We start from the raw sequence: 111,854 nt of genomic DNA, 5'->3' as shown, positions 1-111,854 counted from the left end.
TCGTGCTGCTATTGCCGGCCTTCTGCCTGTTGACGGTGTTGTGGTCGCAATATCCGTCCAATTCGCTGCGCTATGGCGTGCAGCTGATGTTCACGGTGGTCGTCGCCATCGTCATCACGGGGCGGCTATCGACGGCTTCGCTGATGCGCCTGATGTTCATCGTCTATGGCATCGGCGTCATCGCCAGCATCCTGTTCGGGCGCACCGGCACGGGTGGCGCCTGGCTTGGGGTGTTCGGCAGCAAGAACGCCTTTGCTGCCCATATGGCCGTATTCGCGCTCATTGCCGCCGCTGTCGCGCTGGATGGCAAATCCTCCGTGCTGCTGCGCCTTTTGGGGGCCGCAGGCGCAGTCGCCTCGGCGCCTTTGCTGGTGCTGGCACAATCAGCTGGGGCCAGCATGATGGTCGCGCCGTGCCTCGCCATCCTGCTGCTGGCGGTGCTGTCGGCCCGTCTCACCGGCAATCAGAAGCTGTTCGTGATCGCCATGCTGGCGCTGGCCGGGGCGGCGCTGGCGCTGATCGTCGCCACAACGGGCGATGCGCTGCTGGCGGAGATCCTCGAGGGTTCGGGCAAGGACGCGACCCTGACCGGGCGCACCGATCTCTGGGCTACCGGGCTCAGCTATATCGCCGAGCGCCCATTGCAGGGGCTGGGCTATCGCTCGTTTTGGGTGCCCGGCTTTGCGCCCGCCGAGGAGCTGTGGGCCATGTTCGACGTGCCCTCGGGCGCCGGGTTCAACTTCCACAACACTTACATTTCCAATGCCGTCGAGATCGGGCTGATCGGCCTGGGGCTGCAGGTCGCCATCATGTATGGCGGGGCGTTCCTGATGGCCGCTTACACCATCGCCCGCCCCAGCGCGCCCAATGCGCTGCTGCTCGCGTTGCAGGCGCTGATGATCCTGCGCAGTTTCATCGAGGTGGAGGTGTTCTTTGAATTCTCCATCCGCTCGATCCTGGGCATTGCAACCCTCATTTACGCGGCGGCCGGGCTGATTGCCCTGCGCCAGCAAACGGCTGCCACGGTGCGGCCGCGTTCAATCACAGGAGTCCTGCGCCATGGCACAGCCCGATCTCGTCCACTTTCGCACCCCGACCTATAAGCGCCCGGAGGCGCTGCGCCGGGCACTCCAATCGATGATCGACCAGACCTGGCCGCACTGGGTCTGCGATGTGTTCGACGACGATCCCTCGGAGGCGGCGAAATATGTGGTGGCCGAACTGGCTGACCCGCGCATCCGCTACACGGCCAACAAGCCGCAGCTGTTCGCCTCGCGCAATATCGACCACTGTTTCACGGCCGAAAACCCGCATGGCGCGGCGTTCTTCTGCGTGGTGGAGGACGACAACTTTATCTTGCCCACCTTCTGCGCCGAGAATATCGCGCTGATGGCGCGCGAGGGCGTCGAGATCGTGCTGCGCAACCAGGTCATCGAGCATGCCAGCGGCACTCCTGAGGCCCATGTCGGCGACATCGGCGTGCTCGACGAGCTGTTCACTGAGGGGCGCTATGCCCCCGAGGAATTCCGGCTGGCGCTGCTGGCGGGCATCGGGGTCAGCAATGGCGGGCTGTTCTGGTCGGCCCGGGCGGTGTCGCCGCTCGAAATCCAGTATGGCTGCACAGCGACGTTGCAGGAATATCTGCGCACCTATTCCATCGTCGAACCTATCTACGTGGCCATGCAGCCGCTGGCCGTCTGGGCTGAAAATGCCGAGCAGACGACGCGCAATGCCGAACTCAAAGCGGGCTATCTGCGGCGCGAGCTTGATCTCAAGCGCGCCGTGCAGGCGCTGCGGCGGAAGGTGTGGAGCGAGAGCAGCAGGGAAGCCCGCGCCGGGTTTCTCACCAATCCACGCTTTGCCGCGCCAATCGGCGTGCGGGCCAACCATGTCGGCAAGGCACTGGTCGGGCAGGGGCTGGGCGGGCATGTCGGCCCGCTCGACGTGGTCCGCCTGCGCGCCCGCGGGGTGCTGATCCTCACGCTGGGGCGGGTCACGCCCGAGTTTGACCGCTTCGTCGCGGCGCGGAGCAACCGGCAGGGGCCAGCGCATCACGCATGAGCATCACCACCGACATGAATGCAAGGCGCGATCACCTCACCACGGGCCGCGCCTCGGCCGCCATCAAAGGTACGCTGTGGTCGCTGGTCAGCAGCTTCGTGCCGGCGGCCTTGGGCCTGCTGGTATTTCTCGCGACGTCGCGCGTGCTCTCGCCCGCCGAATTCGGCATTGTCGCCTTTGCCGTCAGCATTGCCAGCATCGGCGCTGCGGTGGCCCCGGCAGGGTTTCGCGAGGCGCTGATCCAGCGCCAGCGCATCACCCCGGGCCATCTCGATACGGTATTCTGGCTGTGCCTCGGCGCGGCCCTGGCCATTTATGCGGTGCTGTGCCTGTCCGGGCCGTTCATCGCCGCCGCTTCCAGTCAGCCGCTGCTGGCGCTGCTCATTCCGCTGGTCGGCGCGCGGGTTATTTTCGATATGGCTGCCGCTGTGCCCAATGCGCTGATCGTGCGCACCATGGCCTTCCGCATGCTGGCGCTGCGCACCACGATTGCCTCGGTGGTCACGGCCTTGGTGTGCCTGGGCCTGTTGTGGGCGGGCTTCGGGCTCTGGGCCCTGGCGTTTTCGCAGCTGGCTGGCTCGATCGCGAGCTGCGCCGGGGCGCTGGTGGGGGCTCGCTGGCTACCGGGACTGCAGTTTGATCGCGATGCCCTGCGCGACTTGCGGGCCTTCGGGCTGTTTTCCAGCGGCAATCACTTCATCACCACCATCAATGTCGATCAGTTGCTGATCGGCGCGCTGATGGGGCCGGGGGCGCTCGGCATCTACAGCTTCGCCCGCCGCATTTTCCAGATTCTCACCGACCTGCTGTCGGGCGCGCTCAATCTCGTCTCCTACGCGCTGCTGTCTTCCATGCAGAGCGAACCGCGAAAGCTGCGGGAGGCCTATCTGCTGGGCACGTTTGCCTCGTCGGTGGTGGCGTTTCCGGTCTTTTCGGGCCTCGCGCTGGTGGCGGGCGATCTCATCCCGTTTGCCTTCGGCGATGCGTGGATTTCGGCGGTTCCGGTGGTGCAGGCCTTCTGCGTCCTGGGGCTGCTGACGGCCATCGGCATCCTGCAATCCTCGCTGATCCGCAGCCAGGGGCAGGCCGATCTGTGGTTCTATTACATCCTGGGCAAGCAGGCCGTGACAGTGCTCTACATCTTCCTGTTTGCCGGTTGGGGCGTGCTTCCGCTGACCCTGTCGCTGGTTATCCTCAACGTGCTGCTGTGGATGCCCACCCTGCACATGGTGGTGCGGCTGCTCGGCATTTCGATCTGGTCCTATCTCGCTTCCTTCGCGCTGCCGGTGGCGGCAACGGTGGTGATGTGCGCCAGCGGTTGGCTGGTACAGCACCAGTTGGCAGAAGCCGATGCCCTGCTGCGGCTGGCGACGACAATCGGCGCCGCAGCATTGAGCTACGGCGCCGTGATCTTGGTGCTGGGGAGGTCCAGAGTGGAGACGCTGGTGGGCTTTGTCCGCAAGCGGCGCTAGGCTCGCAATAGACCTCGTGGTTCGACAGGCTCACCACGAGGTCTCAAACTGTCACACTAGGCGGCGGCCACGCGGCTGCGGACGAAGCTGTCCACGGCGTCCTGCGCCCGCTCCGTAACCTGCCGGATCGCCGAGTCGCTGCTCAGCTGCGGCTCGATGCGGGCCATGGCTTCGAGGTGACGGGCCGAGAGGTCGGTGAGGATCCTGTTGGGGATGGCGGCGAGGGGTGAGGCGTTGAAGCGGCCGACCTTGCCCAGGGCCCCGCCGCGCCCGGTCTTGCCGATATAGTATTCGAGCACGCTGCTGGGCTTGAGCGTGTTGAGCCGTACATCGAGATTGAGCGCGCCGGCCCAATCGAGCCACTTCTTGTGGTGGCCGCCATAGATGGGGCGTGCGCCGATCCAGGGGGTGCGCAGGGCATCGGCGACGATGGCACCATGCATGGCCTCGGTGATCAGCAGGCGCGCGCCGCGGATCTGGCTCAGCACCTTTTCGACCGGGTCGGTGGCATCGATCAGGGTGATGCCCGCCTGGCGGCAGGCCTCGGCCCAGTTGCCGCGTTCCAGGCTCTCGTAATGCGGCATGAAGGCGACGCCAACGCTCTTGTCGGGCGCGGGCAATTCCATTGCGCGCAGCAGGATGGCGCTGTCGCAGATGGACAGGTTCGGATCGATCTTGAGCGTCTTGGCCGTATTGGGACCACGCACGAAGCGGATATCCCAGCTGCCGTCATGCACATCGGGCAGGCCCATATAACCTGCATAGCCCGAACCCATGACGAACTTGCGCGATTGGGCCGGCAGATGGTCGCCGATGATCGAGCCGATGCCGACGAAAAGCTCGCTCTCATCCTCGTCGAGGAAACCCTTGGGCAGCAGAGCCGGCCAGACATGGAGATTCAGTTCATCCCCGAAATTCGGCACCTTGCCGCGAAAGAATATCAGCTTCATCAATAGTCCTCGTTATTTCTGGCACAGGATGGATTGGTCGAAGGCGCATTCGTCCCCGAGGGGGGTGAAGGCCACCCAGTCCACCTCCATGGCGATGGGCGCCGCTACGGGAGCGAAGCTGCCCATCCAGTCAGTCAGCGTGTCCGAGCCCCAAAGGCTGAAGAACATGCGTTGCGGATTGGTCGGAATTGTCTTTGGATCGTCCATGGTGCGCACCAGCTTGCCATCGAGATAGAAGCGGATCCGCCCTAGTTCCCAGGTGAAGGCATAGGTGATGAAGTCGCTGTCGGAGGCATGCGGCAGGGCGTGCGATTGCCCGCTGCCGACCTTGCCGTTACCACTCTTGCCATTGACGAAGGTCGTGGTGTCGACCTGCCCGGTATTGCGCAGCAGCACTTCGAAGTCGATTTCGTCATGCGGCTTGCCCTGCTGGGGGCCGATATAGGTGAAAAAGCTGGCATTGAGGCCCGAGCCGGATGGCGTCTTGAGACGCGCTTCATAGGTGCCGTAGCCATAGGCCTTGCGCGTCTGCAGCTCGCCGCAGCGGTTGTCGCGCTCCCCCTTGGGCTGGGGCGCAAAGCCGACGCGCAGCATGCCATCAGCAGCGCTGACCTGGTCGGTTGACCAGGTACAATTCTGGTGACCGCCATTGCTCCAGCCGTCCGAAACATACCAGCGGGAGAGGTCGAGCGTGTCGAACTCGTCACGGAACGCGGCTTCCTGCGCCTGGGCCGGTAGGGCGAGCGCGGCCAGAGCGAGCGCCGAAAAGGCGAGGTTTTTTGCGATCATTGTGCCAGCTCCAGACGCGCGACGATGACATCGCCCGCTTCGAGTGGGGTGGTGAGGTCAGCGGTGAGCTGCTCGCCATCGCGGACGATGGAATAGCTATAGGTGGGCGCGGAATCGCCCGGCACGGCGACGCCGGTATAGAGCGCCGCTTCCTGCACGAGGCCGCGTTGCGTGGAGATTTTCAGGTCCAGCGCTGCGATCTGGCCATCGACCGTCTGGCGTTCCAGGGTCAGGTCGGAAATGCGCTGGTCGTTGAGCCGCGCCTGTTCGCGCTGGGCGGCGGCGATATCCTGCCGCGCCTGTAAGGTGGTGGTCTGCGTATCGAGCAGGCGGGATTCGAGGTCCGAGACATTGGTTTGCAGCGAGGCGACGCGGGAAGCGAGGGCCAGGCCGTCGTCGGAGAGCGCGGTGATCTTGTCGAGCTGTTCCTGCGCCGTCACCAATTGCGCATCGGTGGCCGTTTCCTTCTGGCCGAAGGTCTCAATCTGGCGATTGAGCAGCGCCACCTGATCGGTCAGCGAGGATGACTGGGCCTCGGCCTGCCGGCGGTGCGCGGCCAGGATCGCGGCTTCGGCGGCAAGCAGGGCGTCGATGTCATCGGCGCCTTCGAGCTCGGGTGGTATGGCGATCTGCTCGAGCCCATTGAGTTCTGCATCGAGCCGGGCGCGGCGGACCAGTAAGCGGCGGTGCTCCTCGGTGAGGACGTCGAGAGCGCCTGACGTTGTGAGAATTTCGCGTTCTGGCCGGGAGATAGCTTCCGCCGAGCGGCGTTCGCCACCGGCCAGAGCCAGGGCTTTGACGACGGTCAGATTGGGGGCGTAGGGGTATTCGCCGGGGCTACCCACGTCGCCCGACACATAGATCGGGCCATAGGCCGATACTTCGACGGTGACGGTCGGGGCGGAGCCGAGGCCGAGCACTTGCTGCAGGCCGCTGCCGAGCGCTGCAGCAAGATCGGCGCTGGTTTTGCCGGCGCTTTCGGTGGGGCCGACCATTGGAAAGTTCACGTTCCCATCGGCCCCGACGACATATTCGCCACCCAGAGCCGTCCATTCCTCAAAGGTGGAATCGACGGCCTTCCACTGCACGACCTTGATGGTGAGCTTGTCGGAAACGCCGAGCGCATAGGGGGCGGCGGCGTGTGCCGCGCCCAGCCAGGTGAGGCTGATGGCCAGGCCCGCGAGGGCGGTTCGGAAATGGGCCGGGGTGGAAATCATGTCCCATCCTTGCTGCTGATTCAGGAGCCGGGACTGTTGAGGCCGAACGTGCCCTCAATGGGGCGGTGGCAGGGCGAGGGTGGGCCCGCTCGCATCCGAGTGCGGCTTAAGCAATTGATCTGCTGCGCCTTTTTGGTTCAATGTGAATGCTTGCCACCTCGCTCAGAGCAGGCATGCGTGGGGCGGCCAACTGCATTTCCCGCGTCGGCCTGCGGGTCAGGCGGCGGCGTACGACCATGCCCTCGGGGGCAAAGCCGAGCGAGTCCAGCCTCCGCCTTTGCTGCGGTGAAAGGGCCACCCAGACGAGCCTGCGGTGGGCGTCGTCGAGGTCGCCGAATTCCTGCTGATGGGCGTTGCTGCGGGTCTGGATTTCAAAGACCGGCGCATTGCTCGCCTCACCGACCTGCGCCATGGCCTCGAACAATATCGCGGCGCGCTGGGGGGAGAGTTGCAGGTTGCGATCGAAGTAGACCACCACCTCTTCCAGCGCCGGATCGGGGAGGGTGGACTGGATTTTTCGGAGGATGTCCTGGCAGGTTTGCTGTTTGAGGCGGGCGGTGAGGCCGTGGGCGTAAGCCCTTGCGCTTTTTGGGTCTAGTGGCTCATTTTCTATAGACGCGCCAATGGGATAGCGGGCGACGCAATTGGGGCAGATCCAGGCGGAGCGCTCGCGGCTCGTGACTTCGTAGGTGAGGCGCAATTCGGAGCGGCCGCAAAAATCGCAGGTGCTGGAAAGGGTTACGTCGTCCCGGATGTTCCAGGTGAAGCTCCAGTCTTCGGGATTTCCAACGTCTTCGCGCAATGTGTACCGGTTTCGACCCAATCGATCCTCGATTCATGATTTTTGTTGATGCCGCTCAATAGTTTGCGGCTTCGGCGATTCCGCTTTGGGCAAAGCATGGGAACCAAATCCGGCCACAGGAAGGCCCTGAGGTGTTGACTTCTGGTCCAGTCGCGGTAACGTTCCCATGAGTTGAGGGGACGAGCCCATGAGTCAGAGCCGCAATCGCCGGCCGACGATCATCGATGTGGCAGAGCGCGCCGGAGTGTCCAAAAGCACTGCGGCCCGGGCGCTCGCCGGCTCATCCAACATCACCGAAGAGACACGCGAAAAGGTCATCAAGGCCGCCGCCGCCGTGGGCTATGAACGCAACCACCTGGCGGTGGGCATGCGATCGGGCCGCAGTGGCATGCTGGGCCTGGTGATCCCCGACATCACCAACCCATTCTGGGCGGAAGTGGCGCGCGGCGCCCAGGACCGTGCGGCCAAGAGCGGTGCCTCGATGCTGGTCTTCTCCTCGGACTGGGACCCGGACGTCGAAAAACAGCACTTGCGGGCCCTGCAGCGGGCGCGCGTCGATGGCGCGATCATCAACCCGGTCGCCGACAATTTCGACGACCTCGGCCGGTTCGGCCTGCCTTTCGTATTCATCGGCTCGAGCGCCGAGCGGTTTCCCGACGTGTCGAGCGTGGGCTCTGATATCGCCCAGGCCGTCAGGCTGGGCATGGATCACCTTGTCAGCAAGGGCCATTACGCCCCCAGCCTGATCCTGGGGCCGAAGTCGCGACTGGCGCGGGCACGCTTCCTGCGGACGGTGCACGAGCATTGCGTGGAGCGCGATATCGACCCGGCCGTGCTGGCAGTCGAGGACGGGGAATATACGGTCGAGGGCGGGCGGGTCGCCATGCGGCGCCTGCTGGAACGCGCGCCGGCTGGTCATGTATCGGTGTTTGCCGCCAACGATCTAATGGCGCTGGGCGCGATGATGGCCGCACGCGAGGCGGGCCTGAGCTGCCCCGAAGACGTTTCGATACTGGGTTTCGACGGCATTCCCTCGGGGGAATTTGCCTGGCCGGGCCTGACTACGATCGCCAAGCCGGGCCGCGGAATCGGCGAGCGGGCGGTCGAAGGGCTCTTCGATGAAATTGAACACCGACCGGAACACCGGCGGATCTATATGCCGTGCAGCCTGGTCGAGCGGGGTTCACTCGCCGACCTGACCGCACGCAGCCCCAGACGTGTTGCCGGGGCAGGGAGGGTCTGACCATGGTTGCCAAAAGCGAGCCACAGGTTGCCGTTGCCACTTCGGGCGGGAACGTTCCCGCAGCGCTGGAGGGGAACAGCAAGAATTCTGGCGGATTTCTTGCGGTTCGCCGCCAGAAATCTGGTGGTTTTCTTGCGAATGGCGACCAGACTTCTGGTTTTCTGGCGGGCGTGCGGCAGTGGTGGCCCTACTACGCGATGATGGCGCCGGGCCTGCTGTTTTACTTCATCTGGCACTATGTGCCGATCTGGGAGGCCAAGATGGCCTTCGAACAGGTCCGCATCATTCCGCCCAATATCTGGGTGGGGCTGAAGAACTTTCAGGTGCTGTTCTCGTCGCCGATCTTCTACCAGGTGCTGGCCAATACGCTGATCATTTCAGGGATGAAGATCCTCTTCGTGTTCCCGGTGCCGATCATGGTGGCGCTGCTGCTGAACGAGGTGCGGAGTGGAAAGCTGCGCGGGGTGATCCAGTCGGCGATCTATCTGCCGCACTTCCTGAGCTGGGTTGTGATCGCCGGCGTGTTCATCGCGCTGCTGTCACCCACCGACGGGGCGGTCAACCAGATCGGGCAGGCGATGGGTTTCCAGCCTGTCAACTACATGACCAATACCGGCACGATCCGCTGGGTGTTGGTGGTCTCGGAAATCTGGCGCTCGGCCGGCTGGGACAGCCTGCTCTATCTGGCGGCGATCTTTGCCATCGACCCGCAGCTCTATGAGGCGGCGGAAATGGATGGGGCCAATCGCTGGCAGAAAATCTGGCACGTCACCATTCCGGGCATCGTGCCGACCATCGCGACCCTGTTCATCCTGAACATGGGCATGTTCCTCAGTGCCGACCTCAACCAGGTCATCAACATGCAGAACGACGTCAACGCGTCGACCATCGATATCCTCGACACCTATGTCTACCGCATGGGCCTTTCGACCGGCGAATATGCGCTGGCCACGGCAGCGGGCCTGTTCAAGGCCGTCATCGGCATGACGCTGGTGCTGATCAGCCACTTTGTCAGCAAGCGGCTGACCGGCAAGGGGGTGTGGTGATGGCCAGCCAATCGCGCCGCACGCCGCTCGAACGCGTCGAATATGTGCTGATCGTTTCGACTCTGTTCCTGCTGGTGGTGTTCACGCTTCAGCCGCTGCTCAACCTTTTGGCGCTGTCGTTCACCGAGCCCAGCAAGGTCGCCGGGTTCTCGGGCCTGTCGATCTTCCCGGACGGGTTCTCGACCGATGTGTGGTGGCTGCTGCTGCAGCACCCAAATGTGCAGCGGGGCATTCTCAATTCGGTATGGATGACCGCCACCAGCGTGGTGATCGGGGTGATGGGCACGGCGCTGATGGCGTGGGGCATGTCGCGGCCCGGCCTGCCGGGGCGGCGGGTGATCTTCCTGCTGGTGCTGGTGACCATCGTGTTCGAACCGGGCATCATTCCCGACTACTTCCTGATGAAGCGCATGGGCCTGCTCAACACGCCCTGGGCCGTCATCATGTATAAGGCGATCAGCGCCTGGTACCTGATCATCCTGGTGCGGTTCTTCGAGGAAATACCGAAGGAACTGCTGGAAGCTGCCGAGCTCGATGGCGCCAACCCGTTCCAGACCTTCTTCATGGTCGTGCTGCCACTGGCCAGGCCGGCACTGGCCACCATCGCGCTGTTCTACCTCGTGCTGCACTGGAACGAGTTCTTCCGGGCCATGATCTACCTCAACGACCAGACCAAATGGCCGCTGCAGGTGGTGCTGCGCCAGTTCGTCATCGAGGGCGACAAGATCGCCATCGTCGGCGCCAACAATGCCAACAACAATATCGGGCTGGCGCAGATCAACATCCGCGCGCTCAAGGCCGGGATGATCCTGATCACCATCCTGCCGATCCTGGCGATCTATCCGCTGATTTTGAAGTTCTTCACCAAGGGCACGATGTCGGGGGCGCTGAAGGGATGAGTATTGGGGCTTTCCTTACCCCCCACCCTCATTCCCTCCCCCACAAGGGGAGGGAGGCCCGGCCGGTGGCTGGGGAGGGATGGCGCCCCAGGACACAAGAGAATTCCCCGCTGCGGCGGAGAGTAACAAAGCAAGAAACGACTTAGGAGGAGACGTAAATGCTGAAGAAAGTTCTATTGGCTTCGACTGCGCTGGCCTTTGCCTTTGCAACCGTTCCGGTCATGGCGCAGACGACGCTGCGGCTGGTCAGCAAGGATCTGCTGAGCACCAACCCCGATGACATGAAGGAAATCGAGTCGATCGAGGCGGCGCTGAAGGCGCAGGGCCATGACATCGATATCCAGACCATCGACCTGCCGGGCGGCACCTCGGCCTATGTCGACTCGCTGGGCGTCATGCTGCTGTCGGGCGATATTCCCGACATCATCTATTTCCAGGGCGGCGACCAGAAGATGGCCGAGCAGGGGATTCTGGAAGACCTCAACCCGTGGATCGAAAAGTCGGCGAACATGAAGGCCGCGCTCTGGCCGCACAACGTCGACCGCCTCGCCAACTACCCCTACCTGGTCTACGTCTATCCGCCGCGCGCGCCGCAGCCGGTGATCCGCCAGGATTGGCTGGATAAGCTTGGCATGGCCGCCCCGACCACGGTGGACGAATATGAAGCGCTGTTCCAGGCCATCCACGATGGCGACCTGGATGGCGACGGCACGACGGGCAATACGCTGGGGCTGACCGGCTTCGGCAATACCGGCGAACTCGACTCCATCTTCAACCAGGCCTTCGGCGTGACCGGCACCTGGATGAAGAATGCGGACGGCAAGTGGGTCAATTCGCGCGTGACCGACGCGGAAAAGGCCAAGCTCGAATATTATGCGCGGCTGGCCGAGAAGGGCCTCTATGACAAGGAATATGTCACCAACACGTTCGACGTGAAGGAAGACAAATTCTACACCGGCAAGGCCGGCGTGATCTTCGGCTCGTCGCCTGAAGTCATCGACATCTATGCCGGCAAGATGCGCCAGGCCCATCCGGGCGAGGACATCACCCTGGCGCTGCTGCCCATTCCATCAGGCCCCGGCGGGCAGGGACTGGCTGCGGTCGACGTGGCCAAGGAATCGCGCGGCTGGGCGATTTCGGCGCTCTCCGAGCACAAGGACGAGGCCTTTGCGGTGCTCGATTTCATGACCTCCAAGGAAGGCCAGGACATCGACCGCCTGGGCTTTGAGGGCGTGCAATACACCAAGGACGCCAGCGGCGCGGTTACCTTCACCGACCAGATTTCGACCTGGTATGCCCGCTTCTTCAACGCCGCCAACTGGACCCCGCCAACCCCGCTGCTGAGCCCGACGGCCCAGAGCGCGCTCGACACGATCAAGGCCAACTTCAAGCCTGACAATGCCTTCGTCTGGCCGGCCGAATTTGCCGCCGATGTCGATGCGACCGAGCAGGTCTATCGCAGCTGGGTGGCCAAGTTCATCACCGGCGAAGCTGGCTTCGACCAGTGGGATGCCTTTGTCAGCGAATACAACGCTGCCGGCGGCGCTCGCATGGCCGAGCATGCGGCGACAGTGCTGAAGTAGGCACAACCTTCTCCCTCCCCCTTGTGGGGAGGGCCGGGGTGGGGGTGCTGTGAACACCATGCAAGTGGATAGCGCTGAACCCCCACCCTCATTCTCTCCCCACAACGGGGAGGGAGGCGCTGAGCTGCGGGCTCGGTGGACGACAACGGAACTGAAAGTCGGAAACGCAATGACCCAATCCCTTCAATCCCGCATCCGCGCCATGCTGCATGGTGTTGCGCTGGGCGATGCGCTGGGCGCGCCGGTGGAGAAGCTGTCTGCCGCAGAGATCCGCGCCCGCTATGGAAGGGTGACCTCGCTGATGACGCGCTGGCACAAGATGGACCTGCCGCCCGAGCAGCGGAACCATCGCGTGCGGGGCGACGGGATCGTGACCGACGACACGATGATGACGCTGGCCATGATGGACATCTATGGCGATGTGAAGCGGCATCTCGATGCCTGGGATATGGCCGATGGCATGGTGCGCCAGATTGCCTGGACGCCGCGCTGGGTGCCCGAATTGCAGCGCGAGGCGATGTTGATCGACCGGCTGTTTTATCCCGAAAAATGGATTTTCCAGCGGCACCAGCTTTCCAATTGCGACCCCCGTCAGGGCGGGATCGGCAACATGGTGAACTGCGGGGCCGCTATGTATATCGCGCCGATCGGCGCGGTGAATGCCGCTGATCCCAAGGGCGCCTATGACGAGGCCATCGCTTTCGCCTCGGGCCATCAGGAAAGCTACGGGCTGGAGGCGGCGGGCGTAATGGCGGCCGCGGTCGCGGCGGCGTTCGCCCCGAATGCCAGCGTCGAGGGGATCATCAATACGGTGATCGCCCTGGCCAAGGACGGCACCAAAGCAGCGATTGCCGACATCGCCGAGACGGCACGGAAGCTGCGCGGCAGCGGGGCCGATCATGCGGCTGTTGTCGCGGCGTTCCACACCACCATCGCGCGCTATTCGGTGATGGGCGATGACGTGAACCACCGGGCCGAAAAGGTCGGGCGGCTGACCGATGCCTACCGGCCGAGCCGGTTGCAGGCGATCGAGGAACTGCCGCTGGCGCTGGGTTTCTGCCTGCTCAATGACGGTGATTTCCGGGTGTCGATCGAGGACGGCATCAATTCGGGACGCGACACGGATTCCATCGGCGTGATGGCGGGGGCGATCCTGGGGGCGATGCATGGCGAGGGGGTGATCCTTGCCGAAGACCGGGCGCTGCTCGATAGCGCCAACCGGCTCGACCTCACCGCCTCGGCCGATGCGTTCACGAAAACCACCAGCGAAATTCTTGCCGCCGATCGCGCGGCGACGGCCAGCCGCGACGCGGCGCGGGCTGCCCTTATTCAATAAATCCGACTGAAAGTTTGCTGATGCTCTCCGAAATCCAAATCCTCGAAAAGATCTATGCCGGCTTTATCGGCAAGGCCATTGGCGTGCGGCTGGGCGCGCCGGTGGAGCCGACCATCTGGAGCTATGAGCGCATCCAGAAGACCTATGGCGAGGTGACCCAGTATCTGCGCGATTTCAAGAATTTCGCCGCCGACGACGATACCAACGGCCCCGTCTATTTCATCCGGGCGCTGCGGGATTACGGGCTCAATGCGACGGCCGAGGATGTCGGCAAGACGTGGCTCAACTATGCCGCCGAAGAGCATGGCATGTATTGGTGGGGCGGGTTTGGCGTTTCGACCGAGCACACCGCCTATCGCAACCTTAGGGCGGGCATTCCGGCCCCGCAATCGGGCTCGATTGCGCAGAATGGCACGACGGTGGCCGAGCAGATCGGCGGGCAGATTTTCATCGACAGCTGGGGCTGGGTAAACCCCGGCAATCCGCAGCGCGCGGCCGACATGTCGGCCATGGCGGCGTCTGTGGCGCATGACGGCGACGGGCTGAATGGCGCGCGGTTCTGCGCGGCGGCGATTGCCGCGGCATTCGAGGCGAAGTCGATTGACGAGATCATCGAGACGGCGATGGCGACGATCGACCCGGCCTCGACCTACGCTCGCGTCTGCCGGGCGGTGATCGACTTCCACAAGGCCAACCCCGATGACTGGCGCAAGTGCCGGGACCTGCTGACCGCCGAGTGGGGCTATGACCGCTATCCGGGCGTCTGCCACATCATTCCCAATGCGGGCGTGACGATCATGGCGATCCTTTATGGCAAGGGTGACCTGCCGCGCACGGCCGAGATCGCCACGATGGCGGGCTGGGACACCGACTGCAATGCGGGCAATGCCGCGGCGATTGTCGCGACTTTCCAGGGGCTGCATGAAGGCTGGGACAAGTATCGCAAGCCGATCAGCGATTTCCTGATTGCTTCGGGCATCGTGGGGACGATCAACATCGTCGATATCCCGAGCTTTGCGCGGGAACTGACAGTGCTGGCGCTGCAGCTGGCGGGGCGCGAAGTTCCGGACCTGTGGCAGGAGGATTTCACCCGCCGCGGACTGCGTTTCGACTTCGACCTGCCGGGCTCGACGCATGGCTTCCGCACCGAAGGCTTCAACCAGATTTCGCTGCGCCATTCCGGCGAACGGCACGTTGAGGGATCGCGCGGGTCGCTGGAAATCCAGCTCGACCGGCTGGAGCGCGGGCAGGGCGGACGGGTGTTCTGGAAGCCGTTCTATCGCCGCACCGACTTTGACGACGAGCGCTATCGTCCGATGTTCACCCCGGTGGTGGATGCGGGCCAGACGGTCTCGTTCAAGCTGTGGCTGGACCCGTGGAATGGTGACGGCAACTTGCGCGTGGCGCCCTATGTGCGCCGCGCCATGAGCGGGACGATAGAGGAAACCGGCGCGTGGGACGTGCCATCGGCCGAGGGCTGGCAGGACTATAGTTTCGTCGTGCCCGAGGGCGACGAGGCCGTGGACGAGATCGGCATCTCTATTGAGTATTTCGGGCGGCTGAAGTTTCTCGGGCGGCTGTTTCTCGCCGACTTCAAGGTCGAGGGCGCGGGGCATACGGTGATCGAGCCGGCGACGGAAACCCAGGAATGGGGCGCCATCACCCGCTTCACCTATAATCGCGGGCACTGGACCAAGCAGAACAACCGCATTCACGGCCACACGGCGGGCGACGCCGATATGTGGACCGGGCATTATTATGCGCGGGACGTCATGGTGAAGGCCGACATGCAGCGCCTGTCGGGCATTTCGCAGCTGGTGACGGCGCGCGTGCTGGGCACCGGGCGGTTCTATGCCGCCGGGTTCGAGGGCGACGAGGTGGTGATCCTCAAGGAGGAGTTCGGCACCACCGTGCTGGCCCGCGCGCCGCTCAAGGTGGAGACCGGCCGGAGCTATCAGTTTGCCTTCAGCGTGAGGGGTGACAGGCTCAGCTTTGCCGTGGATGGCAAGGAGCTGATCACGGCCACCGACAGCAGCTATGCGCATGGCATGGCGGGCATCCGGCTGGCCACGGCCGGGCGGATGAGCGTTGGACGCATCGAGATCGTCGAAACGGCCTAGGCCGAAGGGAGACCAGCATGTCGGAAATCGAACTGAAGCATGTCGGCAAGAACTATGGCCAGGTCAGCGTTCTGCGGGACATTTCGCTCGAAATGGGCGATGGCGAATTCGTCGTGCTGGTCGGACCTTCGGGCTGCGGGAAATCCACCCTGCTGCGGATGATCGCCGGGCTCGAGGATATCACCTCCGGTCAGATCACCATCGGCGGCAAGGTGGTCAACAACATGCCGGCCAAGGAACGGGACATCGCCATGGTGTTCCAGAGCTATGCGCTCTATCCGCATATGAAGGTGGCCGACAATATGAGCTTCGCGCTGCGGCTGGCGGGCGTGTCCAAGGCCGAAATCAAGCAGCGTGTGAAGGAAGCCGCCGAAATCCTGGGGCTGGAAAGCCTGCTGGATCGGCTACCCAAGGAGCTTTCGGGCGGGCAGCGCCAGCGCGTGGCGATGGGGCGGGCCATCGTGCGCAATCCGCGCGCCTTCCTGTTCGATGAGCCCCTATCAAACCTCGATGCCAAGCTGCGCGTGAAAATGCGCGGCGAGATCAAGCGGCTGCATCAGCGGCTGGGCAAGACCATGATCTATGTGACCCACGACCAGACCGAGGCCATGACCATGGCCGACAAGATCGTAGTGCTCAACGGCGGCCGCATCGAGCAGGCGGGGGCGCCGCTGGAGCTCTACAACAACCCGGCCAACCTGTTTGTCGCCGGGTTCATCGGATCGCCGGAGATCAACCTGTTCGAGGGCGATTACGCGGGTGGGACTGAGTTCGTGCTGGAGAATGGAGTGGCCCTGCCGCTGGGCAGGGCGCTCGACGTGCCGGCTGGAACGCGGATCGTTTATGGCGTTCGGCCGCAGCACATCACGCTGGGCAGCGAGGGCGTGCCGGCGAAAGTATCGATCGTCGAGCCCACGGGCGATGCGCAGGAAGTTCTGGCGCAGATTGGGGGCCGGGATATCTCGGTGGTGGTGCGCGACCATGCGCTGCTGAGCCCAGGCGAGGACGTGAAGCTGGTGATCGACCCGGAACGGTTGTTCATTTTCGACAAGACGACGGGTTTGCGGGTGCGATGAGGGGGAGCGTTACTCCCACCTAACCTCCCCCTGGGAGGGGGAGGAATCCGACCGAGAAGGAAGGCTGGATGAGTTTTACGCGCAAATCGTTTGATCCCGCTGCGACTGGACCGCTGGACGGTGTGCGCGTGCTCGATCTCAGCCGATTGATGGCGGGCAATATGCTCAGCCTGCAGCTGGCCGATTTCGGGGCGGATGTCGTCAAGATCGAACCGCCGGAAGGCGACCCGCTGCGGGATTGGCGCGATGACGGGCATTCGCTGTTCTGGAAGACCTATGGGCGCAACAAGCGGTCGGTGGCGCTAAACCTGCGGCATGGACCGGCCATGGCGGCGCTTTGGCGGCTGATCGAGACGGCCGATGTGCTGATCGAGAATTACCGGCCGGGGACGCTGGAGGCGATGGGGCTGGCGCCAGAAACGCTGCTGGCGCGCAATCCGGACCTGATCGTGGTGCGGATTTCGGGCTTCGGGCAGACCGGGCCCTATGCGCAGTTCCCCGGCTTCGGCACGATCATCGAGGCGATGAGCGGGTTCGCCGACCGCACCGGGTTTCCCGACCGCGAGCCCGTGCTGCCGCCGCTGGCGCTGGCGGATATGATCGCCGGGATCTATGGCGCGTCGGCCACCACGATGGCGCTGTATGCGCGGCAGGCGGGCACGGCGCGGGGGCAGGTGATTGACCTGAGCCTGCTCGAACCGATGTTCTCGGTGCTGGGGCCAGAGGCGGCTATTCACAAGGTGACTGGCAAGATCAAGCAGCGGGTGGGCAGCGCGTCCAATACCGCTTCGCCGCGCAATGTCTATGAGTGCGCCGACGGCAAATATCTGGCATTATCAGGGTCAACGCCTGCGGTGGCGCGGCGGATTTTCGAGATCATCGGACGGCCGGACATGTATGACGATCCGCGCTTTGCAACCAATTCGGACCGGGTGAAGAACCGGGCGCTGGTGGATGCGGCGGTGGGGGCGTGGTTCGCATCGCGCGAGAGCGCCGAAGCGCTCGATATCATGCGGAAATCCGGGGCGACGGTGGGGCCGATCTACAATATTGCCGATGCCATGGCGGACCCGCATTTCGACGAGCGCGAAATCATCGTCGACGTGGAAGACGAGACCTTCGGGTCGCTGCCGATGCACAATATCCTGCCGCGCCTTTCACAGACGCCGGGCGTGTGGCGACGCCCTGCACCGGCGCTGGGCGAGCATACCGAAGAGGTGTTGCGGGATGCCGGGCTCGACGCGGCAGCAATCGCGGCGGCGGTGGCGCCATGATCCGCTCGCTGCTCTATGTGCCGGCCTATTCGGAACGCTTCATTTCCAAGGCGCATGAGCGGGGCGCCGACGCGATCATACTCGACCTCGAGGACGCCGTGGCCCTCGAGCACAAGGAAGCGGCACGCGCCGGACTGGCGGCCAGCGTCATGGCCGTGCGCCGGGGCGGTGCCAAGGTTTTCGTGCGCATCAATGCCGGGAGCGACGCGGATGCCCTGGCGGCGTGTCACGCCGGAGCTGACGGGCTCTATGTGCCCAAGGTGCAGCGGGCGGAAACGCTGGCGGGGCTGGCAGCCCTGCTGCGGCCCGCCGAGCGCAGGATCGGGCGGCCGGAGATGAATTTCGTCGCGCTGCTGGAGGATCCCGGCGCGGTGCTGGATGCGCGGGCAATCGCGGGGGCGCCGCGGGTGATGGCGCTGAGCCTTGGTGGGGAGGACCTAGCGCTGGCGCTGGGCGCGCGGCCCACGCCGGATGTGCTGCGCATGCCCAAGCTCCTGGTGCATTATGCGGCAAAGGCGGCGGGACTGCTGTCGTTTGGACTGCTGCGCTCGGTGGCCGATTACACCGATCTGGGTGCGATGGAAGCGGCGGCGCGCGAGGCGCGCGAGCATGGTTTTGACGGCGCGACCTGCGTGCATCCGGACGTGGTGCCGCTGCTCAATGCGGCCTTTGCGCCGAGTGCCGAGGAACTGGCCTGGGCGGCGCGGGTGCTGGCGGAGGCCGAGCGGCATGCCGGGGCCTTTGCGCTGGATGGCGCGATGATCGACGAGCCGATCATCGCGCGGGCGCGCGCCATTCTGGGCGTGGTGTAGCGATTTCGCGGGAACGCAGGGCGGCATTAGCGCATTCTGGTCCCTAGCGAAAGCGCGCGAGAGGACACGCCATGGCTACGCCCAAAAACACCATCTGCATCTGGTATGAAAAGGACGCCGAGGCGGCCGCCCGATTTTATGCTGAGACCTTTCCCGACACCAAGGTGGGCAAGATCGGCAGGGCGCCAGGCGATAATCCATCGAGCAAGGAGGGGGCCGTGCTGACGGTGGATTTCACCGTGTTCGGCATTCCCTGCATGGGCCTCAATGGCGGCCCGGCGTTCCAGCAGAGCGAGGCGTTCTCCTTCCAGATCGCCACGGACGACCAGGCCGAGACGGACAAATACTGGAACGCCATTGTCGGCAATGGCGGGCAGGAAAGCATGTGCGGCTGGTGCAAGGACAAATGGGGCGTTTCCTGGCAGATCACGCCGCGTGCCCTGACCGACGCGATGGCGGCGGGCGGGGAAGAGGCCAAGCGGGCGTTCACCGCCATGATGGACATGAAAAAAATCGACATTGCCAAGATCGAGGCGGCGCGCCGCGGGTGACGCGCCCGCGGACGAGCGGGGAGGAGAACCTCATGCAAGTATCAAAAGTGATGCTGGCCGGACTGGTGCTCAGTGCGGGGCTGGTTGTTCCGGCGCTGGCCCATCATGGCTGGTCCTGGACCGACAGCGGGTTCTTTCAGATCGAAGGCTTGATCACCGATATCTATCTCGGCAACCCGCACGCTACGCTGGACGTGGATGTGGAGGGCACGATCTGGCGGGTGGAGCTTGCGCCGCCGGGGCCGACCACCGAAGCCGGGTTCGTCGAAGGCGTGGCGGCGGTGGGTGACGAGGTGATCGCCATCGGCAACCGCTCGCAGGACCATAACGAGGCCCGCATGAAGGCGGTGCGGATCATCATCGGGGACGACACCTACGACGTGTACCCGGACCGGGCGAAGGCGATTTGATCGGGCTGCTTGAGGCACTCGAGGCCTCGGGCCCGGCGCAATTTCTGCGCACGTCGTTCGTCGCCTATCCAGTGGTCAATGCCGGCCATATCCTGGCCATCGGGGCGCTGGTGACTTCCGCGGTGCTGATGGACCTGCGGGTGCTTGGCGCGTGGCGGTCGATCCCCATGCAGACCGTGGTGGGTTATCTGCGGCCGGTGGCCGTGGCGGCGCTGGTCGTGGCTGTGATCACCGGGATGCTGCTGTTTTCGGTGCGGCCGCTGGAATATCTCGACAATCCTGCCTTCCGGGTGAAGCTGGTGCTGCTTGCTATCGCCATGGCCAATGCGGTGGGCTTCACCCTGCTGCAGAAGGCGTTCGACCTGCGCAGCATTCCGCTCCGGATGCTGGCGGCGATATCGCTGCTGGCGTGGCCGGCGGCGCTGCTGGCGGGGCGGTTTATCGGATTTGTGGAATAGGGGCGCGCAGCAGGTCGCGGAAGTTACGGATCGCCTGGCTCTGATGGCGCTGGCGGTGGGTGAGGATCGAAAAGGCGCGGCTGGGAAAGGCGAAATTGGCCTCGACCACCAGATGTTGCGCACGGTGGGGCGCGGCGGCGAGTTCGGACAGGACGGTGGCGGCGAGCCCGGTTTCGATCGCGGCGATGCAGGCCTCGTTGGACGGCAGCTCGACCAGCAGGGATAGCGTATCGAGGGCCATGCCCTGCGCGGTCAGGGCCCTGTCGAAGGCGGCGCGGGTGCCTGAGCCCTGTTCACGCAGCACCCAATCGGCGGAGGCGAGATCATCGATGCCTAGGGTCCGGCCATCGGCCCAGGGGTGATCGCGCCCGACCAGCAGCATGAGCCTGTCGCCGCCGATGGGCTCGATGTCGAGATCGGGCAGGGCGACCTGTCCTTCCACCACGCCCAGATCGGTTTCCCCGCTCAGCACGGCCTGGGCGACCGAGGTGGTATTGCCCTGCTCAAGGGCGAGCTGCACCCGGGGATAGCGGGCGTGAAAGGCCATCAGCACCGGCGGCAGGAAATAGCTGGCCACGGTCTGGCTGGCCTGAATGCGCAGGGGACCGGCAACGCCGCCTTCAAGATCGGCCAGGAATTCCTCGGCCTCGCGCGTGCGGCGCAGGATGGCCTGGGCGTGAGGAACAAACCCTCGGCCCGCTTCGGTGAGCACGATGCCGCGCCCGACGCGATCGAATAGCGCCACGCCATAGCGGGCCTCCAGCGCAGAGATGGCCGCACTGACAGCGGACTGCGTCATGTTGAGCTCTCCGGCGGCACGGGTGACGTGCTGGCTGGCGGCCACGGCGAGGAAGACTTTGAGCTGGTCGAGGGTCATCGCTAATTCATCGGAAAAATCGAACGAATTCACCGAAATAATGCGTTAGACGGATTGAGCGGGCAACGGCCATAAGCGGGTCGATAGTAATTTATTCTCGGAAATACGATGTTTGCCGCACAATCTCACCCGGCCCCGCGTCTCTGGAGCAGTCCATACCTCCCTGGGCTGTCGCTCGCGGTGGTGATTGCGCTGGGGGCCGTGCTGTTCCGGCAGGTGTCGGGGCTGGCCGCGCTGAGCCCGATGCTGGTGGCGATACTGGTCGGGATCGGCATCAGGGTGGCCCTGCCGCGGATGGAAATTCCGAGTGCGGGCCTGAACTTTGCCGTGCGGCCCGTGCTGCGGGCGGGGATTGTGCTGCTGGGCCTGCAGGTGACCATGGCCGAGATCGGCAGCCTCGGCATCGGGGTGGCGCTGGTGGCGGCGCTGACGCTCGCGGCAACCTATGGCGCGGTGCGGGTCGCCGCGCGGGTGATGAATATTCCCAAGCCGCTGGCACAGCTGATTGCGGCGGGCACGGCGGTGTGCGGGGCTTCGGCTGTTGTGGCGGCCAATTCGGTGGCGCGTGGCAGCCAGGAAGACGTGGGTTATGCGGTGGCCAGCGTCACGCTGTTTGGCACGCTGGCCATGCTGGTGCTGCCGCTGCTGTTCGGGCCGCTGGGACTGAGCCAAAGCGAGTTCGGCGTCTGGGTCGGGGCCAGCGTGCATGAAGTGGCTCAGGTGACGGCGGCGGCGTTTCAGGTGGGCGAGGATGCGGGGCAGGTGGGCACGATCACCAAGCTGCTGCGCGTGATGATGCTGGCGCCGCTGGTGCTGGCCATGGCGATGGCGGCGCGCCGCCCCGGGCAGGACAGCGGTGGCGGCAAGGTTGCCTTCCCCTGGTTCGTGATCGGCTTCCTGGCGCTGGTAGTGCTCAACAGCGTGGTCGAGCTGCCCGGCTGGTTGCGCGATGGCGGCGCATTGGGCGCCACGATCTGCATGTCGACGGGGCTGGCCGCCATGGGGCTGGGCATCAATCTCAAGCAATTGCGCAAGCGCGGGCTGAAGCCGCTGGCGCTGGGAGCGTTCGGTTTCGTGTTCGTGCTGGGCTTCAGCTATGGCGCGGTGACGGTGCTGCTCTAGCCGGCAACGGCGCGCGCCACTTCCAGCAGGCGCGCCCCGGCCTCGGCGGCAAGGGGGCGGGGCATACGGTGAAGCGGTGCTGAAATGCTGAGTGCCGCCACCGGGTAGCCAGACTGGTCAAACAGAGCGACGCCGACGCACATGGCGCCATCCTCGTTCTCGCCTGACTCGGTGGCGTAGCCATTGCTGCGCACCAGCCGCAACTGCCGCTCGATTTCGGCGGCTTCGATGAGCGTGCGGCCCGTGCGCTCGCTGAGGGGGCGGTCAAGATAGCGGCGCAGTTCGGGCTCCGGCACGAAAGCCAGGATCGCCTTGCCCAGCGCCGTCGAGTGCATGGGGTGCACGTCGCCAATGCGCGCCCGCATCTGCAGCGAGCGGCGCGGTTCGACCTGATCGACATAGACGATGCTGGTATCGTCCCTGACCGCCAGATTGACCGTTTCGTTGAACTCGCCCATCAGCGCGCGCATGGCGGGGCGGGCCCGTTCGCGCAGGCGCTGCACGTGGGAATTGGCGCTGGCAATGGTGTGAAACTGCACGCCCAAGCCATAGCGGTCGTTTGTGGGATCGTGGTCGACGAAGCCCGCCTGGGTCAGCGTGCGCAGGTAGCGAAAGGCCGAGGTCTTGGGGATGCCTAGTGCTGTGCTGACAGTGGTCAGCGATACGGGATGGCTCCGCTGGGCAATGTAGGTGAGGACCGCGAGCGCCTTGCTCACCGGGCCGACGATGTAGCCATCGAGATCATCTGCCGACATGCCCGACCTTCCTGTCATTGTTTCGCCTGGCGAAACATGCCCGTGTTTACCGCCCCTGTCACCCATGTTCTCCTGCACATTGGAGGGGGACGTCGATCGACGGCCGCCACGTTGTTTTGGGGGCGCGTCTGCCCCGGATACTGACAGGACCTGACGATGTTGAAATTCGAAGAGTCGGCGCGGCTCGTCGCCGAGAACAGCAAATATGTTGCCGGTGGTGTGAACAGCAATTTCCGCATCGGCATGGGACCCGGGCCGCTGGTGTTCAAGCGCGGCGAGGGGGCTTATCTCTTCGACGTCGATGGCAACCGGCTGATCGACTATTACTGCGGCATGGGCGCCATGGTGCTGGGCCACAGCCCTGCCGGTGTGCAGCAGGCCGTGAAGGCCCAGATCGACAATGGCATCCTGTTCGCGGGCCAGGCCGAAATCGAATATGAAGCCGCCAAGCTGATCTGCGAACGTATTCCGTCGGCCGAGCGCCTGCGTTTCGGCTCGTCCGGCTCCGAAGTCGCACAGGCCGCGATGCGCCTCGCCCGCGCCGCCACCGGGCGCCGCACCATCCTCAAGTTCGAAGGCCAATACCATGGCTGGTTCGACAACATCCTGTGGTCGACCGCTCCGGCGCTGGCCGATGCCGGTCCCGCAGACCAGCCCAATCCAGTTGGCGGCACGCGCGGGCAGGACAAGGCTGAGGCCGATGGTCTTGCCGTGTTGGGCTGGAATGACCTGGCGGCCGTTGAAGCCCGGCTGGCGCGCGGCGATATCGCCGCCGTGCTGATGGAGCCGGCCATGTGCAACCAGGGCGCGATTTCGCCCAAGGCCGGATATCTTGAAGGGGTTCAGGCTGCCTGCCGCAAGCATGGCACCCTGCTCATCTTTGACGAAGTGATCACCGGCTTCCGCCTCGGTCGCGGTGGCGCGCAGCAGCGCTTTGGCGTCACGCCCGACCTGTCGATCTTTGCCAAGGCGATCGCCAACGGCTTTCCGGTTGCGGCGATTGCCGGCCGCGCCGACCTCATCGACATGTTCGCCACCGGCGGCGTGCTGCATGGTGGCACCTTCAACTCGCAGCCGGTCGCCATGGCAGCGATGGTCGCGACACAGAAGGCGCTGACGGCCGAGCACTACGAGCGCAGCTCGGTCTATGGCGTTCGTCTGCGTGATGGCGTGCGCGAGGCCCTTGCCGATGCGGGCATCCGCGCGCAGGTGACCGGGTACGAACTGATGTTCCATGTCGGTTTTGGCATGGACAAGCCGGCCGTCGACTATCGCGACCTCGCCGTATCGGACAAGGCAGGCTATGCGCGCTTTGCGCAGGCCCTGCTGCGGCATGGCGTGCGCGTGCTGGAGCGCGGCGCGTGGTTTGTTTCGTCAGAGCACAATGATGCAGTGGTCGATGCGACGCTGGTGGCAGTACGGGCCGCCGCCAAGGAAGTGGCACCGACCCTTTCGGCGTAACAAACAAAAGGGCCGGCAGAGCGATCTGCCGGCCCTTGTTACTTCAACCTGGCTCGATCAACCGATGCGGGTTGCCGACTGGCGGGTCGCCGGCACGTAGGCGACGCAGTCGAGTTCGAATTTCAGCATGGTGCCGAGAACCCCGACGATGGTGCTGCGGGTCGGCGTCGGCTGGCCGAAATACTCGGGGTAGATCTTGTTGTAGAGCGCCAGGTCGTCCTGGTTGGCGACATAGGATTTGACGCTGACCACGTGGTCGAGGCTCAGCCCGCCGGCTTCGAGAATGGCCCGGAGATTGTCGATCGAGCGGCGCATTTCCTCTTCAAACGTGCCGTTGATGATGGCGCCGCTGGCCGGGTCCACCGAGGCCTGGCCCGACACATACATGAAGTCGCCGGCGATGATGCCGGGGCTGAAGGGCAGGTTGGAGCGGGCGCCGCTATCGACGATCTTCATCATGCAATTGCTTTCGGTGGTCAGGGAACGAAACGGGCAGGGAAATTGTGGATCTCGGCCTGGGCGCGCCGGTCTTCGAGCTTTTCGTAGATCAGCGGCAGGATGGTGCTCATCCACTCATTGCTGTCCACGACAAAGCCGGGGCGCACGGTGTCGAGGCCAAACGGATAGACCCGCACCGGCTTGGACAGGCATTCCGGGATCAGGCGGTGCCAGCTGTGGTGCATGTAGCCGCAGACGAGGTCGGGCTGGAACTCAATGACGGCGGCTTCCAGCGCCGAGGTGTCCTCGACGTGGTCTTCCTGATTGACCGTGATAATCCGCAGGTCCTGCAGTTCGCGGCTGTTGGAGCAGGATTGCTGGAAGGCCTCGAGGCGCGCGGCGCGTTCGCTCGAGTCATAGACTGTGTCGAGATAGAGCACGCGATTATGCACCCCGCCGTAACGGGCGAAAAGCGCATCGAAGGATGGGCGGTAGTCGATGCGGTAGCTGTGTACGGCGGGCAGGTTCAGCACGGCGTCGATGACGCTCACCTGGCTCGATGTTTCGGCGATCGAGTCGAGCGAGGTCTGCCCGGTGACGCCGGTGAGGATCACCAGGTCGAGGCGGTCCCACAGCACGACGGGCATGCTCTTGTGGGTGAAGCTGCCCATGATGAATTCATGGCCATCGGATACCACGCCCTTTTCGAGCGCGATCACCAGGCGGGTATAGAACTCGTTGTTGAAGATGCCGCCGCCGACAATGTCGCGATTGTAGAAGAAGCCGATGCGGTGATGGGCCTCGGCCCAGGGGGCCTTGACCAGGAACGAGCCCTTGCCAACCTGACGGCGAATGACGCCCTCGGCTTCCAAGTCCTTCAGAGTCTTGATCACCGTGATCAAAGAGAATTCGCAGAACTTCGTGATCTCGTTCTGAGACTCGATCTTGTCGCCGACCTTCAGGCCATTGGTTTTCCAACGACGGAACAAAATGTCCCGAAGTTGTAGATGGCGTGGTGTCAGCTCTGTATTCACGGTCAGTCGCCCCATGACATCTGATTGGCCAGGATGCCGCCGTCCACAAACAGCATCTGCCCGGTGATATAGCGCGCCTCGGGTGATGCAAGAAAGACCGCCGCACCGGCAATATCGTCAGGAACTGCAATTCTTCCCATTGGGATCTGCCGTTCGAGGCGGTTGCGCACCATCGGCGCGTTGAGGCCGGCGTTGGTCAGGGGTGTTTCCACGATGCCGGGGCCGATGCCGTTGACGCGAATGCCGCGCCCGGCGAGGGTGACGGCAAGCGATCGCACCAGCATCAGGACGGCGCCCTTGGACGCGTCATAGATCACGCTGTCCTTTTCGGCGGCCTCGGAATTGGTCGAGCCGACGCAGATGATGCTGGGGTGGGACTGGTCGGCGGAAAGGTGCCGGACGAAGGCCTGCGCCGCAAACAGGTAACCCTTCACATTGAGGGCAAAAGTGCTGTCGAACATCTGTTCGGTCAAATCGTCAAAGGCACTGTCGCGGAAGGTGCCGGCATTGTTGACCAGCGTATCGATGCGGCCAAAGCACTGGTGGGCCTGGTCGATGAAACTAGCAGCACCGGCCGCGCTCGACAGGTCGGCGCGCACGAAACGGACCTCGGTCAGCGCGGAGAGCTTTTCGATGGCTTCGGCCGCGGCGTCATCGACATGGGAATTGATCACCAGCCGGGCCCCGCCGCGCGCAAACGCTTCGGCGATTGCCAGGCCAATCCCCTGGGTCGAACCAGAAACGCACACAACTCGCCGATCCATATTTACACCCTTGTCGACTTCAATTAGATCGTTAACATAATAACATGCTAATAAGGGTTGTCGGATGCAAGTCAAGCAAAAGTGGTCCAACGCGTCGCTGGTTACGCCAGCCGGGGTGGTCGCGCGCGACTTGCTGGTCGAGGGCGACCGCATTGTCGATGTCGTGCAGCCCGGAACGGAAGTCAGCGCCGACTGGCAGGTGCATGACAGCGCAGGGAAATTGCTGTTCCCGGGGCTGATCGACCTGCTGCAGCATGGCTTTGACGTGCATCTCTACAATGATGCCGAGCCCGGTGGGGTTGCGGCCAGCTCGCAAAGCCAGTTGTCACGCGGGGTGACGGGTTTCCTGCCGTCGATCAGCTGCCTGCCGCCCGCAGAAATGGAAGGCACTCTCTCGCGCCTCGCTGATGAGGTTGAAGGCGCCAGGGGTTCCCGCGCGCTTGGCATTCACAGCGAGGGCCCGTGCTTCAACTCCCCCGGCGCGCACAATCCGCAGAATCTGCAGCGGCCGAGTGACGAATTGGCCAGGCGGATGCTCGATGCCGCCAAGGGCAGGCTCAAGGCGATTACCATTGCCCCGGAATTGCCGGGGGCGCAGCGTTTCATCAGGATAATGAAGGCGGCGGGCGTATCGGTGCATCTGGGGCACAGCCAGGCCCAGCCGGACGATGTGGCGCGCTACGTGTCCTGGGGCATCGATGCGGTGACGCATATGTATAACGTGATGCGTACGCCCGAGCCGGACGGCAGCGGCGTGCATCCGTTCTCGCTGCCCGATGCGCTGCTGGCCGAGCCCGGTCTGGCGCTGGGTGTGATTGCGGACGGCATTCACGTGCATCCCAAATTGCTGAAATTGTTGGCACAGCTGCCGCAGGACCGGGTTTTCCTCGAAACCGACGCGATGAAGTATGCGGGTGGCCAGGATACCGAATTCGAATTCTATCCCGGCTATTGGGTGCGCAGTGCGCGCGGGCTGGCGGTGCGCGACCGCAATGGCGGCTTGTGCGGGTCGTCGCTGACCCCGGACGAAGCCATGCGCAACTATATCAGCATGGCCGGGGTCGACCTGGTCCGTGCGGCCCATGCCACCAGCCTGGTCCCGGCGCGCGTCATGGGGATGGAGGCTGATCTGGGCAGTCTCGAAGTGGGCAAGCTGGCCGATTTCGTGGTTCTGGACCCAGGTGAGCTGAGTGTCCTCGAGACGGTCATTGGCGGCAAATCGCTCTATCGGAGGTCGAGCCATGAGCAGTGAGACGCAGGCGCCGATGCGCTATCAGGAGGACGGGAACGTTCATCTCGACTTCCATGGCGCGGTGAACACGACGATCGATTTCATCGTCGCGCGCTACGGCATCGACGTGCTGCACGAGATTTTCAACAAGGTCGGCAAGTACGTCTATCGTGACCTGCGCCAGCACCTGCTCGACAATGACCCCAATGAAATGGTGCGGCACTGGCGGCACTTTTTCGACCGGGAGGATGCCGATTACGACATCGCGGTTGGCGAAGACGAGATCGTGCTGACGGTGCGGCGCTGCACGGCCTACCACCATGTCCGCAAGATCGCGCCGAGCGTGTCGCCGTATTTCTGCGATCAGACCATCAAGACCAACGAGGCGATTGCCGACGGCACCCCGTTCGCCATCACTACTGAAATCACCGGACCGGGCGCCTGCCGCCAGGTCATCAGGAGGCGCTCGTGATCCCCAGCGACCACTTCACGCGGTTCTATAACGAGGTCTTCAAATATCTGGATACACGGGGGCAGGAGGATCTCGAGCTCTATTGGCTCGAGATCAGCAAGAACCAGGAACGGCATATCCTTGAGCTGATCGAGACCAAGGGTTTCCAGGGGATGTATGAGTACTGGTCCGTCATCAAGGACGAGGAAAACTGCGAACTCGACCTGCAAGTGGATGACGAGCATCTCGAACTGCACATGCACAAATGTCCGAGCCTGACCAAGGCGATGGACAACGACGCCATGCCCATGAAGCGCTATTGCGACCATTGCGCTGGCTGGATCGGGCCGATCATGGACAAGACGGGCTATCACCTCGTCTACGACGTCATCAGCCGCACCGAGCCGCGTTGCGTGATGCGCATCTTCAAGGATCCGGCCAAGGCACGCGAAGCCGAGAAAAGCGTCGAATTGCTGATGGACTGGCCCGGCAAGCAGAAAGCCTGACATGAAAATCGTCCGTTCTGGCTTGCTGCGACAGGCAGTTCCGGGGACACGCCGGGCGTGCCTCACCTTTCCCAGTGTCGTTGCGCTGAGCAATGGCGATCTGTTGGCAACCGGCCGTGCCGGCAGCCGCAAGGACGGCGATGATGACCGGCTGGAGCTTTCGCGTTCACGCGATGGCGGAGATAGTTGGCGCGACCAGCCCGGCTTTGCTGAGCCGCCGCTGGTTGGCGGGCAGTGGGGCACGCTCAAGATCTGCTATCTCACCGAGATGGCACCGGGGCAAATCCTCGCGGCGGCCATGTGGATCGACCGGTCCAGCTATCCCGGCCAGCCGCTGTTCAATGCCGAGACCGAGGGCTGCCTGCCCATGGCCATCATGCTGGCCAATTCCAGCGATGGCGGGGCCAGCTGGTCGGCATGGCGGCAGGTCGAAATGCCCGCCGAACTGGGCCCGCCGAGCCTTACCGCGCCAATCCTGCGACTGGGCGATGGCCGGCTGGCCATGAGCATCGAGACCAACAAGGACTATGGCGACACCTCTCCCTGGGAGCAGCGGGCGGTATTCCTTTATTCGTCCGATCTCGGGCTTACCTGGTCGGAGCCGGTGACGGTGGCGCAGGATGTGAGTGGCCGCATCTTCAACTGGGACCTGCGCAGCGGCGTTGCGCCGGATGGAACGCTGGCCAGTTTCGCCTGGACCTATGACCGGCAGGAGAGTGTTTATCGCAACATCCATCGCCGGATCAGCACGGATCATGGACTGAACTGGACCGCGGCCGAGGATATCGGCTTTGCCGATCAGGCGGCGATCCCGGCCATCCTGCCCGATGGCAGGGTGGTGCTGGCATGGGTTGACCGGTTCGGCTCCAGCGCGATCCGGGCACGGCTTGCCGATAGCGTGGGTTCGGCATTCGACCCCGCCAGCGAAGTCGTGGTCTATGACCACGGCAGTAGTGAAACCGCCGGGGCCGATACGGGCGAAGCGCTGGCCGAAATGGACGTATGGAGCTTCGGCCTGCCGTCAGCGGTGGCCTTGCCCGATGGTGATGTGCTGGTGGTCTATTATGCCGGGACGGCCGAGCACATGGACCTGCACTGGTCGCGCCTGCGCCCCTAGGCGTCCCGCAATACAGCCTCCATCGCGACGCAAAGCAGGATCATCAGGGCCCGGTGCGGCTCATGGATGTCGGCGGTGGCATCGAGCATTGCCAGAACCAGGGCGGCATCGGCCGAGTTGCGCGCGGCAATATCGGGCCGGAGCGCCAGCAGCGCTTCGAAGCTGGCTTGCGTGCTGCCCGTCCCCAGATCGCTGGCGGCCTTGAGCAGGTCGCGCCGCCGCTGCTCGACGGCTGCGCCGCCGTTGCGGGGCAGGCTGGCGGAAATCCGCGCCAACAGTTCGGGCAGGCGGTAACCGGCCAGCTTTTCTTCGCGCCGCCAATTGCGCGAGAACCGCGCCTCAATGCCCAGGATCTTGGATATGGCCAGCAGCACGACCTTGCTGCGGGGCTCGCCAACCCTGCTGGCCTCATCGGCGGCCTGTTCGCGGTAAACCAGCAGCAGGTTGCCCAGGCTCTCGCGGTCCTGGAACTTGCCCAGCGCCGATGCGGCGGCAAGGCGGCAATCGACCTCCTTGTCGCGGGTGAGCGACACCCGGATCTGGCGCAGGTAGTTCTGGTCGCGGATATCGCCGAGGCTGCGCATGGCGCGGGCGCGCAGCAGGGGATTGGGATCGTCGAGGAAGCGCGCGATCCTGGGTCCGCTATGGTGGGCGCGGATCTGGCCCAGGGAGTCGAGGGCGGCATATTGCAGCTCGATCAGGCCGTCATATTCGAGCATGCCTTCGAGAGCTTTCACCACGGCCTGGTTATAGGGCAGGCGGCCCAGGGCGCGGATGGCCTCGTGCCGGACATCAAAGCTCGGGTCCGAGAGCGATGCAATGAGTTCTTCCTTGGCCAGCGTGCTGCCAATGCCGCCGAAGCCATAGGCCAGGTCGCGGCGGCGTTCCTCGGAGGTCAGGCTGCCAAAACGGTTGATGCCCCAGAGCGCCCGCAGCGGATTGCCCGAATAGAACTGGCCGAGGAAATCGCGGACCCCGGTGGCGCCATCTTCCTTGAGGGTGGCGAAAGCGATGGCCGAGGTGACGATCAGCAGGGCGCAGATGATGAAGAAGACTTCGTAGCCGCCCAGAGTTGCCGTGCCGATGACCAGGCCATTGGCTTCGAGCTGCTGCAGCAGGATGCCGGCGAGGAAGGTCAGACCGCCGCCGAAAATGCCGTCGCTGCTATAGGCGAGGGCCATGTAGCTTTCGCGACGCTCGGGCGGAACATAGTTGAGCATGTAGATATTGCCCGCGGCCATGCTGCCCTGGAGCAACACGCCGAGCAGGAAGAAGGTGCCGCCCACGGCAAATTCTACCCCGGGCATGTCCCGGTGGGCGAGGGGGAGCGCCAGCAGTAGCAGCACCTGCAGGGTTTGCAGGGTGACGCGGATGGCGCGGGTGCCGTAGCGGTCGACGAACCACCCCGTTGCCATGCTACCCGCAGCGCCGCCCACAGGGATCAGCGCCGACATCAGCACCAGCTGGCCGCTCGAAATGCCGAGGCGCTCGCGGAAGAACAGCAGGAGGAAGATGTTGAGCGCCGAGAACACCAGATACTGGGTGCCCGAGGAGTAGAGGAAGGCGCGGAAATTGCCGTCTCGGATCGGGTCGGCAAGGGCGCGGATGGAATCGAGCCCGCGACGGGCATCCGGGCGCGGCCGTCCGCCACCCAGCCCGTACAGGCTCAGCGCCCCTAGGATCCCGATGACGATGCCGACGAGGAACACGGGGAAGAACCGCTCAATACCTTCCTGCCCATCCAGCCAGAGCTGGATCAGGAATGACACGATCAGCGCGACGGGCAGATAGGCCAGGGCCAGCCGCCCGGTGATCTGTCCGCGGATCAGCTTTGGCATGAACTCCTGCGACCACGGCACTGCAGCCGCTTCGGACAGCGTGCGGCAGAGGCCATAGGCGGCCATGGCGCCGAACAGCAAAGCGAAGACGGTATCGGGCGAATGGGCGAAGACCGGGGCGATCAGGAACAGCAGGACGAACAGATAGCGCGCGATCAGGGCCGATGCTGCCACGTTGCGGGCGCCGAACCGCATGATCACCGGCAGAAACGCCACGCCCAGCACCTGGAAAAAGGGCAGGATGCCGCCAATCAGGCCGATGCGGTCCTTGTCGACGCCCAGCTCGGCGGCAAACAGCACCAGGGGCGCCCCGACGGTACACATGACCGCCGTGGCAGTCAGGACGGAGTAACCGTAGAGAAACGGAATGCGCTTGAGCTTGTCATAGTCGCTCAATTCGCCGCGCTGTACCGCAGATTCGACAAGGCTGGTCATATTGTATCCGGACGTTGCTGACCCGCAGGGGGACGGCGTGAAGTCAAAGTGTAAAGCGGAAGCCTTTGATAATGTGCTGACAATTCTCGACCTGCCACAGGGCGGCGAGGAATACTCCGCCGCCAAGCGGAAGCAGGGACGGCTGGCCGAACTTTAGGCTGCCGAATTGCTGGGCGATGTCGGCGCTATTGCTGGCCATGGTGTTGTTGGAGAACAGATCGAGTGTTTCCTGCACTTCGATGCCGCCGCCGGTGAGCCCGATCCGGCGCACCACCAGGCCGACCGGCTGCTCGCGATGGGCGTGAATGATCAGCAGCGTCTGCGCATTGAGCGCGAGCAGATTTGAGGCCTGTCCGCGAATGCCGGTATCGATGGCCGGCCCGAATGAATGCCCGCCATCCTGCGACAGCACGAGGTGGTTGTTGAGGTTGACGCCCGCCTGATTGTCATAGGCCCAGAACATTACAGCCACCTTGTTGGGGGCGTATTCGCAGAGGCGGCTCTCCCAGGCCGAGACATTGCCATTTGGGGCGGCGAAGAACTCGGAGAGCTTGAACCAGCTGTGGCCATTGTCATCGCTGGCAATGATCCAGCCGGCATGGCCATCGGTACCGAGGTGAAAGGGAGGCGCGGCGCCGATGATGCGGCCGGAAGTCAGCTGGATGCAGGGGCCGGACAGTTCCAGCCCCCGGCCCTCCACTTCGAATCGCGCCGGGCTGGTCCAGGTGTGTCCGCCATCGGTGGAGCGGGCGTGTTTGTTGTGGAGGGGCAGGACAGCGAGCGTTTCGGGATCAACGATCGGGGTCAGCGCATCGGGGCGGACGAAGACGTATCCGGTGGCGAGCAGCGAGCCGTCGGCCAGCAGCAGGGGCTTGAAGCTCTCCGATTCCAGAGGGGCGTTGGTGGCGTCATGCATTGGGACGGGCGCCGACCAGGTCTGGCCATCATCGCTGCTGCGGCAGACATGGGCGCGCGTGTCGGCCGCGTCAAAGGCCTGCCCGATGGAGAACATCGCCACCAGCTCGCCATCGTTCAGGCGAACCACGCCGGGAAACATGGCCTGCTGGCTGACCAGCAGCGGGGCGGGATTGGCGTAGATGGTGACGGCATCAAGCAGGTGCATCGGTTTCTCAAGCAAAGGGGTTGGACCAGTGGCGGAATTGTCCGGGCGTGCGGCCACGGCTCTTGTGAAAGGCGGCGTTCAGGGTCTCGGCGTGGCCGTAGCCGACGAGGCGGGCGATTTCGCCGATGGTGTAGCCGGTGGTGGCCAGCAGTTCTTCGGCGCGGCTGAGGCGCAGTTCGCGCAGGTGATTGCCCGCTGACGTCTTGTGGGTCTTGCGGTGCATAGTGCGCAGCGCGCTTTCATGCACGCCGATCAGCGAGGCGATGTCGCTCAGCGTGCGCATCTTGTGCAGGGTCTTTGCGGCCTGGCTCCAGGCCATGGCGAGGCGCTCTTCCTGCGGTGAGGCAAATGTCCCGCGGTCGGCATGCGGCGCGCCGAAGCAGTCCATGATGGTCACGAGCAGGTGTTGCCGGCGGGCGATGCCGTCGGGTGTGGGGTGACGCGCCAGCTCAAGGCTGAGCCGCAGCAGGTTCTGGACGTGGAGAGCCTCGCCGGCATTGGGCACCAGAAAGCCGGGGCCGGTCGGCGAAGGGGCGGTGAAATGGCAGATCGAGGCGGTGGCGAAGGTGCCCGTGGCGCCACCGGAAAAGGCGGTGCCAGGCAGGATCAGCACACCGGATGGCGCGACCAGTTTGATGGTCTGGCCCAGCGCGGGAAAGGTGAGGCGGACACTGCCTTCATGGATCCAGAGCAGGTCATGAAACGACCACTCCGCGGGCCCGATCGGCATGCGCCTGTCGAAGCGGCCGAGGCGGTGTTCGCCGAGCGCGATGGAGTGTGGGTCGGGGGCCTGTCTCATGCTGCCAGACCAGCAGGTTTCCACGACCGGAGCCATGGCGGCGTAGCCAGCGCAATCGGATTTCCTCGTTCAGCGTCGTACTGATCACAAGACGATCCGACCGGGCTGGCTTTTGATGGTGACAGGCCGAGAGGGGCCAACCCAAAGGGAGACGCATCATGAGCCAACCAATGGCAAAGCCGAGCAGCCTGAAGCAGGATTTCGACCGCGACGGCTACATCGCCATCCGTCCGTTCTTCGACGCTGCGAAGATGGCTGAGATCAACCGGGAATTCGACCGCTACCTCGTTGAAGCCCTGCCCAAAATGGGTGACGCGGAAGCCTTCTATGAGGACAAGGCCGACCGCACCTCGCTCAAGCAAATGCAGAACATGCAGGCCTACGACGAGTATTTTCGGGTGCTTCTGGAAGCCGCCGAAATCCGTGACCTGGCGGAGATGGCGCTGGGAGAGCCGGTGCGGGCGGTGAACCTGGAATATTTCAACAAGCCGGCCGGTATCGGCAAGCCGACGCCGCCGCACCAGGATGGCTATTACTTCCATTTCAACCCGCCGGCGGCGGTGACCGGATGGCTGGCGCTGGAGCCTGTCGACGAGGAAAACGGCTGCATCCACTACGTGACCGGATCGCATCTGGCCGAAGGCTATCGTCCGCATGGCCGGTCGGAAATCCTCGGATTCTCGCAAGGGATCACCGACTTCGGCAACGAGAACGACAAGGCCAATACCGCAGCGTTTCCGGGTGATGCCGGGACCCTGCTGATGCACCACTCCAAGACGGTGCATTGGGCCGGCGCCAACCGCTCCAAGACACGCGCGCGCCGGGCGCTGGGCTTTGTTTATTTTGGCGTGAGTGCCAAGGTTGATGAGGTCGCGAAGGCCGCCTACCAGGCCAAGCTGCAGGCCGACCTGCGGGCCGCGAACAAGATCTGATCGCAACCCTGGGCGACGGCGTGCCATGGGCCGCCGTCCCCTCGTTTTTCTGCCGACGCGTTCCCCCTCGCGCTTCGCCATTGCCCCCGCTCCCGCCCTCAGTTCAGGGCAATGATCTTGTGCTTGAGCTTGCTGTAGGGCAGGCGCTTGAGGTTGCTGGTGCACAGGCCCGGGCTATCGACATAGAAGCTGGCCCGCGCGATCGGGTCATAGGCGTCGCGATGCGAAACCGCCGCCTTGACCACGATGTAGCTGGCGTCGCGCGGGGCCAGGCCCTGCGAATGCAATTGCCCGATATCCATGGGCGGCATCTTGCGGGTTGAGAGCAGGATGATCGCCTGGTCGTTCTCGACCACTGCGCATGGCCCCATATCGGCGTGGGTGCCGAGCATCGAGGCCAGGTGCGATTTGGGGTTTTCGAGTTCGAAACGGCCGTCGGTCAGGTTGCGGACACTTCCGCGGAATGGGATCGGCTCGCCGTGATGGACGTCGGTCTTGGCGCCAATCGCAATGCTGACGGTGCCGTCGAGCCCGGCTTTTTGGCAGGCGGCAACCGCGTCGGCATCGGCGATGGCGGCCATCACCCCCATCCGGCCCGCGGCCAACAATGGACCAAGTACGCCGGTGGCATCGCCAGGCGTGCCGCCGCCAATATTGTCCGCTGCCTCGATCAGCAGGATCGGCCCGGTTCCCGGAGGCAGGGCGTCGGCACGGGCCAGGGCGGTGGCCAGATCGTCTTCGCGCGGATAGGCCGAAGATAGGTGGGTTTCGAGCAGGGCGGCGAGTCCGTGCAGGTAGTTGGCCGCGGCCGCGGTGTCGCCGGTGGTGACGCAACTCAGGCTGAAGCCGCAGTCGGCAATGTCGGAATAAGCGTATCCGGCCATGACGTTGATGTTGAGCATGGCTGGATCGCGCGCCTCGATGGCACGGGCGGCCGCCAGGATGGCCTTCATCGGGTCGCTGGCGGAGCCGACACCGGTAGGCGGCAAGACGTAGCGCGTGGGCAGATGCACCTGCTGCATGGCAACGCCATCCATGGCCTCGCCGAGCAGAACGGCCGCGGCGACAGCGGCGTCGCGCGCATCGCTGTGCGGGTTTTCACGATAGGCGCGCAGGGCGGTGCTGTTGTCCACCATGGTCTGGGAGACGTTGGCGTGCAGATCCAGCACGGCGACTACCGGGATATCGCGACCGGCCTTGCGCAGAACGTCGCGGATATCGGCGAGCAGTTCGCCTTCCACATCGTCGCTGCTTTGGCTCACCATGGCGCCGTGCAGCACCAGATAAATGCCGTCGAGTTTGGGCAGGTGTTCGGCCAGACCCGCAAAGAAGGCTTCCCGGAACAGCGCCACGGCGGCATCGGCGACTTTGCCGCCGGGCATTGCGGCCATCTGGATGGTGGGCCGGATGGTCCAGCCTTGCGCCAGCGCGTGGCTCAAAAAGCCGTCGCTGGGCGAGGCGTTGCCGAGATTGGCATCGATGGCTGCCTGACCGCGATGAAGCGCCATCGCCTCGAAATCGGCGATCGTGGTGATCTGGCTGAGAAAGGTGTGGGTCTCGTGAAAGAGGCCCCCGAAAAGAACAGTCTTGCTCACAGCATTCGCCTTGTTGGGGAGCGTCAGAAGAAGGTCAGCGCACCGTCGATGACCGCATAGTCATCGTTGACCACGGGAATGAACCGCCACTTGTCGAAGGCAGTGCAGGGATGGGAAATTCCCGAGACCACCATGTCTCCGACCTGCCAATCGGTGCCAGCGCCCAGCCGCACATAGGCGTGCTGATCATTGGTGGCGAAGATCTCGGCTGACCCGACCGGCAGGAAGCCGGTGCCGGGACGGTAGAGCCGGAGCGGCACCGGGAAGCCGGCGTCATAGGGAATGTCGCGCTTGCCCATGCTGAGGAAGGCCAGGCCCGGTTCGGGCGTCGATTGCACATAGGCCCAGGCTTCGAGCGCTGGCTGCAGATCGGATTTCCACGAGCGCCTGGGGTCGGCCTTGGCCACGTTCTGGGCAGCTTGATAGCTGCCGTGATCGTTGGTGATGTAGCAGCCGCTGCGCAGCAGGATCCGCACCGGCACCGTCAGAGCGATGGTCTTGAAGCGCTCGGCGATGAGATCGAAATAGGCCGATCCGCCGCCGCTCAACACGAATTCGTCCAGCCCCGAATAGAGCGCGGCGGGGAGGGTCTGTGCGATATCGACCACCAGATCGGCATAGTCGGAAACCAGCGACGGGGTCTTGTCGATCCCCGGTATCGCGCCTTCGAAGGCGGAGACGCCGGCGAAGTGGAAATGGTTGGGATTTGCCGATGCGATGGCTGTTGCCAGCGCGGCAGCCTGATCCTTGGTGCGGACACCGGTGCGGCCGCCAGCGGCGCCGACCTCGATCAGCAGGCGGATCGGCTGCGCAAGGGTCACGCCTTGCAGGTGGCGTTCCATGTTGCGCAGTTGGGCGACGGAATCGACGAAGCAAAAGAGCGTGAAATCCGGCGCGGCATTGATCTCGGCGGCAATGGTGTGCAGGTGCGCCTTGCCCAGGACCTGGTTGGCGAGCACTACGCGCGGCACGCCATAGTGGCGCATGACCTGCAACTGGTTGACGGTGGCCGCCGTCAGTCCCCAGGCGCCATTGGCGAGCTGCTCGGCGAACAGCTGCGGGCTCATTGTCGTCTTGCCGTGCGGGGCGAGCGACAGGCCATTTTCGGCCAGATACTGGCCGAAAATCCGGGCGTTGGCATCAAGCGCAGAGCGTTTGAGCACGAGCAAGGGCAGGGGCATGTCTTCGTTGAGGACGTTCCAGCCCTGGTCGGCAATCCTGTCGAGGGCGAATGGTTCGGCCGTGCCCGGAATGCCCTTGGTCCGACCGTCGAGAACGGTTTGCCGAATGCTGGAAAGGTCCATCGTGAGGTGCCCCTAGATCTGGTCGAAGGCGGCCATCATGTCGTCGGCATAGGTGGCAAGCGCCACCACGTCGGCACCGACGCTGATCATGTTGTAGCCCATGGACACGTAGTCCTTGAGGTTGGCCTTGCCGGCGACGGTCGCGGCGATCTTGCCGTGCTTGCGCGCCACCTGGGACACGCGTTCGCGCGCCTTGATCACCTCCGGTGCCTGAATCTGGCCGGGGATGCCGAGCGCGACGGAGTAGTCGCCCGGACCGAAGAACAGGCAATCGACGCCGTCGATTTCGGCAATGGCTTCGATCTGGTCGAGGGCTTCGGGGTCTTCGATCTGGTGGCAGACGAAGCGTTCCTTGTTGGCTGTTTCGAGATAGTCGAGGAAGCCGACGCGGGTGAACTGGGCGTCATTGTTGCCGCCATCGACGGCGCGGCGGCCGAGCGGGGCGAACTTGGTCATGTCGCGCACGGCGCGTGCGTCGTCGGCGCTCATCACATGCGGCACGATCAGGCCGGCGGCGTCCATTTCGAAGCTGCGGATATAGTCGCTGTAGCTGCCGCGGCCGACGCGGACGACGGCATCGACGTCATAGATCTTGGCGGCGCGGATCTGGTTTTCGATCTGCTCGTAATTGGCCGAGGTGTGCTCCATGCACAGCCAGATGGCGTCCGGCTGCGCCTGGGCGAAGATCTCGGCGACCTTGGCATCATAGGTGTTGAGCTTGAGCACCTTGGCCACGCCGCCGGCGGCGACGGTGCGCAGGACCCGGCTGGGGCGCATGCGAAACTTGGTGGCGGGGGTCGCGGAGTAGGCCTGATTTTCGGTCATGATGGTGTTTCCAGAGGTGCTATTTGGCCGTGTAGCCGCCGTCGATCGGCAGGTTGACGCCGGTGACGTAGGTCGAAGCGTCCGAGGCGAGGAAGACGATGGCGCCCTTGAGGTCGGTGTCGTTTGCCATGCGCCCCAGCTGGGTGCGGTCGCTGTAGTTCTTGACGAAGGGCGCCGGCTGCCCGTTGTAGAAGCCGCCCGGGGAGAGGCAATTCACGCGCACATTGTCCGCGCCCAGGATGCTGGCGGCCCAACGGGTGAAATTGATCATGCCGCCTTTTTCGTAGTGGTAGATCGGCGAGGGATCGGGGGTCATGTCGGTGCCCTCGTAATTGGCCATTTCAATGCCAACCATGCCCATCATCGAGCCGATATTGATCACCGAGCCCGAGCGCTGGGCGCGCATGGTCTGGCCGAACTGGTGGGTGATCTTGAACAGCGCCGAAGCATTGACGCGCAGGCTCTGGTCGAAGGCATCGAGGTCATGGCCCCAACCCGACAGGGCGGAGCGGGTCACCGCGTTATTGACCAGCACGTCGCAGCGGCCGGCGCGCTCGATGATCGTCTTGTGCAGGGCCTCAATCGAGGCGTCCGATGAGAGATCGAGCGTCAGGGCGGTCACGTCGCGGCCCATGGCGCGCTCTTCGGCGGCCACGGCTTCGAGCTTGGTCTGGTCGCGGGCGGCGAGGAAGGTGGTTGCGCCCGCTTCGGCCAGCGCGGCAACGATCTGGCGCCCATAAAGGCCAGCGCCGCCGGTGACCAGGGCAATCTTGCCCTTGAGGGAAAATGTATCGAGGACCGGCATGGCTATTGGATCTCGTTGAGGAAAATCTTGGCGCCGCCCTGAGCGCGGCTTTCAAGGCCGGCGATCACGAGCTGCATGAGTTCTTGCGTTTCGGCCCAGGGCACCGGAGGCAGGCCGGTGCGCAGGTAGCCGACATAGGATTCGAGCTGCTTCTTGAACGAATAGTAGTTGTCGAAGAACTTGAGCTGCGCGCTGGCGCGGGTGCCGGCCAGCGTCATCAGGCCGAAACCGCCATAGAGGTCTGAGATCACCGACAATGTGATCTCGACGCCGCTGCGATGGCGCAGGTGGACGATATTGGTCCTGTCATCGCCGATGTTCTGAACCGAGACAAAGCCCGGGCCGACTATGGGGTAGACCGCTTCAAGCGCGTGGATGCCATAGGCTTCCCAGCTCTTGGCCATGGTCATGCTGATATGGCGGAGCTGTCCAAATTCGTGGGTGGCGCCGTTGTGGTAGGGCTCGAATTCCTTGCAATAGCGCATGGCGGACGAGCTGATGATCGCCTTGTCCTCGGCAACCCATCTGGAGAATGTCGCGAGATCTTCGGTGCTGGTGCAAAGCGGCTTGTCGACGAAGATCGGGATTCCCGCCTCGACAAAGGGGCGGCAGCGCTCGACATGCTCATGGCCCTTGTCGGTCGCCACCAGAACAGCATCGACATGGCCGATCACGTCTTCGGCGCGCGCCACCACATTGGGGATGTTAGCGACATCGGCCACGGACTCGGCGTCAGCCGGATTGTCGGTCCAGACGTGTGTTACCTTGGCGCCGGGAATGCCCAGCGTCGAAGGCGGCTGCTTGCCGATATAGTCCTTGATGGCGGGATAGGGGCACTGCGCCAGAGCATCGGGATCGTAGCTGCCGTTGAAGATGATGCTCCACGAGAAGGGATGGCCATTGCCCTCCACCATGCCCAGCATGGCCAGTTTCAGGTCTTTATCGCCCAGGGGAAAACGGGTCATCACACTCACCACGCGGTCCAGCCGCCGTCGACATTGAGGACATGGCCAGTGATGTAGCTGGCCGCATCGGACAGCAGGAACGCCACAGGCCCCGCCGTTTCATGGGCCTCGCCCAGGCGGCCGAGCATGGTGGCGCGGCGCAGGTTGTCGCTGAACTCTGCAGAACCGGCCACAGTGGCGGCATGGGGGTAGGGGCCGGGCGCTACGGCGTTCACCCGAATACCGCGCGGCCCGAAATGGCCGGCCATATAGCGGACCATCTGAATCATGCCGGCTTTGCCAGCGCCATATTCGATCGGGTTGGGAGCCATGCCGCCGGGATAATTCGCCGGATTTGGCGCAACGACGCCATACATCGAGGCATACATGACCATGCTGCCGGGCCCCTTCATCTGGGCCGCCGACTCGCGGGCCAGCAGGAACGAGCCGGTGAGATTGATCTGATTGGTGCGGTCAAAATCGGCGGCGGTCAGGTCGTCGAAACGCTTGCCCGTGGAGCCGAAGGTGGCGTTGACGAGGCCGTCAAAGGCGCCGAAGGCCTTCGTGCAGGCGGCGACAGTCGCGGTGATGGAGGCTTCGTCGCCGATGTCGAGGCGGGCGCCGTCAGCCTTGTCTGCACCGGCAATGGCACGGACCGTGGCCAGTGACTGTTCCAGGCGTTCGGTGTTGATATCGGCAATGAAAACCCGGCCGCCCAGGCGCACAACCGCCTCGCAGACTGGGGTTCCCAGAAAACCAGCGCCGCCAGCGACGAGCACGGTTTTTCCAGTCAGTTCGAACATGATGAGCTCCGGCTAGGCGGGAATGGTGATGATGGACTTGTCGGTCCAGGACTGCTTGGCGGCGAGCGCCACCTGCAGGTTCTGTCGTGCTTCCTCGAGGGTCGCCAGGTGGCAGGGCTTGCCTTCCAGCGCATCGAGCATGGCATTGGCCTGGATGGTGAAGCGCGCCTGATGGGCTTCGGTTGGCACCAGACCATCCATGTAATCGTGACTTTCGGCCCAGGCCTTGGCGTCGGTATTGCCGAAGTGGAGCACAGAGTGCTCAAGCATGAGATTGCCTTCGGTGCCGATGAATTCGAACTGGCCGGTATTGCGCTTCTGGAACTGGTTGATGGTCACATTGGCCATCGCGCCGCTTTCGAAGCGGATGTTGACGAGGCAGGTGTCCTCGGTGTCGGTGCCCTGCAGCACCAGCCGGTCATACATGGCACCGACCGAGACGGGGCGGCCCATCAGCCAGATCAGCAGGTCGAATAGGTGGCTGGCGGCATCCAGGATCGCGCCACCGCCCATTTCCGGCCGCGCATAGTAGGTGCGCTGGAAGTCGGGGCGGTATTTGGGGAATTCCTGGCTGGAATTGAGATAGGCGAGGCGCAGGTCGCCGATCTTGCCCGCTGCGATCTGGTCGCGCAGGGCAAGGACTTCAGGGGCGATACGGCGGATATAACCGACGCGCGCCAGAATGCCGGCCTCGGCCACGGCGGCAAGCGCAGCCTCAACGCCATCCATGGTCACCGATAGCGGCTTTTCCACCATGAAGGGCAGGCGCGCCTTGGCGCAGGCCTGCATGATCGGCACGTGCACATGGCCCGGTGCGCAAATGACGGCGAGGTCAAACTTGGTCAGGTCCGCTTCCTCGATCGTGCCGAAAGTCTCGACGATGTCGAACTGGGCTGCGGCCTGTGCGCGCCGGCCGATATCGGGCTCCACCACCGAAAGCGACGCTCGGCCTGTCTGCGAATAGCCGATGAGATGCCGCTTCCCGATACCACCGGTACCGATAACCAAGACTTTGTGCATGAGCCCTCCCGCTTCCATGCTGCCTGCGGATTGCCGCTTGACACCTTAAAAAGGTATGTTGTTATGTTAATGAGATATCTTAGGGTGTCAACACAGCAGTGAGCGAACGTTTTGGGGAAGAAACGTCCGGGAACTGAATGATTAGGGGAATTCGATTCTGCTATCGAGCGGGTTTATCCCGTTCTGCGCAAAATTGACTGTCAGGGAGGACAGCCAGCCATGAGCATTGCGGCGCACGTGTTGCCCAAACTGCCAGCCGATCGACCGGTAATTGACAGTTTTGGTCAACCAAAAATCGCAAATTTGACACCAAACGACGCATCGTGGTTGCCTGTTGCTGCAATTTCGCGGGAGGGCGATGTGGCGACGGTCGACGGTTCTGAAATCGCGCGGCGATTGGCGGAGGATATTCATTCGGGATTGCTCCAGCCGGGGGACATGATCCCTTCGGAGCGCGATCTGTGCGTTCAGTTTGGCGTGGGCCGGAGCGTCGTGCGCGACGCGGTGACCACACTTGAGGCGATGAAACTGATCGCGCATCGCAAGGGGCACCGGCCACGCGTTCTCGTGCCCGACCTGGCGCATGCCATGGCAAGTGCCGCCGAGGCAGCGGGCTATTTCTTCCGCGACAATGAGGGCAGGGCGCATCTGGAGCAGGGACGTCTCTTCCTGGAAACCAGCATGGCTCGCTACGCGGCCGAGCATGCAACCCAGGCCCAGATTGCGCGTCTGATCGCCGCCATCGAGGCTGGCGACGCCGCGATCGACGATATCGCCGGCTTCCGCAATGCCGACGTGCAGTTCCACCGCATCCTGGCCGAAATTCCAGGCAATCCGATTTTCGTCGCCTTGCACGATACCTTCGTCGATCGCCTGATGCGCGGGCGTACGGCGCCTGCCGATGTGCAGGGCCACAACCGGCGCATCAATGACGAGCATAAGGTGATCGTTCAGGCGCTCGTGGCCAAGGATGCCGACACGGCCGTCGCCGCGCTGACCCGGCATCTGACCCGCAACTACACAGTTTACGTCCACAACGCGCTGAGCCCGACCGGGGCGCGCGCGCCTACACAAACATCGAACGGATAAAGGAGAAAGCCTGCCTGACTGGTGCGCCGATGGCGCAAATCCTGGGTTCGCGCAGCGAGGGGTGCGGACTTCGTTAGAAAAATAACAATGAAGCAAAAAGGGGAACACAATGAAGAAGTTGCTCATGCTCGGCACGGCGCTGCTGCTGTCGACCACTGCAATTGGAAGTGCCTGGGCCCAGGCGATCAACAGCAATCCGCTTTCGGATCCGCGCGTTCGTCAGGCCATCGCATATGCCATCGACATGGATACCATCGTCGAAACATTGTTTGAGGGGAAAGCCATCCGCGCCGTCGGCCTGCTGCCGGACGGTCCAAACAAGCCCGATGATCTCGAGCGCTATGACTACAATCCCGACAAGGCCCGCGAACTGCTGGCTGAAGCGGGTTGGGATGCCAGCCGCGAACTGGACGTCGTCTACTACTATGCCGACCAGACCACTGCTGACCTGATGGCCGCACTGCAGGCCTATCTGGCCGATGTCGGTATCGCGATGAACTATCGCATGCTGGAAGGCGATATCGGTTCGCAGATCTCGGTTCCGCCCAAGGACATGGTCAACGGCCCGTCCACCTTCAGCTGGGACATGCTCTACGGCGCCCGCGCCGCGCTGGCGCTGCAGGAATATTTCAACCGCTATGCGCCCGGCCTCAAGCCGATGATCCCCAATATTCCGGAGATGAACGAGCTGGTCGCCAAGGTGAACAGCACGACCGACCCGGCAATCCAGCGCGAGGGCTACCACGCGATGGAACGGATCATCAACAAGAACGTCTACCAGATCCCGCTGTACTACCAGCAGCTCTATACCTATGAGAGCAACCGTCTGCATCGCAACGACATGCCTTACGGCAACGAGCAGTACAACTATAACTGGGGCGTGCAGAACTGGACTGTCGATCCGACCGCGGACGGCAAGAATGTCATGTATACCAACGCCGCTCCGGCGCAGTTCTTCGAAGTGCCGTGGCAGAACCTGGGCATCTGGGTGCAGAACAAGTTTGCGTTCGACACCGTTCTGGAAGCCGATGGCAACCTGATGCCGATCGGCGGCGAGCTGGCTGACGCCTACTCGGTCAGCGACGACGGCCTCGACGTCAGCTTCACCCTCAAGGATGGCCTGACCTGGCATGACGGCACCCCGCTCACGGCCGACGACCTGGCCTGGAGCATCCAGGCGGCGCTGAAGTTCCCGATCACCCATCCGGTCCTGATGTCGACTTTCAAGGCCATCGATGGCGCCGAGGCCTACCAGGCCGGCACCGCCGACAGCGTGAGCGGCATTTCGGTGGACGGCAACACCGTCAACCTCAAGTTCGCTCGCCTCGATCCCAACGTGCTGCTGAGCTTCAGCCAGTTCGCACCGCTGCCCAAGGCCCAGTTCGAAGGCATCGACCTGGTGCAGATCCAGCAGGCGCCCTATTGGCAGAAGCCGATCGGCTCGGGCCCGTTCATGATCGATGAAGTGCGCATGAACGACTACACCACCCTGGTGCCGTTCCCCGCCTATCATGGTGGCGTCGCCAAGATCGACCAGATCATTGCCCGCCCATCTGGCGACAATGACGGCAACCTGCTGGTCAACGCCACCGCCGGCAAGGCCGACTTCGGCTACACCAAGGCGGCCGGTGACGTGCCCGGCCTCGAGGCCCTCAGCTTCATGAAGGTCATCCCGGTCGATATTCCGTACACGCGCATGCTCTGGATCAACCAGTTCCCGCATCCGGAAAAGTAGTCGCTCCGTAAGACCGAGATGCCGCGCCCACAGGCGCGGCATCTCATATGTCGGACCGCGCCAGCGAGGTATTCATGCTGACCTTTATTATCAGGCGCGTCCTGATCCTTATCCCCATGGCCCTGGTGATCTGTTTTCTCGTCTATCTCGGACTGGAACTGACCCCGGGTGATGCCGTCTCCCACATGATCAACCCGGACGCACTGGGTGGCATGGATCCCGCCCAGCTTGAAGAGCTGCGGCAGGCCCTCGGCCTCGGACAGCCCTTCATCGTGCGCTTCTGGATCTGGCTCTCAAGCCTGCTGCAGGGCAATTTCGGCTACTCGATGAGCGGTGGCGTTCCCATCGGGCGCATCCTGGCCGACCGCCTGCCGGCAACGCTGGAGCTTTCCGTAGCGGCGCTTGTGATCTCGACAGTGCTCGGCTCGATTCTGGGCATTGTCAGCGCCCTCAAGCGTGGCAGCAAGACCGACAGCGCGCTCACCGTCGTCGGCATGCTCGGCGTTTCCGTGCCGGAATTCTTCTTCGGCCTCGTCGCCATCCTGATCTTCGGTCTCAATCTGGGCTGGTTGCCGGTCGGTGGCCGCATGATGCCTGGCTATGTCACCTTCTGGGATCGGCTGCCGCACTTGATCATGCCCGCCTCGGTGCTCTCGATCATGCTGACCGCTGGCGTCATGCGCTATGCGCGCTCGTCTATGCTCGATGCGCTCAGCAAGGATTTCATCAAGACCGCCCGCAGCAAGGGCATTCCCGAATGGCGGGTCAATCTGCTGCATGGATTTCGCGTCGCACTGACGCCCGTGGTCGTGCTGATCGGCTTCCGCCTGCCGGTATTGCTCGGCGGCTCGGTGATCATCGAGCAGGTGTTTCAGTGGCCCGGCATCGGCAACGAATTCATCTCGGCCGTGCGTTCGCAGGATTATCCCGTGGTCATGGTCATCGCGCTGCTCTCGGTGATGACGGTGCTCGTCGCCAGCCTCATTGTTGACGTGCTCACCGCCGTCATCGACCCCCGCGTCCGGCTGGGAGACTGATCCACATGACCCTGATTACAAAAACCGCGAAGCGTACCCGCCTCGACGACCAGTTCGACAAGATCCGCGCAATGGAAGAGGCCGGCCTGGGCCGCTCCCGTGGTGGCTCCCGCTTTTTCAACAAGTTCAAGAACAACAAGCTCGCCGTCATCGGGCTGGTGGTCTTTTCGATCATTGTGCTGGCCTCGGTCCTCGCGCCGCTGCTGACCCCGTACGATCCGCAGAAGATCAACCTGCGCGCTATACTACAGCCTCCCTCCTGGGAGCACTGGTTCGGCACCGACCGCACCGGGCGCGATCTTTTTGCGCGCGTCCTCTATGGTGGGCGCATCTCTATCCTGGTGGGTCTGGGCAGCGCCGTGCTGTCGGCGGCGCTGGGCGTGCTGATCGGCGTCTATAGCGGCTATGTTGGCGGCTGGCTTGATGCGCTGGCTATGCGCATCTCCGAAATCTTCATGGCCTTTCCGCAGATCATCCTTGTGCTGCTGCTGGTGTCGATCCTGGGCCAGTCGCTGCTCAACCTGATGATCATCTTCACGTTGACCGGTTGGGGCGGCATCTATCGTATGTCGCGCGCCCGAATGCTGAGCCTGCGCGAAGAGGAATATGTGCTGGCGCTGCGTAGCTTCGGGCTGAGCCGGCCACTGATTGCCTACAAGCACATGCTGCCCAACGCGCTGGGGCCGATCATGGTCAACATCACGCTCAGCACGGCCGCCTTCATCCTGCAGGAAGCGGGGCTCTCGTTCCTGGGCCTGGGCGTGCCGCTGTCGCTGCCGACCTGGGGCAACATTCTCAACGTCGCGCAGGACCTGCGCGTGCTGCGAAACAATTGGTGGATCTGGCTGCCGGTGGGGATGGTGATTTCGCTGTTCGTGCTGAGCGTCAATTTCATCGGCGACGGGTTGCGCGATGCGACCGACCCGACACAGCAAGGATAATGGCATGACCGACACTCAAGACGTCGCCATCAGCGTCAGGGATCTCAAGACCTTCTTTTACACCAACAACCGGTGCAACAAGGCGATCAACGGCGTTTCCTTCGACATCAAGAAGGGCAAGACCCTCTGCATCGTGGGCGAAAGCGGCTGCGGCAAGAGCGTGACGGCTGCCACCATCATGCAATTGCTGCCCCGCCTGTCGCGGATCGAGGAAGGTGAGATCATCTATCACAGCGAGGAAGGGGACATTCCCCTGCACGCGCTGGAGCGCAATGGACGCGACATGCGGCGCATCCGCGGCTCGGAAATCGCCATGATCTTCCAGGACCCGATGACGGCCCTCAATCCGGTTTATTCTATCGGTTTCCAGATCAAGGAAAGCCTCAAGTACCATACCGACCTCGATCGCGGGGCGGCGCACGAAAAGGCCATCGACCTGCTGCGCGAGATGGGCATTTCCATGCCCGAAAAGCGCGTCAACGATTTCCCCCATCGCTATTCCGGCGGCATGCGCCAGCGCGCCATGATCGCCATGGCGATGTCGTGCAATCCCAAGGTGCTGATCGCCGACGAGCCGACGACGGCCCTCGACGTGACCATCCAGGCACAGATCTTCGAGCTGATGGACAAGCTCAAGCGCGAGCACGGCACCGGCATCATGCTGATCACCCATGACATGGGCGTGGTGGCCGAACTCGCTGACGATGTTGCCGTCATGTATATGGGCAATATCGTTGAGGCGGGCACGGTCGATGAAGTGCTGCGCAATCCGACCCATCCCTACACCAAGGCGCTGCTGGCGTCGGTTCCCGTGCTCGGCAAGGGCAAGAACCAGGACATCCAGGCCATCCGCGGCGCGACGCCCGATCCCTATGATCGCCCCAAGGGCTGCCAGTTTGCCGCCCGTTGCGACTTTGCCACCGCCCAATGCGAGGCGATGCCCGGCGAAACCCACATCACGCCGACCCATCGGGTCATGTGCTGGCGCTACAAGGAGCTTTCCGGCAATGCAGCAGAATAAGGACGTCATCCTGCGCCTGCGCGGCGTCAAAGCCCACTTTCCGGTCAAGCAGGGCGTGTTCAAGCGCACGGTCGGCCACGTCAAAGCGGTCGATGGCGTCGATATCGACATTTATCGCGGCGAAGTGCTGGGCCTTGTCGGTGAGAGCGGCTGTGGCAAGACCACGCTGGGCAAGACCATCCTGCAACTGGTCAAGCCGACCGATGGCGAGATCGTCTACCGCTCCGCCGAGAATGCCGTGACCGACCTGGCCAAGCTCAACGACCAGGGCCTTGAGCCCTACCGCAAGCGCCTGCAGATCGTGTTTCAGGACCCGCATTCTTCGCTCAATCCGGCCTTCACCATCTTTGGTTCGCTCGAGGATCCGCTGAAGAAATACGGCGTCAAAACGCGCGAGGAACGCCGCAAGATCATCGGCGATCTGCTCGAAGCGGTGAACATGCGCCGTGAATACATGGATCGCTATCCGCATGAGTTTTCGGGCGGCCAGCGCCAGCGCATCGGCATCGCCCGGGCGCTCAGCATCGAGCCCGAACTGATCGTCTGCGACGAGGCGGTCAGCGCCCTCGACGTGTCGATCCAGGCGCAGGTGCTGCAGCTCCTGATGAAGCTCAAGCGTGAGAAGAACCTCACCTATGTCTTCATCACCCATGACCTCAGCGTCACCGAATATATCTGCGACCGGGTCGCGGTGATGTATCTGGGCCGGGTGGTAGAACTGTGCCGTTCCGAAGACCTCTTCGAGGGCAACCTGCACCCCTATACCGAGGCGCTGCTCTCGGCCATTCCGGTGGCCGACCTCGACAAGCAGACCAATCGCATTGTGCTTGAGGGCGACGTGCCCAGCCCGGTCAACCCGCCGTCCGGCTGCCCGTTCCATCCGCGCTGCCCCAAGGCGATCGACATGTGCCGCACGGTCGTGCCGCCGCTCAAACGCTACGAAACCAATGGCCACGAGCATTTCGCTTCCTGCCATCGCATCGAATTGCCCGAGGTCGCGCCCGCAACTCTGGCCGCCTCGGCCTGACCCCTTTCTTCCCTGGAGCCAATATGTGTGCCTTCAAGCTTTCTGAAATTACCGGTGTGATTCCGGCGCTGGTGACCCCGTTCGACGAGAACGAGAACCTCGACGAGGCGCGGATGCGCTCGATCGTTGAGTTCCTCATCGGTCGCGGCGTACACGGGCTCTATGTCACGGGCAGCACTGGCGAGGCGTTCATGATGACGCTCGAAGAGCGCAAGCGCGCCCTCGAAGTGGTGATCGAGCAGGTCAAGGGGCGCATTCCGGTCATCGCCCATGTCGGTGCCATCAGCACGCGCCTCTCCATCGATCTGGCCAAGCATGCCGAAAAGTCCGGTGCCGATGCGCTGTCCTCGGTGCCGCCGTTCTACTGGGGGTTCTCGCAGGACCAGGTGGTCGGCTACTATACCGACATCACCAATGCCACCAACTTGCCGATGATCGCCTACAACGTGCCGCTGGCGGGCCTGTTCGGCTTCGACATGATCAAGCGTCTGTCGGAGATCAAGGGCGTCGAAGGCATCAAGTACACCGCGCCGACCCACTTCGAAATCATGCGCATCAAGGCCGAAATCGGCAAGGATTTCGTCATCTATTCGGGCGCTGACGAAATGGCGATGTCGGGCCTGTCCTTCGGCGCAGATGGCATCATCGGCTCGTTCTACAACGTCATCCCGGAAACCTTCATCGGCATCGATGCGGCGATCAAGGCCGGCGACATGCCCCGTGCCAAGGAGCTGCAGGAAGTCGCTAATGCGGTGATCTTCTTCTCGCTCAGCCGCAACCCCATCGCGGCCATCAAGCGCGCCATGGCCTGGCAGGGTGCCGATGCCGGCTATTGCCGCAAGCCGTTCGGGAACTTCTACGACGCGGAGTCCGAGGCCAAGCTCAAGGAAGATTTCCGCGGCCTCAAGCGCGACCGCAACCTGACCGGCGTCGCCTTCCTCGACGCGCTCTAAGCCTCAAGCAGCCGCCGCCGGTCATCGGCGGCGGTTTTTTTATGCCGGGGAAGGGGACTGGGCATGCCAATCATCACGCCGTTGACGCTCAATGGCGACCGCTCGGTGCGCAGCGGCAGCACTGCGGCGCTGGCCGATGCCATCCGCCGGGGTGGCGATCTGCGCATACGCACGGCCTTCCGGCACAACGAACATATCGACACCAGCTCGGCGAGCGCCGAACTGGTCGACGAGGTCGCCGAATTTCGCCAAACGCTGCTGATGGACGACCAATGGTCCGCTGGCATCATGACACTGCGCATGCCCGTTGAGATTCCAACGGGGTTTGGACCGCGGCCCTCCATGTCCTTCTTCATCTATAATCAGGACGCCCAGCAGGCGATCGCTCGGCCGTTTCTCGACGGTGGACCGGCGCATGGTGCCCTCGGGCCATCGCCGCTCGATGACCATAGCGCCATGCCGCGCTACCATCAGGCCGATAGTTGGGACGCCGGCACCAATGCGCCCAGCAGCAATTTCATCTACGACTTCGACAGCTATGCCTTCCTTATCAACGACCGGTGGCAGGAAGTTTACGCGCATGACGGTGAGGGGCGTGCCGCCTCTGGTGCACTCGGTGACCTGACCGATGCGTTCAGGCAGGGTTGCCCGATCAAGCTCGCCATCAGCGGCCTGTGCGCGGACCTCGCTCCCGAGGCTCCGCTTGCGCATGAAGTCTTCGTCCATGCGGGCTCCTGTTACTATTACACCGAGCAAAAGCTGTTCCTCACCGGCACCCATCCGGTGGTCCGCGTCCGGCCCGGCATGCCGCTGCGTTACACCAGTCAGAGCTGGGACTTCGGCTGGCTCGTTGCACGCACGGATGGCGAGATCGAACGCTGGCTCTGCAATCCCTATACGCTCAAATTCGAGCGCAGCCGTTCCCGCCACGCCATCCGATGGTTCGCCGCCCCATGACCAAGCGCATGACTGACCTCAGAGGCAATTGGGCCTCGCTGCTCCTGCCCATCAATGACGATGACAGCATCGATTTCGCCCGCCTCGGCGAGGAGATCGACATCGTGATCGCCGCTGGCGTCGATGGCATCTATTCCAACGGCACCGCCGGCGAGTTCCACAGCCAGACTGAAGCGGAGTTCGACCGCATCCAGCAGCTGCTGGCCGAACGCTGCTCGGCCGCGGGCATGCCCTTCATCATCGGCGCCTGCCAACCCGATGCGCGTCTGTCGCTTGAGCGTGTCCGTCGCGCCGCAGCGCTTAAGCCGCGTGCCATCCAGGTCATTCTTCCCGATTGGTGGCCGGTTTCCAATTCGGAGGCGCGCACCTTCCTCGAAGATGCCTGCGCCGCCGCGCCGGGTATTCCGCTGGTGCTCTATAATCCTCCCCACGCCAAGCGCGTGCTTTCGCCCAGCGACCTCGCCGAAACGCTGACCGGTCTGCCGCAGGTGGTTGGCGTCAAGCTCGCCATTGGCGGTGCGGATTGGTACGCCGCGGCCCGAAGCCATCTCGGCGATCTCGCGCTATTCGTGCCCGGCCATCACCTGGCCACCGGCCGCAAAGAGGGGGTGGCGGCGGGCGCATTCTCCAATGTCGCGTGCCTGTCGCCCAGCGGGGCGCAGCGCTGGACCGATTTGATGGATACCGACCTCGATGCGGCGCTCGAGATCGAAACCCGCCTGCGCCAGTTCATCCTTGGCCATATCCTGCCCTTCGCCGAGCAGGGCTATTCCAATGCCGCCCTGGATAAGCTCCTCGCGGCCATCGGTGGGTGGGCGCCGGTCGGGACGCGCCTGCGCCGTCCCTACAAGTCGATTGATCCCGAAGCTGCAGTGCAGCTCCGGCCCATTGCCAAAAGCCTGATCCCAGAAATCATGCTGGATTGAGCGCAGCCTTCACGTCGGCGCGGACCTGATCGACCAGGTTCCGCGCCGTATCGTGGAACAGGGCATCGCGCTGCGCCGTGGTCAGTCCGAGCTGCCGCGCCCCGCGCTTCATCGCCCGCAATTGCTCATAGCGGATATAGGTCATCCGTCCGTCGCAATGACCGAGGCTCAGATTGTGGTTCTCCGGCGAGAGGAAGGCCCAGGCATAGCCGAAGGCGATATACTTGCCGCGCGTCGGCCCGATCATGTCGTCACCGCCATACATCACGCGGTCGACGCCGACGCCGGTGTAAAGCGCGTCCAGCGCATCGGCTTCGCAGACGGTCGATGTGTCGTACCAGATATTGGGGAGGCCCCGCAGGCTCGCTGCGGCCTTCTCGATGGCCCAGGCCGAATAGCTGCGTGCGCAGTGGGCCAAAACCCATTTCACATTGGGGTACTTTTCGCTCAGCCGGCGAAGCTCGGCGATATTGTCCGGGTCGCTGACCGCCAGCCGCTTGGAGAGGTGCATCATCACCAGCAGGCCCAGGCGATCGGCCAGCGCGATCTGCCGCTCCGGTAGGAAATCGGTGATCCCGGCATCGGCGCGGTCGCCGTTGGTCGCGTAGAGCAGGTAGGGCTTGAGCCCGATCAAACCGTGGCTGCGGACCGTAGCCTCGATCTCGGCATCGCTCATCCCGGGATGGACCAGCATCAGCCCGGCCGATGCAGCAGACTTGCTCGTCTGCTCGGCGATATAGGCGTTGGAGGCGTCGAAGTCGCAGGGATGGGGAAACGGGAAAGGGAAGGCCAGGCGCTCGACCTGTCGCCCGGGCATCAGGGTCGCATCGAAGTCTTCGGCAACCTCCCAGCTGACTTCCGGGAAATAGCGCCCGATGCTGGCCCGATAGGGGCCGCTTGCCTTGTCGGGATCGATGTTGAAATCCCAGCGGTAGATGTGGGTGTGCACGTCGAATACCCGCTGTGGCACGAAGCTGTCCAGCTCTTCGGTCCAGATGCGGCGGTCGAGGTCGGTCGGGGCGTAATGGGTCACGAGCGAGGATCCGGTCTAGTGTTGGGGATGGGTGGTTAGGCTCGGCCACAGGCGGCACGTTTTGGCCCCAATCGATCGTCTGCTCCTCATTCGCCTTCCTCCTCAGATTGACGGCTATCATATTACGCTAATAACCATATAATCTGTCAACCAAAGGCATTCTGGGAGGAAGTAATTGGGTAGCGGGCAAGATCACTGGCGCAAGGCGCAGACACTTATTCCGGGGGGCAATATGCTGTTGTCCAAGCGCCCGGAAATGTTCCTGCCCGAACAGTGGCCGGCCTATTTCAGCAAGTCCAAGGGCTGTCGCGTCTGGGATCTCGATGGGGTCGAGCTGATCGACATGACCATCATGGGTGTCGGCGCCAATACACTCGGCTACGGCAACGAGGCGGTCGATGCCGCCGTGCTGCAGGCCGTTGCCGCCGGGAATATGTCGTCGCTCAACGCCCCGGAAGAGGTTGAACTCGCCGAGCGTCTGGTCGAGCTGCACCCATGGGCCGACATGGCTCGTTTTGCCCGCAGCGGCGGCGAAGCTGACGCGATTGCCGTGCGCATTGCCCGCGCCGCATCCGGCCGCGACGGCGTCGCCATCTGCGGTTATCACGGCTGGCATGACTGGTATCTGGCCAGCAATCTTGGCGAGGATGATAGCCTTGCCGGTCACCTGCTGCCGGGCCTCAGTCCCCAGGGCGTGCCGCGTTCGTTGCGCGGGAGCGTCTATCCCTTCTCCGTCAACGATGTCGCGGGCCTGGAGGCGCTGATCGCCACCGGCAAGATCGGCGTCATCATGATGGAAGTGTCGCGCAATTTCGATCCGTCCGTCGCCTTCCTGCAAAAGGTGCGTGAACTGGCGAGCGCCAATGGCATCGTCCTGATCTTTGACGAATGCACCTCCGGCTTCCGCCAGAGCTTTGGCGGGCTGCAAAAGCTATATGGGGTGGATCCCGACATGGCGGTGTTCGGCAAGGCCCTCGGCAATGGCTATGCGGTAACCGCCGTCATCGGCCGCCGCGAGGTCATGCAGGCGGCGCAGAACACCTTCATCAGCAGCACCTTCTGGACCGAGCGCATCGGATCGGTCGCGGCTCTGGCCACGCTGAAAGAGATGGAGCGCGAGAAGTCCTGGGAAGTGATCACCGCCACCGGCCGCACCATCACCGAGCGTTGGAAAACACTGGCGGCCAAGCACGGCCTGACCATCAGCACTGCCGGTCTGGCGGCGCTGACCGGCTTCAGCTTCGCGGGGCCCAACGGCCTCGCCTACAAGACCCTCATCAGCCAGGAAATGCTGGCCAAGGGCTATCTGGCGGGCAACAGCGTCTATGTTTGCACCCAGCACACGCCCGACATTGTTGATGGCTATTTTGAAGCGCTGGATCCGATTTTCGGCCTGATCGCAGAATGCGAAAATGGCCGCGACGTGATGGGCCTGCTCAAGGGGCCCGTCTGCCACAGCGGCTTCAAGCGACTGAACTGACCGGACAACCCCAATGACCCAAACTTTGAAAGCCCAAAAGCTCACGGCCGAGGCGATTGTGCCCTACGTGACGATCCTGTCCGCACCAGACCGCAAGGCGACGGTGGTCGAACCAGTGCTCGAGATTGGTGACGTCCCGGGGCATCACGCCTTCACCATTCTCTGCCCGAACCCGGTCAGCGAAGGCGCGATCAGCATCACTGCGCTGGAGCGGCACGCGCACTCCACCCAGAGCTTTTTGCCGATCAAGTCGGGACGGTGGCTGGTGCTGGTTGCGCCGACGGCGAGCGACGATTCGCCAGATCTGTCCGGCGCGAAGGCCTTCGTGGCCGGGCCGGAGGACGCCATCTGCATTGGCCGGAACGTCTGGCATGCCGGACTCACCGTGCTCGATAAGCCAGCCGAATTCGGCATGTTGATGTGGAAGGCCGATGCCGGCGACGATGGCGTGCTGCATCAGCTGGATGCGCCGCTGACGATCACGCTCTAAAGGCTCAACTCCTGCGGCCGCACACGGATCGTGCGCGGCCGCAGGTCGGTTTCGGTCAGGCCGCCTGAGAGACCAGATCGGCGATGCCGATGATGCCGGCGTCGGCGCCGAGCTGGGCGGGTGCGAGCTGGGGCCGGAGATGGGGGGCGACACCATCCAGCGCTGCATCGAGCGCGGCGCGGAAGGTGGGCAGCATGCCGATGCCGCCGCCCAGAATGACGATCTCGGGGTCGACCAGCCGCTGCAGGTCAACGAGGCTGTAGGCGACACGGTTTGCCGCGTCGCGGACGACCTGCAGGGCCGCCTCGTCGCCACCTTCAATCGCTGCAAACAGCGCGCGCGTATCGGCCGGAAGGCCAGACTTTTCGGCGGCAGCGGACATGGCGAAACCGGAGGCCTGGTTTTCCAGGCGCTCCCCGCCGGAGGGACCCTGCACCTGGCCAAGGCTACCGGCCAGGCCGCGTGCGCCTTCGATCAGCCGCCCACCCAGTACCAGCCCGCCGCCAATGCCCGACGAGACCGTAACAAAAGCGGTGTCGCGGCCCTTGCCGGCACCGAAGCGATATTCGCCCCAGGCTGCGGCCTGCGCGTCGTTTCGGGCAATGACGGGGCAACCGAGGCGCTCGCTCAGCGACTGCTCGAGGGGGGTGTTTTCGGGGATCGGCAGGGTGCGGGGATTGAGCGCGGACCAGTGACCGGCGCGCATGACGCCTGTTACGGCGGCACCGGCGCGGGTGAATCTGCCTTCCCAGCCGTCTACGAGCCCAGCGATGACATCAAACCAGGCCGGGCTCGCGACGTCCTTGGGGGTCGCCACGACGCGGCTTTCGAGAATGGTCGAACCACGCACGAGGGCGGCAAGGGCTTTGGTTCCACCGATATCGAGGGCGAGGACAGTCTCGTTCATGCTGGCGCGAGCATTGTCGACGGCATCGCGGAACCAGCCGGTCACATGTTCGGTGCGGGTGATGGCCGAGCCGACACAGACCGCGTTGGCGCCAGCGCGCATGGCGGCGGCGGCGGCGGGTGGGGAATTGTAGCGACCTTCGGCGACCACAGTGGCGCCCAGTTCGCGGCAGGCGGTGACGAAGTCGAGGTCGGGACCTTCGGGGATGGGGCCACCGGTATAGCCCGACATGGTGGTGCCCAGGATATCAAAGCCCATGGCTTTGGCAGCGCGCGCTTCGGCGATGGTGGAAAGGTCGGCCATCGCGATGCGACCGCGGGCCTTGATGGCCGCGAGCAGGGTTTCGACAGGAACGGGGTGGGGGCGGTCGGTCGCGTCGACGGCGATGATGTGGGCCCCGGCATCGGCCAGCGCTTCGACGTCTTCAAGGAAGGGCGTGATACGGACCGGGAAGCCATCGAGGTCGCGCTTGACGATGCCGACGATGGGCAGGTCGCAGGCCTTGGCGACGGCAGCGACGTTCTCGGCGCCTTCGATGCGCAGGGCGCGTGCGCCGCCATCCCGTGCGGCAAGGGCAAAGGCGACGATCGAGGGGATGGTGTCGAGCGGGCCATCGTCGACCGGCTGGCAGGAAACGATCAGACCGCCATCGAGGCCTTCAAGCAGGGAGGTGCTCATGGGGAAATTGGCTCCAGGGTGATTTCTCGGCGCTCCAGGCTCGATTGCTGGGCGGCGGCAATGATGGCGACCAGCTGCCGGCCATAGGCGGCATCGACGGGCACGGGGCCGCCGTTTTCGATGGCGCCGATAAAGGCCTGCCATTCGCGGCGCACGGCGCCATCCATCGGGTCAGCTTCGCTGGGGCAGGGCAGGTCGCGCCAGACGCCATTTTGCCCAACGCGCAGGAGGCCGTCGAGATCGACCGATAGAGTGCCGTTTTCGCAGACCACCTGCAGGGCCGAGGTCACGGCGCCGTTGGCGTAGCCGAGGCTGGTGACGTGGCCGAAGCGGCCATCGGCAAAGCGCAGGTTGATGAACGCGGTGTCATCGGCGTCCTGGTGGTGGAAGGCGGCCGACATCATGGCGCTGACGCCGGTCACGTCGCCGCCCATCAGGTAGACGAGCCGGTCCAGCGCGTGGATGCCGGCAGTCATCAGCATGCCACCGCCGGTCGCGCGGTCGAGGTGCCAGGCTTGGCGATTGCCCTCCATCCAGAGCTTGATGAAGGCGCTGGTGCCCATGATGGGGCGGCCGATGGCGCCGGAAGCCAGGAATTCCGTGGTGGCCAGCATGGGCAGAAAGAAGCGCGGCACATGGCCGATCATGAAGCGGCCCGACGAAGTGCTCGCCGCAGCGGCGATGGCGTCGCAATCGGCCAGCGAAACGGCCATGGGCTTTTCAAGCAGCACATGCTTGCCAGCGCCGAGGGCAGCGACAGCGATATCGCGGTGCAGGTCATGGGGCGTGGCGATCACCACGGCATCCACGGCCGCGTCGTCGAGCAGGTCCTGCCAGGCGGTGTAGGGCGTGCCGCCATGCTCGGCGGTGAAGGCGGCAATGGCCGTCGCGTCATTGCGGCAGGCTGCTACGAGCCGTGCCCCGCTGACCCCGCGCAGGGCCCGTGCGTGGACGGCACCGAAATGCCCCGCGCCAATAATTCCAATTCCGATCATGATTTTGCTGCCGTGTATATGTCGTCGATGAGCCGCATGGCGGCGAGATAGTCGTCGAGGCTGACCAGTGGCGCCCGATTTTCGCGCAGCCGCGCCAGCGTATCGGCCATGAAGGCGCGATAGCGCAGGGCGGGGAGCAGGGGCGTCAGCGCGCGCGGGCCATTGGCGCCCGGCGAAAAGCCGATGACGCTGCTGCCGTGGTCGATGCAATAGTGCGAGGCGGTGACGGTACGCCACTCGAAGTCGCCGCCCGGCGCCATATCAGGCACTGTATAGCCGGCTTCAACGGTGAAGAGCGCGCCGGCCTCGTCGGTCAGCACGACGTGGCAGTGGTCTTCAACGGCTTCCTCCGCGTGGAGGCGCTTGGTGACTACGGCGGAGACGATCCGCAGTTTCCCATGTGCCAGGCTTAGGGCGCAGTCGATGCCGTGAATGCCGAGATTGCGCAGGGCGCCGCCGCCGCCAATGGCGGGATCCAGAACCCAGCCGACGCCGTCGTCGCGATAGCGCTGCGGCGGGCCGTTGACGAGGCGGAAATGCGCATGGGCGATGGGCTGCCCCTGGGGGCTTTCCATCGCGGGACCAAAGCGGTTGGCCAACGGCACGGCGACGAAAGTGCCACGCGCCCGTGCCTGCTCGGCAAGGGCCGCGATGCTGGCGGTGTCGGGGGCCGCGGGCTTCTCCAGTATCATCGGAATGCCGGATTCAATGACGCGTGCGGCAAGGGCAGGGACCTCATTGGGGTGCCCCATCGCGACGATCAGGTCTGGACGCGCGGCAAGAATGGCGTCGAGCTCGGCCACGGGCGCCTGCTCATGAGCATCGGAAAAGCGATGCGCGATACCGGTGTCCCAGTCCCAGATGTGGGAAATTTTCGCGCCGGCGTTTCGCGCTGCATCGGCGTGCATGGCAGCATGCCAATGGCTGACGCCGAGAAGGGCAATGTTCATGAAGTCCGCTCCGTCATTGGAGAGGGGCGGCGCGTAGCGCCACCCCTCGATCATCATTACTCTACAAAGGCGACGGCCGAACCGTCCCACTGCATCAGGCGCACATCGGTGCGCGGCGCGCCGGTGCTGTCCTCGCCGCCAACCAACAATACACCCTCCGGCAGGGAGAAGCTGGCGCCATATCCCATACCTTCGGGCAAGGCGCCGACCTGGCTCCAGGCGCCGTTGGTGAGGGCATAGATCTCATCGCGCCAGGTCTTGGTCAGGCCTTCATGGGCGAACCACTTTCCGGCCTGGCTGTTGTCGCGGGCGCCGGGGAAGTTTGCGCCGCCAGCAAGCAGGACAGTGTCGCCGACCTGACCTGCATAGGCCCCGGCCACGCCTTCCTGCGCGGTGGCGGAAGATGGCGCCGGCAGGCTGGCTTGGGCTTCCCAGGTGGCGCCGTCGCTGGTGAGGGTGATGGTCTTGACCTCGTCGGTGCGCAGGCCCGGCTTGATCTCGCCGTTCAGCAGCAAGAACTTGTCATTGCCCAGATCGACGAAGGCAGCGTCGCAATTGGGCAGGAACGGGTTTTCACCCATATCGCCCCAACTATTGGTGGCGGGGTCATAGGTCAGCAGCGTGTCGTTCCACTCGTAGAACTCGGGCGGCTGGGCCATATAGCCCTGCACGATGGCAGCGTATTTGTCCGGCTCGGTCTTGCTGTCGGTGGTGTTGACGTCGTTGAGGTACTTGTCGAACAGCGCCTTGTTGTAGCCGCCTGCGATCACGATGCGGCCGTCGGCGGCCGACATTGCCCGCGCGCCAGACAGGCCCGCAGGCGTGGTGGTGTCGAGCTTGGCCCAGCTATCTGCTGCCAGGTCATAGACATAGGCGGTATCAAAGATGATGGGCGAGACGGCGTCGGCAGTTTCCTTGCCGTTGCCGCCGAAGATGTAGAGCTTGCCGTTGCTGGCGATGGATGCCGCGCCATTGGTTGGGGCGCCAATGAAGCTGGCCCGCTCGGTCCATCCGTCAGCGATGTTGTTGAGATCAAGGGCATAGAGCGCCTGTCCGGCAGTGCCCAGGCCAACCAGAATCGTATCGCCGATCCGGGCGGACACGCCGCTTTTGATTCCGACGGGAAGGTCGGGCCATTCCTGCGCCATCGCCTGAGCTCCTCCGAGTGCCGCTGCCAGTGCCAAGGCGCAGGTCAGGGTTCTGAATTTCAGCATTTGTCTTCCTCCGCGTGCCGCGAAACCTCTGTCGCGGCGCAGGGACTATGATCGTGGGATATCCCACAAGTCAATATCGCACAAACCGTCTTGCCGGATATCCTACAAGTGGGTATAGGATAAGGCGCCAGGACGGCTGAAAGGGTGATAAGCTCGCTGAAACACCCGCAGCAGGAGACCCGGAATGAACGCAACGAGATCGATAAAGCCGCTGAACAGGCCTCCCCTGTTGCACGTGACCGTGCAGGAGAGCCTTCGCGACTATGTCGAGAGCAATGGCCTCAAGGCGGGCGATCCCCTGCCGCCCGAGACCTTCCTTGCTCAGCAGCTCGGCGTTGGTCGCAACTCGGTCCGCGAGGCGATCAAAGCGTTGGAGTCACTCGGAATTCTTGAGACCCGCCGCGGTGTTGGCGTTTTCGTCAAGGAATTCTCGTTCCAGCCCCTGCTCGACAATCTGGCCTATGGGCTCGGCGATAGCCTGCGCGATATCGAGGAACTGCGCGAGATCCGCCGCGTTCTGGAAACGGGGCTCATTGGCAAGACCATTGAAGTGATTCCCGAATCCGACATTGCCGAGCTTCGGGCCGTGACGCAGCGGATGCGCGAGCGTGCCGAGCGCAATGAGAGCTTCGCCGAAGAAGACCAGCTTTTCCATGAGCTGCTGTTCCGCTGCCAGAACAACCGCATGCTGAACGGCCTGATCGAAGTGTTCTGGCGCGCCTTCTACAAGGCGTCCGACTTCGCCAACCTTACCAATTCTGATCCGCTGGCCACCTGGCGCGATCACCATGAAATCGTCGAGGCGATTGTCGCCCGCGATGTCGAGAGAGCCCGCACCCGCCTGGATGAGCATTACCAAGGCATTATGGGGGTCATCGAGATGAACAAGCAGACTTTGAAGACGTAACGGGGAGGATCCCAATGACGCTGAAAGCCTTTACTCGCTCAATCGCCGTCGCGGCGCTACTCGGTGCTACCGCACTGACGCTGCCAGCCATCGCGCAAGAGCCCACCACGATCACCGGCGGTTTCGACGTCGGTCCGGGTGGTTTCCAGGGCAATTTCAATCCGCTGGCTGCTACAGGTGGTTTTACCTGGCTCAATGTCTACTTTGAGCCCCTGGTCATCTATAATGCTGAACTCACCAAGCTCGAAGGCGCCCTCGCCACTGAGTGGTCGTTCAGCGAAGACCAGCGCGAAGTGACTTTCAAGCTGGCTGAAGAAACCTGGCATGATGGTGAGGCTTTCACCTCCGCTGACGTCAAGTTCACGCTCGAGCTGGCCAAGAATGCCGCTGCTGGCAGCGTGTTCGCCGCCCGTCTGGGCAAGATCAGCTCGATCGAAGCCCCCGACGATCGCACCGTCGTTCTCAAGCTGAGCGCACCCGATTCTGGCCTGCTTTCGGTACTGGCGCAGGTGATGATGCTGCCCGAGCATGCCCTGTCGAGCATTGCGCCCGAAGCCATCGCCACCAGCACCTGGTGGGCAACCACCCCGATCGGCACCGGTCCGTTCAAGTTCACCAAGTATGTGACCGACCAGTATGTCGAACTGGCCGCCGACGAGGACTATCGCCTCGGTCGTCCGCTGACCGACCGCATCATCAACCGCTACTTCGACAATTCGGCTGCTGCCGTGTCGGCCCTGCGCGCTGGTGAAGTCGACTTCACCTATGTCGAGCCCGACGATGCCAAGACCTTTGCTGGCAACGCCGATTTCCGCGTGATCGAGGGTGCGTCCTTCGTGGTGAACTATGTTGGTTTCAACCACATGGTCGACCTCTGGAACGACGTCCGCGTTCGCCAGGCCTTCATGTATGCCATCGACCGCCAGGCCATCATCGAGAGCCTCTATGGCGGTGCCGCGCAGGCGGCAAACTGCGGCTACGTCGCTGACCAGCTCGTGCCGTCGGATATCGAGCAGTATGCCTACGACCCCGAAAAGGCCAAGGCGCTGCTGGCTGAAGCCGGCTGGGCCGATATCAACGGCAACAAGCCGATCACCTGGCTGACCTATTACAACACCCCGCTTGCAGCCAACGTGATGGCCGCTGCCCAGGCCATGCTGGCCCAGGTTGGCATCAATGTGGTGCCGCGTGTTGTCGATACGCCGACCTATAACGGCATTGTCTACAAGGAAGGCAATCCGGACTGGAACGAGTTCCCGCTGGTTTATGCCGGTCTGCAGAACGGTCCGAACCCGGCTGGTATCAACGTCGGCCTCAATGAATCGCAGCTGCCGCCAAACGGCGCCAACATCATGCGCGTCAAGAACCAGAAGCTGAGCGCCGCCTTCGACGCCGCTCTCGCCGAGACCGATCCGGCCCAGGCCGACGCACGCTGGCAGGATGTCTGCCGCGTCATGAACGCCGACCTGCCGTGGGCGACCATGTGGGTTGCCAACCGCTACGGCGTTGCCTCGAGCCATCTGGTTGACTTCGTCTGGACCCCCGCTCCGGCTGGCGGCCCATTCGCTTCGCATCCGGAAAAGTGGGCCAAGTCCGAATAGGACCAGTCCTTCCCAGCTTGATCCTGGGTGGCGCGGCGCTTGCCGGGCCACCCGCCCAGACCCAGCGGTGACGATATGATCTCTTTCATAGCCAGACGATTGGCCATTGGCCTTGTGATGCTTGTTGCGCTGAGCGTGCTGGTATTCATTCTGTTGCGCCTGGCGCCAGGTGACCCGATCGACGCCTATGTCAATCCGCAGTCGCCCCTGTCGCCCGACGCCATGCTGGCCCTGCGCGAGCGCCTTGGCCTCGATGCGCCCCTGCCAGTGCAGTATTTCGGCTGGCTGCGCGAGGCCATCACCGGCGATCTGGGTTTCTCCATCCAGCGCGTTGGTGTTCCTGTTCTGCCGCTGGTGCTTGAACGTATCGGACCGACCCTGCTGCTGATGGCGGCCGGGCTGACCATTGCGATCATCGTCGGCATTTGCGCCGGCATCATCAGCGCCGTCCGCCGCAATTCCCCCACCGATATCGGCTTTTCGGTCGTGGCTTTCGTGGGTATTTCGAGCCCCGCTTTCCTCACCGCGCTGCTCGGTCTCTATTTCTTCTCGGTGCAGCTGCGCTGGGCGCCGTCCGGCGGCATGCTGACCCCGGGCCGCGCCTTCTCGATGGGCGATCTGATTTCCCACCTGATCCTGCCGGCCTGCCTGCTCTCGATCGGCCACGCCGCGCTGATCATGCGCTACATGCGTGCATCCCTGCTGGAAGTGCTCAACCAGGATTATGTCCGCACCGCGCGTGCCAAGGGCGTCCGTGAGTTCTTCGTGATCGTCAAGCATGCGGTGCGCAACGCGCTGTTGCCGGTCGTGACCCTGATTGGTTCGACCATAGGTATCGCCGTGGGCGGCGCCATCTTCATCGAGAGCGTGTTCAACTGGCCGGGCATGGGCCTGCTGCTGGTCAATGCGGTGGAGGGGCGTGATTACCCCGTGATCATGGGTGCAACCTTGGTGATCGGCGCCTGCGTGATCGTGGTGAACCTGCTGACCGATATCACTTACGCCGCGGTCGACCCGCGCATTCAGGTGGCCTGAGATGACTGCTGCAACTGCTTCCAACCCAAGCAAGTCCGGCAACGGCCCCTGGTCCCGCGCCTGGAAACGCTTCCGCAACAACAACGCCGCTTTGGCCGGGCTCATCATCCTCGTGCCCATCCTGCTGGCGGTGACGACCTATTCCCTGTGGTGGCCCTTCGCCCCCAATGACATCGACCTGCGGGCGCTCAACCAGGGGCCCGGTCCCGTGCACTGGTTCGGCACCGATGGGGTCGGCCGCGATATCCTGGCGCGCCTGCTCCAGGGTGGCCGCATCTCGCTGACCGTCGCCGTTGTCTCGGTGGCCATTTCCATCGTCATCGGCTTCCTCGTGGGCGCCATTGCGAGCTTTGGCGGCAAGGTGGTCGACAATGGCGTGATGCGCCTCGTCGACCTGGCGATGACGCTGCCGCCGGTGATCTTCCTGCTGGTGCTGGCCTCGATTGCCGGTACGGGCATCGCGCCGACGATCATCGTGATCTCGCTGCTGTCCTGGCCGGTGCTGTCCCGCATGGTGCGTGCCCGTCTGCTGGAGCTGCGAGAGCGTGACTTCGTGGTCGCCGCCCGCGGCATGGGCGCCTCGATGCCTCACCTGCTGTTCCGCCACGGCTTGCCCAACAGCATCGACATCCTGGTCGTCTACGCGACGCTGCAGATCGCCAATGCCATCCTTCTCGAAGCGGGCTTGTCTTTCCTCGGGCTGGGCATTGCCCCGCCGGAAGCGAGCTGGGGCAACATGCTCAATGCCGCCCGCTCCACCGTCGTTCTCGAACAATATGTCTGGCAGTGGATGTTCCCCGGTGGGGCGCTGGTGCTGACCGTATTGGCCATCAATTTCCTGGGCGATGGGCTTCGTGACGCCTTCGACCCGCGATCCGACCTCAACTGATTAACACCACAAAGGCCCTAAAATGACTACCTTCCACGGCGTCGTCCCCCCAGTCGTCACGCCCCTGACCGAGGCCCATGAAGTTGATTACGCGTCGCTGACGCGCGTGATCGAGAACCTGCTCGATGGCGGCGTGCACGGCCTGTTCGTGCTCGGCTCGAGCGGCGAGATCGTGTTCCATGACGACGCGACCCGTCGCAAGATCATCGAGCACACCATCAAGATCACCAATGGCCGCGTGCCCGTTCTCGCCGGCACCATCGACCCGGCAACCGAACGCACCATCGGCCATGCCAAGGCTGCCGAAGAGCTGGGCGTCGACGCTGTCGTCGTCACTGCGCCCTTCTATGCCCGTACCAGCCAGCCTGAAGTGGCCGACCACTTCCGCTATGTGCGCGATGCGATCGACATCCCGGTCATCGCCTATGACATTCCGGTTTGCGTCAACATCAAGCTCGACCGCAAGACCACGGTGACCCTGGCACGCGAAGGCGTCATCTCGGGCCTCAAGGACTCCAGCGGCGATGACGGCAACTTCCGTTTCTGCCTGCTCGACCTGGCCGACAAGCCGGACTTCTTCCTGATGACCGGTTCGGAAATCGTCGTCGACAACGCCCTGCAGATGGGCGCCCACGGCGTCGTTCCCGGCCTCGCCAACGTCGATCCGCATGGCTATGTGCGCCTGTGGAACCACGCCAAGGCCGGCAATTGGGACGCTGCCCGCAAGGAGCAGGAACGCCTCTGCCGTCTGTTCGAAATGGTTTGGATCGCGCTGCCGCGCGTCAGCGCCGGCTCTGCTGGCGTCGGCTCGTTCAAGACCGCCATGCAGCAGCTTGGCATTATCGAAACCAACATCATGGCTCGTCCGCAGCAGCGCCTCAACGCCGCAGAGACCACCAAGATTGTCGAACTGGTCCGCGCTGCGGGCCTGATGGGCTAAGCTGATGATGCCCGAACCCGTCCTCGACATCCGCGATCTGCATACGGTGTTCCGCATCGGTGGGAGAGATATCTCCGCCGTGCAGGACCTCGCTCTGACCATCGCGCCGGGCGAGACTGTCGCCCTGGTGGGCGAGTCGGGTTCGGGCAAGTCGGTCACCTCGCTCTCCATCATGGGCCTCTTGCCCAAGAAGGTGGGCCGGGTGGCAGCCGGTCAGATTTCCTTCCGCGGAAAATCGGGCGAGACGAAAGATCTCGCCCAGCTCGATACCGAAAGCCTGCGCCGCATCCGGGGCCACGACATCGCCATGGTGTTCCAGGAACCCATGACGAGCCTCAACCCGGTCTATACCGTTGGTGAGCAGATCGCCGAACCCATCCGCATTCACCTCGGCCACTCGCACAAGCAGGCGGCCGAGGAGGCCGTCCGTTTGCTGGCCGATGTGGGCATTCCCGATCCGGCCCGCCGCGCCACGCAATATCCGCACGAGCTTTCCGGCGGCATGCGCCAGCGCGCCACCATCGCCATGGCGCTGGCCTGTGATCCGGCGCTTCTGATCGCCGATGAGCCGACAACCGCGCTCGACGTGACCATTCAGGCGCAGATTCTCGAACTGCTGGCAAAGCTGCAGGAAGAGCGTGGCATGGCCATGCTGTTCGTCACCCACAATCTGGGCGTGGTGGCGGAGATCGCGGACCGCGTGGCGGTGATGTATGCCGGGCGTATCGTCGAAACCGGCAAGGTTGCCGACGTCTTCGCCCATCCGCGCCATCCCTATACCAAGGGGCTGATGCGGTCCGTGCCGCGACTGGGTGAGGCGACCGCGCTCAAGCGGGCAGGGACGCCCCTCCCGACGATTGCCGGCTCGGTGCCTAGTCTCGCCAATCTTCCCACGGGGTGCTCGTTTGCCCCCCGCTGTCCCTACGCGACCGACGCTTGCGCGGTCGCCGTGCCGCCGCTGGTCGATGTTGGCGGTGGCCAGATGAGCCGTTGCATCCGCTGGCAGGAGCTATAGACATGACCGAGGAAATCCTGCTGTCCGTTTCCGGGCTCACCAAGCATTTCAAGCCAGCCGCATTCTCTCGCGGACCGGTGGTGCGCGCCCTTGAGGACGTCTCGTTCGAAGTGCCGCGCGGCAAGGTCGTGGGGCTGGTCGGTGAATCGGGCAGCGGCAAGACCACGATCGGCCGCTCGGTGCTGCGGCTGGTCGAGCCGACTTCGGGCCAGGTGCGGTTCGATGGCGTGGAAATGACATCGCTGCCGCCTGCCGAGCTGCGCAAGCAGCGCGCACGGATGCAGTATATTTTCCAGGATCCGTTCGCGAGCCTGTCGCCGCGCATGACCATCGGGCAGATCCTGATGGAAGGGCTGGAAATCCAAGGCATCAAGCCGCGCGAAGCCCGCGTGGCCCGCGCCAAGGCGGCGCTGGCGGCGGTGGAACTGCCGATTGACGCCTTTGATCGCTACGCCCACGAATTCTCTGGCGGTCAGCGCCAGCGCATCGGCATTGCCCGCGCCTTGGCGCTGGAGCCCGAACTGATCGTGGCCGACGAGCCGGTCTCGGCGCTCGACGTGTCGATCCAGGCGCAAATCGTCAACCTGCTGCGCGACCTGCAGTTGCGCCTTGGCCTGACCATGCTGTTCATCTCGCATGACCTGGCCGTGGTCGAATATATCTGCGACACCGTGATCGTGCTCTATTTGGGCCGCATCATGGAGATCGCGCCCGCCGAAGAGCTCTATGCCAATCCGCGCCACCCCTATACGCGGGCGCTGCTGTCGGCGATCCCCGAACCCATTCCAGGCCGGGCAAGTCAGCGGCAGGTGTTGAAGGGCGATATTCCGAGCCCGGCCAATCCGCCGTCCGGCTGCGTGTTCCGCACCCGCTGCCCAATGGCCATCGAGGCCTGCGCAGGTGTCGTGCCAAAGCTCGAGGAAGTGGCGGCCGGGCACAGCTCAGCCTGCATTCGCAATGCGGAACTGGGCGCCGAGCTGGCGGCCCAGGCCGGCTAAAAAGGCGCGGCGTCCCAAGACGCCGCGCCTTTTCTCAATAGGTGCAGCGCCCGCCGGACAGGTCGAAGACTGCGGCAGTAGTGAAGCTGTTTTCCTTGGATACGAGCCAGGCGACCATGGCGGCCGCCTCGTCGACTTCAAGGAACCGACCGCGCGGAATGCGGACCAGCATGTAGTTGATGAATTCCTCGGTCAGCGTGTCGAGGATGCGCGTCTTGGCCGTGGCCGGCGTGATCGCGTTAACAGCGATATTGTGCTTGGCCAGTTCCTTGCCCAGCGACTTGGTGAGCCCGATGACGCCCGCCTTGGCTGCCGAATAGGCTGACAGGTTCGGATTGCCTTCCTTGCCCGCCACCGAGGAAATGTTGACAATGCGCCCGTAATTGCGGGCCTTCATCGACGGAATGACCACCTTGTTGACGTAGAATGTGCCGTTGAGGTTGATCTCGACGATGCGGCGCCACTCTTCTGGCTCATAGTCTTCGAGTGGGCTGTTTGAGCCCGCAATCCCGGCCGAGTTGACGAGGATGGAGACGGGGCCGACTTCGGCCTCCACCTCGGCATGGGCCTTGGTCAGGCCATCGAGGTCGGTGATATCGACGGTCTTGCTGGAGGCATTGGCGCCCAGCGCGGCAACGGCCTTGGCCAGCGCGGCTTCGTCGCGGTCCCACAGGCTGACCTTTGCGCCGGAGGCGAGAATGCGCTGCGCCATGGCGAAGCCCAGTCCCTGTGCTCCGCCGGTGATGACGGCGACCTGGTCGTTCAAATCAATCGCGTTCAATTTTGATCCATCAGAAAAATGCGCCCCGGCCGGGAGGACCAACCAGGGCGCCAGGAGGTTAGAGCTGGACGACCTGGCCGGAATGGATGGATTCGTCGGCAGCTAGCACGATGCGCAGGCTGTTGACGCCGTCATTCATGTGGTCGGTCAGGTCCAGGTTCTCGGTGATGGCCTTGAGAAGGTAGCGCTGCTCGCGCTCGCACAGGTCATCGTGGCCGGGCTCGTCGGTCATGTCGATCCGCTCGTCGGGCCTGGACATGTCGGCATAGTGACGCAAGATCTGGTTGGTCTTGGTGTGGGCGTTGATATCGTCCGATTTCACGCCGCCGGAATTCTCGGCCATGACGATGGAGACCGACCCCTTGGGGCCGAACACGTCTTTGACGAAGAAGGCCGTCTCGCTGACCATGGGGCCCCAGCCGGCCTCATACCAGCCGACCGAGCCATCATCGAACTGCACCTGCAACATGCCGTAATTATTCTTGGCGACTTCGTCGGTCAGCTTGGCGCCGATGGCGTGCACTTTGACGGGCTTGGCATCGGTCATCTGGCACATCACGTCGACATAGTGCACGCCGCAATCGACGATGGGTGGGAAGCTGTCCATCAGCCGCTTGTGCCAGTCCCAGGTTTCGCCATTGGACTGCTGGTTGAGGTTCATGCGGAAGACCAGCGGCGTACCCAGTTCGCGGGCGATTTCGATGAATTTGACCCAGCTGGGGTGCTGGCGCAGGATATAGCCGATCACCAGCTTCTTGCCGGTGCGCCGGGCAGTCCGGACCACTTCCTCGGCATCCTCGACGGTCAGCGCCATCGGCTTTTCGACGAACACATGGGCGCCCGCTTCCATCGCCTTGATGGCGTAGGAGGCGTGGGTATCAGGCATGGTGTTGATCGAGACCACGTCGGGCTTGAGTGCGGCGAGGGCGATATCGAAATCCGAGAATTTCTGGGCGCCCTGCAGCGCTTCGGGCAGGTTGACGCTGCCGATATTGCGGGTGCAGACGCCGACGACTTCGTAGCCATCGATGCGAGTATAGGCCAGGGCGTGGCTCATCCCCATATTGCCCAGTCCGACGACCAGAACGCGAAGTTTGCTCATGGGTTCTCTCCCTTAACCGATGCGGATGACATTGCCGGTGCGCGCGGATTCCTCGGCGGCAAGGCAGGCCTCAAGTGCCGCCGCTGCGTCTTCCGGGCGGCCGATATTGGGCCGCTGGCCGGACAGCGCAGTGCGGGTGAAATAGTCGAACTCGTCGCGCAGCGCGCCTCCACGGACGCCATCGAACATCGGCCAATAGGTGGTGTCCGGGCTGTGCAGCTTGTTGCCGTCGACAATGCCCAGTCCCGGGAAGGTATCCTGAATGTGGATGATGCCCTCGGTGCCGATGATCGACATGCGTTCGTCGATGTCGAACGGGGTCTTTTCAGGCATGCACCAGACGGTTTCGAGCGTGGCCGTGGCGCCGCTGGCAAAGCGGAACATGGTCTGGCCGATATCGGGGTTCTTGAGGCCGCGGATATCGACGGTCTGGGCATAGGCCGAGACGATTTTGTCGCCGGTGAGCCAGAGCATGATGTCGGTATCGTGGATGGCGTCGCCGACGATCGGGCCGATCTTGTTGAGGATTTCCGGCGTCCAGGCGGCCGGAATATTGCGGCGTGAACTCAGCGCCACGATCTTGCCGATGCGACCTGCGTCAATTGCCTGCTTGGCCATACGGAAGCGCGGATTGAACCGCACGACGTGGCCGATGAAAAGGATGCCTTTGGACGTCTTGGAGGCCTCAACGATCTTGCGGGCATCCTCGACGGTGGACGCGATGGGCTTTTCGAGGAAGACATGCTTGCCGGCCTTGAGCGCAGCAATGGCCGGCTCGGTATGCTGGTCCCACATGGTGCAGATGGAGACGGCGTCGATGTCGGGATCGGCCAGCATCTCGTGGTAGTCGGTATAGAGCTTCTGTACGCCGAACTTTTTGCCCTGCTCGGCCAGCCGTTCCGGGTTGCGGGTGCACAGGGCGTCGAGCTTGAGGCTGGGAATGCCGATGATGGTCTCGGCATGAATTTCACCAAACCAGCCCAGGCCGATCACTCCGATACGCAGTTGAGACATTGAACTCCCCTCACAAGTCTTCGAGCGTCAGCTCGCGTGTCATCACGATATTTCCGGCGCTGAGGCCACAATCGACAGGGATCACCGCCCCCGAAACCGCGCTGGCGGCATCAGATGCCAGAAAGCCGACGACCGAGGCCACTTCCTCGGGCTCGACGATGCGGCCGAGCGGATACCAGCGCTCCAGCGTCTTGAGCACGTCCGGGTCCTTCTGCGCGCGTTCGCGCCACAGCGGCGTGCGGACGGTGCCGGGCATGACGCAATTGGTGCGAATGCCGTGCTTGCCGAGCTCCTGCGCCAGCGTACGGGTCAGCGAGATCATCCCGGCCTTGGCAGCGCTGTAGGCGGGGTCGCCCAGGGCGCTCTGGCCGTTGACCGAGGCGATATTGATGACCACGCCCTGGCCGTGCGGCTTCATGCGCTCAATGGCGGCATAGGCGCAGTTGAACGCGCCATTGAGGTTGCCGTTGATCTCCTCGGACCAGCTTTCGGGCGTGGTGAGGCGCAGCACATGGTGGTTGGAGTATCCGGCATTGTTGATCAGCACGTCGACCCGGTCGAGTTCGGAAAACGCCTCGCGCACCGCTTCGGCGTCACCGATGTCGAGGCGCAGGAACATGGCGTCGATGCCATTGTCTTCCAGCGCGCCGACGGCTGCCGCCGCGTTGACGGACTTGTCGATGCCGATGATGCGGGCGCCGCGCTGGCCGAACCAGAGGCTGAGGCACTGGCCGATGCCTCCGGCCGCGCCGGTAATGACGACGGTCTTGCCGGCAAACTGAGTCATGACTTCACCCGTGCCAGGGCTTCGCCGATCCACGCCACATTGCGCCGCCGCAGGTGGCCCCAATTGTAGAAGGCGAGATCGGTCACGCCGCCAGCCACCAGCAGATCGACGGCGGCAAGGAACTCGGCCTTGCTTTCGATGTCGGGAAAACTGGGACGCAGGATGCCGCGGATGGTGGTGCCGGGGGCAACGCGGCGCTTGAGATCGTAGAGGTCGGCGCCGATGCGCGCGGCATTGGGCTCGTAGAAGCAGGCCTCGATGATGCCGGTGCTCTCCGAAAGCGCCTTGAGGTCGGTGCCTTCATACCATGCGCCGCCGGTCGGCCGGGCAACCGAGGGAATGATGGCCACATTGGCATCCTTTCGCACCCTGTCGCGGATTTCGGCAACCAGCGAGGTCACCTGTGCCAAGCGGAAATCGAGATAGGCGCGCAGGTCGGCGTCGGCCTGGATATCGGCCTGGACAAAGGCGCGGGCCATGTCGTCGGGGAAGTCGACATCGCTGTCGAGATAATCGGAAATCTCGGTGGCGACGCGGCGCTTGAGGCTTGCAGAATCGAGCCCGGCCTTGGCGGCTGCCGCAATGCAATGGTCGCAGAAGCAGAGGCCCATATAGAACTCGAACCAGGGGTTCTGGCGAACGAAGCTCATCTCGTGGTGATAGCCATGGGCATAGGGCGTAAAGCCCGGCGCCTCGATGGATATCCCGGCCACCGGATAACTTGTGGTGACATCGATCGCCAGCCCTATAGCGTAGGCTCGCGCGGCTGGCGCAGAGGGGCAGAGATTGTAGAAGTAGGGGTCGCCAAAGGCGTTGCGCACCACACTGTCGCGGTGCTGCATGCCAAGGGTCGTGTTGTGCAACAGCACGAGCCACACATTGGCGGCGAGCTGTCCGTCATCGCAAAGCTGCCCCAGAACGTCGGCTTCCCCAAGGATGGAGTTGGCGATGGGCTTGATCGCGCCATAGCGGCTGTCATCGTGCCGAAAATAGACCGTGCCATCTTCGGGGAAATACACCTTGCCCGCCTTGCCCTGCGGGCGAAGGAACTTGCCGGCGTGATAGCTGCCGGCCAGCGATACGGTGTCGAGCCCCATGTCCCGGAAGGAGGTCACGGCCTGCTTGGTGCCGTGCTCGGCCAGGTCCCAGGCGTAGGTCAGGATTGCCTTGTAGCTCATTGTCCGAACCAACCGTCCTTGAGGTAGCGCATATATTCAAACACCATGCCGTGCTTGAGCACGAAGGCGACCTCGAGAAAGTCCCCGACGATGAAGGGCGGGATCAGCACCTCGTCGGCCTCGGCAATCCGGGCGGCCATATCGCTGACGCGATAGGCGACGTGGGGATTGTCGCGCACCATGGCGGGCACGGTGCTGTCGGGCTCGTAGCGCAGGAATTCGATATGCTCGGGGTGGTTGCGCGGGTTGGTCACCCAGATGCGGGACTGTTCAACCCAGTCTTCCGCGGGCTGTTTTATGGTCGTGGTGATACCCACGTGGTCGAACTCGAACACGGCATGCTCCCGGGATGCGAAGGAGGGGCGGGGGCCAGCAGACCCCCGCCTTAGGGATCAGATGGTGGCCTGGATGGCTGCCACGTCGACGGCCGCATATTCGTCCGACAGCTTGAAGCCATCGGCGTCGGCCTTGACCTTGGCGTGGTCGAAGTCGTTGGCGCCGTCAATCAGCGCGTTGGACGTCACCTTGGCGGCGTCGAACACCTGGCTGACCTGGCCGATCTTGTGGATCGCGTCGAAATAGGACTGCCAGCTATCCTGCAGGTGGAAGCCCCACTTGCCGCGACGATCCCAGTGGGCGTGCATCAGCGCGCTCTGCTGCATGAGGGACTCGATGGCGGCAGCCGGGTCCATCTGGGTCTTGAGGCCGGGGAACTCTTCCATGGTGATCTGGGTCGCCGCGGCGGGATTGAGCCAGCCGAACTCCAGGCCACGGGCCCAGCCGCGCAGGTAGCGGGTGTAGAGATCGACCTTGGCGGGGTCTTCGAGGTCGGCGCTGCGCACCACGAAGCTATTGGCCGGGAAGGCCGAGGCATTCTTGCCGAGCAGGTAGTCGAAGTCGAAGCCCTGGCCACGCCACTGGGCGCGCAGGCCTTCCCAAGTGAGGGCGGCATCGGCCTGGCCCTGGGCGAGAGCCTGGCCCCAGGCGCTGACCTCGACATATTTGATGGTGCTGAGATCAACACCGGCAGCGGCCAGCATCGGGTCGGCGATTGACTGCCAGCCGGCCGAGCCGAGCACGATGGTCATGCCTTCCATGCCCTTGAGATCGGCAGGAGCCTTGCCCTTCTGGAAGGCGAAATCGAATACGTCGCCGGCCATGATGTGGAAAGCCGAGGTGAGCTTCATGCCTTGCTCGAGACCCAGCGAGAGCACGCCAGGAGACGGATAGCCGAAGTCGGACTGGTTCTGATCGACCAGCTTGACCGTCGCGGTGCCGTCCTGCGGACCGGCTTCGATGACCGTCTCGACATCGTCGAAATAGCCCATGCGCTTGGCGACCCAGTAGGCGAAGTCATCGACCACTTCGAGCGTGCCGCGCGGGGACACCCAGCGGACCGTCGCGTCCTGGGCGAAAGCCATGCGCGAGTTGAGGCCCAGGGCCGACACGGCAATACCGGCGGACGTGATCTGCAACAGGCGGCGACGACCGATACTGGCGTTAAAGGCGTTGGACATTGCGTTCTCCTCCCAATGTTTTCGTTGAACACCTGGCCCCTCAGCCGGGTGGTTGCTGGGGGCTTAGGACTCCCAGCTCGTCCATTTCTTCCCGATCAGGAAGAAGATGACGTAGATCGAGATGCCGATGACCGCGAGCAGGGTGATGACTGCGAAAAACTGCGGCATGCGGATCATCGAGGAATAGTAGTTGAGGCGGTTGCCCAGGCCTTCGGCCCCGCCGACCATCTCGGCGCCCACAGTGGTGAGCAGGCCGAAAATCGAGCCGACCATCAGGCCAACCATGATCATCGGCATGGCCATGGGGATGCGGATCTTGGTGAAGATCTGGAAGGTCGAGGCGCCGAACGAGCGGGCCAGGGCGATCTTGGCGAGATCGACGCGCCGGAAACCGGTCGCCGAGTTGATCATCACCATCGGGCCCGAAGCCAGCGCCACGGCGATGATGCGGGGTTCCCAGCCGAAACCGAAGCGCAGCACCAGCAGCGGCACCAGGGCCAGCATCGGCGTGGTCACCAGCAGCAGGATATAGGGCGTGATGATCTTCTCGGCGAAGGGAAACTGGGTGATCACCGCGGCCAGGATGAAGCCAATGGACGCGCCGATCGAGAAACCGATCAGCAGCTCGCACAGTGTCGTCACCAGATGGGGCCACAGGAACGGCCATTCGGTGATCAGCGCCATGCCGATCGCGCTTGGCGGCGGAAAAATATAGAGCGGCACTTCGAGGAGGCGGATGGTCAATTCGGCGCTGCCGATGATGACGACCGCAACCAGTGCGATAATGAACATTTCAAAAGCCGACCGGCTGGGGCCGGACATCAGCGAACTCATGCCGCCGCTCAGGCTGACGTCGGCCTTTTGGCCCTTGCCGCCGAAGGTGGGGATCTTGTCCTGCAACGCGCTGTCCATGTCGAATACTCCTGGCGTGGACTGACTTAACTGGGACGATGGTCGATCATGGCCTTGATGGCCTCGACGCGATCCAGAAAGTCCGGTGTTGTCTGTAGTTTGACGGGGCGCGGGCGGGGCAGATCCACATCCACGATATTGGCGACGCGGCCGGGGCGGGCAGACATCACCACGATGCGATCGGCGAGGAACACGGCCTCGGTGATCGAGTGGGTGATGAAGATGATGGTTTTGCCGGTTTCCATCCAGATTTCCTGGATCAGCAGGTTCATCTCGTCGCGGGTGAAGGCGTCGAGCGCGCCGAAGGGCTCGTCCATCAGCAGCACCGACGGGTCGACTGCCAGGCTGCGGACGATGGAGGCGCGCTGCTGCATGCCACCGGAAAGCTCGCGCGGATACTTGTTCTCGAAGCCTTCGAGGCCAACGCGCTTGAGCAGCTTGTTGATGCGTGCGCGGTCGGGATCCTGCTTCTTGATTTCGAAGGGCAGCTCGATATTGCGGGCCAGGTTGCGCCAGGGAAGCAGGTTAGCTTCCTGAAAAATCATCGCAATTTCTGGATGCGGCTTGGTGATCTTGTCATTGCCGAGGCGGATGTCGCCGCCGCTCAGGCTATGCAGGCCCGCCATCGACCACAGCAGGGTGGACTTGCCACAGCCTGATGGGCCGAGCAGGCACAGGAACTCGCCTTCGCGAACATCGATCGACACATTATCGAGCGCATGAACCCCGCCTGAGCGGGTGTGATAAACCTTGGATGCCCCGTCGATGGTCATCTTGACCGAATTCCGGGCGCCAGACGGCGACCCTCCTGCAGCGAGCATGCTGCTCCTCCCTAGTCCCCTACAGGTGCCGCACCGCCCTCCCAGACGCCGTGACACCAATCTCCATGGAAATTTGAAACAGAATTTCATGAGTCGCACGATTAGACTTTAGTATTACGATTGTTTCCATTCGTTGCTGAATGCGCTTGTTTTCAAGGGTTTATGGCTGAAAAGTTGTCGGTTAAGACGCGCAAAATCGCAAAGAGCGGGTTCGGTGGCGTCGAACATGCTTGCAAGCTGTGGCGATGCCTGTAATTAAATTTCGTGTTTGCGAAAGACGAATGAGACAGGCATGGCCGCGAAAAGCCCTACCAGCCGCCAGACCAAGGCGGGCCACTCCGAAGTGATCGACGTGGTGTCGCGCATGCAGCGGGTTGAGAACGATCTCTCCCCCGCCGAGCGCAGCGTGGTGCGGGCGGTGCGCAGTGACTACGATGCGGCGACCCGTATGACCATTGCCGAACTGGCGAGCCTGGCTGGGGTCAGCCAGCCCACCGTGACGCGCTTCTGCCGCTCCGTCGGCTGCAAATCCTATAGTGAATTCAAGCTGATGCTGGCGACGACCCTGACCGTTGCCGCTGCCTATCTGCGGCCGGAGCGGCAGTTTTCCGACGATATCGGCCAGCTGGCGCAGTCGGTGATGACGCGGGCAATGAATGCCATGCGCGACACGCTCAATGCGCTCGATACCGAAGCCGTGGGGCGGGCGATCGAGGTGCTGTCCACGGCTCGGCGCATCGATGTCTACGGGCAGGGTGGTGGGTCGGCCAGTTTGGTGGAGGACGTCAAGCTTCGCCTGTTCCGCATCGGCATTCCGGTTTCGGCCTATGTCGATGGCCACCAGCAGCGCATGTCGGCGGCGACGCTGAGCCAGGGCGATGTGGTGATCGCCATTTCCAACAGCGGCCGGTCCAAGGCGGTGGCCGAGGCAGTGGAGATTGCCCACTCGTTCGGGGCGACCACGATTGCGCTGACCCGGCCGGATACTCCGGTGGCCCATGGCGCGGATATCCTCATCCCCATCGTCATCGGCGAAGACGAAAATGTATTGATACCAACACCTTCGCGCTATGCGCATATGGGGGTGATCGACACGATCGCGACCGGCGTTGCCGATCGCCGCGGCCCCGAGGCGCGCGAGACGCTGCGCCGGGTTCGCTACACGGTGGCCAGCATCGGCATCGCCATCGCCACCCCATCGACCGACCCCACCATCCTGATGAAAACGATCAATCCGCACGAGTGAACATGTCCTCTCGATCGAACGCCGCCAGCCATGACTGGGTTTTCCGCAATGCTCGCATCATCGACGGCACAGGGGGGCCGTCCTTTGTGGGTGACCTGGCGGTGTCAGGCGAGCGGATTGCCGCGATCGAGCCGGCGGGTGTAATTCCTGAGGGACGCCAGGAGGTTAACCTCGATGGGCTGGCGCTGGCGCCGGGCTTTATCGATGCCCATACCCATGACGACCGGATCGTGCTCGATGCACCCGACATGCTGCCCAAGGTCAGCCAGGGGGTGACGACTGTTGTTGTCGGCAATTGCGGGATCTCGCTGGCGCCGGTGCAGTTCGTCAATTCGCCGCCGCCGCCGATGAATTTGCTCGGCGGACCAGAGGCTTACGAGTTTCCGACTTTCGCCGACTATGCCGCCGCGGTGGCGCGGGCGCGGCCGTCGCTCAACGTCGCCGCGCTGGTCGGGCATTCCGCCCTGCGGTTGGCGACGATGATCGACATATCGGCCAAGGCAAGCCCGGCTGAACTCATTGAAATGGCAGGGAAATTGACCGAGGCCATGGCGCATGGCGCGGTGGGTTGGTCGACGGGCCTGTTCTATCCCACCAATGCCGGCGCGGATGCCGATGAGGTGGCGGAACTCGGCCGCTATGTGGCCGCGCATGGCGGCGTCTATGCCACCCACATGCGCGACGAGTTCGACAATGTGCTTGATAGTATTGATGAATCTGTTGAGACCGCCAAGCGGGCGGGGACGCCGCTTGTTATCTCCCACCACAAATGCGCGGGGGTGGAGAACTGGGGCCGGACCAAGCAGACCCTGCCCAAGATCGAGGCGGCAGCATGCGATCACCGGATCAATTTCGACGTCTATCCCTATGCCGCCGGGTCGACCAATCTGCGGATGGACCTGATCACCGATACCTATCCGATCATGATCGCCTGGTCGGTGCCGCATCCGGAGATGACGGGGCGCTATCTGTCTGACATTGCTGAAGAATGGGGGATGAGCCTCGACGCGGCGGCGGAGAAGATGCAGCCGGCAGGGGCGATCTACTTCCAGATGGACGAGGAGGATGTGCGTCGGGTCTTGAGCTCGCCGCTATCGATGATCGGGTCCGATGGGCTGCCCCATGACGTGCATCCGCATCCCCGGTTGTGGGGAACCTTTCCGCGAGTGCTCGGGCATTATGCGAGGGAAATCAAGCTCTTCAGCCTCGAGACGGCCGTTCATAAGATGACCGGGATGACCGCCTCGGTGTTTGGCCTGACCAATCGCGGCACGCTGGCGCCGGGCAAGTTTGCCGACCTCGTCGCCTTCAAACCCGAGGCAATCCGGGACCTTGCGACCTATGAATTGCCGACCCTGCAGTCCGAGGGAATCGAGGCGGTGATGGTCAATGGGGTGATGACCTTTACCCCGAACCAGTCGCAACCGGGTCGGGCCGGGCGGCTGGTTTCGCGGGATCGCTAGCAAGAAAGCCGACGAAGTTCTGTCAGCATTCTTGCGGTTTTCTTGCAGATTCTTCTGAAATGCTGCCACGCCCTCGTGGTTCGAGGGCCACTTTGGCACTAAGCGCGGCGAACGGAGCTGATCGGCAGTGGCGTGATGGGGTATTCGTCGGCCTCGGCACGGGCGAAGAGCTTGGCGATGGTGTCCTGACCTTCGAGGACCTTGCCGAAAGCAGCGAAGCCGTGACCATCGGGATTGCGGCGGCCGCCTTCGTCGAGCTCGGGCTGATCGCCGATGCAGATGAAGAAACCGGGGCCGGCGGTGCCGGGGCCGAAGCGGGCCATGGAAATGGTGCCGTCGGTGTGCTTGAGGCCGGTCAGCGAGGTCGGTTCGTGGGCGATGGAGGGGAAGGGCTGCTCCTGGGCGTCGTCGGTCGGGCGCCAGCCCCACTGGATGACTTCGATCTTGTGGACGGTTTCCGGCTTCTGATTGGCCATGGTCACGATGCGATAGACCGTGCTGCCATTGAGGTGGCCGCCATCGACATAGGCCAGGAAGTTCCGGGCAGTGATGGGCGCGCGGGCCTCGTCGATGCCCAGGACGAACTTGCCGTCGTTGGTCTGCACTTCAACGCGAACCAGATCGTTATCCGTAGTCATTCCAGCTGTTCCTTCTTGCTTGCCCGCGCGCCTGTGAGGCGCGCCGGGCACGGACTTCGGCCGGGTCGGGATTGCGGCCCCGCGTGTCCATGAGGTGAGTGCCGGTTGGATCGGGGGAGCGATCTCCCGGCGTAATCTCGGCCCGCTTCTAGTCCTTTGGCGGGGAGGTTGTCATCGCGGTTTTCGCGCCGGGCAAAATTATTTTTGGACGGGCGGCGGACGGCAATTGGGTCAGGAAATGGCGATGACGCGCAGGTGGTCGAGGATGGCGGGGTCGTCGAAGCGCGGGGCGGGGTCGCCATTGGTGATCAGCACGTCGACATCGGCGAGCGTGGTGACCTGATGGGGCGCGCGGCGGTCGAACTTGTCTTCGTGGGCGACCAGGATGACCTGCCGGGAATTGGGCAGGATATCGCGCACCAGATCGACTTCGAGCGGATCGAACTCCAGCACCGCGCCCTCGCGGTCGATGGCGCTGGCGCCGATGATGGCAATGTCGAACTTGAAGCGCTGGCGCGAGGAATCGGCGAGCGTCAGGACCGAGGAGTCCTTGTTGCGCACGTAGCCGCCATAGACATAGACGGTCGCATCGGTCTTGAAGGCGCAGGAATAGGCGACTTCGAGATTGGGCGTGGCGATCAGCACGCCGGGATGGCGCGCAAGCACTTCGTGCAGGGCATGGAATGTAGTGCCGAGGCCGACGAAGACCGTGGCGCCGGCGACGAGGAATTCCTCAAGCGCGGCGACCAGACGCTGCTTGACGGCCACCTGAATGGTGTGGCGCTCGTCATAGGTGTGCTGGGCAATGCCCGGCGAGGCGAAGGCCCCGCCAAAGCCCTTGAGCAGCAGGCCCTTGGTTTCCAAGGCCTTGAGGTCGCGGCGGATGGTCTGGGTGGTGACGTCGAACTGGGCGGCCAGATCGGCCACCGAGGCGGCGCCATTGGCCCTTACGGCTTCAAGAATGGCGGCCTGACGCTTGCCCAGCCGCGCCCCCCCGCCGTCCGGCGATGGCGTCGTGTTGACGTCGGGGGAGGTGATGCCGCTCACTTCAGGCGCACACCGAGATAGCTGCGGTCATCGGTCAACATGGTCGCAGTGGTTCCCTTGGTGCTCATATAGGGGCCGATCTTGTAGAGATCTTCAGCTTCAACTTCCTGGAATGCCTTTTCCCAGGCAGCGACACCGAATCCGTCGCCGAGTTTGAAGTAACCGTCGGAGAATAACTCAATCGTTTCGACGTCCGCCAGAGCATAGGAGCGGGTTTCGATGTATCGCGAGGGAACGGCAAAGCCATCGAGCCCGCCATAACCGAGTGCGGGCTCGGTGATGTTCTGGAAATTGCCCTGGCCATGAGAAATGCCATGGTGGATCAGCATGAGGATTTCGTCCTGCGGCACGCCGGGTAGGTGGGCGATGCAGGCGGCGAGCGCGCGACGCTCGATTTCAGCAACGACATCCGGGGCCGCGGTGGGCAGGCCGAGGGTCTGGTTGCGGGTGCCCTGCCAGGTCATGGCGGCGGCGTGCTTGTCGGCCTCGAGGGCATCGTGGCCGAGGGCTTCGAAATAGCGCCAGGTCTCGCGGCGGAGAATGGCGGTGACATCGTCGAGGGGCTTGAGCACCTGCAGCACGTCATTGCCGTTGATGCGCAGGCCGCTATCGCCGACCGCGACCACTTCAAGGCGGTCGCCGATGGGCAGGGCGACCATGACGGTGCAGCCGGCGCGCAGCTTCCAGTCTTCGGTGACGGCATCGAGCGCGCCGTGATCGACATAGCCCTGGTGAATGGCCTTGGACAGATAGGCGATGAGGTGTTCGCCGCCCTGAAATTGCAGGTCGGGTTTGTCGCTCTGGCCCTGTGCCAGCATGAAAATTTCAAGGGCGCGGCGCACGGTGCGTGACGCATAGCGGCCCGACAGCATGCCGCCATAGCGGGTGCCATTGCGGTCGGTTACGCCGTCGATGACGGCGTAACCGAGGTCCGGCATGATAACGAGGCTGTCTTCGTTGGTCTCTGGGTGACCAATTTTCTTGCCCAGGGTGAACGCTTCCAGCTGCTTCATTCGGACCTTCTTGTAATCAGATATTATCGAGGCAGATCGGCGATTACTCGCCGATAGCGGTGCGCCACTTGGCCAGAACGGCTTCAGCGCCGCCGAAGTCGGCCAGCGGCTTGACGTCGATCAGGGTCAGATCGGCCAGGTTCGGCGTGCCGGCAGGGCCAGCGACGTCGAGGCGGACCGAGCGACGGCCGATATCCATGGCCAGCTTTTCCTGGGTCGACTTGGACATGGCCCAATCGATGAAGGCCTTGCCGCCATCGGGGTTCGGGCCGCCCTTGACCAGGCCAACGCCATCAGGCGTTGCGGCGGTGCCGTCCGTGAGATGCACGATCGAGATCGGTGCGCCGCCCTGGACATATTCCAGCGCGTTGTCTTCGAGGGTCAGGCCCATCGAGGCTTCGCCATCGGCGACAAAGCGGGGAACGGCACCCGAGGAATCGGCGAACACGAAGTTCTTGGCGATCTCGGCATACTTGTCCCAGCCGGCATCACCGAACACGGTCAGCACGGTCTGCAGCTGCTGCATGGCCGAACCCGAACCATCGGCGCGGGCGCTGGCAATCTGGCCGGCCCACTTCGGATCGGCAAGCTCAGCCCAGGTCTTGGGAGCGGTATCGAGCGGCTGCATGTCGGTGTTGACGGCCAGCACGTAAACCACGGCGGTGTAAGGGGTCCAGGCCGGATCCTTGACGAATTGCGGGTCGATCTGGTCGGCCTCGGGCGGGGAGTAGGGCTCGAGCAGGTTGGCCAGTTCGGACAGCTGGCTGCCCGAAATCGACCAGATGACGTCGGCTGCGGGAGCGCCGGCTTCAGCCTTCACGCGCTTGGCAATGTCGCCCGAACCGAGCTTGACGACTTCAGCCTTGAGGCCGGTCTCGGATTCGAAAATCGGCAGCAAGGTGTCGACGATCGAGGATTTGTGGGCGGTGTAGATGGTGACGGCCTTGTCCTGCGCGAAGGCGACAGCGGTGAGGCTGCTCGAGGCGATCAGCGCCGCGGAAAGCGTCAGAAATGTACGTTTACGAATGTTCATTGGGTTCCTCCTGTCCGTTTTTGATCATTATTGGACCGAGGATGATCCTGTCTCACACAGAAAAATGTTGCAATACGAAAATTATGTCTGTTTGCTATCAGTCAATAAATAGCAGGGGGAGTGCTGCATGAGCTATCTGACCGTCACCAATGCCATCAAGCAGTTCGGCACGACATTTACCGCGCTGAGCGGGGTGTCGATCACGGTGGAACGCGGCGAATTTTTCACGCTGCTGGGGCCGAGCGGCTGTGGCAAGACCACGCTGCTGCGCGCCATTGCCGGGTTCAATGACCTGACATCGGGCGATATCAAACTCGATGGCGCCGACTTGCGCGTGGTGCCGCCGCACAAGCGCGACATCGGCATGGTGTTCCAGGATTATGCGGTGTTTCCGCATCTGAGCGTGTTCGACAACGTTGCCTTCGGCCTCAAGCCGCGCAAGGTGCCGGCCGAGGAGACCAAGCGCCGCGTGACCGACGCACTGGCCGCCGTTCGCCTGTCGGCTTTGGCCGATCGCCTGCCGGCCGCCATGTCGGGCGGGCAGCAGCAGCGCATTGGTCTGGCGCGCGCCATGGTGATCAATCCGCAGCTGCTGCTGATGGATGAGCCGCTGTCCAACCTCGATGCCAAGCTGCGCATCGAGCTGCGCGAGGAAATCCGCGATATCCAGAAGCAGGTCGATATCGCCACCATTTATGTGACGCACGACCAGGAAGAGGCGCTGGCCATTTCGGACCGCATTTGCGTGATGAATGCCGGCAAGATCGAGCAGGTTGGCACGCCGCAGGAAATCTACGGCGATCCGCAGACCCGATTCGTCGCTGAGTTCGTCGGCACGATCAACGTGTTCAAGGCTGGCGATGCGCTCAATGCCATGCTCGGTCAGCTGGGGCTTTCGGCGCCGGGCGCCGACATATGGGCAGCGCGGCCGGAGCGGCTGGGCCTGGGCGCGGCGGGTGCGACGGCGCAGGACGGCGTGGCGCTGGCCGGCACGGTGACGAAATATACCTATCTCGGCCGCGAGGCGCATGTGCAGGTGGAGACGGCAGCTGGCCCGATCGTGGTGCAGCTGGCCAATCCGGGCATGCATGCGGCGCGCGAAGCGGGCGAGGCCGTGTCGGTGCTCGTGCCGCGTGATGCGCCGATGGCGTTTGGCGCCAATGGCGCCCGCATCAGCACGGGAGGCTAAGCGCCATGGGCCGTTTCAACTTCTGGACCGTGGTGATGGTCCTGACCTGGGTGATGCTGGCGGTGCTGCTGTTCGTGCCCGTTGGCTCGGTGCTGGTTTCCAGCCTCTATGACCAGGCGGGCAATTTCACGCTCGGCAATTACCTCAAGTTCCTCGGGGAGGCACGGTTCCACCAGGCGTTCGTCAATACGCTGGTGGTGGGTTTCGGTGGCCTGCTGGGTGCGCTGCTGCTCGGCTCGATCATGGCGTTCTGCGTGTCGCGCTTTGTGATCAAGGGCGGCAAGTTCGTGTCGTTGCTGGCGATTCTGGCGCTGGTGTCGCCGCCCTTCATCGGGGCCTATTCGTGGATCGTGCTGTTTGGCGCCGGTGGCGTGGTGCGCGGGTTCCTGCGCGACATGGGCATCAACATGCCGCCAATCTATGGCGTGGGCGGCATTCTCATCGTCTTCTCGCTCAAGTTCTATCCTTATGTGTACCTGATGGTTTCGGGCGCGCTGAGCAACGTCAACCGCTCGCTCGAAGAGGCGGCGGAAGGGCTGGGCCTGACGCCGTGGCAGCGGACGTTCAAGATCTCGTTCCCGATGGTATTTCCTGCACTGACGGCCGGTGGCCTTTTGGCGCTGATCCACGCCATCGCCGATTTCGGCACGCCGCGCCTGCTGGGCCGTGGCTATAACGTGCTGGCGACCGAAGCCTTCACGCTTTATTCGGCCGAGGTTGGCTCGAACATGTCGATGGCGACCACGATCAGCGTGGTGCTGATCATCGTCTCGATGGTGTTCGTGATGCTGCAGCGCTACATGTCGCGCCGCAACGTCTACCACGGCAACATGATCAACAAGCCGGTGCGCATCCAGCTCAAGGGCTGGCGCAATGTGCTGGCGCATTTCGCGGTGTATTTCATCGGGTTGTGCGGCGCTATGCCGGTGATCATTTCGGTGATCTACTCGTTCCGCAAGACCAGCGGCCCGGTGTTCCAGGATGGGTTCGCGCTGCAGAGCTACGAGCGCATCCTGTTCAACCTGGGCGACGTGGTGCGCAATTCGCTGACCTTCTCGATCGCCGCCGTGGCGCTGATCGTGGTGGTCGGGACGATCGTGGGCGTGCTGGTGGCACGGCGCACCAACTTCAACACGGCGCTGCTCGATGGGGCCTTCATGGTGCCCTATGTTATGCCGGGCATCGTTATCGGTATCGCCTTCATCGCGGCGTTCAATACCGGTCCGATCGTGCTGACGGGCACGGCAATGATCATCATCCTGTCGATCTTCATCCGGCGTCTGCCCTATACGGTGCGCACGACGGCGTCCTCCCTGCGGCAGATTTCGCCGAGCATGGAAGAGGCGGCGATCTCGCTTGGCTACAGCCCCTTCCAGGCCTTCCTGCGGGTGACGGTGCCGCTGATCGTGCCGGGCATCATCGCGGGCGGCATGCTGAGCTTCGTGACGGCGATCAACGAGCTGTCGTCCTCGCTGGTGCTCTATGTGGGCAGCACGATGACCATGCCGGTGCGCATCTACCTGCTGATCCTCGATGGCGACTTCGGGGTGGCGGCGGCGCTGTCGACCATCCTGCTGCTGCTCAGCGGCTGCGCTGTCTACATCGCGTTCCGCTTCATGGGGCGGAACGAGCAGGCGCTGCTCTAGGCGTCAGTCACAGAACGAGAAAGGCCCGCTCCATGGAGCGGGCCTTTTGCATTTTGGGGTGGTCGATTGGGCTAGTGCTGCCAGACGACGAGGCCGGCGGCGGTGGCCATCATGATCCCGGCGGTCTTGTTGAGGCGGCCGAGGGCGCGGGGGCTCTTGAACATTTCGCGGGCGGCCGAGGCCAGCCAGGCATAGCCGCAGCCGATGATCAGCAACACCACCACCACGATGACCGTCAGCTCGGTGAAGGCGACGAGGTTCATCTGGTCGAGCGGGATCACGGTGGGCAGGATCGCGAGGTAAAAGACGATGGTCTTGGGATTGCCCATGGTCAGCGAGAAGCCGGCCAGGAAGGTGCGCCAGCCATCCTCGTTCTTGGGTTTCATCTGCTCGGAGCCGGGGCGGGCGGTCCAGAATTTGTAGGCAATGTAGAGCAGGTAGGCCGCACCCGCCCAGCGCACGAAGACGAAAACCGGGCCGAACCAATTGGCAATGGCCGCCAGCCCGAACACCGCGAAGACGAAATACATCAGATCGCCAGCCAGGATGCCCAGCACCATGGGGAAGGCGCCCTTGAAGCCTCCGCCCAGCGCGCGGGCCACGACCGCGGCCACGCCGGGGCCGGGCACCAGCACGGCGATGGCATAGGCAATGGTGAAGGTGAGGAGAGTGAAGGGATCCATGTCGTGTCTCGATGGCGCGTCGGCTTTGGGAGGCGGACACTACGCCCGGGCGGGGTAGCGGGCAAGGTGGCGTGGTGGGGGCCATTCAACCTGCACGGACTTAGCTGAAGCTAAGTCCTATCTCGCTGTCCCTCCCCACAAAGGGGGAGGGAGGGGCCGGTGGGTGGGGCGGGGCGATCAGGGGAGGCGGGCGAGGCGTTCCGTCAGGAGGTTGAAGAAGCCTTCGGCGTTGCCGTTGCGCATGTAGTTGACGTTCCGGGGCTTGTCGGTGACGTGCCAGTAATCGGCGACGGTCATGCCGACGGTGAGCTCGCTGGCGGTTTCGATGGACACGTTGCAGCGGCGGCCTTCGAACAGGTCGGGCTGCAGCAGGTAGGCGATGACCGTGGGGTCGTGCAGGGGAGCGCCGGCCCAGCCGAACTTGTGCAGGTCGTAGGTCTCCGAGAAGGTCAGCATGTCGTAGACCGCCTGGCCCGTACGATTGCCCAGCGCGCGGATGGCGTCGAGGCGCGGATGGGTCGACTGGATCTGGTGGGTCACGTCGAGCGGCAGCATGGTGATCGGCGCGCCGCAGCGCATCACGATGTCGGCGGCCTCGGGGTCGACATAGATGTTGAATTCGGCGGCGGGCGTGATGTTGCCGACTTCGAAATAGGCGCCGCCCATCATGACGATCTCGGCGATGCGCCCGGCAATGGCGGGCTGCTTGATGAGCGCCATGGCGATGTTGGTCAGCGGCCCCAATGTGCACAGGGTGATGGTGCGGGGCTCGGCGGCCATCAGCGTATCGACGATGTAGTCGACGCCGTGCTGGGCTTGCAACGGAATCGTTGGGTCCGGCAGGACGGGGCCATTGAGGCCGGTATCGCCGTGAACGTGTTCGGCCGTCACCAGGGTGCGGCGCAGCGGGCGCGAGCAGCCGGCATAAACCGGCACTTCGGTACGGCCGGAGAGCTCGACGATCTTGCGCGCATTGTTGCTATTGTGGTGGAGCCCAATATTGCCGGCCACGGCGACAATGCCCAGGATCTCCAATTCTTGCGGGGAGGCCAGCGCCAGCAGCATTGCGACGGCATCATCCTGGCCGGGGTCGGTATCGATAATTATTTTACGTGGCATGTCTGGGCCTTAAACGGGAGAATCCTCCCGGAAGCCTATCGGCTGTTCGCCAGGCGGTCGACTGGCCTGCTCGCTGATTTCGCAGGGTTTTGTGCGGCGCTGAGGGCGGATCGGCCATGCCGCAAGGACGCTTGACGCCGGAGCGGCGGAGCGAAAAACTCTCCTCCCATTCCGGGATCGGAGCAAGTTGTGGCAGGCGAGGTAGTTGGACAGGCGGCTGAGGCCGCCGCGCATGGTGTGGACCTCGTCCCGGTCGTTGTTTTGCTCACGGCGACAGTGGTCGCCGTGCCGTTGTTCAAGCGCCTCGGGCTGGGCTCGGTGCTGGGTTACCTCGCGGCCGGGCTGGCGCTGGGGCCATCCGGCTTCGCGCTGATCAGCGACCCCGGTTCGATCCTCACCTTCGCCGAGCTGGGCGTGGTGATGTTCCTGTTCATCATCGGCCTCGAGATGGAGCCCTCCAAGCTGTGGGCGCTGCGCAAGCAGATCTTCGGGCTCGGCGTCATTCAGGTCACGATCTGCGGATTGCTGCTGACGGCGGTGGGCGTATTGCTGGGCTTTGCCCCGGCGGTCGCCTTCGTCTTCGGCATGGGGTTTGTGATGACCTCGACGGCTATCGTCATGCAGATTTTGGGCGAACGCGGCGAGCTCGCCTCGCCCCATGGCCAGAAAATGGTGTCGATCCTGCTGCTGGAAGACCTCGCCATCGTGCCGCTGCTGGCCATGGTGGCGCTGCTGGCCCCCTCGGGTGAGGCGCAGAATCTGACGAGCCGGCTGGCCGGAGTGGGCGCCGCGATTGGCGCGGTGGCGGGGCTGATCTTCCTCGGCCGCCGCATCATGAATCCGCTGTTTTCGATGCTGGCCTCGACCAAGCTGCGCGAGGTGATGACTGCCGGTGCGCTGCTGGTGGTGCTGGGCGCGGCCCTGCTGTTCGAAACCAGCGGGCTGTCCATGGCCATGGGGGCGTTCCTGGCGGGCGTACTGCTGTCGACATCGACCTTCCGCAACCAGATTGAAACCGACGTGGAGCCGTTCCGCGGCATTTTGCTGGGGCTGTTCTTCCTCGCCGTGGGAATGTCGCTCAACCTGACAATCGTAGCGGAGAGCTGGCCGATCATCGCGGTGAGCGTGGTGGCGTTCATGGCCGTCAAGGCCGCCGCCATCTACATCATCGCGCGGGCGCTGCGCTCGTCCCATGCCGTGGCGCTGGAACGCGCCGTGTTGATGGGACAGGGCGGGGAATTCGCCTTCGTGCTCTATACGACGGCGGCCAATGCCGGGGTGATCGATGGCCCGACCAATGCGGTGTTCACCTCGACAGTGATCGTTTCCATGGTGCTGACGCCGTTCCTGATCGTGGGGCTGCGCTATGTGCTGCCCAAGACGGGCAAGTCGCAGTCGCTCGATGGGGTGGAGGCCGCGAGCGGCCAGACCGGGCAGGTGCTGATCATCGGCTTTGGCCGTTTCGGGCAGATTGCCAGCCAGCCGCTGCTGGCGCGGCATCACTCGGTGACCATTATCGACAATGATACCGACATGATCCGCGCCGCCGCGCAGATCGGGTTCAAGGTCTATTACGGCGACGGCACGCGGCTGGACGTGTTGCGGGCCGCCGGAGCGGGCGACGCCGAGGTGATCCTGATCTGCGTCGACGGGAAGTCCTCGATCTCGCGAATCGCCGACCTGCTGCGCGATGAATTTCCGCTGGCCAAGGTGATGGCGCGCGCCTTCGACCGCGGCCACGCCATCGAGTTGATCCGGGCTGGCGTCGAGTATCAGAAGCGCGAATTGCTGGATTCCGCGCTGGTCTTCGGCGGCGAGGTGATCCGCCGTCTCGGGGCGACCGACGAGGAGGTCAAGGATGTGCTCGACGGCGTGCGCGACCGGGACAGGCAGCGTTTCGAGCTGCAGATGCTGGGGGGATCGCAGATGGCAGGCCGCCACCTGCTGATCAGCAACGCGGAAGATCAGGCGCGCGAAGGCGGCGTTACCGTAACAACCGAAGACGCCGAAGAGGTGGTGGCAAAGTCAACGGCGGTCACGCCGGGGAAGTGATGCATTTGAGGGGCTTCCGCCTGCCCAAATTAAGTGCAAGACTGAAGTTTCGAGGGGAATACATCGTCATGAATTCTGGATTGCGACATGCCGCAACAGCCGATCGTTTACGACGCCCCTACGCCGGAACCGCGCGCGCCGACCGTTGAGGCCATTCAGGCCGAAATCCTCGCGAGACTGATCTATTCGGTTGGCAAAGACCCGATTGTGGCGCGTCCGCACGACTGGCTGGCGGCAACCATCATGGCGGTTCGCGACCGGGTGATGGATCGCTGGATGGAGTCCTCGCGGGAAACCTGGCGAACCTCCAACAAGCGCGTCTACTATCTGAGCCTGGAATTCCTGATCGGCCGGCTGATGCGCGATGCCATGAGCAATGTGGGGCTCATGGAACCGGTACGCGACGCGCTTAGGAATCTCAATGTCGACCTGGGTGACCTGATCAACCTCGAGCCCGATGCGGCGCTGGGCAATGGTGGCCTGGGGCGGCTGGCGGCGTGTTTCCTTGAATCGATGTCCTCGGTGGACATTCCGGCCTATGGCTACGGCATCCGCTATGTGCACGGGCTGTTCCGCCAGGAAATGAGCGAGGGCTGGCAGGTCGAGCTGCCCGAGGAATGGCTGGCGCACGGCAATCCGTGGGAATTTGAGCGGCGCGAAAGCGCCTATGAAATCGGCTTTGGCGGCAATGTGGAGAGGGTGACCGATCCCGACGGCACCGAGCGCCAGGAATGGCGCCCCAACGATCACCTGCTGGCCGTGGCTTTCGATACCCCGATCGTGGGCTGGCGCGGCAAGCGCGTGAACACGCTGCGGCTATGGAGCGCGCAGCCCATCGACCCCATTCTGCTCGACAAGTTCAACTCGGGCGACCATATCGGCGCGCTGGAGGAGAGCGGGCGTGCGGCTGCGATTACCCGCGTGCTCTATCCGGCGGATTCGACGGCGGCGGGGCAGGAATTGCGGCTGCGGCAGGAGTTCTTCTTCTCATCGGCATCGCTGCAGGACATCGTGCGGCGGCATCTGCAGCAATATGGCGATCTCGGCTCGCTGCCGGACAAGGTGGCCATACAGCTCAACGATACCCATCCGGCCATTTCCATTGCCGAGATGATGCGCATCCTGGTCGACGACAATGGGCTGGAATGGGCCGAGGCCTGGACGCTGACCAAGGGCACGTTCGGCTATACTAACCACACCCTGCTGCCAGAGGCGCTGGAAAGCTGGCCGGTGGCGCTGCTGGAGCGGCTGCTGCCGCGGCACATGCAGATCGTCTACCAGATCAATGCCGATGTGCTGGCCGATGCCCGCACCCGCGCCCGGTTCAACGATGCCCAGATCGCCAATGTGTCGCTGATCGACGAAAGCGGCGGGCGGCGCGTGCGCATGGGTCAACTGGCCTTTGTCGGTTCGCATTCGATCAACGGCGTATCGGCGCTGCATACCGAGCTGATGAAGCAGACGGTATTCTCTGACCTGCACAAGCTCTATCCCGACCGCATCAACAACAAGACCAATGGCATCACGCCGCGCCGCTGGCTGATGCAGTGCAACCCCGCGCTGACCAAGCTGATCAGCGAACGGATCGGGCCGGATTTCCTCGACAATATCGACCTGCTGCGCGGGCTCGATGCGCATGCCAATGACCCGACCTTCCAGGGGCAGTTTGCGGCGGTGAAGCTGGCCAACAAGCAGAAGCTGGCCAAGCTGATCAAGGATCGCCTCAACATCACGGTTTCGCCCGATGCGATGTTCGACGTGCAGATCAAGCGCATCCACGAATACAAGCGCCAGCTGCTCAACATCATCCAGGCGGTGGCGCTGTATGACGAAATCCGGGCGCATCCGGAGCGCGATTACGTGCCGCGCGTCAAGATCTTCGCGGGCAAGGCGGCGCCGGGCTACTGGAACGCCAAGCTGATCATCAAGCTAATCAACGACGTCGCCAAGGTCATCAACAATGATCCGGCGGTGCGCGGGCTGCTCAAGGTGGTGTTCCTGCCCAACTACAATGTGAGCCTGGCCGAGGTGATCGTGCCGGCGGCCGATCTCAGCGAGCAGATATCCACGGCGGGCATGGAAGCCTCGGGCACCGGCAACATGAAGTTCATGGCCAATGGCGCCGTCACCATCGGCACGATGGATGGCGCCAATGTGGAAATGCACAAGGAAGTGGGCGCGGAGAATATCGTCATCTTCGGGCTGACCACCGATGAGGTGAACGATAGGCGCGCGCGCAGCGAAGTGCCACGCGCGGCAATCGACAAATCGGCGCGGCTCAAGGAAGCGCTGGATGCGATCTCCTCCGGTGTGTTCTCGCCGGACGATCCGCATCGCTATCGCGACCTGATCGGGGGGCTCTACGACCACGACTGGTTCATGGTGGCGCGCGATTTCGACGCCTACACCGCCGCCCAGGCCACGGTGGACGCGATCTGGAAGGACAAACCGCGCTGGAACGCCATGGCGATCCACAATACGGCGCGCGTCGGCTTCTTCTCGTCCGACCGGACCATTCGACAATATGCCCATGATATCTGGGGCGTTTCGGCAGCTTCGGCATGAAGTTGAACCGCAGGATCTTCCGGAAGTGCAAAACCGGGCCTGCAGCGTTGGGGAGAGCGTGCGCGTGAGCAAGGAAATCTGGCAGGCCGATTCACGGGAAGTCGAGGCGATCATTGCTGGCCGCCATGCCAATCCCTTCGCCTTTCTCGGCCTGCATGGGGTGCAGGGGAAATGGGTGCTGCGGGCCTTCATTCCCCATGCCGAGCAGGTGACCGCCTATACGCTGGAAGGGGCCGAACTGGGCCACCTGATCCCGCGCCATCCGGCCGGGTTTTTCGAGGGCGTGGTCGATATCACCAAAGCGCAGCCAATCCGCTATCACGCCAGCAATGCCGGCGGCGAATGGGACGTGCACGACCCCTATTCCTTCGGGCCGGTGCTGGGGCCGATGGACGACTATTATATCGGCGAGGGCAGCCACCTGCGGCTGTTCGACAAGCTCGGCGCCCACGAAATGGAATTCGAAGGCATCCATGGCACCCATTTTGCGGTGTGGGCGCCCAATGCGCAGCGCGTGAGCGTGGTGGGCCCGTTCAACGACTGGGACGGGCGGCGCCACCCGATGCGCAAGCGGTTCGAGACTGGTATCTGGGAAGTGTTCATCCCGGTGCTGGGCACGGGCACGCTCTACAAATACGAACTGGTGGGGCCCGATGGCGTGGTGCTGCCGCTCAAGGCCGATCCCTTCGCGCGGCAATCGGAACTGCGGCCCAAGACGGCTTCGATCGTGCCAGACCCGACCGAATTCACCTGGACGGATGCCAAGTATCTCGAAGAGAGGGCGCAGAAGGATTGGCGGCGCACGCCGATGTCGATCTATGAGGTGCATCTCGGCAGCTGGCGGCGCCGGCCCGATGGCGGCTTCCTGACCTATGACCAGCTGGCCGACCAACTGGTGCCATACGCGGCGGACATGGGCTACACCCATATCGAGCTGCTGCCGGTTTCCGAGCATCCCTATGACCCCAGCTGGGGCTACCAGCCGACGGGCATGTATGCCCCGACCTCGCGATTTGGCGATCCGGCGGCGTTTGCGCGTTTTGTCGACGCGGCGCACGAAGCCGGGCTCGGCATTATCCTCGACTGGGTGCCGGCGCATTTCCCGACCGATGCGCATGGGCTGGCCAATTTCGACGGCACAGCGCTCTACGAGCATGCCGATCCGCGGCAGGGCTATCACCCCGACTGGAACACTGCGATCTACAATTTCGGGCGCAAGGAAGTCGTCAGCTTCCTCGTCAACAACGCGCTCTACTGGCTGGAGAAATTCCACATTGACGGACTGCGCGTCGATGCCGTGGCTTCGATGCTCTATCTCGATTACTCGCGCCAGCAGGGCGAATGGGTGCCCAACAAGCTGGGCGGCAACCAGAACCTGGAAGCGGTCGAGTTCCTCAAACGCGTGAATTCGGAGGCCTATCGGCTGCATCCGGGCACGTTCATGATCGCCGAGGAATCCACGTCCTGGCCGGGCGTCAGCCGGCCGGTGCACAATGGCGGGCTGGGCTTCGGCTTCAAGTGGAACATGGGGTTCATGAACGACACCTTGCGCTATATGAGCCGCGAGCCGGTGCATCGCAAATTCCACCACAATGACATGACCTTCGGGTCGGTCTATGCGTTCAGCGAAAACTTCGTGCTGCCGCTCAGCCATGACGAGGTGGTGCATGGCAAGAAGTCGCTGCTGGAGAAAATGCCGGGCGACGACTGGCAGCAATTTGCGAATCTGCGGGCCTATCTCGCCTTCATGTGGGGGCATCCGGGCAAGAAGCTGCTGTTCATGGGGCAGGAATTCGCGCAGCGCGACGAATGGGCGGATAACCGCTCGCTCGACTGGTACCTGCTTGATGCCAGCATGCATGAGGGCATGCGCCGGCTGGTCGCCGATCTCAACGTCGCCTACCGGCAGCTGCCGGCCCTGCACGATCGCGATTGCGAGCCCGAAGGGTTTGAATGGGTGATCGGCAATGACCACTCCAATTCGGTGCTGGCCTGGCTGCGCAAGGCGCCGGGCAGTGATCCGGTGCTGGTGATCTCCAATTTCACGCCCATTCCGCGCAGTGGATACAAGGTGCCGCTGCCGCTGGTTGGCAAATGGGTGGAGCGCATCAATACTGATGCCGGCTGGTATGCAGGGTCCAATACCGGCAACCAGGGCGCGGTGGAGGCCGTTGCCGTCAAGGGCAAGCATTGGGCTGCGGAGGCGGAGATCTTCCTGCCGCCGCTTTCGACGCTGTTCCTCAAATTCGAACCGGCGTGAGCCGGTCGGGCTGAAATACGAACCGGCACAAGCCGGTCGGGTTGGGATACGTCCCGGAAAACGGGCAGTAGTGGAGGGTTAGAAGAATGGCAGACTATAGAGTACCATCGCCGCTGGCCCGCGAGGCCATGGCCTATGTGCTGGCCGGGGGGCGCGGTACGCGTCTGATGGAGCTGACCGACCGGCGCGCCAAGCCGGCCGTCTATTTCGGCGGCAAGTCACGCATCATCGACTTCGCACTCAGCAATGCCATCAATTCGGGCATTCGCCGCATTTCCGTGGCGACCCAGTATCAGGCGCATAGCCTGATCCGCCACCTGTCGCGCGGCTGGAACTTCCTGCGGCCCGAACGTAACGAAAGCTTCGACGTGCTGCCCGCCAGCCAGCGCGTGAAAGAGGACATGTGGTATGCCGGCACGGCCGACGCCGTGTACCAGAACATGGACATCATCGAGGATTATGGCGCCCGCTATATCGTGATCCTGGCCGGCGACCACATCTACAAGATGGACTACGAAATCATGCTGCGGCAGCACGTGGATACGGGCGCCGACGTGACGATCGGGTGCCTCGAAGTGCCGCGCATGGAAGCTACCGGCTTTGGCGTGATGCATGTCGACGGGCGCGACCGGGTGGTCGATTTCGTCGAAAAGCCCAAGGATCCGCCGGGTATTCCCGACAAGCCGGACACGGCGCTGGCCTCGATGGGTATCTATGTGTTCGAGACGCGGTTCCTGATGGAGCAGCTGCGCCGTGACGCGGCGACGGAAGGCTCCAGCCGCGACTTCGGCAAGGACATCATCCCCTATATTGTCAAGAACGGCACGGCCTGGGCGCATCGCTTCACCCGCTCCTGCGTGCGTTCGAGCAAGGAAGACGTGGCCTATTGGCGCGACGTCGGCACCATCGACGCCTATTGGAAGGCGAGCATCGACCTGACCGATATCGAGCCGCAGCTCGACCTCTATGACCGCGACTGGCCGATCTGGACCTATGCTGAGATCACCCCGCCAGCCAAGTTCGTGCATGACTTTGACGGCCGGCGCGGCTCGGCGGTGAACTCACTGGTTTCTGGTGACTGCATCATCTCGGGCGGGCATCTGCAGCGCACGCTGCTGTCCACCGGTTCTCGTGTACATTCCTATTCGGTACTCGAAGAGGCGGTGGTGCTGCCTTATTGCGATATCGGGCGCAATGCGCGCCTCAAGAAGGTGGTCATCGACCGCGGGGTGAATATCCCCGAGGGGCTGGTGGTTGGCGAGGACCCCGAGTTCGACGCCAAGTGGTTCCGCCGCTCGGAAGACGGCGTCACCCTGATCACCCAGAACATGGTCAACAAGTATCTGGCGGGCAGATGATTGAAGTTCTCTCGGTTGCGTCCGAGGTTTATCCGCTGATCAAGACCGGCGGGCTCGCCGATGTGGCCGGCGCCCTGCCGGCCGCGCTGGCCAGGCATGGCGTGACCATGCGCACGCTGGTGCCGGGCTATCCCACGGTAATGGAAAAGCTCGATGGCGGGCGCGTGGTGATGGAGCTCGACGACCTGTTTGGCGTCGAGGCCAAGCTGATCGCGGCGCGGGTGGAAGGGCTCGACGTCATCGTCATCGATGCGCCGGTTCTCTATGACCGGCCGGGCAATCCCTATCTCAGCCCCGATGGCTGGGACTGGCCCGACAACTGGCGGCGCTTCGCGGCCCTCGGCTGGGTAGCGGCAGAGCTCGGCATGGGCATGGTGGAAGGCTATCAGCCGCACGTGATCCACTGCCATGACTGGCAGGCGGGGCTGGCACCGGCCTATATCAAGTTTGGCCCGCATGACCGGGTCAAGACGGTGATGACCATCCACAACATCGCCTTCAAGGGCTCGTTCGGCGCCGACATTTTCGGGCAGCTGCGGCTGCCGCCGCATGCGTTCGACGTGGGCGGGGTCGAGTATTACGGGGGCGTGTCCTATCTCAAAGGCGGCATGGAATGCGCTGACTATGTCACCACCGTCAGCCCCAATTATGCCGACGAAATCCGAACGCCGGCCTTCGGCATGGGGCTGGAGGGCCTGCTGAACGGGCGGTCCGACACGGTGGTGGGCATCCTCAACGGCATCGACACCGAAGCCTGGGACCCGGCGACGGACCCGGCGCTGATGCAGACCTATACGGCCAATACGCTGCAGGGCCGCATCATCAACAAGCGGGCGCTGGCGGAGAAATTCGGGCTCGATGGCACCGATGGGCCTCTATTCTGCGTGGTGAGCCGTCTGACCGACCAGAAGGGCATGGATGTGCTTCTGCAGGTGGTCGATGGGCTTGTCGGGCTGGGCGGGCGGCTGGCGGTGCTGGGATCGGGCGAGGCCTATCTCGAAGACGGGTTCCGCCACATGTGGGCGCGCCATCCCGGCAAGGTGGGGCTGGTCACCGGCTACAATGAATCGCTGAGTCACCTGTTGCAGGGCGGCAGCGACGCCATCCTCATTCCGTCGCGGTTCGAGCCCTGTGGGCTGACGCAGCTTTATGGCCTGCGTTACGGATGCGTTCCTGTGGTCAGTCGCATTGGCGGCCTTGCTGATACCGTTATTGATGCCAATCCTGCGGCCATCGCGGCGGAAGTCGCGACCGGAGTCGTGTTCGACCCCGACAGTGCCCATGCGCTTTACGAGGCGATCCGGCGCACGGTTCGGCTTTATCGGGACGACAAAATCTGGAAGAAAATTCAACGGCGGGGAATGAAGTCGGACGTCTCCTGGCAGACCAGCGCAGCACGTTATGCCGACCTCTACGCCAAAATTACCGGACTGCAGATCCATGACAATCCAGACCATTAAGACCACGCCTTACGGCGACCAGAAACCGGGCACGTCGGGCCTGCGCAAGCGGGTGACGGTCTATCAGCAGCCCAATTACGTCGAGAACTACATCCAGGCGATTTTCGACAGCCTCGAGGGTTTCGCCGGCAAGACGCTGGTGATCGGCGGGGACGGGCGCTTCTACAATGATGTCGCCATCCAGAAGGCGATCCGCATCGCCGCGGCCAATGGCTTCGGCAAGGTGCTGGTGGGCCAGAACGGGCTGCTCTCGACCCCGGCTGCGAGCCATGTCATCCGCCACCACAAGGCGTTCGGCGGGCTGGTGCTGTCGGCCAGCCACAATCCGGGCGGCCCGGATGGCGATTTTGGCATCAAGTACAATATCGGCAATGGGGGACCGGCGCCGGAAAAGATCACCGACGCGGTGTTCGCGCGCAGCCAGGTGATCGACAGCTTCAAGACCAATGATGCACCCGACGTGGCGCTGGACCAGATCGGCACGCAGCGCTCGGGCGACATGGTGGTCGAGGTAATCGACCCGGTCGTCGACTATGCCCGGCTGATGGAGAGCCTTTTCGATTTCGACGCCATCCGAGCGCTGTTCGCAGGTGGCTTCCGCATGACGTTCGACGCGATGAACGCCATTACCGGGCCCTATGGCCATTACATTCTCGAGGGCATGCTGGGCGCGCCCAAGGGGACGGTGATCAATGGCACACCACTGCCCGATTTCGGCAAGGGGCATCCTGATCCGAACCTGGTCTATTGCAAGGACATGCATGACCTGCTGATGACGCCGGAGGGCCCGGATTTCGGCGCGGCGTCGGATGGCGATGGCGACCGGAACCTCATCATCGGCAAGAACCGCTTCGTGACGCCTTCGGACTCGCTGGCGCTGCTGGCGGCCAATGCGCATCTGGCGCCGGGCTACAAAGGCGGGATCGCCGGCATTGCCCGCTCGATGCCCACCAGCGCGGCTGCCGACCGGGTGGCCGAAAAGCTCGGCATCGAAATGCACGAGACCCCGACCGGCTGGAAGTTCTTCGGCAACCTGCTCGATGCTGGCCGCGTGACCATTTGCGGCGAGGAGAGCGCGGGAACCGGCTCGAACCACGTGCGCGAAAAGGACGGGCTCTGGGCCGTTCTGCTGTGGCTCAACATCATTGCGGTGCGCAAGCAGGGCGTCGACCAGATCGTGCGCGAGCATTGGGCGACCTATGGGCGCAATTACTATACGCGCCACGATTATGAAGAAGTCGACGCCGCCATTGCCGGCAAACTGGTGGCCGACCTGCGGGCGCAACTGCCATCGCTGCCCGGCAAGATCTTCGCGGATGACCTGCAGGTCGCCTATGCTGATGACTTCACCTATCTCGACCCGGTGGATGGCTCGACCAGCGCCAACCAAGGCATCCGGATCGGTTTCACCGATGGATCGCGTATCGTGGTCCGCCTGAGCGGAACCGGGACGGTAGGCGCCACGTTGCGGCTCTATCTCGAGCGCTATGAGGCAGCCGATGGTCGACACGATCTTGAAACCCAATCCGCCCTAGAGCCGCTGATCCTGCTCTCGGAGCAGTTGGCGGGCATTACGCAGCGGACCGGGCGGAAAGCGCCCAGCGTCATCACCTGATAATCGGATAGTCAATGAAACCCATGCTGGTCCCCAATGGGGGCAGTATCGAGCATCTCGGTGCAACCGTCACCGAGGGGGGCGTCAACTTCGCGGTCTATTCGGAAAGCGCCACCAACATCTGGGTGTCGATCTTTGACGAACAGGACCATGAAACTGACCGCTTCGAACTCGATGTGCATCAGGACAATATTCGCGCCGGGCTGATTTCAGGCCTAGGCGCGGGTACAACCTATGGCCTGCGTGCCGATGGGCCCTATGATCCTGACCAGGGCTATTTTTTCGATCCGATGAAGCTGCTGGTCGATCCCTATGCCAAGCGGCTCGACCGGGTATTCGTGCGCTCGCCGCGCCTGCGGCTGGATCGCAGCGACGCGGTGGACACTGCGCCGCTGATCCCCAAGGCGATCGTCGTCAGCAATAGCGGCGAGAACATAATGCCGCGCAAGAAGGCGCCGGGCCTGTTCTATGAAATGAACGTGCGCGGCTACACCATGCGCCATCCCAGCGTGCAGGGACCGCTGCGCGGGATCATTGCGGGGCTGACGACGCAGCGCGTCATCGACCATCTCAAGTATATCGGTGTCGATACGCTGCAACTGATGCCGACCGCGGCCTGGATCGACGAGGGGCATTTGCCGGTGCTCGGGCTGACCAATGCCTGGGGCTATAATCCAGTGGCCTATTCGGCGCTCGACCCGCGCCTAGCGCCGCGTGGACCGCAGGAATTGCGGAACATGACCGACCTTTACCGCAAGAACGGCATCTCGGTGATCCTCGACGTGGTCTACAACCATACCGGGGAGAGCGACGCCAACGGGCCGATGCTCAGCCTGATGGGGCTCGACGCCAAGACCTATTACAGGTTCGTGGAAGTCGACGGCAAACAGCACCTGGTCAACGATACCGGCACCGGCAATACGCTGCGCTGCGATCATCCGGCGACGCAAAGGCTGGTGATTGAAAGCCTGCGCTACTGGGTTGAGGAGATGGGCGTCTCAGGCTTCCGGTTCGACCTCGCGACGGTGCTGGGGCGTGATCCGGGCTTCAATCCGAACGCCGTGATGCTGCAGAAGATCAAGGAAGACCCGGTGCTGAGCCAGTGCATTCTGGTGGCCGAGCCGTGGGATCCGGGTCCCGGTGGCTATCAGCTGGGCAAGTTCGGCAAGGAATTCAAAGAGCACAACGACACCTATCGCGACGAAATTCGCGAATTCTGGCGTGGGGAGCCGGCCCGTATCGGCGGGCTTGCGGGCAAGATTTCCGGATCTGCCGAGATCTTCAACTTCGCCGGGCGCAAGCCCAGCCATGGGGTGAACCTCTTGGCCGTTCATGACGGTTTCACGCTGCGGGACCTTGTCACCTATAGCGAAAAGCACAATGAGGCCAATGGCGAGGGCAATCGCGACGGGCACAACCACAATGCGTCGTGGAATTGCGGCGTCGAGGGGGAAACCGACGATCCGGTGATCCAGGCGGCGCGCAAGCGCGACGTCCGTGCGCTCCTGGCGACGCTGTTCATGTCGCGTGGCGTGCCGCTGCTGCAGCAGGGCGACGAGATGTTCCGCACCCAGCGGGGCAATAACAACGCCTATGCCCAGGACAATGAAATTACCTGGCTCGACTGGGAAAATGCCGATGGCGAGCTGGTGGACTTCGTCGCCGCGCTCAGCAAGTTCCGAAAGGCCCATCCGGCGCTGACGCATGACCACTTCCTCACCGGGCAGGAAAAGCACGGCGTGCGCGACGTGGTGTGGCTGCACCCCGATGGCCGGGAAATGAATGACGGCGATTGGTCCGATGCCAGCGGATCGGTGCTGGGCATGCATTTGCGCAACAAGGACGACGAGGTGCTGGTGTGGTTCAACCGCCGCGCCGACCCGGTGGTGGCGCGGCTGCCCGAAGGCAACTGGGCGGTCGGCATCCTCTCGGATAACACGGCCAGTGTCGCGTTCTCGCATAGCACGGCGACGCTGACGCCGCGCTCGGTGGTGGCGCTGGTGCGGGGGGCGAGCGCCTGACGTCAGGCGCCCTTCCGTGGGAGCGAGAGGGAATCGGGGACTAAAGCGGCGCTTCGATCATGCCGAGGCGTTTATAGAGGCGGACGGCGGTGGTGTTGTCGGCCATTGCCTTGAGGTCGACCTGGGTGAAGCCGCGCTGCTGGAGGGTCGCAAAGGCGGCGCGGAGCATAGCCTCGCCGATCCCGCGGCCGCGCATCTGGCTGGCGACGGCGACATCCTTGATGAAACCACTGTTCCAGCACAGCAGGATGCCCGCTATTTCGCCGGATGGCGTGGCGGCGACAAAGACCAGGTCGGGGTCGTATTCCTCATCCATGACGGTATCGACCCACCAGGTCTCGAGCGGGGCGACAATGCCGGAGCCATTGGCATAGCAGTGTGACAGCAGGGCGTGCAGCGCGTCTGGATCGGCCTCGGTAACCGGAAGCCGTTTAATGCCTGCTGGCCAGGTCTCCGGCTGCAGGTCGGCAGCCGAGAGATGCTTGCGCAGGCGGATCGCGCCGGCCATCGCTGCGCGGCCCTAGATCAGGCGAAGGATTACGAGCGCCAGAAACCCAGCGCCCAGGAACAGGCAGAGTGGGGAATAGACGCGGCGGTCGTTGAGGCGGAAGTTCGGCTCGGGGGTCTTTTCGGCCCACCAGGCGGTGTAGCCAGCAGCGCCGCGCGCCAGAAACACTGCAGCGGCCAGGACGCCCACGAGGCTGAGCGGGAGGCCGCCGCTGTCATGATCGGCCAGTGACATGGCCAGAATACCGGCGGCAAGCATGGCGATCCCGACGGCAAAGGAGGCAAGGCGCGGCGGCATACGCTCGATATCGCGGAAGCCGACCACGGTCTGGGCCAGCAGCTTCTCGTTGCGGATGGGCCAGGACATGCCGACCGACCAGATGAGGTGCGCAACCGACACCGCCAGCAGGGCCACGAACATCAGGGAGGCGATCAGCATATTCATGAGCGTTGCAGTCTCGTCAGAGGTCACACGGGGCGCGGTGCGCGATCACATCACGCCGTTAAAAAAGCGAGCGATGAGATAGCACTGATAAGCAATGTGGACCAGCACGGCCGTGAGGTGGACACCGCGAGCGCGGGTTGAAATGGCAATGGCACAGAGCACCAGGCCAAAGGGCACCTGGATCACGTAGCCGACATCAATCTCGGCCCATTGGTTGCCGCCCTTGATCATCGTATCGATGGTATCAAGAATGAAGGTGGCGCCGAACAGCCCGAAGAACCAGCGCCGCCGCTTGAGGAAGAAGTCCTCGTAGCCGCTATATTCGGAAATGTTGTCCGGCGAGAGCAACGCCGCCAGCAGGAACAGCACCACTGCATAAAAGATCAGGAACAGCGCGATCCCGAAGGTCCAGTGTTCGAGCTTGAACAGCGCGAACTCCCACCACCAGAACAGGATCAGCTCCACCAGTATCGAGCCAATCCACAACAGGTGAATGGCCGATAGTGGCGAGCGCTTGGGGTGTTGGATCAGACCGGCGATAGTCATCAGCAGGCGCGTAATGCCGAGGCCGACAATGGTCCCCATGACAATGCGGACATGGGGGAAGAGGTCGGCGGCGGCGAAATGTTGCATGCTGGTCAGGGGGTGTCGTGAATCTCCGTGCAAGTAAGCACAGCCTCGGCGTCTTCGCCAAGTGTTGTATCATATAGACTTGCGTCCGATCCCTTGCTCCACCACACCCACTGGCCCGAAGCATAGCGGGCACCCGATGCCGAAATGACCGAGGCGAACACCAGCTCCTGGGGTTCGTCGGCAACCGGCAGGATGGCCAGGAAGTTGGGATTGGCATTGATGTAGGTGACGACCAGCGGGGTTTCCGTGCCGCAATCATAGGGCGTGACGTCGGTCTGGGATGCGGCTTTGCCCAGGTTGATGGTCAAGGAAGCTTCGACCGCGTTGGCCATCGTGGGGGCAACGAGCATGAGGGCCAGGGTCGTGGCGACGATGTTGCGATTCATGTTGTTTCCTTGTTGGGGCGGCGACCACAACCAGTGTGTCGGCAATAATGGTAATGATGCGGCAGCGGGCTACAGTATTTCGACGTTTCCCGGCTGAATAAGCTCGGTGCGGGCGCTGACCACGAACTCTGTGATGGATTCGGCAAAGGCCAGCACATGCGGGGAGGTGCGGTGGCGGTCGAAGGCAGCCCGGTCGCTCCACTGCTCGAAGCCTTGCACGCGGTCAGGGTCGGTGACGCTGGCATGCAGATCGAAATAGAGGCAGCCCGGCTCGCGGCGGGACGCATCGATCAGGCCATAGGAGGCTCCGACGAAGGGCTCCAGGGCGCCGGGCAGGATGCGATAGGTGGCGATGACATAGATCACGCTGGGATCCTCTGTCTCCAGTCTAGTCGTTGTCACGCCAGTATGTCGATCAGGCGAGATAAACAATGAGGAAAGCGCCGGCAATGGCGACAACGTCCTCAATCAGCGCCGCCGGCAGGTCGCGGCCGAAGGCCCGCGCGAGCAGTCCGCGGATTTCCGCACCGGCAAAGGTTCCCACCACCGCACCGATGGCGCCGAGCAGGGCCCCGATCAGCCAGCTCGCCGGCATCAGCAGGGCGCCTGCCGCGGCGCCGAGCACGATGCGGGTGCCGAACTGCATCGGCACCTTGCGGCTAGGCGTATTGGGCAACTGGTCGCTGACCAGCTCGGCAATCGCCAGCAGGGTGAGGATGATGACGGCGATGATATTGCCCATGAAGGCGAATGGGGTGGCGCTGAGGTCGATCCAGCCGAGCCAGGCGCCCCAGCTGATGGCGGCGAGCGGCATGACGGCGCGCAGCCCAGCGATGATGCCAATCAGTATTGCAAGCCCGTACAGCATTGCTTTTGCCCCTGTTGGACGGCCATTTGGCCGCAACAACAGTATTGTTCCCAATCGTGACGGGTAACAAGCCTGCTCAGGGGCGTTTGAGCAAATATAGGCTGCCCGGAACCGGACGGTTTCGCTCCTGGCGGATCGGCAGGTCCATCTGTTCAAGCACGGCGAAGCCATGCTCATCCATCAGGCGCGCCACATAGTCGGGCGAATGGGCGAAGCGGCCATTGGCGCGCAGGGTGACGTCGTCGGCGCTGCTGGTCTCGACGGAGAAGGCGAAGAGGCTGCCGGGGGAGGCGACGCGCGCGATGGCGGCAAAGGCCGGTTCGAGGTTGCCGAGATAAACGAAGACGTCGGCGGCGGTGATGAGATCGTATGGACCCGATAGAGCCGGGTCGGATTCCAGCGTCGCGGCGAGTTCGCCGCTGCGCAGGTGGCGATAGATGCCGCGATCCCGCGCCCGTCGCACCATTTGCGGGGCAATGTCGATGCCATCCATCACCGCGATGCGCGGATGAAGCGCGGCGCCAACCAGGCCGGTGCCGCAACCCAGATCAAGCAGGCTGGCGAGAGGAAAGGGCGCGACGCGTTCGGCGATGACCGCGGGCAGGCGGTATTGCAGGGCACCGGTCAGGTGATCGTCGAACTGGTCGGCATAGGTGTCGAAGAGGTCGGCGACATAGGCCGAGGAGACGCCGGGCGTGCTGCCGGACAGGGCGGCCACCATGTGGGCGGCATATTTGTCGTAGGGCAGGATGCGGAGGGCGTGCTGGAAACTGGCGAGCGCTTCGTCCCGCTGGCCCAGTTCCAGTTGCGCCCGGGCGAGGCCGCGCAGGGCGGCTGTGTCGCGCGGGCGGAGGGCGAGGGCCCCGGTAAAGCTGCAGGCGGCGTCGGTGGGTGAGCCGATGGCCAGTTGCGCGATGCCGAGGTCGTTCCAGACTTCGGGAGCATCGGGATGGGCGGAGAGGCTACGCTCGAAATGGGTGATGGCCGAGACCGCGTCGCCCGCGTCCATGAAGAGCAGACCCATCAGGTGGTGGGCTCCGGCATGCTCGGGGGCGGCGGCGAGGACCGCGCCGACAGCCTTGATCGCCGCCTCCCCCTGGCCGGATTGGCGCAGGCGGCGGGCGTCGTTGAGGGCATTGCCGGCGGCGGTTTGGGCCATCGCAGAGGCTAGTTTACGGTGGGCTTGCTCGCCGCATAGGCGCGATAGTTGACCAGCGTCTGTTCGATGACGTCGTCGAGCAGGGCCGCGCCCTGCAGCAGCGACGGTTCATTGCCTCCGGCCGCCGCCAGCGACATGCCGAGCGCCTGCAGCGCATAGGCATATTTCAGCTTGTTATCGTCGAGCAGCTTGGTGCCTTCCATATCGATCTGCTGCAGCAGCTGGATGATGTCGGCAGGCGTAATGGCGGCCTTGAACTCCAGCCAGGTCTTGGCCTTGGCCATCTGGGCCAGGCTATCGGCGCCGGCACCGAGCAGGAACATGGTTTCGCCGTCGGCACCGGTCTCGGCGCGCAGGTCCTGCAGCATGGTGGCGATCTGGGCGCGAAGGGCGTTCTGGGCTTCGGGGGTCATGGCTTGGTTCCTAAAGGCTGTCAGGGGCGCTTGTAGTGCGGTTTTGGCGCGCCGCCCAGCCCCGGCGGCAAGCGATTTGCGGCTTGCGCCAGCGGCGGTTTCGGCTGGGGCCGGTGCATCTGTGATCGGCTTTTCCGCAACGATCCCGGCGTGCAGGCGTTTGCCAGTCGAGCAGTCGCTCATTTATTGAGACATTACAGAAGGCTAGTAAAATGCACATCAAAGCCATTGCATCCACCGCCGTTCTCGCTGCCACCCTCGCGCTCGGCGTACCCGCATTCGCCCAGACCATGATCGGCAACCAACAGGTCAGCCAGGCTGACATGGAGCGCGTCAAGAATTTCTGCGAAGACCTGAAGAACAGGGACGCCGACAATGTTACGGCGCAGACCAATGAAGCGGCCCCTGATCAGAAGGATGAAACCGCCGAGGTTGGTGCGGTCGCTACCGACCAGATCACGCTGGAAAACTGCATTGAAGCAGGTTTCGTCGAGAAGTAGGCGTCTCACCCGAGACGAAAAGCGCCCGGCATGGCCGGGCGCTTTTTTGTAGCTACTTGCCGGAGGCCAGATCAGCGACCACGTCGCCATCGGCATTCTTGAGCTGAAGCGTGCCATCGGTGATGGCATAGGTCCGCGTCTTGTCGAGTGCGGCGAAGAAGGCCTGTTCCTGATCGAGATTTGGGCAGGCCATCATGGTCGAAAAGACATTGGTGAAGGTGATGCCGGTGCCGGTGGCCTCGACGCCGCCGCCATAGCCGTTGCAGCCGCCATTGCCGTTGATGCCCTCGGCAGAGAAGGTCAGCGTGGTGGTGACATCGGCCGGAACCGGGGCGCCGTCGAGCGCGGTCAGGCGCCACTGCGTGCCGACCAGATTGTTGGGGACAGACCCCGCGGCGGGGCCATCGGCAAGAACGGGGGCGGTGGCGATGATCATGGCTGCGAGGCTCAAGAGGGAAAGACGCATTCGGCAAGACTCCTTTTGGGGCACATTTAGTGCAGATTGGGGCGAATTTGGCGCCATTCCACGCATAGTTCGCATTGAACGCATAAAATCGGGCGCCAAGATTGCCGGTTCCAGGATCCAGTGTTTCCCTTTGCCCGTCGAATTCAGGCAATGAACAACTGGAGATTAGAGATGAATAAACTCGTTAGCATCGCCGCGGTTGCTGTTCTGGCTGTTTCCATGACTTCCGGCGCGCAGGCAGGCGGTATGTCGTTCAACAAGAAGACGAGCAACCTGCTGTCCAACATCACCGGCGCCGTCGTCGACGTGACCGCCAAGGACATCAAGATCCTCAATGGCACCACGGTCGCCGTTGGCAATAACAGCAATATCCTGTCGGGCATCAATGTCGGCAATGGCAACCTGAACGGTTCGCTCAACGGCCTGCTCAGCGGCAATGGCGTGCTCGGCATTGGCGGCCAGAACAAGAAGTTTGGCTGGTAAGCCCAGACCTCCATCCCCTGCGGCCAGCCAAAGAAGGCCCGCGCCCGCCCCGGCGTGGGCCTTCAGCGTGCCGGAATGGCTAAATGGGCTGACGCCACAGGGTAACCGACATGCGGGCCTCGCCGCTGCCATCGAACCGCACTTCCTCGATACGGATATCGCTGTCGGCGCCTGTGGCGGGGGTGAACAGCAGTTCGGCCAGACACAGCCGGGCGCCGGCAATGGAATGGATGGTGTGGTTGATGGTGGCGAGCCAGAAGCTGTCGTCGTGCACGAAGGGCAGGGCGATCGACAGGCCAACCACGCCGGCCGGATCGGCCATCACCTGCTGGTAGCGGCGGTGGGCCGGGGCAAAGGCGGGATTGCGGGTGCTGTCGAGCACCCAGCCGAACTCATCGAGCGGATTGGGCGATGCCAGATAGGGCAGGCTGCGCGCCACGATGTTCTGCTGGTCATCGAAGAGCAGCAGATGCTGGGTGGAGCGGGTGACGAAATGTTTGAGCGCCACCAGCGGATCGACATCTGATCCGCGGATCAGCCGGCGGATGGCCTCCACATTGTGCGGGCGGGGCAGGTCGCGGCCGCTTTCCCACCGGCTGATCTGGCTCTGCGCCACACCGAGGCATTTGGCGATGGCATCCTGGCGCAGGCGCGAGCGGATCCGCCAGGCGCGGAGCGCGGCGCAGGCCTCTTCAGCGGTAGTGGTTTCATCGGTCGCCATGTCCCAAGGATCACGAGAGGGCAGCAAATTTGATAGTTAATCAAATACTTACGGGTGGAGCTGGCTGTGTTAATCGTCAATATCAACCACGCTGCATCGGCAGAACTGCGTAACCCCTACGGAAAATATTGGTTACCGAAACCCTCCACTCTCGGCCTGGGCAGGGGGTGGCGATGGTCTGGCGAGGGGTGATTGCGGCATGGTGGATGATGGGGCTGGCGCCGGCACTGGCGGAGTCTCCGATCGGGATATCGAGCGAGGTTGAGAACGGCTGGACCTCGAATGCCACCGACAGTGCGGCGGGCGCGGCGGATTTCTTCACCACGCACCGCCATGAAATGTCGGTCACCGGGCAGTCGGACACCGTCCTGCTGCGCGGGAGCCTGGTGATCAGCCAGACGCGCTTTCTGCAGACGACATTTAAGGATGACGCCAGCGTCACGGGCGGCGTGGAAACCGAATTCGCGCTCGGCCCCAATATGCTCCTGCGCCTCGGCTATGGCGTGACGCGCAGTTGGACAGGCGATGACCTGGCGCTGGGCAGCGTGGTGCTGCCGCTGGAAAGCGAGGACACGGAACACGAATTTCTGGCCGAAGTGGTGGTCATCGGCGCGGATCAGCAAGTGGTGCTGGGCGTGGACGGGGATTGGCTGGAGCAGGGAGATACCATCATCGGCGGGCTCGACCTGCCGCCGCTTCGGCTCAAGCCGCATGTGGCCCTGCTGACGGCGCGGGTGGCGTGGGAACGCGCCTTTTCCCCAGCCATGGCGGTGCTGGCGGGCATGGAGGGCTGGCTCACCCGTATTCCCGAAGCCGACCAGTTGCTCTACCTGCGGCCTGCGGCCGATGGCGGGCGGGCCCGGCTGGGATTGCGGCTGCAGCGGGACCAGTTTGCCGTGGAAGGATTTGGCGGCGTCGACGCTATCTGGCCGCAGGGTATGCAGGAAATGACCGAACTGGCGCCGCATCTGGCGCTAGCCGCCAGCCTGAAGCCGGCCGCATCCTTGCGGCTGACCGCGGCGGCAGAAACCGGCGTGGAACTGGCCGATCCGGTCGATAATGTGGCGGGGCGCACGGCCTCGGCAGAACTGGGCGCAAGGTGGGACGTGACGCCCGCCTGGGCCCTGTCGGTGGAATTGGCGGGGCGGCGCGAGAGCGGGATTTATGACGATAGTCTCGTCCGTTCGCGGCAGGTGGCGGCACTGACCGCGCGCTTTACCGCCTCGGAGAAACACGCCTATGCCGCCACTCTTTCGCTCTCTCATCACGAAAATCCCGGTGAAAGTTATGACAAGGCAGGCATTGCCCTGACCCTCTCCGGACGTCTCTAGCTGCGCCGATCACAGATCGTCCCGGCGGGAACCCTTGCAGCCCAGCGTCGTTGTTCGAACGGCCCCGAACGTCGCTCCGCGGCAGTCTCGGGCGTAAGGTTGGTGTTCGTTTCGACAGCGCCAAGCGATCGGTGGACTGCTGCAGAGGCTGACGCTCCTTTGTGGTGTCTCCGGTGGGGGCGCGAGACTTCGGTTTCGCGCCCTTTTGCGTTCATGAGTGTGGCGCATTTGGATTAAATAAAAATACAGTCGTTACGGGTTGGTCACCAAGTCGACCAATCCATTTCCCCGCGGTGAAACAATATCGTCGCGAATGCGTCTCTCCATTGCGATCAATCTGATCGTGCAATGGAGAATTGTCATGAAAAGTGCTTTCGCAGCGTTTCTTGCCGGTATCTTGCTTGCTGGCACAGCACTGCCCGCCCACGCGGGAGGATTGCTCGGACTCGACCAGATTCTGACGGTCGAATCCGGCACCGCATCGGGTGGTGGTCTGGTCAATCTCGGTCTCGGCGGGGGCAACGGCAACCTGGTCGACCTCAATCTTGGCGGTGGGAGCTCGCCTGCGGCGACCGCCAACGTGTCACTTGGCGGCAATGACAAGCTGTTGGGCGTCGACGCGAATGTGCTGCACGACACGGTCAATGCCAGTGTCGATGTTGGCCGGGGCAATAAGCTGATCGACGTCGATGCGGGGCTGCTCAACAACACGATCACCGCCAATGTGGGCGTCGGTGGTGGCCGTCTGGTCGATATTGATGTCGGAGTGGGCAATCCCGGTGCGCCCGGCCAACCGGGCCAACCGGGTCAGCCCGGCCGGCCGGGGACGCCGGGGCAACCCGGACAGCCCGGCGCCATCATCGCAGTTGGCGGGGGAGGTAGCGGCGTGCCCGCCTGTTCGGATGGCTCGGCCAATCAGGTGGTCCGCGCGATCCGCAACACCAAGCTGGATGCCTCCTGGCTACGGGCCTCGGGGGTCAAAATACAGCGCATGGAGATGTGCCCCGAGGTCAAGATGTGGCTCGCCGCCCAGCTCAAGGGTTCGGGCCTTGGCTCAGCGCTGCGCAACGCCATCCAGTCCGATGCCCTGGTCAGCGCTTCGCTGAGCCGCACCAGCTACGGGCCGGACCGGGTGTTTGCGGTCACCCAGTCGGGCGGGCAGCTGCACGTCTTCGTCTACTGAGCTCATTGCCCCGGCGCCGAACGCGCCGGGGCGTATTCTAGTCGGCCAGCGCCTGCTCCGGCGGGGTGTATTGATGGTCTTGCGCCTGCGCGACGGGCTCGCAGGTCACCTTGCCGTTCCAGATATTGAGGCCGTTGAGCAGATGCGGATCGGACCTCAATGCGGCCTTCCAGCCGAGATTGGCGAGTCGGGAGACGTGGGGCAGGGTGGCGTTATTGAGCGCATAGGTCGACGTGCGCGCGACGCCGCCCGGCATGTTGCCGACGCAATAATGCACGATGCCATCGACCAGGAAGGTCGGGTCGGCATGGGTGGTGGGGCGCGAGGTTTCAAAGCACCCGCCCTGGTCAATCGCCACGTCGACCAGCACCGCGCCGCTGCGCATGGTGCCCAGCATGTCGCGGGTCACCAGCTTGGGAGCCGCCGCGCCGGGGATCAGTACCGCACCGATGACGAGGTCTGCATCGGCGACAGCGCGGGCAATGGCGGCCTTGTTGGAATACAGCACCCGGGCCGAAGCGCCGAAAAAGTCGGACAGGCGCTCGAGCGCGGCAGGGCTGCGGTCGAGAATGGTCACCTCGGCGCCCAGACCCACGGCGTTCTGCGCGGCATGGAAACCGACGACCCCGCCGCCGAGAATGACGACCTTGCCCGGTTGCACGCCGGGTACGCCGCCCAGCAGTACGCCGCGCCCGCCATGTGCTTTTTCTAGTGCCGTTGCTCCGGCCTGAATGGCCATGCGCCCGGCGACCTGGCTCATCGGCTTGAGCAAAGGCAGGGCGCCATTGTCGTCGGTCACGGTTTCATAGGCGATGCAGGTGGCGCCCGAAGCCAGCAGGTCGCGGGTCTGGGCTGGGTCGGGGGCGAGGTGGAGATAGGTGAACAGCACCTGTCCGGCGCGCAGCATGGCGCGTTCGGCGGGCTGGGGCTCCTTGACCTTGACGAGCATGTCGGCGGCATCGAAGACGACGCGGGCGTCGTTGGCGATTTCGGCGCCGGCTTCGCGGTAGTCGTTGTCGCTGGCGCCGATACCGGTGCCGGCCTGGGTCTCGACCATGACCCGGTGCCCGAGATGGGTCAGCTCCGCCACGCTCTCGGGCGTCAGGCCAACACGGTATTCATGGTTTTTGATTTCTTTCGGTACGCCGATCAGCATTGCCGATCCTCCCATGATGATGGTTCAGCAAAGCAAGCGCCGATAGAAATTTGCTTGCGTTGTGGGCGCGTCTGGGGCTGAACTTCGAATAGCATTCGAGGAACCTGGGTTATTTCGCCATGACGTTGCAAATCGACGCGGTGGACCGCAAACTGCTGCGTGCCCTGCAGGTTGATAGCCGCAAAAGCGTGCAAGTGCTAGGTGACGCGGTGGGCCTTTCCGCTTCGGCCTGTCACCGTCGCCTCAAGGCCCTCGAAGACCAGGGCCTGATCGAGGGCTACCGCGCGGTGCTGAGCGCAAGCCGGCTCGGCTATTCGATGCAGTTCTTCATCGAGGTGGGGCTGACCAGCCAGAGCGAAGCCGCGCTCGAAGCCTTCGAGGCGGCGGTGCAGGACATTCCCGAAGTACTCGAATGCCACCTAATGGCGGGGCATTCGGACTATATTCTGCGGGTGGTGTGCCAGGATCACGATGATTTCGAGCGGCTGCACCGGCGGTTGAGCGCCCGCCTGCCGGGGGTGGCGCGGCTCCACTCCAATATGTGCATCCGCACGGTCAAGGTGCGCAGCGGGCTGCCGATCTAGCCTCAGGGAGGGGTGGTGAGATTCAGGCGATCGAGGACGCTGCGATCGGCCGGGTCGACCATTTCGATGAGGAAACGGGTGACCACCTTGCGGGAATCCGGCGGCAGGCTCGCGATAGCCGCATTAATGCGGCTGGACTGGGTCGCCGACAGGGTCGCAAAGAATTGACGGCCCTTGTCGGTGGCATGCAGCAGCCGCTGGCGGCGGTCGGAATGGCCGGTTTTCTGTTCGATATAGCCATTATCGATCAGTTGCCGCAGCACACGCGCCAGGCTTTGCTTGGTGATCTTGAGGATATCGAGCAAGTCGGCGACCGGCATTCCGGGGCGCAGATTGACGAAATACAGCACCCGGTGATGCGCGCGGCCAAAGCCCTGGCGGTCGAGAAGGGCATCCGCGTCGCCGGTGAAATCGCGGTAGGCGAAGAAGAAAAGCCCCATAATATCGAGGGGCAGCATGTCGCCGCCCGGCAGTGCGGATTTTATGTCAGCTATGTTGACATGTTTTTGGTTCGCTGCCATTGTCTTCCCATCAGGACGCCGTTCTGTCTTATCCCTCAGCCTTTGTGGTTTGCCAAGGCCTTGGGCCTGGGGCATGATTGGCGCCAATAGCGACCGCGTGCAGCGGCGCATTTATTATGCAGGCGGGAGTGGATTATGGCAGGCGTGCCAATGGACCAGCGCGATGGCTGGATTTGGTTTGATGGTGAATTCAAACCGTGGAAAGACGCAAAAGTTCACGTTCTGACCCATGGCTTGCACTATGCGAGCTCGGTGTTCGAAGGTGAGCGCGCCTATGGCGGTGAAATCTTCAAGTCGCGCGAGCATACCGAGCGGCTGATCCGCTCCGCAGCGACCCTCGACATGCCCATGCCCTGGACCGTCGAGCAGATCGAAGAGGCCAAGCGCGCCGTTCTGGAAAAGAATGGCCTGGTCGACGCCTATATCCGTCCCGTCGCCTGGCGCGGTTCGGAAGAGCTCAGCGTTCCCGCCCGCAACAACACGGTTCACCTGGCAATCGCCGCCTGGGTGTGGCCGAGCTATTTCTCGGTCGAGGAAAAGCTCAAGGGTATCCGCCTCGAGTGGAGCAAGTGGAAGCGCCCGAGCCCGGAGACCATCCCGTCCTCGGCCAAGGCCGCCGGCCTTTACATGATCTGCACCCTCTCCAAGGATGCGGCCATGGCCAATGGCTATGCCGACGCGCTGATGCTGGACTATCGCGGCTATGTCGCCGAAGCGACCGGCGCCAACGTGTTCTTCATCAAGGGCAAAGAGATCACCACCCCGACGCCCGATTGCTTCCTGAACGGTCTGACCCGTCAGACGCTGATCGAGCTGGCAAAGCGCAATGGTTACACCGTGACCGAGCGCCACATCATGCCCGAGGAACTCGCCGACTTTGAC

General features: G+C 63.5%; 108 protein-coding genes (2 of these 108 only partly in view). 57 read left to right on the top strand and 51 right to left on the bottom strand.

Annotated elements, in window-relative coordinates:
• The 3 genes in view from ACZ5WT_RS01110 to ACZ5WT_RS01100 are tightly spaced (each overlapping or abutting the next) and all read left to right on the top strand, a layout consistent with a single transcriptional unit that may run on beyond the window.
• Positions 1 to 1,103, top strand: partial view of an O-antigen ligase family protein gene (locus tag ACZ5WT_RS01110; RefSeq protein ID WP_464285547.1) — the 3' portion only. Its footprint begins 184 nt before the window's first position; only the last 1,103 of its 1,287 coding nucleotides appear in the window; its start codon lies off the left edge, out of view; the stop codon is at positions 1,101 to 1,103.
• Positions 1,060 to 2,061 (top strand): glycosyltransferase, encoded by a 1,002-nt coding sequence (locus ACZ5WT_RS01105; protein ID WP_464285546.1) that lies wholly within the window; start codon positions 1,060 to 1,062, stop codon positions 2,059 to 2,061. The genes ACZ5WT_RS01110 and ACZ5WT_RS01105 overlap by 44 nt, the downstream gene beginning before the upstream one ends.
• On the top strand, positions 2,058 to 3,533 hold the full coding sequence (locus tag ACZ5WT_RS01100; protein ID WP_464285545.1) for a lipopolysaccharide biosynthesis protein: 1,476 nt from the start codon (positions 2,058 to 2,060) through the stop codon (positions 3,531 to 3,533). The genes ACZ5WT_RS01105 and ACZ5WT_RS01100 overlap by 4 nt, the downstream gene beginning before the upstream one ends.
• 56 nt (positions 3,534 to 3,589) lie before the next feature.
• Here ACZ5WT_RS01100 and ACZ5WT_RS01095 read toward each other — a convergent pair whose 3' ends face one another.
• From ACZ5WT_RS01095 to ACZ5WT_RS01080, 4 genes are all read right to left on the bottom strand, one after another.
• The gene (locus tag ACZ5WT_RS01095; protein ID WP_464285544.1) at positions 3,590 to 4,483 is read right to left on the bottom strand and encodes a polysaccharide pyruvyl transferase family protein; all 894 of its coding nucleotides are present in this window, start codon (positions 4,481 to 4,483) and stop codon (positions 3,590 to 3,592) included.
• Between the two features lie 12 nt (positions 4,484 to 4,495).
• Positions 4,496 to 5,272 carry an endo-1,3-1,4-beta-glycanase ExoK gene (gene exoK, locus ACZ5WT_RS01090; RefSeq protein WP_464285543.1) on the bottom strand — a complete coding sequence of 259 codons (777 nt, stop codon included), beginning with the start codon at positions 5,270 to 5,272 and terminating at the stop codon, positions 4,496 to 4,498.
• Positions 5,269 to 6,489, bottom strand: coding sequence for a polysaccharide biosynthesis/export family protein (locus ACZ5WT_RS01085; RefSeq protein WP_464285542.1), 1,221 nt, complete (start codon positions 6,487 to 6,489; stop codon positions 5,269 to 5,271). The genes exoK and ACZ5WT_RS01085 overlap by 4 nt, the downstream gene beginning before the upstream one ends.
• 106 nt (positions 6,490 to 6,595) lie before the next feature.
• Positions 6,596 to 7,291 carry a hypothetical protein gene (locus ACZ5WT_RS01080; RefSeq protein ID WP_464285541.1) on the bottom strand — a complete coding sequence of 232 codons (696 nt, stop codon included), beginning with the start codon at positions 7,289 to 7,291 and terminating at the stop codon, positions 6,596 to 6,598.
• 187 nt (positions 7,292 to 7,478) lie between these two features.
• On the opposite strand from ACZ5WT_RS01080, the gene ACZ5WT_RS01075 reads away from it, so the two are divergent.
• The 12 genes from ACZ5WT_RS01075 to ACZ5WT_RS01020 all read left to right on the top strand — a co-directional run bounded on the left by ACZ5WT_RS01075 (position 7,479) and on the right by ACZ5WT_RS01020 (position 20,099).
• The gene (locus ACZ5WT_RS01075; RefSeq protein ID WP_464285540.1) at positions 7,479 to 8,534 is read left to right on the top strand and encodes a LacI family DNA-binding transcriptional regulator; all 1,056 of its coding nucleotides are present in this window, start codon (positions 7,479 to 7,481) and stop codon (positions 8,532 to 8,534) included.
• A 2-nt stretch (positions 8,535 to 8,536) separates the two neighbouring features.
• Complete coding sequence (locus ACZ5WT_RS01070) at positions 8,537 to 9,580, top strand: ABC transporter permease (RefSeq protein ID WP_464285539.1); 1,044 nt, start codon at positions 8,537 to 8,539, stop codon at positions 9,578 to 9,580.
• Positions 9,580 to 10,479: a carbohydrate ABC transporter permease gene (locus ACZ5WT_RS01065; protein ID WP_464285538.1), complete on the top strand. Its 900-nt coding sequence runs from the start codon at positions 9,580 to 9,582 to the stop codon at positions 10,477 to 10,479. Before ACZ5WT_RS01070 ends, ACZ5WT_RS01065 begins: the two co-directional genes overlap by 1 nt.
• Positions 10,480 to 10,637: 158 nt before the next feature.
• Positions 10,638 to 12,062 carry an extracellular solute-binding protein gene (locus ACZ5WT_RS01060; protein ID WP_464285537.1) on the top strand — a complete coding sequence of 475 codons (1,425 nt, stop codon included), beginning with the start codon at positions 10,638 to 10,640 and terminating at the stop codon, positions 12,060 to 12,062.
• Positions 12,063 to 12,231: 169 nt separating this feature from the next.
• A complete protein-coding gene (locus ACZ5WT_RS01055) occupies positions 12,232 to 13,398 on the top strand; it encodes an ADP-ribosylglycohydrolase family protein (RefSeq protein ID WP_464285536.1) in 1,167 nt (388 codons plus the stop codon).
• 20 nt (positions 13,399 to 13,418) lie between these two features.
• Complete coding sequence (locus tag ACZ5WT_RS01050) at positions 13,419 to 15,518, top strand: ADP-ribosylglycohydrolase family protein (protein WP_464285535.1); 2,100 nt, start codon at positions 13,419 to 13,421, stop codon at positions 15,516 to 15,518.
• A 17-nt stretch (positions 15,519 to 15,535) separates the two neighbouring features.
• Positions 15,536 to 16,594 (top strand): ABC transporter ATP-binding protein, encoded by a 1,059-nt coding sequence (locus tag ACZ5WT_RS01045; RefSeq protein ID WP_464285534.1) that lies wholly within the window; start codon positions 15,536 to 15,538, stop codon positions 16,592 to 16,594.
• Between the two features lie 68 nt (positions 16,595 to 16,662).
• Positions 16,663 to 17,868: a CaiB/BaiF CoA transferase family protein gene (locus ACZ5WT_RS01040; protein WP_464285533.1), complete on the top strand. Its 1,206-nt coding sequence runs from the start codon at positions 16,663 to 16,665 to the stop codon at positions 17,866 to 17,868.
• Positions 17,865 to 18,680, top strand: coding sequence for an HpcH/HpaI aldolase/citrate lyase family protein (locus ACZ5WT_RS01035; RefSeq protein WP_464285532.1), 816 nt, complete (start codon positions 17,865 to 17,867; stop codon positions 18,678 to 18,680). The genes ACZ5WT_RS01040 and ACZ5WT_RS01035 overlap by 4 nt, the downstream gene beginning before the upstream one ends.
• A 71-nt stretch (positions 18,681 to 18,751) precedes the next feature.
• The gene (locus ACZ5WT_RS01030; protein ID WP_464285531.1) at positions 18,752 to 19,231 is read left to right on the top strand and encodes a VOC family protein; all 480 of its coding nucleotides are present in this window, start codon (positions 18,752 to 18,754) and stop codon (positions 19,229 to 19,231) included.
• Positions 19,232 to 19,263: 32 nt separating this feature from the next.
• Positions 19,264 to 19,641, top strand: a complete 378-nt coding sequence (locus tag ACZ5WT_RS01025; protein ID WP_464285530.1) for a DUF6152 family protein — start codon at positions 19,264 to 19,266, stop codon at positions 19,639 to 19,641.
• Entirely contained in the window at positions 19,638 to 20,099 is a 462-nt protein-coding gene (locus ACZ5WT_RS01020) for a hypothetical protein (protein ID WP_464285529.1), read from the top strand. The genes ACZ5WT_RS01025 and ACZ5WT_RS01020 overlap by 4 nt, the downstream gene beginning before the upstream one ends.
• On the opposite strand, the gene ACZ5WT_RS01015 is transcribed toward ACZ5WT_RS01020, so the two are convergent.
• Positions 20,080 to 20,976, bottom strand: a complete 897-nt coding sequence (locus ACZ5WT_RS01015) for a LysR family transcriptional regulator (protein WP_464285528.1) — start codon at positions 20,974 to 20,976, stop codon at positions 20,080 to 20,082. The two genes, ACZ5WT_RS01020 and ACZ5WT_RS01015, sit on opposite strands and share 20 nt — an antisense overlap.
• A 108-nt stretch (positions 20,977 to 21,084) precedes the next feature.
• Between ACZ5WT_RS01015 and ACZ5WT_RS01010 the strand changes: the two genes are divergently transcribed.
• Positions 21,085 to 22,098: a YeiH family protein gene (locus tag ACZ5WT_RS01010; protein WP_464285527.1), complete on the top strand. Its 1,014-nt coding sequence runs from the start codon at positions 21,085 to 21,087 to the stop codon at positions 22,096 to 22,098.
• Here the strand turns inward: ACZ5WT_RS01010 and ACZ5WT_RS01005 are convergent.
• Positions 22,095 to 22,853, bottom strand: coding sequence for an IclR family transcriptional regulator (locus ACZ5WT_RS01005; RefSeq protein WP_464285526.1), 759 nt, complete (start codon positions 22,851 to 22,853; stop codon positions 22,095 to 22,097). The two genes, ACZ5WT_RS01010 and ACZ5WT_RS01005, sit on opposite strands and share 4 nt — an antisense overlap.
• 156 nt (positions 22,854 to 23,009) lie before the next feature.
• Between ACZ5WT_RS01005 and ACZ5WT_RS01000 the strand changes: the two genes are divergently transcribed.
• Complete coding sequence (locus ACZ5WT_RS01000) at positions 23,010 to 24,314, top strand: aspartate aminotransferase family protein (RefSeq protein ID WP_464285525.1); 1,305 nt, start codon at positions 23,010 to 23,012, stop codon at positions 24,312 to 24,314.
• A gap of 57 nt (positions 24,315 to 24,371) precedes the next feature.
• Here the strand turns inward: ACZ5WT_RS01000 and ACZ5WT_RS00995 are convergent, their stop codons facing one another.
• Genes ACZ5WT_RS00995 through ACZ5WT_RS00985 form a run of 3 tightly spaced genes read right to left on the bottom strand, consistent with a single transcriptional unit; the run spans position 24,372 to position 26,550 of the window.
• On the bottom strand, positions 24,372 to 24,773 hold the full coding sequence (locus tag ACZ5WT_RS00995) for a RidA family protein (protein WP_464285524.1): 402 nt from the start codon (positions 24,771 to 24,773) through the stop codon (positions 24,372 to 24,374).
• A 17-nt stretch (positions 24,774 to 24,790) separates the two neighbouring features.
• Positions 24,791 to 25,741, bottom strand: coding sequence for a hypothetical protein (locus ACZ5WT_RS00990; protein WP_464285523.1), 951 nt, complete (start codon positions 25,739 to 25,741; stop codon positions 24,791 to 24,793).
• A 47-nt stretch (positions 25,742 to 25,788) separates the two neighbouring features.
• Positions 25,789 to 26,550 carry an SDR family NAD(P)-dependent oxidoreductase gene (locus ACZ5WT_RS00985; RefSeq protein WP_464285522.1) on the bottom strand — a complete coding sequence of 254 codons (762 nt, stop codon included), beginning with the start codon at positions 26,548 to 26,550 and terminating at the stop codon, positions 25,789 to 25,791.
• 64 nt (positions 26,551 to 26,614) lie between these two features.
• On the opposite strand from ACZ5WT_RS00985, the gene ACZ5WT_RS00980 reads away from it, so the two are divergent.
• Genes ACZ5WT_RS00980 through ACZ5WT_RS00965 form a run of 4 tightly spaced genes read left to right on the top strand, consistent with a single transcriptional unit; the run spans position 26,615 to position 29,855 of the window.
• On the top strand, positions 26,615 to 27,802 hold the full coding sequence (locus tag ACZ5WT_RS00980; RefSeq protein WP_464285521.1) for an N-acetylglucosamine-6-phosphate deacetylase: 1,188 nt from the start codon (positions 26,615 to 26,617) through the stop codon (positions 27,800 to 27,802).
• Positions 27,792 to 28,253 carry a hypothetical protein gene (locus ACZ5WT_RS00975; protein WP_464285520.1) on the top strand — a complete coding sequence of 154 codons (462 nt, stop codon included), beginning with the start codon at positions 27,792 to 27,794 and terminating at the stop codon, positions 28,251 to 28,253. The genes ACZ5WT_RS00980 and ACZ5WT_RS00975 overlap by 11 nt, the downstream gene beginning before the upstream one ends.
• Positions 28,250 to 28,738 carry a hypothetical protein gene (locus ACZ5WT_RS00970; protein WP_464285519.1) on the top strand — a complete coding sequence of 163 codons (489 nt, stop codon included), beginning with the start codon at positions 28,250 to 28,252 and terminating at the stop codon, positions 28,736 to 28,738. Before ACZ5WT_RS00975 ends, ACZ5WT_RS00970 begins: the two co-directional genes overlap by 4 nt.
• Position 28,739: 1 nt before the next feature.
• Positions 28,740 to 29,855: a sialidase family protein gene (locus tag ACZ5WT_RS00965; protein WP_464285518.1), complete on the top strand. Its 1,116-nt coding sequence runs from the start codon at positions 28,740 to 28,742 to the stop codon at positions 29,853 to 29,855.
• Here the strand turns inward: ACZ5WT_RS00965 and ACZ5WT_RS00960 are convergent.
• Genes ACZ5WT_RS00960 through ACZ5WT_RS00950 form a run of 3 tightly spaced genes read right to left on the bottom strand, consistent with a single transcriptional unit; the run spans position 29,852 to position 34,050 of the window.
• Positions 29,852 to 32,128, bottom strand: a complete 2,277-nt coding sequence (locus tag ACZ5WT_RS00960; RefSeq protein WP_464285517.1) for an MFS transporter — start codon at positions 32,126 to 32,128, stop codon at positions 29,852 to 29,854. The two genes, ACZ5WT_RS00965 and ACZ5WT_RS00960, sit on opposite strands and share 4 nt — an antisense overlap.
• A 43-nt stretch (positions 32,129 to 32,171) precedes the next feature.
• Complete coding sequence (locus ACZ5WT_RS00955) at positions 32,172 to 33,251, bottom strand: sialidase family protein (RefSeq protein ID WP_464285516.1); 1,080 nt, start codon at positions 33,249 to 33,251, stop codon at positions 32,172 to 32,174.
• 7 nt (positions 33,252 to 33,258) lie between these two features.
• On the bottom strand, positions 33,259 to 34,050 hold the full coding sequence (locus ACZ5WT_RS00950; protein WP_464285515.1) for a helix-turn-helix transcriptional regulator: 792 nt from the start codon (positions 34,048 to 34,050) through the stop codon (positions 33,259 to 33,261).
• 158 nt (positions 34,051 to 34,208) lie between these two features.
• Between ACZ5WT_RS00950 and ACZ5WT_RS00945 the strand changes: the two genes are divergently transcribed.
• Positions 34,209 to 34,982, top strand: coding sequence for a phytanoyl-CoA dioxygenase family protein (locus tag ACZ5WT_RS00945; RefSeq protein ID WP_464285514.1), 774 nt, complete (start codon positions 34,209 to 34,211; stop codon positions 34,980 to 34,982).
• Between the two features lie 98 nt (positions 34,983 to 35,080).
• Here ACZ5WT_RS00945 and ACZ5WT_RS00940 read toward each other — a convergent pair whose 3' ends face one another.
• The 7 genes from ACZ5WT_RS00940 to ACZ5WT_RS00910 are packed head-to-tail and all read right to left on the bottom strand — an operon-like array spanning position 35,081 to position 42,278.
• Positions 35,081 to 36,577 (bottom strand): M81 family metallopeptidase, encoded by a 1,497-nt coding sequence (locus ACZ5WT_RS00940; protein WP_464285513.1) that lies wholly within the window; start codon positions 36,575 to 36,577, stop codon positions 35,081 to 35,083.
• 23 nt (positions 36,578 to 36,600) lie between these two features.
• On the bottom strand, positions 36,601 to 37,881 hold the full coding sequence (locus ACZ5WT_RS00935; RefSeq protein ID WP_464285512.1) for an amino acid deaminase: 1,281 nt from the start codon (positions 37,879 to 37,881) through the stop codon (positions 36,601 to 36,603).
• Positions 37,882 to 37,893: 12 nt separating this feature from the next.
• Positions 37,894 to 38,706 carry an HpcH/HpaI aldolase family protein gene (locus ACZ5WT_RS00930; protein WP_464285511.1) on the bottom strand — a complete coding sequence of 271 codons (813 nt, stop codon included), beginning with the start codon at positions 38,704 to 38,706 and terminating at the stop codon, positions 37,894 to 37,896.
• Between the two features lie 19 nt (positions 38,707 to 38,725).
• Complete coding sequence (locus ACZ5WT_RS00925; protein ID WP_464285510.1) at positions 38,726 to 39,511, bottom strand: SDR family oxidoreductase; 786 nt, start codon at positions 39,509 to 39,511, stop codon at positions 38,726 to 38,728.
• 2 nt (positions 39,512 to 39,513) lie between these two features.
• Entirely contained in the window at positions 39,514 to 40,476 is a 963-nt protein-coding gene (locus tag ACZ5WT_RS00920; RefSeq protein ID WP_464285509.1) for a Gfo/Idh/MocA family protein, read from the bottom strand.
• A 5-nt stretch (positions 40,477 to 40,481) separates the two neighbouring features.
• A complete protein-coding gene (locus ACZ5WT_RS00915; protein WP_464285508.1) occupies positions 40,482 to 41,258 on the bottom strand; it encodes an SDR family oxidoreductase in 777 nt (258 codons plus the stop codon).
• Positions 41,259 to 41,270: 12 nt separating this feature from the next.
• Positions 41,271 to 42,278 carry a Gfo/Idh/MocA family protein gene (locus ACZ5WT_RS00910; protein WP_464285507.1) on the bottom strand — a complete coding sequence of 336 codons (1,008 nt, stop codon included), beginning with the start codon at positions 42,276 to 42,278 and terminating at the stop codon, positions 41,271 to 41,273.
• A 219-nt stretch (positions 42,279 to 42,497) separates the two neighbouring features.
• Here ACZ5WT_RS00910 and ACZ5WT_RS00905 point away from each other — a divergent pair, with 219 nt between their 5' ends.
• From ACZ5WT_RS00905 to ACZ5WT_RS00865, 9 genes are all read left to right on the top strand, one after another.
• Complete coding sequence (locus tag ACZ5WT_RS00905; protein WP_464285506.1) at positions 42,498 to 43,367, top strand: FCD domain-containing protein; 870 nt, start codon at positions 42,498 to 42,500, stop codon at positions 43,365 to 43,367.
• A gap of 109 nt (positions 43,368 to 43,476) precedes the next feature.
• On the top strand, positions 43,477 to 45,102 hold the full coding sequence (locus ACZ5WT_RS00900) for an ABC transporter substrate-binding protein (protein WP_464285505.1): 1,626 nt from the start codon (positions 43,477 to 43,479) through the stop codon (positions 45,100 to 45,102).
• A 74-nt stretch (positions 45,103 to 45,176) separates the two neighbouring features.
• Entirely contained in the window at positions 45,177 to 46,139 is a 963-nt protein-coding gene (locus ACZ5WT_RS00895; RefSeq protein WP_464285504.1) for an ABC transporter permease, read from the top strand.
• A 5-nt stretch (positions 46,140 to 46,144) separates the two neighbouring features.
• The gene (locus tag ACZ5WT_RS00890; protein WP_464285503.1) at positions 46,145 to 47,080 is read left to right on the top strand and encodes an ABC transporter permease; all 936 of its coding nucleotides are present in this window, start codon (positions 46,145 to 46,147) and stop codon (positions 47,078 to 47,080) included.
• 4 nt (positions 47,081 to 47,084) lie between these two features.
• Entirely contained in the window at positions 47,085 to 48,101 is a 1,017-nt protein-coding gene (locus ACZ5WT_RS00885; protein WP_464285502.1) for an ABC transporter ATP-binding protein, read from the top strand.
• The gene (locus tag ACZ5WT_RS00880; RefSeq protein ID WP_464285501.1) at positions 48,088 to 49,128 is read left to right on the top strand and encodes an ABC transporter ATP-binding protein; all 1,041 of its coding nucleotides are present in this window, start codon (positions 48,088 to 48,090) and stop codon (positions 49,126 to 49,128) included. Before ACZ5WT_RS00885 ends, ACZ5WT_RS00880 begins: the two co-directional genes overlap by 14 nt.
• Positions 49,129 to 49,151: 23 nt before the next feature.
• The gene (locus tag ACZ5WT_RS00875; protein ID WP_464285500.1) at positions 49,152 to 50,081 is read left to right on the top strand and encodes a dihydrodipicolinate synthase family protein; all 930 of its coding nucleotides are present in this window, start codon (positions 49,152 to 49,154) and stop codon (positions 50,079 to 50,081) included.
• 63 nt (positions 50,082 to 50,144) lie between these two features.
• Positions 50,145 to 51,038 (top strand): hypothetical protein, encoded by an 894-nt coding sequence (locus ACZ5WT_RS00870; protein ID WP_464285499.1) that lies wholly within the window; start codon positions 50,145 to 50,147, stop codon positions 51,036 to 51,038.
• A gap of 8 nt (positions 51,039 to 51,046) precedes the next feature.
• Positions 51,047 to 51,964, top strand: coding sequence for a dihydrodipicolinate synthase family protein (locus ACZ5WT_RS00865; protein ID WP_464285498.1), 918 nt, complete (start codon positions 51,047 to 51,049; stop codon positions 51,962 to 51,964).
• On the opposite strand, the gene ACZ5WT_RS00860 is transcribed toward ACZ5WT_RS00865, so the two are convergent.
• Complete coding sequence (locus ACZ5WT_RS00860; RefSeq protein ID WP_464285497.1) at positions 51,951 to 52,997, bottom strand: amidohydrolase family protein; 1,047 nt, start codon at positions 52,995 to 52,997, stop codon at positions 51,951 to 51,953. The genes ACZ5WT_RS00865 and ACZ5WT_RS00860 overlap by 14 nt on opposite strands.
• Before the next feature lie 232 nt (positions 52,998 to 53,229).
• Between ACZ5WT_RS00860 and ACZ5WT_RS00855 the strand changes: the two genes are divergently transcribed.
• A complete protein-coding gene (locus ACZ5WT_RS00855; RefSeq protein WP_464285496.1) occupies positions 53,230 to 54,477 on the top strand; it encodes an aminotransferase class III-fold pyridoxal phosphate-dependent enzyme in 1,248 nt (415 codons plus the stop codon).
• A gap of 13 nt (positions 54,478 to 54,490) precedes the next feature.
• A complete protein-coding gene (locus tag ACZ5WT_RS00850) occupies positions 54,491 to 54,967 on the top strand; it encodes an ureidoglycolate lyase (RefSeq protein WP_464285495.1) in 477 nt (158 codons plus the stop codon).
• 55 nt (positions 54,968 to 55,022) lie between these two features.
• On the opposite strand, the gene ACZ5WT_RS00845 is transcribed toward ACZ5WT_RS00850, so the two are convergent.
• The 4 genes from ACZ5WT_RS00845 to ACZ5WT_RS00830 are packed head-to-tail and all read right to left on the bottom strand — an operon-like array spanning position 55,023 to position 59,711.
• Entirely contained in the window at positions 55,023 to 56,552 is a 1,530-nt protein-coding gene (locus ACZ5WT_RS00845; protein WP_464285494.1) for a putative N-acetylmannosamine-6-phosphate 2-epimerase, read from the bottom strand.
• Positions 56,549 to 57,547, bottom strand: coding sequence for a Gfo/Idh/MocA family protein (locus ACZ5WT_RS00840; RefSeq protein WP_464285493.1), 999 nt, complete (start codon positions 57,545 to 57,547; stop codon positions 56,549 to 56,551). The genes ACZ5WT_RS00845 and ACZ5WT_RS00840 overlap by 4 nt, the downstream gene beginning before the upstream one ends.
• The gene (locus ACZ5WT_RS00835; protein ID WP_464285492.1) at positions 57,544 to 58,497 is read right to left on the bottom strand and encodes a Gfo/Idh/MocA family protein; all 954 of its coding nucleotides are present in this window, start codon (positions 58,495 to 58,497) and stop codon (positions 57,544 to 57,546) included. The genes ACZ5WT_RS00840 and ACZ5WT_RS00835 overlap by 4 nt, the downstream gene beginning before the upstream one ends.
• A 56-nt stretch (positions 58,498 to 58,553) precedes the next feature.
• The gene (locus tag ACZ5WT_RS00830; RefSeq protein WP_464285491.1) at positions 58,554 to 59,711 is read right to left on the bottom strand and encodes an N-acetylneuraminate epimerase; all 1,158 of its coding nucleotides are present in this window, start codon (positions 59,709 to 59,711) and stop codon (positions 58,554 to 58,556) included.
• Positions 59,712 to 59,895: 184 nt separating this feature from the next.
• On the opposite strand from ACZ5WT_RS00830, the gene ACZ5WT_RS00825 reads away from it, so the two are divergent.
• The 7 genes from ACZ5WT_RS00825 (at position 59,896) to ACZ5WT_RS00795 (ending at position 67,096) form a co-directional block, all read left to right on the top strand.
• Positions 59,896 to 60,618, top strand: a complete 723-nt coding sequence (locus tag ACZ5WT_RS00825; protein ID WP_464285490.1) for a FadR/GntR family transcriptional regulator — start codon at positions 59,896 to 59,898, stop codon at positions 60,616 to 60,618.
• Positions 60,619 to 60,632: 14 nt separating this feature from the next.
• Complete coding sequence (locus ACZ5WT_RS00820) at positions 60,633 to 62,219, top strand: ABC transporter substrate-binding protein (protein ID WP_464285489.1); 1,587 nt, start codon at positions 60,633 to 60,635, stop codon at positions 62,217 to 62,219.
• 75 nt (positions 62,220 to 62,294) lie between these two features.
• Complete coding sequence (locus ACZ5WT_RS00815; protein WP_464285488.1) at positions 62,295 to 63,254, top strand: ABC transporter permease; 960 nt, start codon at positions 62,295 to 62,297, stop codon at positions 63,252 to 63,254.
• A 1-nt stretch (position 63,255) separates the two neighbouring features.
• Positions 63,256 to 64,143 (top strand): ABC transporter permease, encoded by an 888-nt coding sequence (locus ACZ5WT_RS00810; protein ID WP_464285487.1) that lies wholly within the window; start codon positions 63,256 to 63,258, stop codon positions 64,141 to 64,143.
• Between the two features lie 22 nt (positions 64,144 to 64,165).
• Positions 64,166 to 65,083, top strand: coding sequence for a dihydrodipicolinate synthase family protein (locus tag ACZ5WT_RS00805; protein ID WP_464285486.1), 918 nt, complete (start codon positions 64,166 to 64,168; stop codon positions 65,081 to 65,083).
• Positions 65,084 to 65,087: 4 nt separating this feature from the next.
• Entirely contained in the window at positions 65,088 to 66,098 is a 1,011-nt protein-coding gene (locus tag ACZ5WT_RS00800; RefSeq protein ID WP_464285485.1) for an ABC transporter ATP-binding protein, read from the top strand.
• A 2-nt stretch (positions 66,099 to 66,100) separates the two neighbouring features.
• A complete protein-coding gene (locus ACZ5WT_RS00795) occupies positions 66,101 to 67,096 on the top strand; it encodes an ABC transporter ATP-binding protein (RefSeq protein ID WP_464285484.1) in 996 nt (331 codons plus the stop codon).
• A gap of 34 nt (positions 67,097 to 67,130) precedes the next feature.
• Here ACZ5WT_RS00795 and ACZ5WT_RS00790 read toward each other — a convergent pair whose 3' ends face one another.
• The 9 genes from ACZ5WT_RS00790 to ACZ5WT_RS00750 all read right to left on the bottom strand — a co-directional run bounded on the left by ACZ5WT_RS00790 (position 67,131) and on the right by ACZ5WT_RS00750 (position 75,208).
• Positions 67,131 to 67,877: an SDR family NAD(P)-dependent oxidoreductase gene (locus tag ACZ5WT_RS00790; protein WP_464285483.1), complete on the bottom strand. Its 747-nt coding sequence runs from the start codon at positions 67,875 to 67,877 to the stop codon at positions 67,131 to 67,133.
• Positions 67,878 to 67,935: 58 nt separating this feature from the next.
• The gene (locus tag ACZ5WT_RS00785) at positions 67,936 to 68,979 is read right to left on the bottom strand and encodes a Gfo/Idh/MocA family protein (RefSeq protein WP_464285482.1); all 1,044 of its coding nucleotides are present in this window, start codon (positions 68,977 to 68,979) and stop codon (positions 67,936 to 67,938) included.
• 12 nt (positions 68,980 to 68,991) lie between these two features.
• Positions 68,992 to 69,993: a Gfo/Idh/MocA family protein gene (locus ACZ5WT_RS00780; RefSeq protein ID WP_464285481.1), complete on the bottom strand. Its 1,002-nt coding sequence runs from the start codon at positions 69,991 to 69,993 to the stop codon at positions 68,992 to 68,994.
• 10 nt (positions 69,994 to 70,003) lie between these two features.
• Complete coding sequence (locus tag ACZ5WT_RS00775; protein WP_464285480.1) at positions 70,004 to 70,780, bottom strand: SDR family oxidoreductase; 777 nt, start codon at positions 70,778 to 70,780, stop codon at positions 70,004 to 70,006.
• The gene (locus ACZ5WT_RS00770) at positions 70,777 to 71,958 is read right to left on the bottom strand and encodes a hypothetical protein (RefSeq protein WP_464285479.1); all 1,182 of its coding nucleotides are present in this window, start codon (positions 71,956 to 71,958) and stop codon (positions 70,777 to 70,779) included. The genes ACZ5WT_RS00775 and ACZ5WT_RS00770 overlap by 4 nt, the downstream gene beginning before the upstream one ends.
• Complete coding sequence (locus ACZ5WT_RS00765) at positions 71,955 to 72,293, bottom strand: hypothetical protein (RefSeq protein WP_464285478.1); 339 nt, start codon at positions 72,291 to 72,293, stop codon at positions 71,955 to 71,957. Before ACZ5WT_RS00765 ends, ACZ5WT_RS00770 begins: the two co-directional genes overlap by 4 nt.
• Positions 72,294 to 72,350: 57 nt before the next feature.
• Positions 72,351 to 73,475, bottom strand: a complete 1,125-nt coding sequence (locus tag ACZ5WT_RS00760; protein WP_464285477.1) for an ABC transporter substrate-binding protein — start codon at positions 73,473 to 73,475, stop codon at positions 72,351 to 72,353.
• A gap of 63 nt (positions 73,476 to 73,538) precedes the next feature.
• The gene (locus tag ACZ5WT_RS00755) at positions 73,539 to 74,387 is read right to left on the bottom strand and encodes an ABC transporter permease (protein WP_464285476.1); all 849 of its coding nucleotides are present in this window, start codon (positions 74,385 to 74,387) and stop codon (positions 73,539 to 73,541) included.
• Positions 74,388 to 74,413: 26 nt separating this feature from the next.
• Entirely contained in the window at positions 74,414 to 75,208 is a 795-nt protein-coding gene (locus ACZ5WT_RS00750; protein ID WP_464285475.1) for an ABC transporter ATP-binding protein, read from the bottom strand.
• Positions 75,209 to 75,500: 292 nt separating this feature from the next.
• Here ACZ5WT_RS00750 and ACZ5WT_RS00745 point away from each other — a divergent pair, with 292 nt between their 5' ends.
• Both ACZ5WT_RS00745 and ACZ5WT_RS00740 read left to right on the top strand, forming a co-directional pair.
• Positions 75,501 to 76,454, top strand: coding sequence for a MurR/RpiR family transcriptional regulator (locus ACZ5WT_RS00745; protein ID WP_464285474.1), 954 nt, complete (start codon positions 75,501 to 75,503; stop codon positions 76,452 to 76,454).
• A 2-nt stretch (positions 76,455 to 76,456) separates the two neighbouring features.
• Entirely contained in the window at positions 76,457 to 77,917 is a 1,461-nt protein-coding gene (locus ACZ5WT_RS00740; RefSeq protein ID WP_464285473.1) for an N-acyl-D-amino-acid deacylase family protein, read from the top strand.
• Positions 77,918 to 78,015: 98 nt separating this feature from the next.
• Here ACZ5WT_RS00740 and ACZ5WT_RS00735 read toward each other — a convergent pair whose 3' ends face one another.
• The 4 genes from ACZ5WT_RS00735 to ACZ5WT_RS00720 all read right to left on the bottom strand — a co-directional run bounded on the left by ACZ5WT_RS00735 (position 78,016) and on the right by ACZ5WT_RS00720 (position 81,648).
• On the bottom strand, positions 78,016 to 78,555 hold the full coding sequence (locus tag ACZ5WT_RS00735) for a peptidylprolyl isomerase (protein ID WP_464285472.1): 540 nt from the start codon (positions 78,553 to 78,555) through the stop codon (positions 78,016 to 78,018).
• 231 nt (positions 78,556 to 78,786) lie between these two features.
• Entirely contained in the window at positions 78,787 to 79,602 is an 816-nt protein-coding gene (locus ACZ5WT_RS00730) for a DeoR/GlpR family DNA-binding transcription regulator (protein ID WP_464285471.1), read from the bottom strand.
• Positions 79,599 to 80,615, bottom strand: a complete 1,017-nt coding sequence (locus tag ACZ5WT_RS00725) for a hypothetical protein (protein ID WP_464285470.1) — start codon at positions 80,613 to 80,615, stop codon at positions 79,599 to 79,601. Before ACZ5WT_RS00725 ends, ACZ5WT_RS00730 begins: the two co-directional genes overlap by 4 nt.
• Positions 80,616 to 80,658: 43 nt before the next feature.
• Positions 80,659 to 81,648: an extracellular solute-binding protein gene (locus ACZ5WT_RS00720; RefSeq protein WP_464285469.1), complete on the bottom strand. Its 990-nt coding sequence runs from the start codon at positions 81,646 to 81,648 to the stop codon at positions 80,659 to 80,661.
• A 127-nt stretch (positions 81,649 to 81,775) separates the two neighbouring features.
• Here ACZ5WT_RS00720 and ACZ5WT_RS00715 point away from each other — a divergent pair, with 127 nt between their 5' ends.
• Positions 81,776 to 82,837, top strand: a complete 1,062-nt coding sequence (locus ACZ5WT_RS00715) for an ABC transporter ATP-binding protein (RefSeq protein ID WP_464285468.1) — start codon at positions 81,776 to 81,778, stop codon at positions 82,835 to 82,837.
• A 5-nt stretch (positions 82,838 to 82,842) separates the two neighbouring features.
• Positions 82,843 to 84,483 carry an ABC transporter permease gene (locus ACZ5WT_RS00710; protein ID WP_464285467.1) on the top strand — a complete coding sequence of 547 codons (1,641 nt, stop codon included), beginning with the start codon at positions 82,843 to 82,845 and terminating at the stop codon, positions 84,481 to 84,483.
• A gap of 71 nt (positions 84,484 to 84,554) precedes the next feature.
• Here the strand turns inward: ACZ5WT_RS00710 and ACZ5WT_RS00705 are convergent, their stop codons facing one another.
• The gene (locus ACZ5WT_RS00705) at positions 84,555 to 85,166 is read right to left on the bottom strand and encodes a LysE family translocator (RefSeq protein ID WP_464285466.1); all 612 of its coding nucleotides are present in this window, start codon (positions 85,164 to 85,166) and stop codon (positions 84,555 to 84,557) included.
• Positions 85,167 to 85,343: 177 nt separating this feature from the next.
• Complete coding sequence (locus ACZ5WT_RS00700) at positions 85,344 to 86,285, bottom strand: nucleoside hydrolase (RefSeq protein ID WP_464285465.1); 942 nt, start codon at positions 86,283 to 86,285, stop codon at positions 85,344 to 85,346.
• A 189-nt stretch (positions 86,286 to 86,474) separates the two neighbouring features.
• Here ACZ5WT_RS00700 and ACZ5WT_RS00695 point away from each other — a divergent pair, with 189 nt between their 5' ends.
• From ACZ5WT_RS00695 to glgX, 7 genes are all read left to right on the top strand, one after another.
• On the top strand, positions 86,475 to 88,337 hold the full coding sequence (locus ACZ5WT_RS00695; protein WP_464285464.1) for a monovalent cation:proton antiporter-2 (CPA2) family protein: 1,863 nt from the start codon (positions 86,475 to 86,477) through the stop codon (positions 88,335 to 88,337).
• A gap of 87 nt (positions 88,338 to 88,424) precedes the next feature.
• Positions 88,425 to 90,902, top strand: coding sequence for a glycogen/starch/alpha-glucan phosphorylase (locus ACZ5WT_RS00690; RefSeq protein WP_464285463.1), 2,478 nt, complete (start codon positions 88,425 to 88,427; stop codon positions 90,900 to 90,902).
• A gap of 64 nt (positions 90,903 to 90,966) precedes the next feature.
• The gene (gene glgB, locus ACZ5WT_RS00685; protein WP_464285462.1) at positions 90,967 to 93,162 is read left to right on the top strand and encodes a 1,4-alpha-glucan branching protein GlgB; all 2,196 of its coding nucleotides are present in this window, start codon (positions 90,967 to 90,969) and stop codon (positions 93,160 to 93,162) included.
• Between the two features lie 86 nt (positions 93,163 to 93,248).
• Positions 93,249 to 94,520, top strand: a complete 1,272-nt coding sequence (glgC, locus tag ACZ5WT_RS00680; protein WP_464285461.1) for a glucose-1-phosphate adenylyltransferase — start codon at positions 93,249 to 93,251, stop codon at positions 94,518 to 94,520.
• Entirely contained in the window at positions 94,520 to 95,980 is a 1,461-nt protein-coding gene (glgA, locus tag ACZ5WT_RS00675; RefSeq protein WP_464287133.1) for a glycogen synthase GlgA, read from the top strand. Before glgC ends, glgA begins: the two co-directional genes overlap by 1 nt.
• Entirely contained in the window at positions 95,961 to 97,595 is a 1,635-nt protein-coding gene (locus ACZ5WT_RS00670; RefSeq protein ID WP_464285460.1) for an alpha-D-glucose phosphate-specific phosphoglucomutase, read from the top strand. The genes glgA and ACZ5WT_RS00670 overlap by 20 nt, the downstream gene beginning before the upstream one ends.
• A gap of 14 nt (positions 97,596 to 97,609) precedes the next feature.
• Complete coding sequence (gene glgX / locus ACZ5WT_RS00665; protein ID WP_464285459.1) at positions 97,610 to 99,616, top strand: glycogen debranching protein GlgX; 2,007 nt, start codon at positions 97,610 to 97,612, stop codon at positions 99,614 to 99,616.
• A gap of 40 nt (positions 99,617 to 99,656) precedes the next feature.
• Here the strand turns inward: glgX and ACZ5WT_RS00660 are convergent, their stop codons facing one another.
• The 8 genes from ACZ5WT_RS00660 to ACZ5WT_RS00625 form a co-directional block, all read right to left on the bottom strand.
• Positions 99,657 to 100,124 carry a GNAT family N-acetyltransferase gene (locus tag ACZ5WT_RS00660; protein WP_464285458.1) on the bottom strand — a complete coding sequence of 156 codons (468 nt, stop codon included), beginning with the start codon at positions 100,122 to 100,124 and terminating at the stop codon, positions 99,657 to 99,659.
• A gap of 12 nt (positions 100,125 to 100,136) precedes the next feature.
• Positions 100,137 to 100,568 carry a DUF3995 domain-containing protein gene (locus ACZ5WT_RS00655; protein WP_464285457.1) on the bottom strand — a complete coding sequence of 144 codons (432 nt, stop codon included), beginning with the start codon at positions 100,566 to 100,568 and terminating at the stop codon, positions 100,137 to 100,139.
• A gap of 45 nt (positions 100,569 to 100,613) precedes the next feature.
• Positions 100,614 to 101,201, bottom strand: a complete 588-nt coding sequence (locus tag ACZ5WT_RS00650; RefSeq protein WP_464285456.1) for a hypothetical protein — start codon at positions 101,199 to 101,201, stop codon at positions 100,614 to 100,616.
• Between the two features lie 5 nt (positions 101,202 to 101,206).
• Positions 101,207 to 101,587, bottom strand: a complete 381-nt coding sequence (locus ACZ5WT_RS00645; RefSeq protein WP_464285455.1) for an MliC family protein — start codon at positions 101,585 to 101,587, stop codon at positions 101,207 to 101,209.
• 69 nt (positions 101,588 to 101,656) lie between these two features.
• A complete protein-coding gene (locus ACZ5WT_RS00640; protein WP_464285454.1) occupies positions 101,657 to 101,989 on the bottom strand; it encodes a putative quinol monooxygenase in 333 nt (110 codons plus the stop codon).
• 13 nt (positions 101,990 to 102,002) lie between these two features.
• On the bottom strand, positions 102,003 to 102,455 hold the full coding sequence (locus tag ACZ5WT_RS00635; protein WP_464285453.1) for a DUF4126 family protein: 453 nt from the start codon (positions 102,453 to 102,455) through the stop codon (positions 102,003 to 102,005).
• Positions 102,456 to 102,531: 76 nt separating this feature from the next.
• Positions 102,532 to 103,614 (bottom strand): class I SAM-dependent DNA methyltransferase, encoded by a 1,083-nt coding sequence (locus ACZ5WT_RS00630; RefSeq protein WP_464285452.1) that lies wholly within the window; start codon positions 103,612 to 103,614, stop codon positions 102,532 to 102,534.
• Positions 103,615 to 103,622: 8 nt separating this feature from the next.
• Positions 103,623 to 104,027 (bottom strand): hypothetical protein, encoded by a 405-nt coding sequence (locus ACZ5WT_RS00625; RefSeq protein WP_464285451.1) that lies wholly within the window; start codon positions 104,025 to 104,027, stop codon positions 103,623 to 103,625.
• 212 nt (positions 104,028 to 104,239) lie between these two features.
• Between ACZ5WT_RS00625 and ACZ5WT_RS00620 the strand changes: the two genes are divergently transcribed.
• Entirely contained in the window at positions 104,240 to 104,527 is a 288-nt protein-coding gene (locus tag ACZ5WT_RS00620) for a hypothetical protein (RefSeq protein WP_464285450.1), read from the top strand.
• 52 nt (positions 104,528 to 104,579) lie between these two features.
• Here ACZ5WT_RS00620 and ACZ5WT_RS00615 read toward each other — a convergent pair whose 3' ends face one another.
• On the bottom strand, positions 104,580 to 104,993 hold the full coding sequence (locus ACZ5WT_RS00615; RefSeq protein WP_464285449.1) for an META domain-containing protein: 414 nt from the start codon (positions 104,991 to 104,993) through the stop codon (positions 104,580 to 104,582).
• A 171-nt stretch (positions 104,994 to 105,164) separates the two neighbouring features.
• Between ACZ5WT_RS00615 and ACZ5WT_RS00610 the strand changes: the two genes are divergently transcribed.
• Positions 105,165 to 105,476: a hypothetical protein gene (locus tag ACZ5WT_RS00610; RefSeq protein ID WP_464285448.1), complete on the top strand. Its 312-nt coding sequence runs from the start codon at positions 105,165 to 105,167 to the stop codon at positions 105,474 to 105,476.
• 79 nt (positions 105,477 to 105,555) lie between these two features.
• Here the strand turns inward: ACZ5WT_RS00610 and ACZ5WT_RS00605 are convergent, their stop codons facing one another.
• Complete coding sequence (locus ACZ5WT_RS00605) at positions 105,556 to 106,197, bottom strand: helix-turn-helix domain-containing protein (protein ID WP_464285447.1); 642 nt, start codon at positions 106,195 to 106,197, stop codon at positions 105,556 to 105,558.
• Positions 106,198 to 106,370: 173 nt separating this feature from the next.
• Between ACZ5WT_RS00605 and ACZ5WT_RS00600 the strand changes: the two genes are divergently transcribed.
• Together ACZ5WT_RS00600 and ACZ5WT_RS00595 are read left to right on the top strand one after the other, a co-directional pair.
• Entirely contained in the window at positions 106,371 to 107,528 is a 1,158-nt protein-coding gene (locus tag ACZ5WT_RS00600; RefSeq protein ID WP_464285446.1) for a hypothetical protein, read from the top strand.
• A 361-nt stretch (positions 107,529 to 107,889) separates the two neighbouring features.
• Entirely contained in the window at positions 107,890 to 108,711 is an 822-nt protein-coding gene (locus ACZ5WT_RS00595) for a hypothetical protein (protein ID WP_464285445.1), read from the top strand.
• Positions 108,712 to 108,748: 37 nt separating this feature from the next.
• Here ACZ5WT_RS00595 and ald read toward each other — a convergent pair whose 3' ends face one another.
• Complete coding sequence (gene ald / locus ACZ5WT_RS00590) at positions 108,749 to 109,867, bottom strand: alanine dehydrogenase (RefSeq protein WP_464285444.1); 1,119 nt, start codon at positions 109,865 to 109,867, stop codon at positions 108,749 to 108,751.
• A gap of 119 nt (positions 109,868 to 109,986) precedes the next feature.
• Here ald and ACZ5WT_RS00585 point away from each other — a divergent pair, with 119 nt between their 5' ends.
• Positions 109,987 to 110,451 carry an Lrp/AsnC family transcriptional regulator gene (locus ACZ5WT_RS00585; RefSeq protein WP_464285443.1) on the top strand — a complete coding sequence of 155 codons (465 nt, stop codon included), beginning with the start codon at positions 109,987 to 109,989 and terminating at the stop codon, positions 110,449 to 110,451.
• A gap of 2 nt (positions 110,452 to 110,453) precedes the next feature.
• Here ACZ5WT_RS00585 and ACZ5WT_RS00580 read toward each other — a convergent pair whose 3' ends face one another.
• A complete protein-coding gene (locus tag ACZ5WT_RS00580) occupies positions 110,454 to 110,909 on the bottom strand; it encodes a MarR family winged helix-turn-helix transcriptional regulator (RefSeq protein WP_464287132.1) in 456 nt (151 codons plus the stop codon).
• Between the two features lie 198 nt (positions 110,910 to 111,107).
• Between ACZ5WT_RS00580 and ACZ5WT_RS00575 the strand changes: the two genes are divergently transcribed.
• A protein-coding gene (locus ACZ5WT_RS00575) for a branched-chain amino acid aminotransferase (RefSeq protein ID WP_464285442.1) crosses the window boundary here: on the top strand, positions 111,108 to 111,854 show its 5' portion. 144 nt of this gene lie beyond the right edge of the window; the window shows 747 of its 891 coding nt (coding positions 1-747); its start codon is at positions 111,108 to 111,110; the stop codon falls past the right edge of the window.

This window comes from Devosia sp. T2-14, from assembly GCF_055397495.1.
Note: the sequence above shows the minus strand (reverse complement) of the source record. Positions and strands in the feature narration are given on the sequence as shown.

Excerpts from the sequence above, each read along its gene's own strand:
- ACZ5WT_RS00855 (WP_464285496.1), top strand. The coding sequence starts at position 53,230 with ATGCTGTTGTCCAAGCGCCCGGAAATGTTCCTGCCCGAACAGTGGCCG.
- ACZ5WT_RS01045 (WP_464285534.1), top strand. The coding sequence starts at position 15,536 with ATGTCGGAAATCGAACTGAAGCATGTCGGCAAGAACTATGGCCAGGTC.
- ACZ5WT_RS00985 (WP_464285522.1), bottom strand. The coding sequence starts at position 26,550 with ATGGATCGGCGAGTTGTGTGCGTTTCTGGTTCGACCCAGGGGATTGGC.
- ACZ5WT_RS00980 (WP_464285521.1), top strand. The coding sequence starts at position 26,615 with ATGCAAGTCAAGCAAAAGTGGTCCAACGCGTCGCTGGTTACGCCAGCC.
- ACZ5WT_RS00975 (WP_464285520.1), top strand. The coding sequence starts at position 27,792 with ATGAGCAGTGAGACGCAGGCGCCGATGCGCTATCAGGAGGACGGGAAC.
- ACZ5WT_RS00630 (WP_464285452.1), bottom strand. The coding sequence starts at position 103,614 with ATGGCCCAAACCGCCGCCGGCAATGCCCTCAACGACGCCCGCCGCCTG.
- ACZ5WT_RS00945 (WP_464285514.1), top strand. The coding sequence starts at position 34,209 with ATGAGCCAACCAATGGCAAAGCCGAGCAGCCTGAAGCAGGATTTCGAC.
- ACZ5WT_RS00845 (WP_464285494.1), bottom strand. The coding sequence starts at position 56,552 with ATGAGCACCTCCCTGCTTGAAGGCCTCGATGGCGGTCTGATCGTTTCC.
- ACZ5WT_RS00610 (WP_464285448.1), top strand. The coding sequence starts at position 105,165 with ATGAATAAACTCGTTAGCATCGCCGCGGTTGCTGTTCTGGCTGTTTCC.
- ACZ5WT_RS00910 (WP_464285507.1), bottom strand. The coding sequence starts at position 42,278 with ATGCACAAAGTCTTGGTTATCGGTACCGGTGGTATCGGGAAGCGGCAT.
- ACZ5WT_RS00930 (WP_464285511.1), bottom strand. The coding sequence starts at position 38,706 with ATGACCGAAAATCAGGCCTACTCCGCGACCCCCGCCACCAAGTTTCGC.
- ACZ5WT_RS00890 (WP_464285503.1), top strand. The coding sequence starts at position 46,145 with ATGACCCTGATTACAAAAACCGCGAAGCGTACCCGCCTCGACGACCAG.
- ACZ5WT_RS00750 (WP_464285475.1), bottom strand. The coding sequence starts at position 75,208 with ATGCTCGCTGCAGGAGGGTCGCCGTCTGGCGCCCGGAATTCGGTCAAG.
- ACZ5WT_RS00600 (WP_464285446.1), top strand. The coding sequence starts at position 106,371 with ATGGTCTGGCGAGGGGTGATTGCGGCATGGTGGATGATGGGGCTGGCG.
- ACZ5WT_RS01040 (WP_464285533.1), top strand. The coding sequence starts at position 16,663 with ATGAGTTTTACGCGCAAATCGTTTGATCCCGCTGCGACTGGACCGCTG.
- ACZ5WT_RS00735 (WP_464285472.1), bottom strand. The coding sequence starts at position 78,555 with ATGACTACGGATAACGATCTGGTTCGCGTTGAAGTGCAGACCAACGAC.
- ACZ5WT_RS00875 (WP_464285500.1), top strand. The coding sequence starts at position 49,152 with ATGTGTGCCTTCAAGCTTTCTGAAATTACCGGTGTGATTCCGGCGCTG.
- ACZ5WT_RS01065 (WP_464285538.1), top strand. The coding sequence starts at position 9,580 with ATGGCCAGCCAATCGCGCCGCACGCCGCTCGAACGCGTCGAATATGTG.
- ACZ5WT_RS00825 (WP_464285490.1), top strand. The coding sequence starts at position 59,896 with ATGAACGCAACGAGATCGATAAAGCCGCTGAACAGGCCTCCCCTGTTG.
- ACZ5WT_RS00805 (WP_464285486.1), top strand. The coding sequence starts at position 64,166 with ATGACTACCTTCCACGGCGTCGTCCCCCCAGTCGTCACGCCCCTGACC.
- ACZ5WT_RS01005 (WP_464285526.1), bottom strand. The coding sequence starts at position 22,853 with ATGTCGGCAGATGATCTCGATGGCTACATCGTCGGCCCGGTGAGCAAG.
- ACZ5WT_RS00815 (WP_464285488.1), top strand. The coding sequence starts at position 62,295 with ATGATCTCTTTCATAGCCAGACGATTGGCCATTGGCCTTGTGATGCTT.
- ACZ5WT_RS00995 (WP_464285524.1), bottom strand. The coding sequence starts at position 24,773 with ATGATGAAGATCGTCGATAGCGGCGCCCGCTCCAACCTGCCCTTCAGC.
- ACZ5WT_RS00715 (WP_464285468.1), top strand. The coding sequence starts at position 81,776 with ATGAGCTATCTGACCGTCACCAATGCCATCAAGCAGTTCGGCACGACA.
- ACZ5WT_RS00880 (WP_464285501.1), top strand. The coding sequence starts at position 48,088 with ATGCAGCAGAATAAGGACGTCATCCTGCGCCTGCGCGGCGTCAAAGCC.
- ACZ5WT_RS01010 (WP_464285527.1), top strand. The coding sequence starts at position 21,085 with ATGTTTGCCGCACAATCTCACCCGGCCCCGCGTCTCTGGAGCAGTCCA.
- ACZ5WT_RS01100 (WP_464285545.1), top strand. The coding sequence starts at position 2,058 with ATGAGCATCACCACCGACATGAATGCAAGGCGCGATCACCTCACCACG.
- ACZ5WT_RS00925 (WP_464285510.1), bottom strand. The coding sequence starts at position 39,511 with ATGCCGGTCCTCGATACATTTTCCCTCAAGGGCAAGATTGCCCTGGTC.
- ACZ5WT_RS00755 (WP_464285476.1), bottom strand. The coding sequence starts at position 74,387 with ATGGACAGCGCGTTGCAGGACAAGATCCCCACCTTCGGCGGCAAGGGC.
- exoK (WP_464285543.1), bottom strand. The coding sequence starts at position 5,272 with ATGATCGCAAAAAACCTCGCCTTTTCGGCGCTCGCTCTGGCCGCGCTC.
- ACZ5WT_RS00905 (WP_464285506.1), top strand. The coding sequence starts at position 42,498 with ATGAGCATTGCGGCGCACGTGTTGCCCAAACTGCCAGCCGATCGACCG.
- glgX (WP_464285459.1), top strand. The coding sequence starts at position 97,610 with ATGAAACCCATGCTGGTCCCCAATGGGGGCAGTATCGAGCATCTCGGT.
- ACZ5WT_RS00670 (WP_464285460.1), top strand. The coding sequence starts at position 95,961 with ATGACAATCCAGACCATTAAGACCACGCCTTACGGCGACCAGAAACCG.
- ACZ5WT_RS00700 (WP_464285465.1), bottom strand. The coding sequence starts at position 86,285 with ATGCCACGTAAAATAATTATCGATACCGACCCCGGCCAGGATGATGCC.
- ACZ5WT_RS00725 (WP_464285470.1), bottom strand. The coding sequence starts at position 80,615 with ATGAAGCAGCTGGAAGCGTTCACCCTGGGCAAGAAAATTGGTCACCCA.
- ACZ5WT_RS00605 (WP_464285447.1), bottom strand. The coding sequence starts at position 106,197 with ATGGCGACCGATGAAACCACTACCGCTGAAGAGGCCTGCGCCGCGCTC.
- ACZ5WT_RS00920 (WP_464285509.1), bottom strand. The coding sequence starts at position 40,476 with ATGACCCGTTTTCCCCTGGGCGATAAAGACCTGAAACTGGCCATGCTG.
- ACZ5WT_RS00775 (WP_464285480.1), bottom strand. The coding sequence starts at position 70,780 with ATGACTCAGTTTGCCGGCAAGACCGTCGTCATTACCGGCGCGGCCGGA.
- ACZ5WT_RS00595 (WP_464285445.1), top strand. The coding sequence starts at position 107,890 with ATGAAAAGTGCTTTCGCAGCGTTTCTTGCCGGTATCTTGCTTGCTGGC.
- ACZ5WT_RS00900 (WP_464285505.1), top strand. The coding sequence starts at position 43,477 with ATGAAGAAGTTGCTCATGCTCGGCACGGCGCTGCTGCTGTCGACCACT.
- ACZ5WT_RS00795 (WP_464285484.1), top strand. The coding sequence starts at position 66,101 with ATGACCGAGGAAATCCTGCTGTCCGTTTCCGGGCTCACCAAGCATTTC.
- ACZ5WT_RS00915 (WP_464285508.1), bottom strand. The coding sequence starts at position 41,258 with ATGTTCGAACTGACTGGAAAAACCGTGCTCGTCGCTGGCGGCGCTGGT.
- ACZ5WT_RS00800 (WP_464285485.1), top strand. The coding sequence starts at position 65,088 with ATGATGCCCGAACCCGTCCTCGACATCCGCGATCTGCATACGGTGTTC.
- ACZ5WT_RS00950 (WP_464285515.1), bottom strand. The coding sequence starts at position 34,050 with ATGAGACAGGCCCCCGACCCACACTCCATCGCGCTCGGCGAACACCGC.
- ACZ5WT_RS01085 (WP_464285542.1), bottom strand. The coding sequence starts at position 6,489 with ATGATTTCCACCCCGGCCCATTTCCGAACCGCCCTCGCGGGCCTGGCC.
- ACZ5WT_RS00965 (WP_464285518.1), top strand. The coding sequence starts at position 28,740 with ATGAAAATCGTCCGTTCTGGCTTGCTGCGACAGGCAGTTCCGGGGACA.
- ACZ5WT_RS01075 (WP_464285540.1), top strand. The coding sequence starts at position 7,479 with ATGAGTCAGAGCCGCAATCGCCGGCCGACGATCATCGATGTGGCAGAG.
- ACZ5WT_RS00935 (WP_464285512.1), bottom strand. The coding sequence starts at position 37,881 with ATGGACCTTTCCAGCATTCGGCAAACCGTTCTCGACGGTCGGACCAAG.
- ACZ5WT_RS00650 (WP_464285456.1), bottom strand. The coding sequence starts at position 101,201 with ATGCAACATTTCGCCGCCGCCGACCTCTTCCCCCATGTCCGCATTGTC.
- ACZ5WT_RS01105 (WP_464285546.1), top strand. The coding sequence starts at position 1,060 with ATGGCACAGCCCGATCTCGTCCACTTTCGCACCCCGACCTATAAGCGC.
- ACZ5WT_RS00580 (WP_464287132.1), bottom strand. The coding sequence starts at position 110,909 with ATGCTGCCCCTCGATATTATGGGGCTTTTCTTCTTCGCCTACCGCGAT.
- ACZ5WT_RS00870 (WP_464285499.1), top strand. The coding sequence starts at position 50,145 with ATGCCAATCATCACGCCGTTGACGCTCAATGGCGACCGCTCGGTGCGC.
- ACZ5WT_RS00690 (WP_464285463.1), top strand. The coding sequence starts at position 88,425 with ATGCCGCAACAGCCGATCGTTTACGACGCCCCTACGCCGGAACCGCGC.
- ACZ5WT_RS00705 (WP_464285466.1), bottom strand. The coding sequence starts at position 85,166 with ATGGATCCCTTCACTCTCCTCACCTTCACCATTGCCTATGCCATCGCC.
- ACZ5WT_RS00655 (WP_464285457.1), bottom strand. The coding sequence starts at position 100,568 with ATGAATATGCTGATCGCCTCCCTGATGTTCGTGGCCCTGCTGGCGGTG.
- ACZ5WT_RS00955 (WP_464285516.1), bottom strand. The coding sequence starts at position 33,251 with ATGCACCTGCTTGATGCCGTCACCATCTACGCCAATCCCGCCCCGCTG.
- ACZ5WT_RS00830 (WP_464285491.1), bottom strand. The coding sequence starts at position 59,711 with ATGCTGAAATTCAGAACCCTGACCTGCGCCTTGGCACTGGCAGCGGCA.
- ACZ5WT_RS00850 (WP_464285495.1), top strand. The coding sequence starts at position 54,491 with ATGACCCAAACTTTGAAAGCCCAAAAGCTCACGGCCGAGGCGATTGTG.
- ACZ5WT_RS01000 (WP_464285525.1), top strand. The coding sequence starts at position 23,010 with ATGTTGAAATTCGAAGAGTCGGCGCGGCTCGTCGCCGAGAACAGCAAA.
- ACZ5WT_RS00620 (WP_464285450.1), top strand. The coding sequence starts at position 104,240 with ATGCACATCAAAGCCATTGCATCCACCGCCGTTCTCGCTGCCACCCTC.
- ACZ5WT_RS01055 (WP_464285536.1), top strand. The coding sequence starts at position 12,232 with ATGACCCAATCCCTTCAATCCCGCATCCGCGCCATGCTGCATGGTGTT.
- ACZ5WT_RS00720 (WP_464285469.1), bottom strand. The coding sequence starts at position 81,648 with ATGAACATTCGTAAACGTACATTTCTGACGCTTTCCGCGGCGCTGATC.
- ACZ5WT_RS00760 (WP_464285477.1), bottom strand. The coding sequence starts at position 73,475 with ATGTCCAACGCCTTTAACGCCAGTATCGGTCGTCGCCGCCTGTTGCAG.
- ACZ5WT_RS00780 (WP_464285481.1), bottom strand. The coding sequence starts at position 69,993 with ATGTCTCAACTGCGTATCGGAGTGATCGGCCTGGGCTGGTTTGGTGAA.
- ACZ5WT_RS00710 (WP_464285467.1), top strand. The coding sequence starts at position 82,843 with ATGGGCCGTTTCAACTTCTGGACCGTGGTGATGGTCCTGACCTGGGTG.
- ACZ5WT_RS00660 (WP_464285458.1), bottom strand. The coding sequence starts at position 100,124 with ATGGCCGGCGCGATCCGCCTGCGCAAGCATCTCTCGGCTGCCGACCTG.
- ACZ5WT_RS01095 (WP_464285544.1), bottom strand. The coding sequence starts at position 4,483 with ATGAAGCTGATATTCTTTCGCGGCAAGGTGCCGAATTTCGGGGATGAA.
- ACZ5WT_RS01025 (WP_464285530.1), top strand. The coding sequence starts at position 19,264 with ATGCAAGTATCAAAAGTGATGCTGGCCGGACTGGTGCTCAGTGCGGGG.
- ACZ5WT_RS01035 (WP_464285532.1), top strand. The coding sequence starts at position 17,865 with ATGATCCGCTCGCTGCTCTATGTGCCGGCCTATTCGGAACGCTTCATT.
- ACZ5WT_RS00810 (WP_464285487.1), top strand. The coding sequence starts at position 63,256 with ATGACTGCTGCAACTGCTTCCAACCCAAGCAAGTCCGGCAACGGCCCC.
- ACZ5WT_RS01070 (WP_464285539.1), top strand. The coding sequence starts at position 8,537 with ATGGTTGCCAAAAGCGAGCCACAGGTTGCCGTTGCCACTTCGGGCGGG.
- ACZ5WT_RS00770 (WP_464285479.1), bottom strand. The coding sequence starts at position 71,958 with ATGAGCTACAAGGCAATCCTGACCTACGCCTGGGACCTGGCCGAGCAC.
- ACZ5WT_RS00625 (WP_464285451.1), bottom strand. The coding sequence starts at position 104,027 with ATGACCCCCGAAGCCCAGAACGCCCTTCGCGCCCAGATCGCCACCATG.
- ACZ5WT_RS01015 (WP_464285528.1), bottom strand. The coding sequence starts at position 20,976 with ATGACCCTCGACCAGCTCAAAGTCTTCCTCGCCGTGGCCGCCAGCCAG.
- ACZ5WT_RS00895 (WP_464285504.1), top strand. The coding sequence starts at position 45,177 with ATGCTGACCTTTATTATCAGGCGCGTCCTGATCCTTATCCCCATGGCC.
- ACZ5WT_RS00885 (WP_464285502.1), top strand. The coding sequence starts at position 47,085 with ATGACCGACACTCAAGACGTCGCCATCAGCGTCAGGGATCTCAAGACC.
- ACZ5WT_RS00615 (WP_464285449.1), bottom strand. The coding sequence starts at position 104,993 with ATGCGTCTTTCCCTCTTGAGCCTCGCAGCCATGATCATCGCCACCGCC.
- ACZ5WT_RS01030 (WP_464285531.1), top strand. The coding sequence starts at position 18,752 with ATGGCTACGCCCAAAAACACCATCTGCATCTGGTATGAAAAGGACGCC.
- ald (WP_464285444.1), bottom strand. The coding sequence starts at position 109,867 with ATGCTGATCGGCGTACCGAAAGAAATCAAAAACCATGAATACCGTGTT.
- glgC (WP_464285461.1), top strand. The coding sequence starts at position 93,249 with ATGGCAGACTATAGAGTACCATCGCCGCTGGCCCGCGAGGCCATGGCC.
- ACZ5WT_RS00840 (WP_464285493.1), bottom strand. The coding sequence starts at position 57,547 with ATGATCGGAATTGGAATTATTGGCGCGGGGCATTTCGGTGCCGTCCAC.
- ACZ5WT_RS00820 (WP_464285489.1), top strand. The coding sequence starts at position 60,633 with ATGACGCTGAAAGCCTTTACTCGCTCAATCGCCGTCGCGGCGCTACTC.
- ACZ5WT_RS00960 (WP_464285517.1), bottom strand. The coding sequence starts at position 32,128 with ATGACCAGCCTTGTCGAATCTGCGGTACAGCGCGGCGAATTGAGCGAC.
- ACZ5WT_RS00585 (WP_464285443.1), top strand. The coding sequence starts at position 109,987 with ATGACGTTGCAAATCGACGCGGTGGACCGCAAACTGCTGCGTGCCCTG.
- ACZ5WT_RS00635 (WP_464285453.1), bottom strand. The coding sequence starts at position 102,455 with ATGCTGTACGGGCTTGCAATACTGATTGGCATCATCGCTGGGCTGCGC.
- ACZ5WT_RS00645 (WP_464285455.1), bottom strand. The coding sequence starts at position 101,587 with ATGAATCGCAACATCGTCGCCACGACCCTGGCCCTCATGCTCGTTGCC.
- ACZ5WT_RS00835 (WP_464285492.1), bottom strand. The coding sequence starts at position 58,497 with ATGAACATTGCCCTTCTCGGCGTCAGCCATTGGCATGCTGCCATGCAC.
- ACZ5WT_RS00740 (WP_464285473.1), top strand. The coding sequence starts at position 76,457 with ATGTCCTCTCGATCGAACGCCGCCAGCCATGACTGGGTTTTCCGCAAT.
- ACZ5WT_RS01050 (WP_464285535.1), top strand. The coding sequence starts at position 13,419 with ATGCTCTCCGAAATCCAAATCCTCGAAAAGATCTATGCCGGCTTTATC.
- ACZ5WT_RS01060 (WP_464285537.1), top strand. The coding sequence starts at position 10,638 with ATGCTGAAGAAAGTTCTATTGGCTTCGACTGCGCTGGCCTTTGCCTTT.
- ACZ5WT_RS00865 (WP_464285498.1), top strand. The coding sequence starts at position 51,047 with ATGACTGACCTCAGAGGCAATTGGGCCTCGCTGCTCCTGCCCATCAAT.
- ACZ5WT_RS00745 (WP_464285474.1), top strand. The coding sequence starts at position 75,501 with ATGGCCGCGAAAAGCCCTACCAGCCGCCAGACCAAGGCGGGCCACTCC.
- ACZ5WT_RS00785 (WP_464285482.1), bottom strand. The coding sequence starts at position 68,979 with ATGAGCAAACTTCGCGTTCTGGTCGTCGGACTGGGCAATATGGGGATG.